Source organism: Kocuria sp. MNB10 (assembly GCF_054073685.1).
In genome coordinates, this window is sequence record NZ_CM133411.1 from 1,668,317 (window position 1) to 1,780,496 (window position 112,180).

Consider the following 112,180-nt stretch of genomic DNA (forward strand, 5'->3'; position numbering starts at 1 on the left):
GGACGTGGACGAGGACACCAACGCGTTCATGTGCGGCCCCCTGCCCTTCATGAAGGCGCTGCGCTCGCAGCTCATCGAGAAGGGTGTGCCGGGGCGCAACATCCACTACGAGATCTTCGGTCCCGACCAGTGGATGCTCCACGACGAGGCGCGCGCCGCGAACGCCTGAGCCTCCCTGACATGACGGCGACGCCGCGTGGCCACCTGGGCCGCGCGGCGTCGTCGTGTTCTCCGGGCCGTCCCGGGCAGCCCGCGGCGGGTGCCCGGGGACGGCGTTTCGAGCGGGGGCGCCGCAGGTGGGACCCGCGGCGCCCGGCGGGCTCAGTCCTGTCGCACGAGCTGCAGGACGGTGTCCCGCACCGACTCCATGGTGGCGGCGTCCGGGGCCTCCACGTTGAGCCGCAGGAACGGCTCGGTGTTGGACGGACGCAGGTTGAACCACCAGCCCTGCTCGGGGTGGGTGAACGTGGTGCCGTCCATGTCCTCGACCTGCACGGCGGGGTCCGTGGCCGCGAAGTGGGCTCGGACGCGGTCCACCGCGGCGGCCTTGTCCTCGATCTCGGAGTTGATCTCCCCGGAGGCCACGTAGGGGTCGTACGTGCGCATGAGATCGCTCAGCGGCGCGTCCTGTTCACCCAGCGCGGCCAGCACGTGCATCGCGGCGAGCATGCCCGTGTCCGCGTTGAAGAAGTCCTTGAAGTAGTAGTGCGCGGAGTGCTCACCGCCGAAGACGGCGCGCTCGGAGGCCATGACCGCCTTGATGAAGGAGTGGCCCACGCGCGTGCGCACGGCACGCCCGCCCGAGGCCTCGATCCGCTCGGGGACCGCCTTGGACGTGATGAGGTTGTGGATCACCACGGGCCGGTCCTCACCTGCGGCGCGGGCCCGGGTGATCTCGCGCTCGGCGACGATCGCGGCCACCGCGGACGGGGAGACGGGATCACCGTTCTGGTCCACCACGAAGCAGCGGTCGGCGTCGCCGTCGAACGCGAGCCCGATGTCCGCGCCGTGCTCGCGCACGGCCCGCTGCAGGTCCTCGAGGTTGGCGGGCTCGAGTGGGTTGGCGGGGTGGTTGGGGAATGTGCCGTCCAGCTCGAAGTACAGCGGGACGATTTCGAGCGGCAGCGGGTCCAACAGTGCGTCCCCGAGCACCGCCGGAGTGGTCAGCCCGGCCATCCCGTTGCCCGCGTCCACCACGACCTTGAGGGGGCGGATCCCGGAGAGGTCCACCAGGCTGCGCAGGTAATGGGCGTAGTCACCCAGTACGTCCCGACGCGAGACCTGGCCGCGGTGCTCGGAGGCCGGGATCTCCCCGGCGTGCAGGTAGCGCTGCGCGACGTCGCGGATCTCGTACAGGCCGGTGTCCGAGGAGACGGGGACGGCTCCGGCCTTGGCCATCTTGATGCCGTTGTACTCGGCCGGGTTGTGGCTCGCGGTGAAGGTGACGCCGGCGCTGTCCAGGGTGCCGCACGCGAAGTACAGCTCGTCCGTGGAGATGCTGCCGATCACCGTGACGTCCGCACCGCGGCGAGTGGCGCCAGCCGCGAACGCCTCCACGAACTCGGGGGAAGAGGGGCGCATGTCGCCACCCACGACCACCCCGGAGCCGGCCAGGCCCAGGACGTCCACGAACGCGGCACCGGTGGCGCGCACGCTGTCCGCGGTGATGCTCTCGCCCACGATGCCGCGGACGTCGTACGCCTTGAATGATGAGGAAAGATCTGTGGTCACCGTCCCGATTCTACGTGAGCGGGATCGGTGAACCCCGGTAGTCCGGCGTTTTCCGGGGCGCTGTGGTTACATGTTCGACATGGCCGAGTTCTTGAGGATGACCAATCCGATCCAGCACTACGCGTGGGGATCGCGATCGGTCCTCGCCGGCATGCAGGGGCGCTCCGCACCCACCGAGGAACCCGAGGCCGAGCTGTGGATGGGTGCCCACGCGAGCGCTCCGTCCCGGGTGACCCTCGACGGGGTCCAGCGCGGCCTGGACGAAGTGGCCCCCGACCTGCCGTTCCTCCTGAAGATCCTCGCGATCGCGGCGCCGCTGTCCATCCAGGTGCACCCGTCCGAGGAACAGGCCCGTGAGGGGTTCGCGCGGGAGAACGCCGCGGGCGTCGCGCGGGACTCCGCGCACCGTAATTACAAGGACGAGCGCGCCAAACCGGAGACGGTCGTGGCGCTGTCACCCATGTGGTTGCTCGCGGGTCAGCAGGATCGGGCCGACCTGAAGCGTCTCTCCCGGGAACTAAACCTCCCGTGGCTCGCGGACGCCGCGGCGTCCGAGTGTCCCGTGCAGTACGCGCTCGAGCTCGCCGACGACGCCGCTGCCGCCGCCGTGCGCGCGTGCGTTACCGCTGTGGATACCACCCCGGCCACCTCGCCCCGCGGCGAGGACGCGGACAAACCCCGGTTGTCCGCGGAGGCGGATCCCGTGGAACGCGCGACGCACCTGATCCGGTTGTTGACCCACCACTACCCGGGTGACCGGGGTCTGCTCGTGGCTCTGTGTATGAACATGGTGCACCTGGCCCCCGGCCAAGCCCTGTTCACCCCGGACCGACAGGTGCACGCGTACCTCAGCGGCACCGCGGTGGAGATCATGGGGTGCTCGGACAACGTGCTGCGCGCTGGTCTGACCGCCAAGCACGTGGACGTCCCGGAACTGCTGAGGGTCATGGCCACCGCCCAGCAACCCGTGAGCGTCCTGGAACCGCGCGAGGCCGAGGACGGCGTGGTGCGGTACACGCTGTGGGACCCCGCTCTCTCCCTGGCCGCGGTGCGCGTGAGCCCGCAGCGCCCCGTCACCCGGGAGCTCGCGGGGGTGTGCATGGTGCTCGTGACCGAGGGGGACGTGGAGGTCTCCGCGCGCTCTGCTGGTGACGCGGACGCGGAGGGTGCGCGAGCGACATCGGGCGAGTCCCTGATCTGCCTGGAGACCCCGAGCACGGTGACCCTGAGCGGGGACGGGCGCGTGTTCCTCGTGGAGGCGGTTACGCCCGCGCGCTGAGGTTTTCGGGTCTCACCCTTTAGGTTGTCGCGTAATTTCCTGTTTGAGCGTTCAATGGATGGGCACCCTTTCTACGACCCTGACATTGGAGCGCACATGGACCGGCGGATCGAACGCACCCGTGCGGCCGTGGTGGAAGCCGCCGTCGAACTGGTCGCGCGCCGGGGCTCCCAGGTGGGGATGACCGAGATCGCGCAGGCCGCGGGGGTCAGCCGCAAGGCCGTGTACGAGAACTTCGGCTCGCGGGACCAGGTGCTGCTCGGCGCCACGCAATCCTTGCTGGCCCGCCTCCCCCTGGCCCCGAGCGCCCTGCAGAACCGCGAGGCCAGTCCGCTGGACCTGGTCCTGCCCCCGCTCGTGGCGCACCTGGACGAGCACCAGGAGTTCTACCGGGCCATGCTGTGCGGGCCCGGTCCCTCCCTGGCACGTGGGGCGGTCGCGGAACACGCCATGACGGGTCTGCGCAGCCTCCGGGAGGATCGCGAGAGCGGGGAGGACCGCGGCGTCGTCGAGATCCGGGACCGGTTCGTGGTCCACGGCCTACTGGGCGTGCTCGCGGACGCACTCGCCGAACAGCAGGACGCAGACCTGTCGACCCTCGCCCGGGTGCTCAACGCGAGCCTCGCCAACGGCGGCCTCGAGAACTGAGGTCCCGCAGGGTGTGACGGGCCCGTGAGGCCGAGGCGTTCCGGCCCCGCCGGGCGCGGAGGACCCCCATATCGCGCGGCGGCAGGGGGACCGGGTGGGCCCCGGGGGTTCGGAATAATCCGCCGCTGACGCATGCTGTACTGGATGTCGGGGGCACGCGCTGTCCCCGCGACACCCGTTCCGACAGGAAGGACCCGCAATGTCCGAGATCACGATCATCGGTGGCCACGGCAAGGTGGCGCTGCAGCTGAGCCGATTGCTGTCCACGCAGGGGGACACCGTCAACGCGGTGATCCGCAAGCGGGAGCAGAGCCAGGACGTGGAGAACACCGGGGCAACACCGGTCGTCGCGGACGTCCAGGAGTTGGATGTTGAGGCCATGACGGAGCTGTTCTCCGGCCAGGACGCCGTCGTGTGGTCCGCGGGCGCGGGCGGGGGCGACCCCGAGCGCACGTATGCCGTGGACCGGGACGCCGCGATCCGTTCCATGGATGCCGCGCAGGCCGCCGGCGTCACGCACTACGTCATGGTGTCCTACATGGGCGCCGGGCAGGACCACGGGGTCCCTGAGGACAACGACTTCTACTCCTACGCGCAGTCCAAGGCGGACGCGGACGACCACTTGCGCGCGAGCTCCCTCGAGTGGACCATCCTGGGCCCCGGGGCGCTCACCGACGACGACCCCTCGGGGGAGATCACGCTGGGCCGCGCCGGCAGCGACGACGAGAAGAAGACGGCACGCGGCAACGTGGCCCTCGTGGCCGCCCGGGTGCTCGCCGATCCGCGGGGTACCGCCAGGAAGTTCATCGAGTTCTCTGACGGTGACACCCCGATCGCACAGGCGCTCGAGAACCTGGGCTGATCTGCAGCCTTTGTCAGTCGTGATCGCCCGGTCCGTGGCGGGCCCCACCGGGGTCCGCGTGGGCCGGGCGATTTTTCACGCCCGGTCGCGGCAGATCGGGCCCCGCGAATCAGGCCCTGATGGTTCGGGCTCCGGCAGCTCGGCCCGACAGTCGGCCCCGGTGCCCGGTCGTGATAGCCGCTCCCGACCTGCGGGCCCTGTCTGCCGGGTGGCTGCGACCGGGGTCTTCCAGGCTGGGGTCTTCTAGGCTGGGCGCATGGAGATGCCGTCGATTCATCCCGCCGCGTCAGCCGGCCGCAATCAGGACAAGCTGGACCTGAACGGGACCCTCGCCCTCACCGCCGTGGTGCACGGGACCGTGCAGGGCGTGGGGTTCCGCTACTGGTGCTGGCGCCAGGCCGAGAAACTGGGACTCGTAGGAAGTGCCACCAACAACCCGGACGGCACCGTGACCGTTGTGGCCGAGGGTCCGCGCTGGGCCGTGGGTGAGCTGCTGCAGGCGCTCATCTCCCGGGACACCCCTGGTGCGGTGATCACCGTGGACGAGCACTTCGGCCCGCCCACGGGGGCGTTCACCGACTTCAGCACGCACTGACCCGCGGGCGGAGTTCACCTGCCGTTGATCTGCGTTTCGTGGCGCGGCACGCGGACCTCTTGAACATGTCCTTCGTGCGCAGCGCGGACGATGTCGCGGATCTGTTGGAACAGCTGTCCGAGCTCGATGCCACGTCCAAGGACGTGACACTGAAGATCGAGACGGTGGGCGGTTTCGAGCAGCTGCCCATGATGTTGCTCGCGGCCATGCGGTGGCAGGACTCCGGTGTGAGCCGCGCGTGGGACGGGGCCGTGGCGGCGTCGTCGGCCGCGCGCATGATAGGCGCCGGGGGTCGGGCACGCCGAAAGCGCTGCGCGCTGTGGAATAGTAGTGCTGATGTGTTCGGCGGTACCCGCCGAACACCCCCAACCCGTTTCGAGGAGTGGTCGTTGATGGACTTGAACCCCCTGAACAAGGCGTTCGATGAGAACGGCAAACCCAAGCCCGGTGTCAACAAGTTCCTGGACCATGTGCTGCGCATCCAACAGCCGTGGGTGGTCAAGGCGCTCAAGCGGGAGCGTGCGCAGCACCCCAAGGAGACGCCCGCCCAGATCGCCAAGCGCGCCGAGAAGCTCTACCTGCGCTCCGTGACCGTGGGCGGCGGCGCCGTGGGTGCTACCGCGGCGGTCCCCGGGATCGGCACCATCGCGTCCCTCGGGCTGTCCTCCGCCGCCGTGGCGGGTTACCTGGAGGCTACGGCCCTGTACGCGCAGGCCATGGCCGAACTGCACGGGGTGGAGCCCAAGGACGAGCAGCAGAACCGGACCATGATCATGGCGCTCATGCTCGGCGAGGACGGGAGCGCGCTCATGGGCCAGTTGCTGTCCAGCTCGTCCGCGAGCAAGAGCCTCACGAGCAAGTGGGGCCTGATGCTCGGCAAGTCCCCGGACAGCTCCCAGCGCTTCGACGTGGGCCGCTCGATCCGCAACATGTTCGTCAAGCGGTTCCTGGCCCGCCAGTCCGGCGCGGTGCTGGGCCGCGCGCTGCCGTTCGGTCTGGGCGCCGTGGTGGGGGGCGGCGCCAACCTGGCCATGGCCCGCCAGGTCATCAAGGCCTCACGCGAGGCCTTCGGGGATTTCCCGGACGAGTTCCCGCCCAACCTTGCCCTGGGTGAGCGCGCGGAGAAGTTCGAGGACGGTTCCCCCGACGGTGATCGGAAGGAACTGGAGTCCGACGCGAAGGGCCGGAAGAAGCGCAAGTAGGGCGCACAACCCCGGGCGGGGTCATGCGGTGCCCGGCGGCGCTCGTGAGTTCCGCCGGGCCCCCGAATACATCTGTGTCCCGGAACAGCACGTGATCACGCGTGGAGCGTGCTGTTCCGGGACACAGGTGTTTGGTGCTGCCTCGGCCCTGCCCGGAGCCGCTCCGGAGCCGCTCCGGGGGCGGGACCGGGCGGCGTCGGGCCGGGCCGACGGCTCAGTCCAGGTAACGGTCCACGAGCTGCTCGGCCAGGCCCGTGTACTGCCCGGGGCCCAGCTCGCTCAAGCGCCGGGCGGTGTCCTCGGAGAGGCCGAGGTCCGCGATGAACTCGCGCATCCGGTCGGCGTCCACGCGGTGGCCGCGGGTGAGTTCTTTGAGCCGCTCGTAGGGGTTGTCCATGCCCTCGCGGCCCGCAATGGCCTCGGCGCGCATGGCGGTCTGCACGGCCTCGCCCAGGACCTCCCAGTTCTGGTCCAACTCCTCGGCGAGCACCTCCTGTGCCACGTCCAGGCGGTCGAGGCCCTTGAGCACGTTGGACACCGCCAGCAACGAGTGACCGAACGCCACCCCGATGTTGCGCTGGGACGAGGAGTCCGTGAGGTCCCGCTGCCACCGCGAGGTTACGAGGGTTACGGCGAGCGTGTCCAGCAGCGAACACGAGATCTCCGCGTTGGCCTCCGCGTTCTCGAAGCGGATGGGGTTGACCTTGTGCGGCATGGTCGAGGAGCCCGTGGCACCCTCCACCGGGATCTGGTGGAAGTAACCGATCGAGATGTAGGACCACACGTCCGTGCAGAGGTTGTGCAGGATCCGGTTGAACCGGGCCATGTCCGCGTACAGCTCGGCCTGCCAGTCGTGGGACTCGATCTGGGTGGTCAGCGGGTTCCACGTGAGCCCCAGGTGGCTCACGAAGGACCGGGAGGTCTCGGGCCAGTCCGTGTCCGGGGCCGCGGCTGTGTGCGCTGCGAACGTCCCGGTGGCGCCGTTGAGCTTGCCCAGGAACTCGGTGTCCGCCACGCGCTGCACCTGGCGGCCCAGGCGGTGCGCGAACACTGCGAGTTCCTTGCCCAGGGTCGTGGGCGTGGCTGGCTGGCCGTGGGTGTGAGACAGCATGGGGATGGCCTTCGCGTCCCGCGCCATCGTGGCCACCGCCGCGACCAGTTCGCGCGCCGCGGGCAACCACACGTGGTTGATCGCATCGCGGATGCCGAGCGCGTAGGAGAGGTTGTTGATGTCCTCGGACGTGCACGCGAAGTGCACGAGCGGCGTCAGGTGCTCGAGGCCGAGCCCCGGCAGCCTGCGCCCGATGTAGTACTCCACCGCCTTGACGTCGTGCACCGTGACGGCCTCGATCTCAGCCAGTTCCGCGACCGACGCGGCGTCGAAGTCCGCGACGATTGCGCGCAAACCGCTCTTTTGCTCATCCGAGAGGGGTTCCAGACCCGTGAGCGCTCGCTGCTCGCACAGGTGGATGAACCACTCGACCTCCACGTGCACCCGTTCGCGGTTCAGCGCCGCTTCCGAGAGGTAGTCCACCAGCACGGCGGTCTGGGGGCGGTAACGGCCGTCCAGCGGTCCCAGCGCGATGGCGGGTGACTGCTGGCTCAGGGCCACACGTCCGGAGGGGAGGGTCTGCGCGGTGTTCGACATGGCCCTCATTCTTTCACGCGCCGGGGCGCCCCTCGCCGCGGTGAACGTCCTGCACCGCGGTTCTCGGGATGGCCGAGCAGGGCGTGGATACACATGCTTCCGGGGCCGCCCGAGCACAGGATCGCCGTTCCCTAGCCTGGTCGCGTGGCGCCCGCGTGGTGGGGCGCGGGAAGGAACCGGTCATGTCACAACTCGCGAGCCCGGTGTTCCCGGGAACGTCCCCATCGGCGGTCTCGGCGCTGGTCCACGAACGGCTCTGCCTCGTGGCACGTCATTACGACGACGCCGCGGAGCACCTCGCGGGGCTCGCCTCCCGGATCGCGTCCCTCGCGGAGACCCACGGTGCGTGGGAGGGCCCGGGTGCCAGGTCCTTCCGGGCCCGCGCCGATCGCCACGAGCAGGAACTGCGAGACGTTTCGCACCGCTGTCGTGAAACTGCTCAGCTCGTGCGGACGGGGGCGGCCGCGCTCGCGGAACGGGTCGCGGCTGTCGAGAGCATCGCCCAGATGGGAGCTCCCATGGCCGCGGCACTGAGCACGGTGCTGGGCGTGGGACTCGCGACGGGTCACGCTGCGAGCGCGTCGTGGGGCGGGTCGCCGTGACCGCGGCGGCGCGGACGGTGCTGGGCTCGAGCACCGGATCTTCGGAGGACGCAGCTGTGCCGGCCGCGGGTGAGGAACAGGCCGGGAGGTCGGCCGTGCCGGTGGCGGGAGGTGGCCCCGCCGCCGTGCCGGTTGCGGATGATGCGGCCGCCTCGTCTCCGCGGGACACTGCCGTGAGCATGGAACACGGCGTGACCGAGGTCCACGGGCGGGCCGAGGACCTCCAGAGCGAACTGTTCACCCCTGGTTCCGGGGAACGCCCCACGCCGGACGGCCACGCGGACCCGGAACGGGTCGCAGCCGCCGTCGAGGGCGCGAGAACCAGCATGGAGGTCTCGGGTGGCGTCCCGGGCGGCACCGCGGTCATGGTGGACACGGACGTCATCTCGGGGATCGAGGGCTCGCTCACCGCGGTGGTCGAGACCGTGGGCGGCGTCCTCGCCGGGCTCGTCCCGGTCACCGCCGAACTGCACCTGTGGTCCCTCACGGGGCAGCCGTCCCTGGCGGGTGCGGGGGCGCTCGCCGATCTCGTGAGCCGCGACCTGCTCGCGCAGATCGCCGCACTGGAGGCCTCTGCCGCGCGACTGGTTCTCGCGCGGCAGAACTACGAGACCGTGGAGAGGGCATTGACGTCCCTCCTGGCGGGGCGGGTGTGGGGTTTGCCCCTGTACGGTGTGACCCGCCCTCTGGCCCGGGATGGCGGTCGGACCCTGGAAGACCTGGACGTCGCACTGGCTCGCGCGGGGATCGACTCACCGCACGAGTTCCTCGAGCGGGTCCAGCCGTGGCAGTACGGACTCCTCATCCGGGGAGGTGGTCCGCGCGGGACCGACGCCCTCATCCGCGGGCCTGGCCTGGACGATCTCATGGATGGGCTGCTTCAGTACCCCGTCGTGCCCGGCGGGAGTGCCTCCGGGTCCCACACCGTTCCGGGAGCCGGTGCAGGCACCCCGGGAGCCGGTGCGGACGCACCAGGGCCCGGCGTCGTCGCGGCGGAGCCGGACGGGAGAACCGGCGGTGCGGCGTCGTCGGCGCCGAGGCCCTTAACGCTGGGCCAGCACGCGCGAGCGCTGGCCGTGGGGTTGCTCACCGCGCACGGCAGGTCCGAGAAGACCACCGGGGGCGCGGGCGACCCGTGGAGGGATGCAGCGGGGGAGGAACCCGGGGTACTCAGTGCCATGCTCGCGCCCGCCTCGGCCGCCGTGCTGTCGGCTTCTCTGGCGGGCGTCGCGTGGTACACGCCGTATCGCAAGGGGCGCCGGTTGACCCCGGCAGAGGCCTTCGACCGCGGTGTGTCGGCTGCCCTACGACCGGTGCTCGCCCCGCGCGCGTTACGCGAGGCACGCCGGGAGGTGTTCACCGGGGTGACCGCCGCGAACGCGGCCCGCCACCACATGACGGGCATGCCCGAGCGACCGCTTCCGGCCGGGGCGCGGCACGCGGGAGCCGTGCCCACCACGATCGCGGGGACCGCCGCGGCGCTCAAGGACGCCAAGAACATCGTCTCGGGCGTGGGCCCGGACGGGGCGCAGGTCGAGAACAGCACGGTCATGGTGCAGAAGGCCACGGACGGGAACGGGAGGACGGCGTACTCCGTGGTGCTGACCGGGACTGAAAAGTGGGAGGACAGTCCCGGCGTGCATGATCTGAAGGGGATCGGGCAGGGCATCACGGCGCAACCGGACGCCGCACTCACCGAGCTGCCCCAGGCGCAGCGCATGGCCGTGCAGGCGCTGCAGGACGCGGGCATCCGCTCCGGGGACACCGTGGTGCTCACGGGCCACAGCCTGGGCGGGATCGACGCCGCGGGGCTGGCTGCCAACCGTGCGTTCCGTGAGCGTTATGACGTCGCCGCGGTCACCACGTTCGGTTCGCCCGTGGGGGACTTCGAGATCCCCGAGGGCACGTCCGTGATGGCGGTGGAACACGTGGACGACGTCGTGCCCACCCTGGACGGCGTGCCCAACCCGGATGCCGACCACCGATCCACGGTGCGCGTGAACACCCCCTATCAGGATGCGCTGACCCTGAAGCAGGGGTTCAGGGGGATCGGGGCGCATGAGATGTACGTGTACACGGTGGGCGCCCAGGGGATCACCGATTCGCGGCACCCGGTCGTGGTGGCCCATGAGCAGCGGCTCGCGGACGCGGTGCCCCATGGGCCCGGGACGCGCACCGAAACGTACGTCTACGAGGGACGGGAGGAACACTGACGCACCGACGAAGTGGGGCGGTCCCTGGCGTTAGCATGGCAGCTATGGAAACTTCCACGCCCGCTCCCGGATCGCAGGGGTCACCGCAGCGGACCACGCGCGTTACGCCGCGGGCGGTACTCGGCAAGCTCCCCGCGTACGCCGCGGGCAAGTCGGCCGCCGAGATCCCCGGTCTCGTGGCCTACAAGTTGGCATCCAACGAGAACCCCTTCGGTCCCGTTCCGGCTGTCCGGGAGGCGCTCGCGTCCTTCGACGCCTACAACCGCTATCCGGATCCCGCCGCGAGCGCCCTGCGTGAGGCTCTGGCGCAGTACCTGGACGTCCCCGCGCAGGACGTCGTGGCCGGTGCGGGCAGCCTGGGCGCACTCAACCAACTGCTCGCGGCCTTCGCCGGTTCCGGGGAGGACGGTCGCCCGGACGAGGTGATCCACGCGTGGCGCTCGTTCGAGGCGTATCCGATCTCGGTGGGTCTGGCCGGCGCGCTCGGCGTGCAGGTGCCCAACCTCCCGGACGGCTCGCACGATCTTGACGCGATGGCCCGCGCCGTCACCGACCGCACGCGGGTCATCCTGCTGTGCACCCCCAACAACCCCACGGGCCCCAGCCTGCGCGACGACGCCGTGCGCGAGTTCCTGAAGCGGGTCCCGTCCCACGTGGTGGTCGTCGTGGACGAGGCGTACTGGGAGTTCCAGCGCGCCGAGGGCCTGGCCGACGGCATCGAGCTCTACCGTGATCACCCCAATGTGGTCTCCCTGCGCACGTTCTCCAAGGCCCACGGTCTGGCCGGGCTGCGGGTGGGTTACACCGTGGCCCAGCAGGAGGTCACGCAGTACCTGCGCCAGAGCGCGCCGGCGTTCAGTGTCACGGAGGTGGCCCAGCTCGCTGCGATCGCGTCCCTCACGAACATCGACCAGGTCGAGGAACGGGTCCAGCGGGTCGTGGACGAACGGGAGCGCGTGCTGCGCGGACTCGACGACCTGGGGTGGCAGTACCCGCCCACCCAGGCGAACTTCGTGTGGCTGCCCCTCGGGGAGCACGGCGAAGCGTTCTCCCAGCTGTGCGATCAGCACGCCCTGTCCGTGCGGCGTTTCGGTGCGGAAGGGGTGCGCGTGAGTTTCGGGGAGCCCGAGGCGAACACCCGGTTCCTGGAACTGTGCGCCGCGTTCCCGCACCCCAGCACCATGCCCCTGCCTGGGCAGCCCTGAGACCGTTACGAGTACCGAGACCCCCGCGCACGCCCGGATCGCCGTGACGGTGGCGAGACGGCAGGCGAGGACAGCGGAAGGACCGACACCACCCATGGCATCACGCACCCACGCAGGCGCCGTGCCCAGCACGCTCCCGCGTCACCAGATCCTGGACGAACAGGGGGCGATCGCGGACGATGCCCTGTTGTCCCCGTACGTCGCGGACGTCACGGTCGAACAGTTGCAGCACCTCTACCGTTCCATGACCGGGGCGCGGCGCGTGGACGAGGAGGGTACCTCGCTGCAGCGTCAGGGCCAGCTCGTGCTGTGGGTGCCCCTGCGGGGTCAGGAGGCCGCCCAGGTCGGTTCTGTGTGGCCCACGCTGCCCACCGACCGGATCTTCCCGTCCTACCGCGAACACGCCGTGGCCTTAGAACGCGGTGTGGCGCCGTCCGATCTAATGCGGTTGTTCCGCGGCATCACGGCCGGGGGCTGGGACCCGGAGAAACACAACCTGAACCTCTACACCATGGTGCTCGCCTCCCAGGTCCCGCATGCGGTGGGTTACGCCATGGGAACCGCCCTGGACCGCAAGGCCGCCCAGGATGCGGGCACTCCGCCGGAAACCGCCCCGGAGGCCGTCATCGCGTACTTCGGGGACGGTGCGAGCACCGAGGGTGAGATCCACGAGTCCATGGTCTTCGCGGCGTCCTACGACACCCCCGTGCTGTTCTTCATCCAGAACAACCAGTGGGCCATCTCGGTCCCGTTCGCGACCCAGTCCCGCGTGCCCCTGGCCACGCGCGCGGCCGGTTACGGCTTCGAGGGATTGCGTGTGGACGGCAACGACATCCTGGGCGTCGTCGCGGCCACGCGGTACGCGCTCGAGAAGATCCGCGCGGGAGAGGGGCCCGTGCTGATCGAGGCGGAGACCTACCGCATGGGGGCCCACACCACGGCGGACGATCCCACCAAGTACCGCGAACGGGACGAGGAAGAGCAGTGGGGTCACCTGGATCCCGTGGACCGGCTGCGGGCCCACTTGCGGGACGCCCACGGGGTCGAGGACGAGTTCTTCGAGACCGTGGCGCGCGAGAACGACGAGATCGCGCAGCGCATGCGCGCGGACGTCCTGGCCATGACCCCGCCCCGGTTCGAGGACTCCTTCGCCAAGGCGTACGCCGAGCAGCATTCACTGGTGGACGCCGAACGCGCCGAGTACCTGGACTACCAGGCGGGCTTCGCACCCCAGGACGAGATGGACGACCACGACACCCGAGGAGCCGGCGCGTGACACAGCTGACCGTGGCCAAGGCCATCAATGCCGGGCTCGCACGGGCCATGGAGGAGAACCCCAAGGTCATGCTCATGGGGGAAGACATCGGCTCCCTGGGCGGCGTGTACCGCGTGACCGAGGGGCTAAAGTCCAGGTTCGGTGCGCACCGCGTGCTGGACACACCCCTCGGTGAGGCGGGGATCGTGGGCACCGCGGTGGGCCTCGCCGAACGCGGGTACCGGCCCGTGTGCGAGATCCAATTCGACGGGTTCACGTTCCCGGCGTTCAACCAGATCACGACCCAGCTGGCCAAGATCCACGCCCGCTCGGACGGGCAGCTCACGGTTCCCGTGACGATCCGCATCCCGTACGGAGGTGTGATCGGCTCCGTGGAACACCACTCGGAATCCCCGGAGGCGCTGTTCGCCCACACGGCGGGACTGCGCTTGCTCGCGCCGTCGAACGCGCAGGACGCCTACTGGATGTCGCAGCAGGCCATCGCGTGCGACGACCCCGTCATCATCTTCGAACCCAAGCGCCGGTACTGGCTCAAGGGCGAGGTGGACGAGAAGACTTCCCCGGGGGACCCGTTCAAGGCCTCCGTGATCCGCGAGGGTGAGGAAGCCACGATCGTGGCGTGGGGACCGCTCGTGCCCGTGGCGCTCGCCGCCGCCGAGGCCGCCCGGGAGGACGGGCGCAGCGTGGAGGTCATCGACCTGCGCAGCCTGTCACCCATCGACTTCGACACCGTCACGGCGTCCGTGCGCAAGACGGGTCGCCTGGTGATCGCCCACGAGGCCCCCACGTTCGGTGGTCTGGGCGGGGAGATCGCCGCGCGCGTCACCGAGCGTGCGTTCTACTCGCTCGAGGCTCCCGTGCTGCGCGTGGGCGCCTACCATCTGCCCTATCCTCCCGCAGCCGTGGAGGAGAACTACGTCCCGGATCTGGACCGGGTGCTCGAAGCACTCGACCGGTCCTTCGCCTACTAGAGCATCCACCCCACCGTGATCCGGCGCGGACACGGTGGCCCGGAGGGAGAAGTCATGTCCCAGGTATTCACACTGCCCGACGTGGGTGAGGGTCTGACCGAGGCCGACATCGTGGCCTGGAAGGTGTCCGAGGGGGACACCGTGTCCGTCAACCAGGTGCTCGTGGAGATCGAGACCGCCAAGTCCGTGGTGGAGCTGCCCTCGCCGTTCGAGGGCACGGTCCAGGAGATCCTCGTCGCGGAGGGGGACACCGTGGAGGTGGGCACGCCCATCATCTCCGTGAGCTCCGCCGACGACGCTCCCGCCGGTGCCACTGACCCCGGCTACACGGGTTCCGCCCCGGAGGACGGTCTGGCCGACGCCCCCGCGCCCGACACCGCCGCGTCGACCGGTGAGGACGCGACGTCCGGTTCGGGGCGCAGCATGGACTCCGCCCAGGGCAAGGCCCTCGTGGGCTCGGGGCCCAAGGCGGACCCGGTGCGTCGGCGGCGTCGTACCCGCGTGGGCATGCGCACGGACGCCGAGGCGCCCCAGGGTCTGAGCGCCTCGACCTCCCGCGCCGACGACGCCGCGGGGCCGGCCGACGAGCGCAAGCACGGTTGGGCGGACCGGTTGTCCCGCACGGGACTGGGAAGTGCCGCCGTGGACCTCGCGGAGAAGGCCGGGAAGATCCGGGACCGCGGGGAGTCCTGGTTGAAGTCTCGGGACGAGGGTGCCGAACAGGGGCCCGCCTCTGCGTCGATCCCGCGCCGTCCGAACCTGGCCAAGCCCCCGGTGCGCAAGGCGGCCAAGGAGATGGGCATCGATCTCGCGGACGTGCAGGCCACCGGCGACGGCGGCCAGGTCACCAAACGCGACCTGCTCGCCTACGCGGCACACCTGCGCGAGGTGGAGGACGGCCCGGACACGTTCTGGACCCACACCGGCCAGCCGGCCAACGCGCGGGAGGAACGCATCCGCGTCAAGGGCGTGCGCAAGGCCACCGCCCAGAACATGGTCAAGTCCGCCTTCAGCGCGCCCCACGTGTCGATCTTCGTGGAGGTGGACGCCTCACGGACCATGGAGTTCGTCAAGCGGCTCAAGCAGTCCCCGCACTTCGAGGGTGTGAAGGTCACGCCACTGTTGATCCTGGCCAAGGCCGTGATCTGGGCGGCCGCCCGCAACCCGCAGGTCAACGCCACGTGGACCGACACCGAGATCATCATCAAGCGCTACATGAACCTGGGCATCGCCGCGGCCACGCCCCGGGGTCTGCTGGTTCCCAACATCAAGGACGCGCAGGACCTCAGCCTCCGGGAGCTGGCGATCGCGCTGCACGAGCTGACGCAGACCGCGCGCGCCGGGCGCACCCAGCCGGGGGACATGCAGGGTGGGACGCTGTCCATCACGAACATCGGTGCGCTAGGCATCGACACGGGAACCCCCATCATCAACCCCGGTGAAGCCGCCATCGTGGCCTTCGGGACCATCAAGCAGAAGCCGTGGGTCGTGGACGGGGACGTCATCCCGCGGTGGATCACGACCCTGGGGGGTTCCTTCGATCACCGCGTGGTGGACGGTGACCTCTCCGCGCGGTTCATGGCGGACGTGGCCCGCATCCTCGAGGAACCCGCTCTGCTGCTTGACTGATGCTCAGCCGCCGTCGCCCGGCTCCGTGCGGAAGCACCCGGCGAGGTGGCCCGGTGCCCGGCCGATGCGCTGCAACCACCGGTAGGCGGTGACCGGGCCCACCAGCACGATGCCGTGGGATCGCAGCACCTGGGACAGTCGGCGGGACTCCGTGGAACTGTCCGGGAGTTCCAGCGCGTTGTCCGGCGCCGCTTCCGGGGCGTCACCCGGGAAGGGCACCCCGGCCTCCTCGAGCAGCGCGAGCCACCGGTCCATGTCCCAGTCCCGGCACACCTCCGCGTTGTGGATCACGGCCTCGATCTTGGCGCGGTTGCGGATGAGTTCGGCGTTGACGAGGAGGTCGTCCACGTCGTCTTCGTCGAACAGGGACACGCGGGCGGGTTCGAGATCGGCCATGTGGAGGTACCACGAACCGTGGCGCGCGGACTGCGACCACCGGGCCAGCCCCGAGTCCACGAGTTCCAGGGTGAGCGTGGCGAAGTACTCGTCCGCGCTCGAAGGGGCCGTCCCCCAGTCGTGATCGTGATCCGCGAGCGCCCCGGGTGTGCTCACGGCCCACGGGCAGCGCCGCAACCCGTCCCCGCAGTGCACCACCCGGAAGGCGGTGTGGGGCGTGGAATGTGAGGTGTCCTGGGCATCTGCCGAGGTGGTCTCCGATGAAGTCGTCATGGCAGCACGCTAGGGCGGGTGGTGTACTGTGATCCGCGCTCGCGGGCCCCCGGGTATCACCGGGGTGTGAACCCGCCCGGCGGGCGCGCTGTGCAGGGCGATTGCCGCGGGGCGGGACCGTCGTGGATGAGGCGGGTACATGGTGGGCGGGGCCGGTCCATGGCGGGGTCCGGCCGGTGCGGGGGGGTGCTACAACTACAGCTTTTCCCAATTCGCGGTGGGTACGGACGCGAACGGGCTGACGGGCACAGCCATCTCGCAGGTGAACGCGCCGTCCGCCGCAGTCACCACGAGAGTTGTCCGTGGCGGCAAAGCTGGGGCGGTGAATCCGCGCAGTGTCGGCCCGTCAACCGGGATGTACAGTTCGAAGTTCAACGGCAAGATGGATTACCAAGGCGAGCAGAACGGCTACCCGACGAGCACAGCCCCTTATCCCATCTCCGGGCTCACCCAGGCATCTCCCGGGCTCGTGCTGAACATCGGGTACAACACGACCACCAGGGTGACGTTTGAATTCCCGGTCCCACTGACGTCGGCGAGCATCACCATCCTGGACATCACCCGGTTAAACAGCACCCTGTCGAGTGGCGCATACCAGTACACAGACACCGTGACGATCGATCAACCCTGGGTCATGACGGGGGACTTGACGTCCGCCAACGCGACGAGGGGTGCTGCGGGGGCCACCTTTTTTCGTTCGGCGGAGTACGTGAGTTCACAGACGAAAACGGTACGGAACGTCATGAGCACGAATACGACATCGCGGTTCTCGTCTCTGACCTTCACCTATGCGGCGCCGGTCGCGGGCGGGTGGGAGTTCCTCGCCATTCCCAGCATCAGCTTCTGCGTGGCCTGACCGGGAGACGCAGCGCCGTGGCGTCGTCATGCGGAATGCACGCTCGAGGCATCCGGGTTCAGAAAACGGAAACGGCCCCCGTGCCGTCTGCGATCTCCACGGCCACGGGATCGGCGTCCGGGTCCTGGGAGTCGTGGACGATGAACACCGCGGTGGGGTCACCCGGGGGCAGGGCCCGCACGGTCACGGCGCCGGAGCGGGCGTCCGCGAGGATCGCCGAGAGCTGCTGTGTGGTGGCTTCCAGAACCTCGGGCGACGGAGCACTGCCGCGCTCGTCCAGGATGTCCACGGTGATCCCCCGGGCACGTGCCGCGCGGGTGAGCTCCAGGATGTAGGGCGTCGCGATGGAGCGACCGCGGATGCTGTCCCGCAGTTGGGCCTCGGTGAGGCGGAACTGCTGGACGTCGTAGTCGGTCACCTCGGAGGAATCCTTGGCGATCTGCTCCAGCAGCCCACCGGCCAACCGGCGGACCTCGTCCACCCGCCGGTTGGAGGCGTAGCGCATCCCCTTCTCGGCCTCGTCGCGGCTGCGCGCGGTGGCCAGTAGGCGCTGGGTGTCCTGTCTGCGCCGCATGAAGAAGTCGTACTGCCGCTCAACCATCCACGTCACGAGCACCACGGCGATGCCCACCACGTGATATGCCTCGATGGGCATGATTACCCCGTTGACCACGGGCCACCGGCTCACGGACAACACCGTGACACCGAGCCACACCGCGAAGGCCCAGCCGGGGCGGCGTCGCATCCCCAGGCCGAACAACAGGGCGATAAACCCGAGATGGAACCACGGGGTCTGTCCCGCCTGCAGCGTCACGGGGGTCGCGGCGTAGCCCTGCTGGGCGGCCACCAGGAACAGGACGGACGTCAACGCGGTGGGGATCAGGGGGAACTGGGAACCGTCCCAGCGGGGTAGCGCGATGATGGACCCGGCCAGCGCGTAGTTCACCACGGACACGGCCAACTGCTCGGGTCGGATGGAATCCTGGAGGTAGCCCACGGCGGCCACGAAGGGTGCGCAGAATGCCGCCAGTAGGATGAAGCGCATGTAGCGGTGGGCGAAGACCGCGCGCGTGGACCCGCTCATGCCGTCACGTCCTTGGGCCACACCAGCGTCACACGCGTCCCACGCCCCGGTGCGGTGTCCAGGGACACTCGTCCGCCGATGGACTCAAGGTTCTCCACGATGGACACGCGCACCCCTAGCCGCCGGTTGGGGACGTCGTGGTAGTTGAAGCCCCGGCCGTCGTCACTGATCGTGAACCGCAGGAAGAAGCCCTCGGGATTGGTCCCGCTGGCGGGGCATAGCTCACCCTCCATCGACACGGTCGTGTACTCACTGCCCGAGTGCCGGGCGCTGTTGGACACCGCTTCCGTCACGGCCTGGGTCAAACCGTGCGCCACGTCCGCGGGGACGAACACCCGCGGTTCGCCCACGGGCCGCATGGGTGCCCGCAGGTTGGTGAATCGCACACGTGCGCGCCACGGGGCGAGGGCCTCCATGAGCTCGTCCATGAGCACGTGGACCATCACGGTGTGGTTCGCGGAGGAGCGGTCGGACTCCTCGGCCAGGATGTCCAGGGCCCGTGCGGCGAGCTGGCGCGTGCGCTTGGGTAGGACACCCCGGGTGCGGGACGCGTCCAACAGGGCGGCCATCACGTTGTCGTGGATCAACCGGTCGATCCGCTCCTGGTCGGCGGTCTCCGAACGGCTGCGCCGCAGCGCGAGCGTCTGCGACAAGGCCTCGGCGTAGGCGATGTCCATGCGCTCGACACCGTGCTTGCCGACGGTGAGGACCACCACGAGCATGAGGCTGAACACCATGCGGGAGAGTCCCGCCGTGAGCCATGACTCCGGGATGGGCTCCGCGGTGATGAGCAGGGCGGAGATCAGGGCGTACACGCCCTCGTTCATGATCATGTACAGGATGGCGGCTGTGGGGCTCCACAGCACCGCCGCCGCTCCCACCGCCAGGATGATGAACCCCGAGATCCAGGGGTTCTGGGGCATGGGCTCACCCGTCCACGCGAGCGGCAGGGCCAGGATGGCCGCGGAGACCACGGCCGTGTAGGCCAGGAACACCCAGGGGCGCACGGAATGGCGCAACCCGTAGAACAGGGTGAGGCCGGTGAGCACCGCGAGCGCCAACAGGAAGATCGTGTACCACCCGTGGAGGGAGTGCTGCTGTTGCGCGAAGATGGGCAGCGCCTCGATCAGATGGGTCACGGCGAACACGCCGAAGCCGATCATCGCGAACCAGTGGGCGCGGTAGGTGTTCAGCCCGAGCTCCTCCGGGGCGGTGGTCGCGAAGAAGCGCTTCCACCGCAACCGTGTGTTGACCGTCCGGTAGGAGCGGGCCCGGCCCTCCGGTGGCCTCCCCAGCAGGATCACGGGGTGTCCGGTGGGGGAATCACAGCTTCTTCTCGGCGCTCGTCACGTCGTCCTCGGGGTCCACGAGACCGTCCTCGATCGCGCGGATCCGCAGGTCGATCTTGGTGGGGGCCGGGCGCCCGATCCGCGCGTACTTCTCACGGATCCGGTCGATGTTGGTCTTCACCGCGGACTGCTTGATCCCCATGCGGCGGGCGACCTGCACCTGGGCGAACCCGGAGGCGTACAGGCGCAGGGTCTCGCGTTCGCGCGGGGACAGGGCGGCGCGGGAGAACTCGACGTCCCCGTCGATGGCCGCGGCCAGTTCTTTGGTGATCACGGGTTTGCCGTCCGCAATCGCCCGCGCCTCCTCGATGGCGTGCTCGAGCGGGTCCGATTTGCGCACCAACCCCAGGGCGCCGGCGCGCAGCGCCTCGCGGATCAACCCGGCGTTCTCGCCGATGCTGAAGATCAGCACCTTCATCCCGGCGCTGCGCAACCGTTCCACGTTGCCCGCCGGGCGTGACTTGTCCGCCAGGGACAGGTCCAGCAGGACGACGTCGCACTCGATGCGTTTCGAGCCCTGCGCGGTGAGGGCGGGATTCTCCGGGTCCCGGCCCAACTGGTCCAACAGGGTGGACACGGAATCCGATGATCCCACGAGCTTGACGTCCGCGAGCGATGTCATGGACACCAGACGCACGCCTTCACGGACCACTTCATGATCGTCGACTACGGCGACGAGTGTTGAAGGCATAGAAAATTCCTCCGTACTCCCCAGTGAGGACCCAGCCCAGGCCCTCGACAGAACGGAAGTCTACTAGCTTATTGCATTCGAAACCGTCCAGGCGTCCACTTTACGGTGGTAGCGCATGCCCCACACCCCGCCCAGGACCGCGCCCGCGAGTCCCAGCAGCACGAGACCCGAGAGCGCGATGAGACCCATTCCCACATCGCTCCCGATCAGCTCCTGCGCGACCCAGCGGGGACCGGCCGCCGTGGCGGCGTCGGCCCACAGCAACACCACGACCGAGGCGATGGCGCGCGCCAGCAGGGACCACAGCCACACGCTCACGCCCTGGGCGACCCCCGAGAAGCGCGCCATGCGCCCGGCCACGTACCCTCCCGCGATCATCGAGAGCAGTTCCACGACGCCCAGGACGGCGACGGCGATCCACGACTGCGCCGCCCCCGGCGCCTGCCATGCCCGGGCCAGGGTATCGCCCGCTCCCCGGGTCACGTCCAGGCCCAGCTGGGGTCCCAGCAGTCCGGCGAGCGTGAGCAACAGGCCACCCAGTGAGATGGCCGTGAGCAGTCCCAACACCCCGGGGATCAGTTGCATACCGCCGAAGTGCTGGCGCTGCCGCCGCCGCAGTTCCTCCACTGTGGGCCGGGCCGCGGTGGTGGAGCCCTCCGGGCGCACCGCGGGGCGCATGGAGTCCCACGCGGCCTCGGCCGAGATCCGCTCGCTCGGGGGTGTGAGGTGGTCGTCGCCCACGGGGTCCGTGTTGCCGGAGCGCTCGTCCCGCGGGTGCAGGCGTCCGGAGGCGACGCCGGTGCGTCCCGTGCGCGGTGCCGTGTCCCGGGCGGGGGAGCGGACGTCGTCGTACGGGGAGACCGACGGCAGGGCGGCGGTGTCGCCGGCCGCGGCGTCGTCGTGCCGGACCTCGGGACGGGGGAGGGGGCGCGTGGCCTGGGCATCGCCGGCGGGGCTCACCCGGGAGGTCGGCTCGGTCCAGGGTGCGTTGCCGTCATCGAGAGGATCGCGAGCGGTGGAGGGGGACATGGAGGGCCTCGATTCGGCGGGGATTCCGGTGGCGGGTCCCCAGAAGTCTATCGAGACCGGGTCCGTGGGACGGGTCCGGGGCGCCGGGTGCGACGTCGTCGTGGGACGCGGGCGAATGTCCCGCGGCGGGCCGGGCGGGACGGTAGCCTCGCTGACATGGCTGAGACGAATTCCCGAGACTTCCTGGCGACCCGCCCGTGGACGGCGAGCTACGACCCCGGCGTTCCCCGAGACCTGGAGCTGCCCGAGACCTCCCTGGTGCACATGCTCGAGAAATCGGTGGCCCGCCACGGCGCGAAGACGGCGGTCGAGTTCTTCGGCGCGGGAATGACGTACGCGCAGCTCGGTGACCAGGTGCGACGGGTCGCGGAAGGACTGCGGCTGCTGGGCGTGCAGGCCGGGGACCGCGTGGCCATCGTGCTGCCCAACTGCCCCCAGCACATCGTGGCCTTCTACGCCGCCCTGCGGCTCGGGGCCATCGTGGTGGAACACAACCCGCTGTACACGACCCCGGAACTGCGCCACCAGTTCGAGGACCACGGTGCGCGCGTGGTGATCGCGTGGGACAAGGTCGCCGCGAGGATCACCGGGATGCCCAAGGACCTGGCCGTCGAGCACGTCGTGGCCGTGGACATCACCGCGAGCATGCCCACGATGATGCGCGTGGGACTGCGCCTGCCCCTCAAGAAGCTCGCCGAGCAGCGCCGAGAGCTCACCCAGCCGGCCCCGGGGACCATCGCGTGGAAGTCCCTCGTGGACTCCGACCCGATCCGTGAGGACCACCCCCGGCCCGCGGCCACGGACATCGCCCTGCTGCAGTACACGTCCGGGACCACGGGCCTGCCCAAGGGCGCCATGCTGAGCCACCGCAACCTGGAGTCCAACGCCGTGATGGGCCAGCACTGGTTGGACAGCTCGTCCGACGAGGTCGTCTACGGCGTGCTGCCCCTGTTCCACGCCTTCGGGCTGACCCTGGGTGTCACGTTCGCGATGTCCCTGGGCGCTAAGCTCGTCCTGTTCCCCACCGTGCGCGCGGACCTCATCCTGCGGGCCATGAAGAAGAGCATGCCCACGGTGCTGCCGGCCGTCCCGCCCGTGTACCAGAAGGTGCTCGACGCCGCCGCTGAGCAGGGGAAGGATCTCACCGGCATCCGGGTGGCGGTGTCCGGAGCCATGACCTTGCCCGTGCCCCTGGTCGAGACGTGGGAGGACGCCACGGGCGGGGTGCTGATTGAAGGCTACGGCCTCACCGAGTGCTCCCCGTTGGTCGCGTGCAACCCCCTCAACGAGCACCGCCGTTCGGGTTCGATCGGCATCCCCTTCCCCAGCACGGACGTGCGCATGGTGGATCCGGAGACGGGTGAGGACGTTCCCGTGGACGCGGAGGGTGAGCTGCTGGTCAAGGGCCCCCAGGTCACGCAGGGCTACTGGAAGCGCCCCGAGGAGACCGCGAAACTGTTCACGGGGGACGGCTGGCTGCGCACCGGTGACATCGTGACGGTGGACCAGGACGGCTTCCTGCGCGTGGTGGACCGGATCAAGGAAGTGGTGATCACCGGCGGCTTCAACGTGGCCCCCTCCGAGGTGGAGACCGCCCTGAAACTGCACGACAGTGTCGCGGACGCGGCCGTGGTGGGCATCCCCAACGACGACGGCAACGAGACCGTGGTTGCGGCGGTCGTGCTGGAATCCGGGGTCACCCTAGATGAGGACGCCCTGCGCAAGCACTGCTACGACAAGGTCACCCGCTACAAGGTGCCGCGCCGGATCGTGGCCATGGACGACCTGCCCCGCACGATGCTCGGTAAGACCCTGCGGCGAGCGGTCAAGCAGGACATCATCAAGAACAACCTGTTGGACTCCTGACACCTCATCGGCCGGGATCAGCTCGGTCGGAACAACTCCTGCCGAACGGGCGGGCACCACGGGGGCCGGGTGGCCTACATGGGGTTCAACCACCCCGCCCTGCTGGAGACGTTCTTCGCCGCGGGATCGATCGGGGCGGCCGCAGTCCTGGTGAACCCCCGGCTGCGGCTGGCGGAAGTGGAGTACATTCTGGGCGACTGCGGTGCCACCACCGTGGTCTTCGGGCAGGACCAACGCGAGAATGCTGCGGGTCTGGAGGCCGAACTGACCGGCGTGCGCTCCTGGGTGAGTATGGACGGCGGCGGACCCGGGGAGGAGTACGAGCGGTTCCTGGCCTCCGGTTCCGAGGAGCTCGTGGACGAACCGGTGGAGCAGGACGACCTGGCCCTGATCATGTACACGTCCGGGACCACGGGCCGGCCCGAGGGTGCCACGCTCACGCACCGGACAACCTGTTCTACCAGTACGTCAACACCCTGATCGGTCAGGACCCGCGCCAGGACGAGGACCACCTGGCCGTGGCGCCCCTGTTCCACATTGCCGGGCTGACCATGATGACGCTGCCCACATTCATGCTGGGCGGGACCATCATCATCCACCGTCAGTTCCGCACCCCGGACGTGGTGACTCCGGGGGCATCGCCGTGGAGGACGAGGACGGGTACCTCTACGTCAAGGACCGCATGAAGGACATGTACATCTCGGGCGGGGAGAACGTGTACCTCGCGGAGGTGGAGAACGCCCTGCCGGGTCTCGAGGAGATCCAGGAAGCGGCCGTGATCGGTGTGCCGGACGGGCGTTGGGGCGAGACCGGCCGCGCGTTCGTCGTGCTGTTCGAGGACGCCCCCGAGCTGAGCGGGAACGAGATCCTCACTCGGCTGCGCGAGGGGCTGGCCACCTACAAGCTTCGCACCCGGGTGGAGGTCGTGGCCGAACTGCCGCGCACCACGGGCAAAATCCAGAAGAACGTCCTGCGCGAACGCGCCTGATCCCGAGGAACCACCATGTCATCAACCACCGCCCCGGGGACCGAGCTGCGGTCCATGGATCGCAGGTCGCAGGACAGGGAAGCGCGCCGCGTGATCCTCTCCAGCTACCTGGGCTCCACCATCGAGTACTACGACTTCCTGCTCTCCGCCTCCGCGCTGGTGTTTCCGCACGTGTTCTTCCAGGACCTGGACCCGGTGGCCGGCGTGATCGCCTCCTACGGGACGTTCGCCGCGGGGTACCTCGCGCGGCCCCTGTGCGGTGCGATCTTCGGTCACTTCGGGGACAAACTGGGCCGGAAGAAGATGCTCATCCTGCCCATGTTCGTCATGGGTATCGGCTCCACGCTGATCGGGCTGATCCCGTCCTCCGTGAGCATCGGTTCGCGGGGTGCGATCCTGCTCATCCTGCTGCGCGTATTCCAGGGCATCCCGGCTTCCGCCGGTGTGCACTTCGGCGTCGTCGAATTCTGACAATATCTATTTCTAATCCCTGTGATTATGGCTAAACTCCATATCAAGGTGGCGGACGGGGACCGGGGAGAACCATGGAGCTTCGACAACTCAACTACTTCATCGCAGTGGCGGAGGAGCGGCACTTCGGCCGTGCCGCCAAACGCTTGCACATGGCGCAACCGCCGTTGTCGCAACAGATCCGTCAGCTCGAGGAACAGCTCGGCGTCAAACTGCTGGACCGCACGACCCGGCGCGTGGACCTGACCCCGGCCGGACAGGAGCTGCTGGACCGCGGACGCCAGATCATCAACGAGGTGGAGACGCTCAAGGCGGACGTCTACCAGGTGGGCAACGGCGCCACCGGGGTGCTGCGCGTGGGCTTCTCGGGCTCGGCCACCTACAGCGTCATGCCGCGGCTCGTGCGCCACGCCAAGGAGCAGCTGCCCGGGGTCTCCCTCACCCTGCAGGGCGAGATGTTGACGCCGGCCATGGAGGCAGGACTGCGGGACCACACGCTCGACGCCGCGATCCTGCGTCCTCCCGTGGCATCCCAGGACATCGAGTACCGGATCGTGGGCCGGGAGAAGCTCGTGGTGGCCATGCCCAGCGACAGCCCCCTGGCGTCCGGGCGGCCCGTGGCGGCGAACGAACTGCAGGAGCAGAACTTCGTGTCCTACCCGCCGGAATCGGCCGTGTACCGCACCGTGTCCGAGATGTGCCGCCGGGCGGGCTTCCAGCTGCGCATCGCGCAGGTCACCCACGAGACCTCCACCATGCTCTCGTTTGTCGCGGCCAGCAGCGGGATCGCCGTGGTCCCCGAGTCCGTGCGGGCACTGCAGCTCGAGGGCGTGCTCTACGCGGGCCTCGAGGATGCCCCCGTGACCGAGATGGCCGTGGCCTGGCGGCGGGACGACCGCTCGGCCCTGCTGGGCAATTTCCTGGACCTCGTCATGGACGTCACTGACCACGACTGACCCGAGCACCACCCGCTCAAGAAAGGCGACCATGAACATCACCCGCATCGAGGCGATCCCCTACTCGATCCCCTACGTGCACCCCCTGCACTTCGCCTCGGGTTCCGTGACGGAAGCGGACCACGTCCTCGTGCGGGTGCACACGGACGAGGGCATCGTGGGCACCGCGGACACCCCGCCCCGGCCGTACACCTACGGTGAGACCCAGAAGTCCATCGTGGCGGTGATCGAGGACATCTTCTCCCCGCAGCTCAGCGGTCTGGACGCCTTCGCCCGGGAGCGGATGCAGACCGTCATGGACCGCACCTTCCACAACCAGACCGCCAAGGGCGCGGTGGACATTGCCGTGTGGGACGCGATCGGCCAGCTGCTCGGACAACCCGTGTCCACGCTGCTGGGCGGGTACACCGACCACATGAGCGTCTCCCACATGCTGGGGTTCAAGCCCGCGGAACAGCTGCTCGAGATCGCCCTGGAGTTCCGGGAGACCTACGGAATCACCACCTTCAAGCTCAAGACGGGGCGCCACCCCGTCTCGCTCGACGTCGAGGCCGCCCGCGTGCTGCGCGAGGGCCTGGGTCCCGAGGCGCGGATCTACATGGACGCCAACCGCGGGTGGAGCGCCAACGAGGCCTCCGAGGTCCTTCGCCTCACCGCTGACCTAGGCATGGAGTTCCTCGAGGAGCCCGACGACGCTCGGGAAGTCATGGGCCGACGTCGCCTCGTGAGCACCTCGCCCATCCCGATTGCCGCGGACGAGTCCGCCCCGAACCTGGGCACGGCGGCCAAGGAGCTGCTGAGCGGGGGAGCGAACCTGCTCGCGATCAAGACCGCGCGCTCGGGCTTCACCGAGGCCACCAAGATAGTGGGTCTCGCGGAGGGCCTGGGCGTGGACGTCTACGTGGGCAACCAGATCGACACTCAGGTGGGGACCATCGCGTCCGTGACCTTCGGTGCGGCCTTCTCCCACACGTCCAAGCGCGCGGGGGAGCTGTCCAACTTCCTGGACATGGCGGACGACCTGTTGGCCGAGCCCCTGCGGATCGTGGACGGGAAGATCCACGTGCGGGACGTCCCCGGGGTCGGCACCGTGATCGACGAGGACAAGCTCGCCTACTACCGGGCCCGCTGAGGCGGCCCGCCCCCGTCCCTCGCGCGGGGCGGGGGCGGGCCGCATCCTGCGTGCGGTCGTGGGCGGGTGGCGACACCGGGGTCGTCCCGGCTCTCGACTCCCGGTCCAGCAGGGCCCGTTATTCCTGCTCCGGTACAGGGCCGCGAGCTCGCTGCGGGAATAGATGCCGAACTTGGTATAGATCCCGGCCGCGGCTCATGTCGTTCCACGGCGCGGAGGTGGCCCGGTACGTCTTCTGGCAGGAGCGGAAGTCCTCGAGATCGTCCGGGTGGCCATACCGGTGGCGTTGAAGAAGTCCTCGTACTGGCGGATCCGGTGGGCGCGGGACTTGTCCGACTCACCCTTGGGAGCGATGCAGTCGCAGCACCTCGAGGCCCTCCGGGGACTGCTCCACGATGGAGTCGATCACTTTGGTGGCGTCACCCAGGTGCTCCTCGAAGGGCAGGACATCCGGGTTCAGCGATCCGAACAGGAAGCCCTTGTAGTTCTCGAAACGGGCCACCTTGGTGAGGTCGTGGGAGCCGTCCTTGTTGAAGTTCTCCGGGTAGCCGGCGCCGCGGGAGTCCTTGACCTTGAGCAGCTCACCGGAGTTGCGGAACGTCCAGCCGTGGAACGGGCAGGTGAACGTGGTGCGGTTGTCGGTCTTGCGGCGGCACAGCATGGCACCGCGGTGGGCGCACGCGTTGATCAGGGCGTGCAGTTCACCGTTCTTGTCCCGGGAGATCACGATGGGCTGACGGCCGATGTACGTGGTGAAGTAGTCGCCCACGTTGGGGATCTGCGAGTCGTGGGCCAGGTATACCCAGTTGCCCTCGAAGATGTGCTTCATCTCGAGCTCGAAGATCTCGGCGTCGGTGAAGATTTCGCGCTTGGCGCGGATGATCCCCTCCGCGCGGTCGTCCTCGACGGCGCCGTCGAGGACTTCGTGCAAACGGCTCAAGGTCTCGGTCATGGCGTAACTCCTTGAACATTGGGCGCCGACGTCAGCCGACAAGGTGGTGCGGGTGCGGGACCGAGGGACCTGAGGGGCGCGATCCCGCAGGTGAACCAGCAGGTGCGTATCCCTCATACTGGTGGAGGGTGACCCCACTCACATCAGGGGGAACCCTAGGCTGAACCTGGGGGCATTTGTTCACGTTATAGAATAAGTGACACTCGATTGAATATTTGTTGGATATAGATTCGCCGCATTAATCTGAGACGGACGTCACGGATTGCAGTTTCGTGCCTCACGTTCGCCATCCGGCCAGGGATCCGATCGACGGGTCCGGAGCGCGGAGCGAGGGGCAGCTGCTATCACCCCCGGGCGTCCCCATCTGCTATGAGAACCGTGGAGGTCACCATGACTGACAACCCTTTCGCCGCACACCTCAAGGAGAGCCAGGGCACCGCCGCCGAAGCCGGTACCAAGGCCACCGAGCGTTTCGCCGCTTCCGGCAAGAAGTCCAAGCTCGACGTCCCCAAGGAGCGCGTCTCGCTGCTCGCGGGTGCGCTCATCAAGGCTGCCAATGACATCGTGGAAGAGCACGAGGTCACCTACGAGGAATACAACGCCCTGAAGGCCTGGCTCATCAAGGTGGGCACGGATGGTGAGTGGCCGCTGTTCCTGGACGTGTGGCTCGAGCACACCGTGGAGGACGTCAACTCCAAGGAGCGCCCGGGCACCGTGGGCACCATCGAGGGCCCCTACTACGTGTCGAACGCCCCCGAACTGCAGACCCCTGCCACGCTCGAGATGCGCGAGGATGAGGAGGGCACCCCGCTACTGTTCCACGGTGACTTCACCGACACCGACGGCAACCCCATCAAGGACGCCCAGGTGGAGATCTGGCACGCCGACGCCGCCGGGTTCTACTCCCAGTACGCGCCGGACATGCCCGAGTGGCTCTTCCGCGGTACCGTCAAGGCGGACGAGAACGGGCACTTCGAGATCCACACCATGCAGCCCGCTCCGTACCAGATCCCCACAGACGGTGCGTGCGGTCAGCTGATCGCCGCCGCCGGTTGGCACGCGTGGCGCCCCGCGCACATCCACATCAAGGTCTCCGCTCCCGGCTACCAGATGGTCACCCAGCAGCTCTACTTCCCGGGTGACCCGCACAACGAGGACGACATCGCCTCGGCTGTGAAGCCCGAGCTCATGCTGGACGTGCAGGAGCGTGCGGACGGCTCCGGCAACGAGGTTCAGTACGACTACGTGCTCGCCAAGGAAGGCGAGAGCCGCTGAGTCTTTCGCTCGGTCCCGTTACGACGGCGGACCCCGACCCCGTGTTCGCGCACGGCGGTGGGGTGCTTTCGTTGGCGTGCCCACCGGTGGCATCGGTCAGCGATGCCAGCTGGAGGTGGGTCACCGGCAGCGGCCAGTTGCACCGGTCAAGGGTGCCGAACCTCGGAGGGAAACAGGCGGGGATGATCACACCTGACCGGGGGACAATACAAAGCATATGAATATAACGAAATAAGTCTACTTGTGATGCAAAGGACCCCCGGATTTCCGGGGGTCCTCGTCGATTCCGGGGATCATCAGTAGCTTTACTTGCGTATCAATGTAGTTGCTGCATAAAATCGGGTTGTCGGCCGAAGTGGCCCGGGCGCATCCCCCCAAATACGCGCCCGGATGATCCCCCGGCTGGCCGGCGTCCCGATCTCCCCCAGATTCGGGATGTCCGACGGGTCCTGCCGATCCCCCAAGTGGCAGGACCCGTCCCCTGTTAACGGGTTTTTTCTGGAAACCCGCGGGGCCCGTCGGCTGCGGCAAGCCCCGGGGTCCACCGCGAGGACCACGGCTCGAAGGCCCGTCAGGCGAGATCCATGGACCGCAAGCGCGGCAACACCTTGTCCGCGATGCTCACCAGGGCCGTCTGTTCCTCCTCGCTGAGCCGGTCCATGAACGCGGCACGCACCATCTCCAGGTGGGCGGGGGCCGCGCGCGCGATGACCTCGCGCCCGTGCTCGGTGATCCCCACCACGAGCCCGCGGGCATCGGTGGGGCTGGGGGAGCGGCAGATCATGTCCCGCCGTTCCATACGGGAGAGCATGTGGGACAACCGCGAGCGTTCCCAGCCCAGTTCCCGGAGCAAATCACGCGAAGGCAGTTCCCCCGAGTCGCTCTCGGACAGCGGGACGAGGACCTCGTACTCGGATCCGGACAGTTTGCTGTCACGTTGCAGCTGCCGGTCCACCGCGCGCTCCATGCTGCGGGACAGGGTCAGGAAGCTGCGCCACACCCGGTCCTCGGTGTCGCTGAGCCACGGCGTGTGCCGGGTGCCGGTCGTGCTGTCCATGGGTGTTTCCTCGTGGTGCGCCGCGCGGGGCGGGGGCTGGCGGGTGGGCGGGGGTGTCAGTCCCGGGGGTCGTGTCTGATCCAGTCCGAATCGTAATAGTTGCCTTCGTCCCGCCGGTCCCGGTCACGCAGTCGCTCGGCGTAGTCCGTGGGACGAAGGGGCGAATCGTCGTCGTCGGGCCGGGTGAGCCGGGACGTGGCCACGAGGCCGAAACCGAGCCCGGCACCCACGATCATGGTCATCCCACCCACGATGAACGCCAAGATGTAGTCGTCCAGCAGGTCCGCGGGCACGGAGGGCCCGAGCCACGAGGGGACTACGAAGGCCGTGGCGATGCAGCCGAGGCCCAGGAGCAGCAGGGCCGCAGGGATCAGCCACAGCTTGGACCACGCACGGCGCACGGGTTGCGTGGGATCCCGGAAGATCGGCAGCGCCCGGGTCTGCACGAGCGCGTACCCCGCGACCCCGGCCACCGTGAGGACCGCCCCGATGACCCAGCCGAGCCACGCGCCCTGCGCGATCAGACCGAGGCCGACGAGCAGCCCCAGCAGGACCACGGTGAAGGACAGCCCGCGGCCCATGCGCCGCGCCGCACGCGACGACGCCGCGCGGGCCTCCGCTGACGGGGACGCAGCCAGGCGCGGGGTCGCGGCGGACGGGGACCCAGTGGACGGCGCCGCGGTCGGGGAGCCGGGGGAGGCGGCCGAGCCGGGCGCCGTCGTTCCGCCCGAAGCAGACTGGGTGTCCCGGTCAGCGGAACCCTGCGGGCCCCCGGGACCCTGCGCGCCCCCGGGACCCGTGGTGCGGATGCCGTAGGTCGGGCGTTCGCGGGGAGCGGGCACGGGTGACCGCGCGCCGCCGCGTGACGGTGCGTCCTGGGAGGGGGAATCGGACGGGTCGTGCTCGTCCCGTGGGTGTGGGGCAGAAGTCATGGGCAAGTTCTCGGGCGAGGGGACAACGGGCTCACGCGGGGTGTTTCGACAGGGCCACTGTAGCCCTCCGCGCGAGTCCTCCGCGCGGTCCAGGGCACCCCGGGGCTACCCCACTCGAGGATTGGTGACGTATCATCAAAATATATTCACGGAAGGTACAGCATGTTGGATTCCACGACCCAGAACATCGAACAGGCCGAGGACGGGCGCTACTCCACCGCTGGGGCCTACGTCCACGAGGGCGAGGAGTACAACCGCGACACCACCTACATCGAGGACCGCATCGTGGCGGACCCGGAGCACGCGGAACTGGCCGAAGGCGCCCGGGCGTGGCCCGTGGAGGCCGGTCGGTACCGGTTGGTGGCCGCGCGGGCGTGCCCGTGGGCCAACCGCACGCTGATCGTGCGCCGCCTGCTGGGCCTCGAGGACGCCATCTCGGTGGGCCTGCCCGGACCCACGCACGATTCCCGTTCGTGGCGTTTCGACCTGGACCCGGACGGGCGCGACCCCGTGCTGGGCACCGAGCGGCTGCAGGAGAACTACTTCAAGCGCTTCCCGGACTACCCCCGGGGGATTACGGTGCCGGCCATCGTGGACATCCCCACGGGCCAAGTGGTGACCAATAACTTCCCGCAGATCACCGAGGACTTCAGCGCCGAGTGGAAACAGTTCCACCGGGAGGGCGCCCCCGATCTGTGGCCCGAGGAGCTCGTGCCCGAGATGCGCGAGGTGATGCACCGCATCTACACCGAGATCAACAACGGTGTGTACCGCTGCGGTTTCGCGGGCTCGCAGGAGGCCTACGAGTCTGCGTACGAGCGGTTGTGGACGGCCATGGACTGGGTCGAGGAACGGCTCTCCGGCCAGCGCTACCTCATGGGCGATCACATCACCGAGGCGGACGTGCGCTTGTTCACCACCCTCGCACGTTTCGACCCGGTGTACGTGAGCCACTTCAAGGCGTCCCGGAACAAGCTCACGGAGATGCCCAACCTGTGGGGTTACGCGCGCGATCTGTTCCAGACCCCGGGCTTCGGTGACACCGTGGACTTCCAGCAGATCAAGGAGCACTACTTCGTCGTGCACCGGGACATCAACCCGTCCGGCATCGTGCCGCTCGGCCCGTCCCTGGAGAACTGGACGAGCCCCCACGGTCGCGAGTCGCTGGGCGGCTCCCCGTTCGCCCCCGGTGCCACGGCATCGGGTCCCGTGCGGGACGACGAGCGAGTGGACCCGGACCACACCCCGCTCGCCTCCTGATCACCTCACGCGGCCCCCGGACGATGCGCAGAACCCGTCCGGGGGCCGCGCGGTGCCGCGTGCACCCGTGTGGTGTCGAGCACCCTCACCGGGGGGTACGCCATGCCGTACGGAGGTCGCTTCTCATCGCGCGCCGCCGGGGTGGTTCGCGCATCCTCGTGGGATCCCCACAAACCCCCGGCGGGGGCTTTTGTGCCCCGGCCCGACGGCGCTCGATGGCCCCTCGTACTAGGGTTGATGTCGCGTGTCGGGTGACTTCACCCGCGCGGCACCGCCGCCGTACCGCACCCGATGGGCGCTCGCCGCGGTCCCGGACGACACCCCGATCCCACGGTTACGAATCGCGCCCTGACGCCGTCGTCCCGCGGGGCGCGACGAGCCGCCCCGAACGCACCCAGACCGATCCCACCCACTTCCCCAGGAGACCCATGGCCCCGTACCGTAACCAACGCGCCGCTGCACTTCCCGCGCGACTCTCCCGCTCGTGGTTGCTGACGTCGGCGGCGGACACGTCGCTGTTCGCGCCCGCGCTGGCCTCGGAAGCGGACTCCGTGATCCTGGACATCGAGGACGCGGTGCCGGAGGAGGACAAGGATCGCGCCCGTGAGGACATGATGGAGGCCATGCACCAGGGCGTGAGCGCATGGGTGCGGATCAACGACATCACCACCCCGCACTGGGAGAAGGACCTGGCCGCGCTGAATGAGGTCGACAACCTGCGGGGCATCGTGCTCGCCAAGACCGAGCACCCGGACCACATCACCAAGACCGCCATGATGAGCCACGCGGGAATCCCTGTGGTCGCACTGATCGAGTCCGCCGTGGGCCTCATGAACGCGTACGACATTGCGCGCGCCCCGGGCGTGTTCCGGCTCGCGTTCGGTGTGGGCGACTTCCGCCGTGACACCGGTGCCTCGGGGGACCCCATGGCCCTGGCGTTCGCGCGCTCGACCCTGGTCACGGCGTCGCGCGTGGGTGAGCTGCCCGGTCCCATCGACGGCCCCACCAACGGGGTGTCCGGGGCGGAGCTCGAGGCCGCGTGCAAGGTCACGCAGTCCATGGGCATGACGGGCAAGCTGTGCCTGAACCCGGACCAGACGGACGGCATCAATCACGCGTTGGCCCCGAGCGATCAGGAGATCCGCTGGGCCCGTGAGATGATCGAGCAGGCCGAGTCCGGTCACGCCGGTGCGGACGGTTCCTACCTCCCGCGCCTCGCGCGCGCCAAGAAGGTCTCGGAACTCGCGGAGACCTACGGCCTCTGGAACAGCTGATCCGCCGCGGGGTCCGTCCAGCGGGCCCAGCTGCGGACTCCCCGCACCTACAGCGGCAGTCCCCATACCCGCAGCATGTCCCCGACCGCGGGGTCGGCCAGCGACTCCGCCCGGAAGTGGGACGTGATGGGTTCGTCGTGGCCGTGGGGCACTCCCAGCACCCACAGTCCCGCGGCGACCGCGGCTGCGGTGCCCGCTGGGGAGTCCTCGACAGCAAGCGCGTCCGCGGGCTCCACGCCCAGGCGCCGCGCGGCCTCCTCGTAGATGTCCGGGGCGGGTTTGCCGTGGGGTACGTCCTGCGCGCTGACCCACGTCACGACGACGTCCGCGAGGCCGATCGCGTGCATCTTCCGATCCAGGATCCCGCGGGTGGAGTTGCTCGCCACGGCTACCGGGACCCGCTGGGCGCACGCCCGCACGGTCTCGATCGCGCCCGGTAACGGTTCCAGGACCTCACCGACCACGTCCTCCTCGGTGCGCACGAGCCGCTCGTACACGGCATCGAACCCGGGAGCGGGCTCGCCCCGCTGCTCGGCCACGGCTGCCGCGCGCCGCGAGATGTCCCGGGCCACGTCCGCGGCGGACAGCCCCATGAGGGACGTGCCCGCGCGCTCGTCGAGCGTCACGCCGAACGATTCGGCGACCTGGGCCTGCACACGCGCCCACGCGCTCTCGGTGTCCATGAGCACGCCGTCGCAGTCGAAGACGACGGCACGCGGGCGCCAGTGCGGGCCCGGGCCGGGCAGGGTGGTATCCATGCCCCCAGTCAACCACGCGCCCCCGACGCGTCCGGCGTGTCCGCGCGGCGCTCCGGGCGTGATCCCGGTGGGCAGTGGCGTCGTCGTCGACCGAGGGGACCCGTCCCCGGTGGCTAGAGTGGGGGCATGGTGGAGAACGCAGGAACTTCAGGGGAAACGACTGTGCAGCGCTTGGCCACCGAGTACGGGGTGGCCACCGAGTACCGGGGCTTCGACGGGGGAGTCGAGACCGTGCCGGAGCGGACGCTGCGCCGTGTCCTCACGGCGCTCGGCGCGGACGTCTCGGACGACGACGCCGCGCGGCGCAGTCTGCGCGACCGCGAGCTGGCGCCGTGGCGCGAGCTGCTGCCGCCCGTGGTGATCGCGGAGGAGCAGTGTGAGGCCATCGTGCCCGTGGCTACCGCGCAGGGGGACACCGTGCGGGTGCGGTTGTGGCCCGAGGACGATCCGGACGCGGTGCGCGAGTTGCACCCGGCGCCCGACGTGGCTCCCGAGACCCGCGAGGTCGATGACACGGTCCGCGAGCGCGTGCCCTACGAACTGCCCCGAGACCTCCCGCTGGGCTGGTACCGTCTCGAGGCCCGGACGGGCTCGGGGCAGCGCAATAGCATCGACGTGGCGGTGACCCCGCAGCGCCTCAGCACCACGGACCGGCTGCGCGGGCGCCGCCGGTGGGGCTACATGGCCCAGCTGTACTCGGTGATGTCCTCCCGCTCGTGGGGCGTGGGGGACCTCTCGGACCTCGCGTCCCTGGCCGCCATCAGCGGTGTGCAGGGCGCGGACTACGTGCTCATCAACCCCCTGCATGCCGCGGAACCCACGCCTCCCGTGGAGCCCTCCCCGTACCTGCCCTCGAGCCGACGCTTCTTCAACCCGCTGTACCTGCGGATCAGCGACATCGCGGAGTTCCCGTACCTGCGTCCGGGGGACCGTGAGGTCGTGGCCCAACTCGCCGCGGTGCAACGCAAGGCCGTGCTGGACCCCAGCACGATCGACCGCGATTCCGCCTACGCCGCGAAGCTGAAGAGTCTCGAACTGCTGTTCACCGTGCGCCGTTCGCCCTACCGCCAGCAACAGCTCGAGGCGTTCGTGGCGCATGCCGGGCAACCCCTGCAGGACTTCGCGCTGTGGTGCGCCCTGCGGGAGGAACTCGGGGAGGACTCACCCCTGTGGCGGGACGAGGCAAGTTCCCCGGAGGCGCCGTACGCCCAGGAGGCGCGTACCCGGTTGCGCCACCGGATCAGTTTCCATGTGTGGTTGCAGTGGCTGCTCGACGAGCAGCTCGAGGCCGCGCAGCGTGCCGCGTACCGGGCCGGGATGGACATCGGTGTGGTGCACGATCTCGCGGTGGGGGTGCACAAGCAGGGCGCGGACGCTTGGGCGTTACAGGACGTCCTGGCCCCCGGGGTGAGCGTGGGTGCCCCCGCGGACATGTACAACCAGCTGGGCCAGGACTGGAGTCAGCCGCCGTGGGATCCCCGCAAGCTCGCCGAGGCGGGGTACCGGCCGTGGCGGCAGATGCTCGGCAACATCTTCCGTCACGGCGGGGGTGTGCGGATCGACCACGTGGCGGGACTTTTCCGGTTGTGGTGGATCCCCGATGGCAACCAGGCCTCGGACGGGACCTACGTGTACTACGACCACGAGGCCATGGTGGGCGTCCTGGCCCTCGAGGCCGAGCTCGCCGGCGTGGTGGTCGTGGGTGAGGACCTCGGCACCGTGGAGGACAGTGTGCGCGAGTTCCTGGAGCGCAAGGGCGTGCTGGGAACCTCCATCATGTGGTTCGAGATGGACGGGGACGTTCCCCTGGACCCCTCCCGCTACCGCGAACTGTGCATGGCCTCCGTGAACACCCACGACCTCCCGCCCACGGCGGGCTACCTCGAGGGCGTGCAGCTGCAACTGCGCGAGGACCTGGGACTGCTCGCGCGCTCGCCGGAGGAGGAGCGGGAGGAGGCACGCCGTCAGCTGGACACTTTCTTCACCGCGGTCACGGATGCCGGCTATCTGCCCCGGGATGAGGACCCGGGGGAGCAGGCCAGGATCGAGGCGATCCACCGCTACCTGTGCGACGCGCCGTCCGTGTTGATCAACGTCTCCCTCGTGGACGCGGTCGGGGAGAAGCGGATCCAGAACCAGCCCGGCACGAGCGACGAGTACCCGAATTGGCGGGTCCCGCTCGCGGACTCGGATGGCCGGCCCGTGATGCTCGAATCCCTCCCGGGGTCCGAGCGGGTCAACTCGCTCGTGGACGTGGTCAACGGCGCGCTGGGTACGCATCGCCGGGATCCCAAGGCCAAGGCGCCGGAACAGCCCGAACACCGGGACGTGGCGGACCCGTTCACGGGCGAGTTCTGAGCACTCACTCCGGCACGATCCTGTCAGGGGGTTGCCCCGCCCGGGGGATTAGGTAAGAATTACCTTACCTAATCCCCTGGGTGAGGGGATGGGGCTGAAGAAAACGTGTCGGGGTGGCGGACCGGGTCATGGACGGACCGCCACCCTCGCGTGTTTCCCGTTGTGTTCTTCGGCGGTTTTTCCGGGGGCTCTTCCCGGAGGGATTCTCCCCTGGGTGCGCCGTTCGTGGGGCCCGTCACGGCGGGGCGGACGAGTTGGTCCGTTGCGAGCCAGAGGCTAGGATCGAGGGGCGCGCAATCGCACCGTTTCCGCCTTCGGATTTGCGAGCGAGTCCGTAGAAGCCTAGAATCTAAGGCTGTCGTGTGGTGGAGTCCATCTACCGGCGCCTTGATCTTCACCGTCTTCGTCGTAGCGAGTGCCCTGACCGGTACTGCCGCGGGGTAAACCCATCACGCCCGGCGCGCGAACGGTGGCATTTTCTTGAGGTGGCGGACCACTCTTGGCTATGGCTGCCGGCGGGAAACCGCTCGGCGGCGACCATGCGTGCCGTCATTTCGTCGACATTGGACATTGGAGGAGAACACTATGGCAGCGCACTGCCAGGTGACCGGGGCCCAGCCGGGCTTTGGCCACAGCATCTCGCACTCGCACCGCCGCACCAAGCGTCGGTGGAACCCGAACATCCAGAAGAAGCGTTACTGGGTGCCCTCGTTGCGTCGCAACGTCACGCTCAACCTGAGCGCCAAGGGCATCAAGGCCATCGATGCGCGCGGCATCGACGCCGTGGTCAACGAACTCATCGCACGTGGGGAGAAGATCTGAGATGGCCAAGGACAAGGACGTACGTCCCATCATCAAGCTCAAGTCCACGGCCGGTACCGGGTTCACCTACGTCACCCGTAAGAACCGCCGCAACAACCCCGATCGCCTCGTCATGAAGAAGTACGACCCGGTGGTCCGCAAGCACGTCGATTTCCGCGAGGAGCGCTGAGACATGGCCAAGAAGTCAAAGATCGCCAAGAACGAGCAGCGCAAGGTCGTCGTCGAGCGTTATGCCGCCAAGCGCGCTGAACTGAAGAAGACCCTCGTGGACGAGAACGCGTCCCCCGAGGCTCGCGAGGAGGCCCGCCTGGGTCTGCAGAAGCTCCCCCGTGACGCTTCCCCCGTGCGCGTGCGCAACCGCGACCAGATCGACGGTCGCCCCCGCGGCACCTTCCAGCGCTTCGGGATCTCCCGCGTGCGCTTCCGCGACATGGCTCACCGCGGCGAATTGCCCGGTATCTACAAGTCCAGCTGGTAATTTCTGCACCGGAAGGACCCGACCCCCGGTCGCCCCTTCCCCAGCGAATGCCAACCCAGTCCAGGAGGACAAGCACATGGCTATGAACCGCAGCGAACTCGTTGCAGAGGTTGCCGAGAAGTCCGGTAGCACCCAGGCCGCCGTCAACGGCGTTCTCGACTCCCTGTTCCAGGTTTTCGAGAGCTCCGTTTCCAAGGGCGAGAAGATCACCATCCCCGGCTGGCTCTCCGTGGAGCGCACCGACCGCGCCGCCCGTCAGGGTCGCAACCCGCAAACCGGCGAGGCCATCCAGATCCCGGCTGGCCACGGTGTCAAGCTCACTGCGGGCTCCAAGCTGAAGGCTGCTGTTTCCTCCAAGTGAGGTAAGCCCAGCGGGTCCCAGGACCCGGTGCTCGAAGGGACCGTTCACGCACTCCGTGAACGGTCCCTTCCGCATGCGCGCCACCCCACCCCTTCCGCGGGGCCGCCGGGTTCGTGGTTCCCCGCGCGGTGGCGCATAATGGAATCCCATCCTTTCCCCGTGAGTCCCGGAGGTGTTCGGTGTCCCCTCGCGCGCGCCGACTTGCCCGGGGCTGGGTGGCCGCCTTCGTGGCCACCACTCTTGCGGCCGGTTCGCACGCCGCGGTGGACGGGACCTGGCCCTCCCCGCTGATCATCGCGCTGTCCATGTGTCTGGCGGCCCCGCTGTGCATGCTGCTCGCGGGACGGGTGCTCTCACGCTGGAGCGTGGCCGGTAGCGTCCTGCTGAGTCAGGCGCTGCTGCACACCCTGTACGCCCAGTCCGGCGGGATGGCCCACGCGATCGACTACACCCACCACCACGCGGCCCCCACGGCGGACGGTCCCGCCGTGGTGATCTCGGTGTTGCCCGCGGCGCATCACGGGTGCGGCATGCTCGCCGCCCACGCCGTGGCGGCCGTGGCCACCTACGCTCTGCTGCGCCACGGCGAGACCGCGGCATTTCGCCTGCTGAACGCCGTGTCCCTGCGCGTGCTGCGCATCCTTGTCCTGGCCCTGCGCCCGGTCACCACGGCCGTGCCGCGGCGGACCTCCTGGACCTCGCCGCGCGCACTGGCCGATCAGCTCCTGCTCTCCTCCGTCTGCGGATACCGCGGACCGCCCGTCCTCGCCTAGGCATCGGCGGGGACACCCCTGGATCCGATGCCGCCCCGAGCATCCATCGCATCCATCGGCAGCCCACCTCGCGGCCCCCACGCCCCAGGGCGCAGGAGAGAACACCCATGAACCCTTCGTACTCAACACCACATCAGCCCCAGCCCACTCTGCGGACCCCGGCGCGGACGGGTGACACCGCGGCGTCGTCGGCCGCGCCGCACGCCCGCCTTTCGCAACGTTCGGCGACGTCGCTCGCGGCCCTGTTCGCCGCGCTGCTGGCCCTCGTGCTGGTCGTCACCACGGCGGGGCCCGCGAGCGCCCACGACGAACTCGTGCGGACCAACCCGCAGGCCGGCGCGAAGCTCGAGAAGGCCCCCACGGCGCTCGAACTGACGTTCTCCGGGAACATCCAAGACATCGGCAGCGAGGTCCGGGTCACCGACTCCCACGGCACGGACATGACGCGCGGCACGCTGGCCGCGCAGAACACCACGGTGTCCCAGCCGCTGCGCGAGGGCGGGGGCGAGGACGAGACCTACACGGTCACGTGGCGCGTGGTCTCCCAGGACGGGCACCCCATCGAGGGCACGTTCACGTACACCGTGGGCGACGGCGCCGCGACCGCTGCGTCCCCGGCCCCCGTGGCCTCTGCGGACGCCTCCCAGGGCGCGGCCCAGGACGCGAACGGAGCCCAGGAGGACGTGAGCGGCACGGGCATCCCGAGTTGGGTACTGCCCGTGGCCGGTGGCGCCATCGCGCTGGTCCTGCTGCTGGTGATCCTGGCCTTCGCCACCCGCCCCAAGCAGCGCTGATTCCCTGACCCGGGCGGCCCGCCCGGATCATCCTTTTCCCGTCAGGCTCCCGCCGCCGCGCTCACGCGTTCCGGCACGCCGCAGATGCGGCTCGACAAGCGCTCGGCGCGCCGCTGATGCGGCCCGTCACTGACTCGGCCCACCGCTGACTCGATACCGGCTCGATGTGATCGACGGACGTGACCGCGCCGCCGCTCGGACGAGCACCGTCCGTACGACACCGGCTGCTCTGGCACCCCCGGTACTCAGGGCGCGGCCCGCGGCCCCGGCATCGAGTGGGCACAGTCCGTCTGTCGAGCGGGCATGGTCCCGGTGTCGAGTAGGCACAGTGCCGCGTCACTCGACGCCGCGTCCGACGACACGCGCAGCGGACGGGCGAGCCGGAGCACGATTCACTCCTAAGGACTCACATATGAACTACAACCTGAACACCACGTCCGTTCCCGCCCCGCGCCGTGCGCTGGCCGCTGTGGCCGTCTTGGGCCTCGGCCTGGCTACGCTGAGCGGGTGCTCGGCGCAGGGTGGGGAGGCGGCGTCGTCGCCCGCGGGGACGGACTCCGCGACGCACAGCACCGCCGCTGCGCCCCTGGAACTGAGCGACGGCTGGGCCAAGGCGGCCGACTCCGGGATGACCGCCGTGTTCGGCAAGCTCACGAACACCTCCGGGCAGGAGGTCACGTTCACCGGGGCGGGCGCGGACGGCGTCGCGCGCTCGGTCGAGCTGCACGAGACCGTGGCGGACGGCGGCTCCGGCGCCACACAGATGCGGCAGAAGGAGGGTGGCTTCACCCTCGCACCGGGGGAGAGCCTGGACCTGAAGCCGGGCGGCAATCACATCATGCTCATGGGGCTCACGTGCTCGCTCAAGGCCGGTAGTGACCTCACGCTGCAGCTTCGCACCGACAGCGGGACCCGGGACGTCACCGTCCCGGTGCGCGACTTCACGGGCGCGAAGGAGCGGTACGCGCCCGGCGAGGACGAGCACGCGGGCCACGGAGGCGAGCACGGCTCGGGGGCCGGACACTCGTCGTCGTCGGATGCCGCCCACGACCACGGGTCGCACGAGGGCATGAGTACGAGCCCATCCTCGAGCGCACTGCCCACGTGTCATGACCACTGATCGGGGCCCTTCCGCCTCGGGGTGGAGCCGGCGATCGTTGCTCACGGGCGCGGTCGCCGGCGCCGGCGCCACGGGACTCGGGGCGGTTTCCGCTGCGGCCCTCGGCGCCGTGGACCCCCGGCTCGCGGCGGCGGGACAGGACAGCCAACGGCCCGGGCTGCGGACCGAAGCTTTCCACGGCCCACGACAGGCGGGCGTGGCCACGCTGCCGCAGGCGTTCTGCGTGTTCATCGCCCTGGACCTGCACCGGGACGTGGACCGGGACGCACTGCGGCGGTTGCTGCGCGTGCTCACGGACGACGCCGCGGCCCTCACGCAGGGCACCGCCCCCGTCAACGACCAGGAACCCTGGCTCGCCCAGAACCCCTCGCGGCTGACCGTCACGGTGGGTTTCGGACCGCGGGCCATGGCCGTGATCGACGCCGACCGGGCCCCGCAATGGCTCAAGCCCTTGCCCGCTTTCACGATCGACAAACTGCAGGACCGGTGGAATCAGGGGGACCTGTTGCTGCAGCTGTGCTGCGACGACAAGCTGACCATGGCCCACGCCCAGCGGGTGCTGCTCAAGGACGTCCGGTCCTTCGCGACCGTGCGCTGGGTGCAGGACGGGTTCCGCAACACCGTGGGCGTCACCCCGGACGGTCAGACCACGCGCAACCTTTTCGGTCAGGTGGACGGCACCGTGAACCCATACCCGGGGGAGGCTGATCACGAGAAGGTCGTCTACGGTCAGGGCGGGTTCACCCCGTGGATCGAGAACGGGACATCCGTGGTGATCCGGCGGATCCACATGAACCTGGACACGTGGGACGAGGCCGACACCCCTGCGCGCGAGGACTCGGTGGGGCGCCGGTTGTCGAACGGCGCACCGTTGACGGGCGCCGCCGAGCACGACGAACCGGACTTCGAGGCCAAGGGTCCCCTGGGATTCCCGGTCATCTCGTCCTACAGTCATATGCGGCGTTCGCGCAGCGACAACCCGGACGAGAGGATCTTCCGCAGGGTGTACAACTACGATCTGGCGGTGAGTGATGCGTCCGGGCACAGCCGCTCCGGGGACGTCCGGGGCGGGGTGTCCAACACGGGGCTGATCTTCGCGTCCTACCAGTCGGACCCCGTGAAACAGTTCGTGCCCATCCAGCGGCGGCTGGCGCAGTTGGACATGCTGAACACGTGGACCGTGCCCATCGGATCCGCCGTGTTCGCTATCCCGCCGGGCTGCGAAGTGGGTGGGTTCATCGGGGACACGTTGTTCACGTGACCCCCGTGCGCGGAGCAGCACAACGAGAGAATCAACGGGCCGGAGGAATGCCACGATGAGTACCAGCGCACGCACCAGGGACACCGGCCCGCGCCGGGACGGTTCGCGGGGCGACGTCGCTCCCGGCCGTGAGCGCGATAGCGCGCCGGATGCCGGGCGCCCGCTCGGCGCCGGCTCGTCGAAGGGCGCGAGCTCGTCGAACGGCGGGACCGCTCCCGCGGGAGCGGTGAGTGTGAGCCCGTGGACCATCACGGTCGTGCTCGTCGCGGCCATGATCGGGATGACCGCGGCCCTGGTCTACGGGGGAGCGGCCGCCCCCCGGCAGGTCGCGGACCCGGGAACGCTCGTGCGCTGGGGGCTGCCCGTGGTAGAGACCGTCCACAACATCGCGATAACGGTGGTGATGGGCGGGTTGCTGCTGGCGATCGGCGTGGTGCCCCGTTTCGCGGACCGCTCCCGGAAACGGCCACCGCGCAACAGCAAGGACCAGGCGGGCGAACCGGAACACCCGGTCTTCCGCAGCGTCATGCAGCTCGTCGAGGCCGCGGCCGTGGTGTGGACCGTGGCGGCCGTGGCCGTGCTGATCTTCACGTACTCGGACGTCTCCGGATCCGGTATCGGCACGGGGGGCAACTACACCCAACAGTTGCTGCACTACATCACCGGGATCTCCACGGGCCAGTCCCAATCGGTGATCGTGATGGTGGCCGCCGTGGTCACGACCCTGGTTTTCGGCGTGCGGGCGCTGCTGGGACTTCTCTGCACCCTCGCGCTGTCCTTCGTGGCGATCGTGGCGCTGGCACTCAACGGTCACGCCGCCGGTGGTGCGGACCACATGGGTGCGGTGAACTCCCTGGGGCTGCACCTGCTGGGAGTGTGCCTGTGGGTCGGCGGGCTGCTGGTGCTGATCTGGGTGGGGCCGTTGCTGTCCCGCGAGTTCACGGTCAGCGGCCGCGGGGGCTCCCGCCACACCGAACCCCTGCTCGCGGTCGTACTGCGGCGCTACTCCGTGGTGGCTCTGGGTTGCTACCTGCTGGTGTTGCTCTCCGGGATCATCAATACCGCGGTGCGTATCGGAACGTGGGAGCAACTGACGTCCTCCTACGGGATCCTGGCGCTCACCAAACTCGTGCTGACCCTGTTGTTGGCGCTGGCGGGTTTCGCGCACCGGCAGTGGCTGATCCCCGGGGTCGCGGACGGCTCCCGGTCCCGCGCGGCCACCATGTGGCGCGTGCTCGTAGTAGAAGTGGTGCTCATGGGGCTACTCATGGGCATCGCCACGGCCCTGAGCCGCACCGCCCCGCCCGTCCCGGAGGAGCTTGCACCGGACGCCTCCCCGGCGCGAATCCTCACGTGGTACGAACTGCCACCGGAGCCCACGTTCGCCCGCTGGTTCACCACGTGGCGCCTGGACTGGTTCTGGGTGGCCGTGGTCGTGTTCATGGCCGTGGTGTACCTGTGGGCTGCGATCAAGGTGTGGCGCCGCGGGGACTCGTGGTCCGTGCTGCGCACCGTGTCCTGGTTCAGCGGGCTGGCTGCACTGCTCTACGCGACGAGCGGCGGGGTGGCGGTCTACGCCCGCGTGCTGTTCTCCGCCCACATGGTCGAACACATGAGCCTGACCATGATCGTGCCGCTGTTCTTGGTCTCGGGCGCACCCGTCACCGTGGTGCTCAAGGCCCTCGAACCACGAGGGGACGGTACCCGCGGTCCGCGTGAATGGATCCTGCGTCTCGTGCACTCCACGTGGGGCAGGATCGTGACGCACCCGATCTTCGCGGCCGCGAACTTTGCGTTCTCGATCGTGCTGTTCTACTTCACGGACCTGTTCCGCTTCACGCTGCGCTACCACGTGGGCCACGAGTTCATGATGGTGCACTTCCTGTTCACGGGGTACATGTTCGCGCTCGTGCTGATCGGCATCGACCCCATCCCGCGCCGGCCCAGCTACCCCATGCGTCTCGTGCTGCTGCTCGCGACCATGGCCGCGCACGCGTTCATTGGCATCAGCATCATGAGCCTGACCACGGTGCTGCAGGCCTCGTGGTTCGGCAACATGGGCCGCCCGTGGGGTCCCAGCGCCCTGGACGACCAGCAGCTCGGCGGCATGCTCATGTGGGGGATCGGCGAGTTCCCCACGTTCCTGCTCGCCGTCATCGTGGCCGTGCTGTGGGCCATGGAGGGCGCCAAGGAGAACCGGCGGGTGGACCGGCAGGCCGATCGCACGGACGACGCCGAACTGCGCGCCTACAACGAGATGATGGCCGAGCTCGCGGAGCGGGACGAGCGGCGTCGATGACGTCCGCCGGGACGGGCGCCGGCGAGGCCGGGCGGTGGGCGGACGGGTCCGCGGGGTGTGCGGGAGCGTCACGTAACGCACGGGAAGCTCTGCCCCGCGGATAACGTTGTCCCAGGAAGAAACCCTTGACCCCCGGTGGAAGGACCCAGACACCGTGACCTCCGCACGCATGAACACACCCGTCCGCGCCTCGGAACTTGAGGGCAGAGCCTGGCTGAACACCGGCGGTGAGCGACTGGACCTGCAGGCGTTACGGGGCAAGATCGTGATCCTGGACTTCTGGTCCTTCTGCTGCATCAACTGCCTGCACGTGCTGGACGAGCTGCGCCCCCTCGAGGAGAAGTACGCGGACGTGCTCGTGACCGTGGGCGTGCATTCCCCCAAGTTCGAGCACGAGGCGGACCCGGACGCACTGGCCGCGGCGGTGGACCGCTATGAGATCACCCACCCGGTGCTCGACGACCCCCGGTTGAGCACGTGGGACGCCTACACGGCGCGCGCGTGGCCCACCCTGGTGGTCGTGGACCCCGAGGGGTACATCGTGGCGCACCTCTCGGGTGAGGGCCACGTCCAGGGGCTGGAATCCCTCGTGTCCGAACTCGTGGCCGAGCACGACGCCAAGGGCACCCTGCACCGCGGGGACGGCCCCTACGTCCCGCGCCCGCAGCCCGAGGGGGACCTGCGCTTCCCCGGCAAGGTCGTGGCCCTTCCGGACGGTTCCTTCATGGTCAGCGACACCGGTCACCACCGCCTGGTCCATCTCGAGGAGGACCTCACCACGGTTCGTCGGGCCATCGGTTCCGGCACCAAGGGCTGGGCGGACGGCCCCCGGGACGCCGCGCGGTTCAACGAACCCCAGGGCATCGCGGTGCTCCCCGAACGCGTGCGTGCCGACGTCGGCTACGACCTCGTGGTCGCGGACACCGTCAACCACCGGCTGCGCGGCGTGGAACTGGGCACCGGCGCGGTGCGCACTTTGGCGGGCAACGGCGTTCAGCGCCTGCTCGACGACGCCCGCGCGCGCGGCGTGGACCCCAACGAGATCCCGCAGGACGCCTCGGCCACGTCCGTGGCGCTGTCCTCCCCGTGGGACGTGACGTGGTCCGACGCCGCGGACACCCTGGTGGTCGCGATGGCCGGGACGCACCAACTGTTCTCGTTCGACCCGCGCACCGGGGCGCTCGCCGTGCTGGCCGGGACCGGGGACGAGGGACTGCGCGACGGTTCCGCGTCCGAGAGCTGGTTCGCCCAGCCCTCCGGCCTGGCTCAGGACGCCCACGGGGCCGTGTGGGTCGCGGACTCCGAGTCCTCCGCGCTGCGCCGCGTGCGCTTCGGCGAGGACGGGTCCACATCGGTGGAATCCGCCGTGGGACTCGGACTGTTCGACTTCGGGTTCCGGGACGGGCCGGCCGATCAGGCACGGTTCCAGCACTGCCTGGGGGTGTGCGTGCTCCCGGACGGATCCGTGGCCGTGGCCGACACCTACAACGGTGCGGTGCGCCGGTTCGACCCCGCAACCGGTGAGGTCTCCACGCTGACCCGCGGACTCGCTGAGCCCTCCGACGTCTTGCTCGACACGAGCCACGACGAGCCCGTCCTGGTGGTCGTGGAGACCAATGCCCACCGCCTCGTGCGGGTGGCGGTGCCCAAGCAGGCCCAGACCGTGGACGAGGGTGCGGCCAGCATGCAGCGCAAGCGCACGCCGGTGGCCCCCGGCGAGCTCGAGCTCACGGTGCGGTTCTCGGCCCCCACGGGTCAGAAGCTCGACACCCGGTGGGGTGATCCCACGCAGCTGAAGGTGTCCTCGTCCCCGGAGGATGCACTCGTGCAGGGTGACGGGACGGCCCAGGGACTGACCCGCTCCCTGCGGATCGCGGACGGTGTCACGGAGGGGGTCCTGCACATCACGGCCCGCGCGGCGGCGTGCGACGGCTCCCCGGACGGGGAGATCCCGGAGCACGCGGCGTGCCACCTGTACCAGCAGGACTGGGGGATCCCGTTCACGGTGGACCCGCAGGCCCCGGCAGGACTCACGCTGGACCTGCGCGGAACGGACTGAGCGGGGCCCACGGGCACCACGGCCCACCCTTCTCCCACGCCCCGCCCAATCCGTCTCCCACCACCCGCCCCGGGCGCACATGCACCCGGGGCACACCCGTCAGCGCGGCGTGAGGGTCACCTCGTCCCCGGTGACCCTCACGTCCGCGCTCAGCAGGAACGGGACCTCATCGGTGACCTGGGATGTGGTGCCGTCATAGAGGTCCACCGCGGTGAACTCGATGCGCGCGATCCCCCGGCTGTCGGACACGTGCCAGCGGCCCGCGGCGGCGTCGTCCAGGGAGACGTAGGGCGTGGGGTAATCCTTGATGCTCCAGGAGACGCGGCCCTGGATGCGCCCGTCGAACTGGTAGGAGAAGGGGCATCCCGCGGGGTAGAGGCTGTCCTGCGCGGCACACTCGTCCAGGTGCTCGTGGATCTGTTTGTCCACCTGGTGAGTGAGGCGTTCGGACGGCTCGGCCTCGAGCTTCAGGGTGGTGTTCTCCCGGGCGTCGCTCACGGCCGCCTCCTGCGGCTCGGCGCGCACCATGGGGGAGGTGTAGGAGCCCGTGTAGATCCCGGGGTAGAAGACCGCGAACTCACGGGAGGACCCGGGGAGCGCCACGGACGCGCCGTTGATGTCCACCGCGGTGGAACCCGGCATGGCCACGTTCATGGTGGGCAGCGTGGAGGGATCGAAGTCCCACACCGTGAAGAACCCCCATTGCGTCTCCGCGGGGTGGAGCGTGAACTCGGAGGACGCCTCATGACCGTTCAGCGTGTAGCTCGCCCGCACGACCGCCCGGTCCCCGGACAATGCGACGGTGCGCACGGATACGTTCTCGAGTCCCTTGCTTGCCTCGGCCAGGGGTTCGCCGTCCAACAGGGCCGCGTTGGAGTTCGGGACCTGGGCGTTGAGCAACCCCAGGGCCTTGCCGCCGTCGCCGGCCTGGAGGGCCTGGAAGTAATCGCGCACGTCCGTCTCGGGCCCGTACGCGTACTTGTTCACGAGCGCAATGGTCACAGCCGCACCTGCGAGCGCCAGCAGAATCAGGACGAACCATGCCCCCACGGCCCTGACGATGCGTTCACTGCGTTCCATGAGCCCCCACGTTAGTGGACGTCCCGGGGAGCGGGCCCCGCGTGTCCCGGCGATGACCCGCCCGCTGCCGGGCCGCTAGGCTGAACCGGGCGGCGCGGGGGCACCGCCCCCGGACGGCGCGATCGCCCACTCCGGTGTGATCCCCGAGGACGGCAGGCACGAGGGCGGCTCATGGCGGAAACCATCCGACAGATCCCGGCGAAGTACGGGGCACCGGAACACGTGTTCCACCCCCGAATGGGGTCGTACGGCCGCCGGCTCGGCGCGGCACTTCCCCCGCTGTTGCTCGTGGTCGTCGCGGTGTTCGTGATCGGGTACCGCCGCCCGGCCGGCCCCGCGATGGGCGTGCTGCTCCTGCTCGCCCTCGTGGGCCTCGTGACGGCCTACGCTTACCTGCGCCCCGCGCTCGTGGTGCTCACCGCGCACCACGTCCTGCTCTCCCGCTGGGTCGGGTTCCGGGCCGTGCCCCGCGAGCGGATCGCCCAGGTGGTCACGGTCCGGACGCTGCTCGCGGCGCGCCCGCGCAGCGGCGGGTCCCGCGGTCGACCCTGCCTCTGGTTCGTCACCCCGGCCGGGCGCTCGGCGCTCTTCCTGGACGGGACGGTCTGGGACGCGCGCACCCTGGACGAGCTGGCCCGGGCGAGCGGCGCCCAGCACGTCAACTTCCAGCGGGCCACGCCGGCGCAACTCACGGAGCACTGGCCCCGGCTCGTCGCATGGCGGGTGCGCTACCCGCGTGTGCGCTACGTCGCGGCGTCGTGCGCGTTGATCGCAGCGGTCGCCCTGTTCGCCTGGTGGGCTTTCACACGGGGCCCCGCCTGATGCACCCGCCCCAGTCGGCAGCAGAGCCGTCCGGGTACGACGGCGCTCGGTTCCCGTGCAGGGGCCAGGCGGGGCCCTGTCCCCCGGCTTCGGGTCCCACCGCGGGCCGTGGCGCCTCCAGCGCTGTCCTGGACCACAACGACGCTCGGTTCCTTTCGGGGGTCGGGCGGAGACGTACCCCGCACCCTCCGATTTCCGGCCCGGCCGCGGACCGAAGCGCCCGAGCGGGCCCGGGCGGTTCCGGGTACGACGACGGCCGGTCCCCTTCTCGGGAACCGGCCGTCGTACGGTCGGCGGGCCGCGGTGTGCCACGGCGCGTGCCGGATGCTCAGCGAGCAGCGGTGCTGCCGTCCATGCGGTTGCCGGTGACCGCGCCGTCGGACCGTTCGGTGGAACCCGCCGAGCCCACGTGCCGACGCGAACGCTCGATCTCCGCCTTGCGCTCCTCGTTGGCCTCGCGGGTCAGCTCCGCACCGGCCTCCGCGTCACGCGTGAGGTTCTCGCCCGTCTCCGGGTTGAACACGTGCATCTTGCGGCTGTCCAGCCAGATCCTTGCCGTGGAGCCACCGCGGATGCGGGAGGACGCGTCCAGGGAGACGACCACCTGGGCGGGCATCTCGTCAGCGTCCAGCTCTTGGGCCAGCTCGTTGAGTTTGTGCTGCACGGCGGCATCCTGCTGGTAGTGGATGTAGCCGTACTGCTGGTTGCCCAGCCACTCGGTGTGCGTGAACTCGGAGTCGAAGACGGTCCCGTGGGGGATTTTCGTCTCGTCCACGAACTTCGCGTCCTCGAAGTGCTCCGGGCGCAGGCCCAGCAGCACGATCTCGGGGGCGTTCGCGAGCTTGCCCTGCACGCGCTCCGGAATCTCGATGTCCCCGATCGGGGTGTGGAACACCGAGCCGTTCACGCGCGCCGGGATGAAGTTCATGGACGGAGCGCCGATGAACCCCGCGACGAACAGGTTGACGGGCTGTTCGTAGAGCTCCCGCGGGGACGCGATCTGCTGGAGCTGACCACGCTTGAGCACGGCCACACGGTCACCGAGGGTCATGGCCTCGGTCTGGTCGTGGGTCACGTACAGCGACGTGATGCCCATGCGGCGCTGCAGCTGCGCGATCTCCGTGCGCATCTGGCCGCGCAGCTTGGCGTCCAGGTTGGACAGGGGTTCGTCGAAGAGGAAAGCGTCCGCGTCACGCACGATCGCGCGCCCCATGGCCACGCGCTGGCGCTGACCGCCGGAGAGGTTCGCCGGCTTGCGCTCGAGGTGCTCGTTGAGGTCCAGGGTGTCCGCCGCCTCGCGCACCTTGCGGTCGATCTCCTCCTCGCTGAACTGCCCCTTGGACAGGCGCAGCGGGAAGGCGATGTTCTCGTACACCGACAGGTGCGGGTACAGCGCGTAGTTCTGGAACACCATTGAGAGGTTGCGATCACGCGGCTGCTTGTCGTTGACGCGCACCCCGTTGATGTTCAGGTCCCCGGAGGTGATGTCCTCGAGGCCCACGACCATGCGCAGGAGCGTGGACTTGCCGCAGCCGGAGGGGCCCACGAGGATCAGGAACTCGCCGTCGGCGACGTCGATGGAGATGTCGTTGACCGCGGGGAAACCGTCGTCGTACTTCTTGACGAGGTGTTCCATGGTGATTGCTGCCATGTCTACTCAGTCCTATCTATGTCTAAGCGTGGATGGTGCGGCGGGCTCAGCCCTTGACCGCGCCCTGGGTCAGGCCTGAGACGATCTGGCGCTGGAACGCCAGAACGAGCAGCACCACAGGGATGGTCACGATGATCGCCGCCGCGGAAATCGCGCCCGCAGGGGCCTCGAACTGCGAGGCGCCGGTGAAGAACGCGAGTGCCGCCGGGACGGGACGCGCCGCGGAGGTCGAGGTCAGGCCGATGCCGTACACGAAGTCGTTCCACGCGATGAAGAACGCGATGATCGCCGTGGTGAAGACACCCGGCAGCGTGAGCGGCACGATCACCTTGCGGAACGCCTGCCACGTGGTGGCGCCGTCCACCTGGGCCGCGCGGTCCAGGTCCCAGGGGATCTGCTGGAAGAACGCCGCCAGGGTCCAGATGGAGATCGGCAGGGTCAGGGACAGGTAGGGGATGATCAGGCCGAGCCACGTGTCGTAGAGCCCCACCTGGCGCCACAGGTTGAACAGCGGCGTGACGATGGAGATCACCGGGAACATCGAGACCATCAGCGCGGTGGTCAGCACGATCTTCTTGCCCGGGAAGTCCAGGCGTGCGATCGCGTAGGCGCACAGTGTCGCGAGCACGACGGCCACGAACGTGGAGATCAGTGAGATGCCGATCGAGTTCCACAGGGCCGGCAGGAACAGGTCCTTGGCCTCGCCGACGAAGATCTGCTCGTAGTTGCTCGTGACGAACTTCGTGGGGATGAACTTGCCCGAGTTCAGGTCCGAGGAGGACTTGAAGGACGTCATCAGGATGGACAGGACGGGGAAAAGCGCGTAGACCAGCACCGCGATGCTGATGACGGTCCAGCCGATTTTCTGCTTGGTGCTCAACATGGCGGTTACTTCCCCTTCCCAGAGCCACCGGTGAGGTCCACCTTGAAGACCTTGATGGCCACCAGCGCGATCAGCATCACGCAGATGAACAGGATCACCGAGATGGCCGAACCAAGGCCGATTTCCAGACGACCGATGGACGTGCGGTACGCGAGCAGCGAGAGCGTCTCGGTGCCGTACTGGCCCTTGGTCATGATGAAGACGTTGTCGAAGATGCGGAAGGCGTCCAGGGCGCGGAACACCACGGCCACCATGATGGCGGCCTTCATGTTCGGCAGGACCACCTTGCTCAGGCGTTGCCATGCCGAGGCGCCGTCCACACGGGCGGCCTCGGTGAGCTCACCGGGGACCTGTGCGAGCCCGGAGAGCAGCAGCAGCGAGATGAACGGGGTGGTCTTCCAGATCTCCGAGGCCATGATCACGAACAGGGACGGGCCCGCAGAGGCAAACCAGTTGAAGTCCGGACCGATCATGGGCAGCCACGAGAGCCAGTTGTTCACGTAGCCGGTGGTGATGTCGAAGGCGTAGAACCACGCGAACGCGGAGACCACCGTGATGATGCCGTAGGGCACCAGGATGGCGGTGCGCAGCAGGCCGCGCGTGGCCTTGATCGCGCTGTGCATCACGAGCGCGAGGGCGAGGCCCAGGACGAGTTCCACGACCACCGTGACCACGGTGATCAGCAGGGTCACGCCCAGGTCTCGCCAGAACACGATATCCGACAGGGCCGTGGAGTAGTTGCCCAGGAACACGAACTCCTTGTCACCGGGTGCGGTGAGCCGGAAGGAGAACAGCGAGTCCCACAACGCCTGGACGATGGGGTACAGCGTGACCAGGAGCATGATCACGAACGCGGGGCCGGCGAGCAGCCACCCCAGTTTCCGCTCCGAACGGGCCCGGTCCGAGAGATGGCCTCTACGGCGGGACTCCTCCGGCGTGGACGCGCGAGCGCGCGAATCGACGGTGCTACTCACAACAGCGCATCTCCCTTCAGCACTTCCTGGATGAATTCGGTGGTCTCACGCGGAGTGTCCTCGGTGACTTCCGCCGGCGGGGTCCAGTTCTGCTGGATGGCCGTGGAGATCTCGTTGTAGTACGGGGTCTGCGCGCGGGGCTTCGCGGCGTCGAGGGACTTCCGGATGGTGTCGGCCATGGGGTACGCCTTCTTGACCTCGGGGTCGTCGAAGGCCTTCATGGAGGACGGCGGGTTGCCGTTGGTCGCGAAGTACTGGGCCTGGTGCTCGGGGGAGACGATGCACTGCACGGCCTCCCACGCGAGGTCCTGGTTCTCGGACTTGGCGCCCACGCCCAGGTTGATGCCGCCCAGCGGCGGGTGTGCCTCGGTGTCCGCGTCGACACGGGGCCACGTGGTCCACTTGATGTCGTCCAGTACCGACTTGTCGAGGGTGCCCTCGTCCACGGAGGCCTTCGTGGCCGAGTAGATGAACGGCCAGTTGACCATGAACGAGCCCTTGTCCCCCTGGAACTGGATCATGGAGGCGTTCTCGTCCTGGGTGGCCAGGCCGGGTCCGCCGAGGCCCTCCTTGCCGATGGTGCCGATGATTTCCGCGGCCTTCTTGCCGGCGTCGGAGTCTAGCGTGATCTTGGCGTCCTGACCGTCCTGGCCGTCCGAGACCACCTGGCCGCCAGCCGACTCCACGAGGCCGTTGACCCACACGGACATGGCCTCACCGCGCACGCCCTGCACGCCCAGGTACTTGTCCTGGGACTTGGCCGCCTTGATGAGCTGGTCCCACGTGACGGGCTTGGACATGTCCAGACCCGCCGCCTTGGCCGCGGACTCGCGGTACCACAGCAGCTGCGTGTTGGCCCAGAACGGGATGGCCACGATCTCGCCGTTCCACTTGGCGCCCTCCAGCGGGCCCTCGAGGGTGTCCTTGGTGGTCGCCTCGACGACGTCGTGCGGGGGCTTGGCGAGGAAGCCGGGTTCCGCGAGCTCTGGGACGTAGGGCGGGTCCAGGCTCATGATGTCCATGGACGTGTCGCCCGCGGCGAGGCGGCGGGCCAGCTGTTCGCGCTGGGATGCCGCGTCACGCGGGAGCAGCGACGTCTGGATCTTGTACTTGCCGCCGGACGCGTCCGAGCACTGCTGGGCGAGGACGTCCTGGCCGCCGTCATCCGGGTTGATGTACCACGTGAGCGTGGGCGGGCCGGACTCCCCGCCGCTGCACCCCGTGAGCAGCATGGCGGACGCCGCCGCAGCGGCCGCTACGCTGCGGACCGTGCGAGGCTTGCCAGCCCTGCGAGAGTGGTGAGTGGACTTCACAATGGTTCCTCCCCTGATGAGCGCCTGTACTGACGGAATGGGTCCGGTGCTCCCCGTAGGGATACCGGTCATTTCAGCATCTGCTCAGTGTAGGCGTGGCGTGCGTCACGGACCGTGTGTTACCCGCTTTCGGGGATGGTGGCGTGGCGGCCGGTGTGTCAGGAGAGGAAGACCGCGGCCACCGCCATCGTGGCCATGGACACGACCGTGGTGAGCAGGACGGTGTCCCGGCACACCGTGGTGGCCCGGTCGTAGCGCACGGCCGCTACGTAGAGGTTCTGCGCGGTGGGCAGCGCGGCCATGATCACGGCCGCGTACAGGGCGTGCCCGGTGAGCCCGAGCGCCCACGCGAGCAACAGCGCGAGCCCGGGGTGCACGACGACCTTGGCCCCGGTCGCGAGCAGCGTGTCCACCCGGGCGCCGGGGGAGGCCAGGGGGCGGGAGCCCACCAGCGAGAGACCGAAGGCGAGCAGCATCGCGGGAACGGCCGCACCCGCCACAATGCGCACGGGCTCCATCGCGAGGTCGGGCAGGCGGATCCCCGTGGCCGCGGACATGATGCCTAGGGCGGAGCCCATGATGAGCGGGTTCGTCACGATGTTCTTGAGCACCGAGCCGACCGTGGGGCGCCGCCCGCCAGTGAGGGTGTCCATGATCGTGAGGTACAGCGGCGTGTTGATCGCCAGCTGAAACAGCATCACCGGGGCCACCTGGGACGCGTCCCCCAGGACGAACAAGGCGATGGGGATCCCCAGGTTGGCGGCGTTGACCTGCCCGGCGGCCTGCGCGCCCATCACCACGGTGGCGGCGTCCCGGGAGAACACGAACCGGGAGAGCAGTGCGTACGCGATCATGGTGAGCCACGCGGACGCGGCCGCCACGAGCAGCGGCGCGGAGAAGATGTGGTGGATGTCCGCTTCGGAGATGGTGGTGAACAATAGCGGCGGGGACGCCACGTAGAACGCGAGTTTGGACAGCACCCGCTGGCCGTCCGGGCCGAGCACCCCTGCGCGCCCGATCACGTAACCCAGCCCGATCACGGCCCATACGATGAAGAACCCGGAGACGACTCCGCTCATGAGCTCATCTCCTCGCGTCGGCGGGTCCGCGCGCCCGGGTGCACCGGGAGCGCGGCAGGGTCACAGGCCCGCGACGGCCGCGTCCTCCCGGGCCTGCAGGTGGGCGCGGGCGTGCGGCGGGCGGAGCATGTCCCCCACCACGGCGTCCGCGGGGTCCGAACCGAGCGCCACGATCCTGTTGTGCTCGTCCACGTGTACCACGTGGGGTTCGTAGTTCTGCGCCTCGGCGGTGTCCATGAGACCGTACGCGATCAGGATTACCAGGTCACCCGGGTGCACCAGGTGCGCCGCGGCGCCGTTGATGCCCACGACGCCGCTACCGCGCTCGCCCGCGATCGTGTACGTCTCGAGCCGCGCACCGTTGGTGACGTCCACGATCGCCACGAGCTCGCCGGGCAGGATGTTCGCGGCGTCCAGCAGGTCCTGGTCCACCGTCACGGACCCCACGTAATGCAGGTCCGCCTGGGTCACGGTGGCCCGGTGGATCTTCCCGGTGAACATGGTGCGCAGCATGATCGCTCCTGATGCGATGGGTGGTGTGGTTCGCGGTCCAGACCCGCCGGCCGCCCGCCGTGAGGGCCGGGGTGGTGTTCGGGGCGGGTCCTCGGCGCGAAACGCCCCGGAACCAGATGGGTCCCGGGGCGTTTCACGATTCGTGCGGAGCGGCTGACGGGAATCGAACCCGCGTATCAGGCTTGGGAAGCGTGCGCTCTACCATTGAGCTACAGCCGCATCGTTCGTGCGGGACCGTGTGGTCCACGTTTGAACGCCCACCACTCTACAACACGTTTCGGTGCGTGGTTGTTCCGAGGCGTCGTGACCGGGGAGCGGGCGGGGCCGTGGGCTACCGTGGACACGTGCTCATCTCAGATCGCGACATCCGCCGCCACCTGGATTCCGGGCGCGTGCACCTGGAACCGTACGATCCCGCGATGGTCCAACCCGCGAGCGTGGACGTGCGCCTGGACCGCTGGTTCCGGCTGTTCGACAACCACAAGTACGCGCACATCGACCCCTCCCGGGAGCAGCCCGATCTCACGCGGCTCGTGGAGGTGGCCCCGGACGAGCCGTTCGTGCTGCACCCGGGGGAGTTCGTACTGGGGGCCACGTACGAGAAGGTCACCCTGCCGGACGACGTCGCGGCGCGCCTCGAGGGCAAGTCCTCCCTGGGGCGGCTGGGCCTGCTCACGCACTCGACCGCCGGGTTCATCGACCCGGGGTTCAGCGGGCACGTGACGCTCGAGCTGTCCAACATGGCCACGCTGCCCATCAAACTGTGGCCAGGTTCCAAGGTGGGGCAGTTGTGCTTCTTCCAGCTCTCCTCCGCGACCGAGCACCCGTACGGCAGCGGCGCCTACGGTAACCGCTATCAGGGCCAGCGGGGCCCCACCGCGTCGCGCAGCCACCTGAACTTCCACCGCACGGTCATCGAGTGAGTTCGCGCATCGAGTGAGCCTGCGCGTGGGTGCGGCTCACACGCGGGCCGTGGTGAACCCCGCGGGAGGGCGGGGCGTGAGCAACAACAGCACGAGTCCCGCGGCCACGACCACCAGGATCCCCAGGATGCCCCAGATCTGGGCGCCCATCAGGGTCACGAACATCCCGAACAACCCGGGGGCCATGAAGCTCACCGCGCGGCCCGTGGTGGCGTACAGACCGTAGATCTCCCCGTCACGGCCCGGGGGGATGAGCCGCCCCAGGTACGTGCGCGACGCGGCCTGTGCGGGTCCCACGAACAGGCACAGTGCCAGCCCGCACACCCAGAACGCGATCTTGCCGTGCCAAAACAGCAGGGCCGTTCCCGCCACGAGCACACCCACGAGGGACGCGGTGATCACCGCGCGCGGGCCCACGGCGTCGTCGAGGGCGCCGCCCACGAACGCGCCCAGCGCCGCGATGAGATTGGCCGCGACCGCGAACATGACGACCTCGGTGAGCGAGAACCCGAAGCTACCCGCGGCCAGGACCCCGCCGAATGTGAAGACCCCGGCCAGTCCGTCCCGGTAGACCGCGGAACTGAGCAGGAAGACGACCGTGGCACGCGAAACCCGCCACAGGGCCGCGATGGTGCGGAAGAGCTCGGCGTAAGCGCCCAGGATGCCGCGGTGGCGGGGCTGTGCGGGGACCGCAGCGGCGTCGTTGATGGATGCTCGGAACGGCATACCTCGCGCCTTGAGCAGGAGGGGCAGGCAGAACACGAGGATCCATGCCGCGCTGAACAGTGCCACGGCGCGGTAGTTGAGGGCGTCGTCGGTGGGGATGCCCAGGAACCCGGGTGTGACGAAACCGAACAGGACGAAAGCGAGGGCGAAGATCCCGCCCACGTACCCCGCGCCCCAGCCCCACCCGGAGACCTTACCCATGCGCTGGGGGCCGGCCAGCGCGGGGAGCATGGCGTTGTAACTGACCGTGGCGAACTCCTGGGCCACGCTGCCCACGGCCACGAGCCCCACGCCCAGGAACAGGAAGGCGGGATCGGGTCGGGCGAGGAACGCGAGAGCCGTGCACAGGACGAGCACCACGGTGTTGCCGGTGAGGAACGTGGCGCGGGACCGCGGGGAATCGCTGCGCTGGCCGATCAGCGGCGCCGTCAACGCGATCGCGAAACCCGCGACGGTCATGGCAACGCTCAGCACCGTGGACGTGTACTCGCTCGACCCGAACGCCGGGCTCGTGAGGTACACGGTGAACACGAACGTGAGCATCACGGCGTTGTACGCGGACGTGCCGGTGTCCCACAGGCACCACATGAGCACGCGGGCGCGCGAACTGCCCTCGCCGGGGCGTGGGGCGCGCGGGGGACGTCCAGGGGCCGCCGTGGACGGGTGCTGACCGGTCATGGGCTCACCCTACGGGCCCTGTGCCCTCCCGCCCAGGGTCCGGCGCCCCTGGGCAGTGGGGGCGCCGAGCGAGGGGCCCGTGACGTGCGGCGAAACGGACAGTCACCCTGCTTTGTTATGCTGGGGACCTCGAAACTGACACCCCATTTCCGCCCGGATCCCCGTGGGCCCATTTACAGGTACTCGTGGGTAATCCGTGGCTCGAGAGGTAAGGTCCTATGATCGCGGTGCTGCTTGTCCACGGGCTCGCGGCCCTGTGTGCACCCGCGATCCTCAAGCGCACCGGACGCTCCGGCTTCTACCTCGTGGCCCTCGTCCCACTCGCGAGTCTGATCTGGCTTTTCACCCAGACATCCCGCGCCCACGCGGACGTGGACGGGTGGGCCACCACCGTGGAATGGATCCCCCAGCTGGGGATCTCGCTGTCCTTCCGGATGGATTCCCTCGCGTACATGATGTGCCTGCTGGTGCTGGGCGTGGGAGCGCTCGTCCTCGCGTACTGTGCGCGCTACTTCAAGTCGGACGCCCAGGGCATCGGCCCGTTCGCCGCCCAGCTCGTGGCCTTCGCGGGCGCCATGTTCGGTCTGGTCACCGCGGACGACCTCATGGTGCTGTTCGTGTTCTGGGAGATCACCTCGGTGCTCTCCTTCCTGTTGATCTCCTATTCGCGCACCAAGCTCGCCGCGCGTCGAGCGGCCCTGCAGGCGCTCATCATCACCACCGCGGGCGGTCTGGCGATGCTCGTGGGCCTGGTCATGCTCGGCAACGCCGCCGGGACCTTCCGGATCTCCGGGGTCCTGGAGGCGGCCCCCGAGCTCCTGGGCTCCACCATGGTGGACGTGGCGCTCGTGCTGATCCTGGCCGGCGCAGTCTCCAAGTCCGCGCTGTTCCCCACCCACTTCTGGCTGCCCGCCGCCATGGCGGCGCCCACCCCGGTCTCCGCCTACCTGCACGCCGCGGCCATGGTCAAGGCCGGGATCTACCTCGTGGCGCGGCTCGCTCCCGGGTTCGTGGACACCCAGTGGTGGCTGCCCGTCACCCTGACCCTGGGCCTGGGCACCATGATCTTCGGCGGCTGGGTCGCGCTGCGCCAGTTCGACCTCAAGCTGATCCTCGCGTACGGCACGGTGAGCCAGTTGGGCTTCATCACCGCGGTCGTGGCGTTCGGCACCGCGGACACCGCGATGGCCGGCATGGGCATGGTCATCGCGCACGGTCTGTTCAAGGCCACCCTGTTCCTGAGCGTGGGCATCATCGACCACCAGGCCGGGACCCGTGACATCCGCAGGCTCTCCGGTGTGGGTCGGACGGCACCCATGCTGTTCGTGGTGGCCATGATCGGTGCGGCGTCCATGGCCGGGATCCCGCCGCTGCTCGGCTTCGTGACCAAGGAAGCCGTCCTCACTGCGTTCGTGGACCACGCCTCGGACCCGCTCGCCATGATCGCGCTCGTGTGCGTGGTGCTCGGCTCCATCCTCACCTTTGCGTACAGCGCGCGGTTCCTGTGGGGCGGCTTCGCGCGCAAGCCCGCGCAGTTCTCCGATCTCGACGCCGCCGAGGACGGTCAGTCGGTCATCGGCGAGTTCACCCCGGTGCCGTGGGCCTTCCTCGTGGCGCCCGCGGTGCTGGCCCTGCTCACGGTGGTGTTCGGCCTGTGGCCCGCTCCCGTGGAGGCCGGGATCGTGGGCTACCAGGAACAGTTCCCGGACGTCGCCGAATCCCACGTGCACCTGGTGCTGTGGCACGGGTTGACCTCGGCACTGGGACTCTCCGCGCTGATCATCGGTGTGGGCGCTCTGTTGTACGTCGCGCGCCGGCCCGTGGGCTCGTTTCAGGACCGGTTGCCGGAACTGCCCACCGGTGACTTCGTCTACCGCAAGATCATCAACGTGCTGGACATGGTCGCGGTGTGGCTCACCGGCCGGACCCAGCGTGGTTCGCTGATGTTCTACCTGTCCGTGATCCTCGTGACCGCGATCGTGGTGCCGCTCGTGGCCCTGTTCTGGAACGAGACCCCGCCGCTCGCCGGGTTCCGCTACGCGGATTCCCCGGCCCAGCTGGTCACCGGGATCGCCATGATCGTGGCGGCCCTGCTCGTGCTCACCGCGGGCAAGCGGTTCCTGGCCGTCCTGCTGGTCTCGGTCACGGGCTACGGCCTTGCCCTGACCTTCGCGCTCCACGGCGCGCCGGACCTCGCCCTGACCCAGACGCTCGTGGAGACGATCTCCCTCGTGGCGTTCGTCCTGGCCCTGCGTTCCCTGCCCGGCCCGCTGTGGAACCGCCGGCCCACCGGGCACCGCGTGTTCCGCGCGGTCTTCGCCGTGGTGTTCGGACTGTTCATGATGGCGCTCGCGGTGTTTTCCATGTCCTCGCGGTCGGCGGAACGGATCTCCCTGGAACTGCCGCGGATTGCCTACGAGATGGGCGACGGCGCCAACGTGGTCAACGTCCTGCTCGTGGACATCCGCGCGTGGGACACCATGGGCGAGATCACCGTGCTCGCGGTGGCCGCCACGGGCATCGCGTCCCTGATCTTCGTCAAGGGACGCGGGGACCGCTTGCGCAGCGACCGTCACGAGTTGGACACCCAGCAGCTGAAGATCGTGCGTGGCGCGGACTCCGCAGCGCACTTCCCGCACGCGAACACCCGCCAGCTCGAGGTCGCCCGCCGGTTCACCTCCCGCCCGGACGCGGACCCGTTCCTGCTCGCGGGGCGCACGCTCGCCCCGGAGCGGCGCTCGATCATCTTCGAGGTCGTGGCCCGGCTGCTGTTCCACACCTTCATGCTCGTGTCCTTCTACCTGCTCATCGCGGGGCACAACATCCCCGGTGGTGGCTTCGCCGGCGGCCTGATGGCCTCCCTCGCCCTGACCCTGCGCTACCTCGCGGGCGGACGCTACGAGCTCGAACGCGCGACCCCGGTCAACGCGGGCTGGATGCTCGGCGCGGGCCTGGCGATCGCCTCCCTGTACGCGATCGTCCCCGTGTTCTTCGGCGGGACCGTGATGAAGAGCTACACGTTCGAGTGGGACATGCTCGTCTTCGGTCACGTCAAGTTCGTCACCGCCGTGATCTTCGACATCGGTGTCTACCTGATCGTGGTGGGCCTGGTGCTGGACATCCTGCGCTCCCTGGGCGGGCGGATCGATGAACGGATCGAGCGTTCCGCCGTGGAGTCCCGGAAGAAGCGCGCGGGCCGCGGCGCCCGGATCCGCCTGACCCGTAACGGCCCCGAGGTCACCGCGCACAGGGTGGACGACCCCGACGCTCCCGAGGGCTCCTTGGTCTCCGGGGACGAGCCCCAGGAGGCACAGCGATGACCGTGAATCTCACACTCCTGGTAATCATGGGTGTGCTGTTCTCCGTGGGGGTCTACCTCCTGCTGGAACGCTCGCTCACCCGCGTACTGCTGGGCATCATGCTGCTCACCAACGGGGCCAACCTGCTGATCCTGCACACGAGCGGCACGCCCGGCATCGCGCCGTTGTACGACGCCGCCCGCGACCCCTCGGAGTACTCGGACCCGCTGCCGCAGGCGCTCGTGCTCACCTCGATCGTGATCTCGCTCGCCACGACCGCCTTCATCCTCAGCATGATCTGGCGTTCGTGGATCCTGGCCCGCCGGGACGAGATCCAGGACGACCTCCAGGACCGCCGCGTGGCGCAGCAGTCCTCGTACGACGCCGAGGACGACGACGCCCTGCCGCAGGACACCTCCGAGTTCAACCACGCGGACGCCCGGTTCGCACCGTCGCGTCACAACGAGGAAGAGGCCGCCGAATCGCCTGGTCACTACAGGGCCGAGAAGTTCTCCGAGGCGCGAGGGAGGAGCCCGCATGACCACTGATCCGGCACAGTTCGCGCCGCTCGCGGTCCTGATCCCGTTCCTCGGCGCCGCCCTGAACTTCATCATCGTCCACCGCAACCGGCTGCAGCGCGGGGTGACCGTGGGCGCCATGGTGCTCACGCTGATCCTGAACGCGTTCATGCTCGCGAACGTATGGAACCAGGGTCCGCAGGTCGTGCACCTGGGGGACTGGGCCGCCCCGTACGGCATCGTGATGGTCGTGGACCAGTTGTCCGCGCTCATGCTCGTGGTCTCCGTGGTGGTGTCCCTCGCGGTGTTGATCTATGCGGTCAGCGAGGGTGTGGCCAGCGGGGACGACGAGGGCCCCATCTCCATCTTCTACCCCACGTTCCTGTTGCTGGTCGCGGGTGTGTCCCACGCGTTCCTCGCGGGTGACCTCTTCAACCTCTACGTGGGCTTCGAGATCCTGTTGACCGCCTCCTACGTCCTGCTCACCATGGGTGGCACGGCGCAGCGGATCCGCGCGGGCGTGACGTACGTGGTCGTCTCGGTGATCTCCTCGATCCTGTTCCTGATCTCCCTGGGGATGATCTACGGCGCCACCGCCACCGTGAACATGGCGGACCTGTCCGTGAAGCTCGCGGACCTGCCGCAGGGCACCCAGATGCAGTTGCACCTGATGCTGCTGATCGCGTTCGGTGTCAAGGCCGCGATCTTCCCGCTGTCCTTCTGGCTGCCCGACTCCTACCCGACCGCGTCCGCACCGGTGACCGCGGTGTTCGCGGGCCTGTTGACCAAGGTGGGCGTCTACTCGATCATCCGCACCGAGACCCTGTTGTTCCCCGGGACGCAGATCAAAGATCTGCTGATGTGGGTCGCGTTGCTGACCATGATCGTGGGCATCCTGGGCGCGCTCGCCCAGATCGACATCAAACGTATGCTCTCGTTCACGCTGATCAGTCACATCGGCTACATGATCTTCGGCATTGCACTGGGCACGCAGGCCGCCCTGGCCGCGGTGGTCTACTACATCGCGCACCACATCGTGATCCAGACCAGCTTGTTCCTGGTCGCCGGGCTGATCGAGCGCCGCGGTGGCTCCACCAACGTGGACCGCCTCGCCGGGATGCTCAAGATCTCCCCGCTGCTGGGGGTGCTGTACATGATCCCGGCCCTGAACCTGGGCGGCATCCCGCCGTTCTCGGGCTTCCTGGGCAAGGTGGCCCTCCTGGAGGCCGGTGTCGAGGCCGGGACGTGGCTGAGCTACCTACTCGTGGGCGTGTCCGTGTTCGTCTCGCTGCTCACGCTCATGGCCCTGATCCGCGTGTGGAACCGCGTGTTCCTGCGCAACGTGGATGACGCCGAGTACCCGGACCCCGTGCTGCGCGCCACCACCGCGGAGGGCCGCCGCCCCCGCACGTCCCGCGCGGTGGCGGGCAAGTCCGGCAGCCGCTTCTCCGGCCGGTCCCCCGTGGTGCTGCTGCCCGGGACCATGGTGGGCGCGACCACCGCGCTCGTGGCGGTGGGTGTGGCACTCACGGTCTTCGCCGGGCCGCTGTTCGATCTCGCGGACAACGCGTCCGAGAACCTGATCAATCCGGATCGATACGTCAATGCCGTGCTGGCCCCCGTGGGTCCCGGTGGCGTGAGCGAGGAGGGCCGATGAGTACGTCCCCGATGCAGCGACGCTCCCGGAACTCCTTGCGGGCCGAGCTGCCCCTGATCCTGTGGCTCGTGGTCGTGTGGGGTGCCCTGTGGGGTGACTGGAGCGTGGGCAACCTGGTCTTCGGGTTGATCCTCGCGGTGTTCGTGACCCGCACGCTCACGCTGCCCCCGGTGCGGTTGTCCGGGCGGTTCAACGTCTTGCATTTCGCGCTGTTCGTGGTCACGTTCATCTGGCAGGTGGCCCGGGCCAGCATCCACGTGTTCGGTGTCGCGCTCATGCAGGGCCCCAAGGTGCACAACGCGGTGCTGCGGGTGAAGCTGCGGCAGAACAACGACCTGCTCATGACGGCCGTGGGTCACACCATGGCGCTGATCCCGGGCTCGCTCGTGGTGGAGGTGGATCGCGGCAACGGGATCCTGTACTTCCACGTGCTGGACGTCTCCACGCCGGAGGAAGCGGAGTCGTTCCGGGAGTCCGCGCTTAATATCGAGGCGGCGTGGATCAAGATCATGGGCTCCAAGGAGGACCTCGCGACACTGGAGGCCTCGGGTGGCGCGGGCGGCGCGGACGCCTCCGGCGCCGTCGCGTCGCCGACCACCAAGATGAACAAGGCCCTGGACGGCCGTGGGGAGGAGCGGCCATGACCATGTTAGACGTCGCCGTGTGGGTGTGCGGTGCGATTCTCACCGTGGCGGCCGCGGGCACGATTTACCGGCTGGCCAAGGGCCCGTCCCTGTTGGACCGGGTGATCGCCACGGACGTGTTGCTCGCGATCGTGGGTGCGGGTCTCGCCATCGAGATGGTGTACAACCACCACTCCAGCAACATCATCCTGCTCGTGATCATCTCCCTGGTGGGCTTCCTGGGGTCTGTGACGGTCGCGCGCAATGTGGGGTTGGAGCGCTCATGAACTGGCACACCGTCCTGGACGTCATCGCGCTGCTGTGCCTCGTGGGGGGGTCCCTCATGTCCCTGGCCGCGGCGGTGGGTTTGGTGCGCTTCCCCGATCTGCTCTCGCGCATGCACGCCGGCACCAAGCCCCAGGTCCTGGGGTTGCTCCTGCTGCTTACGGCCGTGGCGATCGAGAGCGGCAATCCCGGCATGATCCCGCTGATGATCCTCGCGTGGCTGTTCCAGCTGCTCACGGTGCCCGTGTCCGCGCACATGGTGGGCCGCGCCGCCTACCGCTCCAAGCACCTGAACCAGAAGAACCTCGTGGAGGACGAGCTGCGCGAGGTCGTCGCTCGCGCCGGCGAGGAAGAATCTCGCTGAGGACGTAATTCTCGGTGGGACCGGGTTCCTTCCGCCCCGTCGCGCCCGGCGCTTCGTATGCTGGGCAACGAGCACGACGTCGTCGGCCGCCCGGTGCCGCCGGCACCCACAAGACAAGGAGAACCTCATGAACAAGGCAATGGACATTTTCGGCACGGTGGCGTCCCTGGGTGGCGTGGCCCTGGCCAACAAGGGCCTGTCCGCGGTGTGGAAGCAGGTCACGGGCAACGAGCCCCCCGCCAAGAACCCGGACCCGGACGAGGCCTGGACCGACATCATCGTCTGGGCCGTGATCACCGGTGTGGTGGGCACCGTCATCAAGGTGGGGATCTCCCGCCAGGTGGCCAAGTTCGAGTCCAAGGACTCCGATCCCTCCCGCAGCTCCCAGAGCGAGATCTGAGCCGGCGGGTCCCGCGCCCCCCTGTACGGGTGGGCCGGGGCCGTGTAGGACGTACGCACGACGGCGGGTGGCCGGGCACGCGAGATGCCCGGCCACCCGCCGTCGTGGTCTAGACTGGCGTCTCAACGACAGGGGAGCGCCACCGCGGCGCTGAGAGTGCGCGTGAGCGCAGACCCTCGAACCTGATCCGGCTCGTACCGGCGCTAGGGAGTCGAGTATCTCAAGGACCCGCTCGCAACGGCGGGTGGTGTTCTTCCCCTCCTGGGATCTTCAGGAGGATTCAGCATGACGCAGGTCGGTAACACCCCCACCCGTACACCGCGCGCAAGCGGCAACCGCAGCTCGTCGTGGCGGGTCGTGGACATCGTGGTCACCGCCGTATTGGCCGCGGTGTGCGCCGTGATCTTCTGGATGTGGTCCAACCTCCTGTACCCGGCGGTCTCGGCGGGCACGGTGGCCTACCCGCCGTCCGCGGGGCTCATCGCGGGGGGCTGGCTCGTGGCGGGTACCCTGGGCGCCCTGATCATCCGCAAACCGGGCGCGGCTCTGTTCTGCGAGTTGCTCGCGGCCGTGATCGAGGGCTTCCTGGGAACGCATTTCGGGTGGCTCGTGGTGCTCTCCGGTCTGGTACAGGGCCTCGGTGTGGAGGTCGTGTTCCTCCTGACCCGTTACCGCCGGTTCGGTCCCGTGACCGCGGCGATCGGTGGGGCGGTATCCGGGCTGTTCCTGGGCGTGAGCGAGAACATCATGTACAACTTCGAGTGGGCTCTGGATCAGCAGGTCGTCTATGCGGCGCTGACCACGCTCTCCGGGGCCGTGATCGCAGGGTTGCTCATGTGGGCCGTGATGAGGGCCCTGCAGGCCACGGGTGTCCTCGGAGCACTGGCCTCCGGCGCCGTGCGCCGATGACCGCGGAACCGACCGTGCAGCTCACGGGCGCGCGGGTGGTCCTGGAGGGGTTCGGATGGCATCACCCCGGCCGCGAGACGCCCAGTCTGGTGGACCTGGACCTGATCATCGAGCCCGGTGAACGTGTCCTGCTCCTGGGCCCGTCCGGGGCGGGCAAGTCCACGCTCCTGCAGGCGCTCGCCGGTGTGGACCAGGACCCTGACGGCCGCTCCGCATCGGGCGGGTTGACCGTCGGGGGTGTCGACCCGCGCGACGCCCGCGGCACGGTGGGCTTCATGCATCAGGACCCCGAGACGCAGGTGGTCCTCTCGCGCGTGGGGGACGACGTCGCGTTCGGCCTCGAGAACCTCGCCGTCCCCCGCGAGCGGATCTGGCCGCGCGTGCGGGAAGCGCTCGCGCGCACGGGTCTGGAGCTCCCGCTCGACCACCCCACCACGGCGCTGTCCGGGGGGCAGAAACAACGTCTCGCGCTCGCCGGGACCCTGGCCATGTGCCCGCGGCTGCTGTTGCTGGACGAACCCACGGCGAGCGTGGACCACGAGGGGGCGCAGCAGCTGTGCCGCGCCGTGGCCGATGCGGTGCGCGAGGACGGGGCCACCCTTGTGGTCGTGGAGCACAGGGTGGCCCTGTGGGAACCGGTCGTGGACCGTGTGATCGTGCTGGGCGACGACGGTCGGGTGGCCTTCGACGGCCCCGCGCAGCAGACCCTGCAGGACGCCCGGGACCTGCTGCAGCACCAGGGTACGTGGGTCCCCGGCTGGGTGCCGCGCACTCGCACTCCCGTGCATGCCTCGAATGGCATGGATCCCGCGGTACGGCAGACAGCTGCCTCCGCGGGGCCACACGGCATCACGCCGCCCGCTGTGCCTACGGAGAATGTGCCGGCCGCGTCGTTCGTGAGGGCTTCGGATGTCACGCAGTCTGCGCAGGATACGGGTGGTTTCACCACCGTGCCCGCCGCCGTCGCACCGGGCACCACCTTGTTGAGCGCACGCGATCTTGCCGTGTCCCGGAGCCAACCGGGACGGCGGGCGCTCGCGCGGCGGCGTCGTCGGGCGCTCGCCGCGTGGCGGCGCGGGGAAGCGTACCCGGAGCCGGACGTGCGCACGGGGGCGGCGCCGGCGGCCGAGAACATCACCGTGGACGTCCGCGCGGGGCACGCGCTGGCCGTCACAGGCGTCAACGGCGCCGGGAAGTCCACCCTCGCGCTGACCCTCGCCGGACTGCTGCTGCCCGTGCGCGGTACCGTGTGGGCCACGGACGCCCTCTCGACCGACGCGCCCGCTGATCCCTCCCTGTGGGACGGCGCGGAACTGGTCTCCCGCGTGGGCACCGTGTTCCAGCATCCCGAACACCAGTTCCTGCGCCCCACCGTGCGCGAGGAACTCGAGTTCGGTCCCCGGCAACGACGACGCCGCGTGGGCCGTCGCGATGCGCGCGTCACCGACGCGATGGCGGACGCGGACGACGCCCGGGTGGCCGAGCTGCTGCGACGGCTGCGCCTCGAGGAGCTCGCCGAGGCCAACCCGTTCACTCTGTCCGGCGGGCAGAAGCGGCGGCTGTCCGTGGGCACCGTCCTGGCGGCGTCCCCGCGCGTGCTGATCCTGGACGAACCCACGTTCGGTCAGGACGCCCGGACCTGGAAGGAGCTCGTGGACCTGTTGGTCGAGGAGCTGGACGGGGGCACGGCCGTGGTGGTCGTGACCCACGACCGGGATCTGGTCGCGGCCCTGGGTGCGCACGAGCTGAGGCTCGGCTCATGAGCACGGTCGCGAGCGTGCTGCCCGCCGTGGCCCGCGCGGGATTGCTCGCCCGGACGAATGCCGTGGTGAAACTGCTCGGGGCTCTCGTGATCACGGCGGTGCTCGTGGTCAGCGCGGACCCCGTGACGAGCGGCGTGGCGCTCGGGGGTCAACTGCTCCTGCTCGCTGCCGCCGGGATCGGTCCGTGGCGGCTGCTCACGACCCTATGGCCGATCGTGGTGGCCGCCCTGATCAGCGGCTGGGGGACCGCGGTGCTCTCCCCGGAGGGCGGTCCCGTCCTTCTACACCTGGGGTGGATCACGATCACCACGGGGTCGCTCGCGGCCGGTGGGGCGATCGCCCTGCGTGGTCTCGCGATCGCGCTGCCCGGGATCACCGTGCTGCTCACGACCGACCCCACGGACCTCGCGGACGGTCTCGCCCAAACCCTCAAGCTGCCGGCACGCTTCGTGCTCGCGGCGCTCGCAGCCCTGCGGCTCGTGGAGGTCATGGTCACCGAGTGGGGTGTGCTCGCGGCGGCCCGGCGCGCCCGCGGTGCGGGGGGAGCGCGGGGCCCGTGGGCCGCTCTCACCGAGTTCGCTGGCCTCGCGTTCACGTTGCTCGTGCAGTCCTTGCGCCGGGCCACGCGCCTGGCCATGACCATGGAGGCGCGCGGTTTCGGGGCGGGTCCGCGCACATGGGCGCGCGTGCCCCGTTTCGGCCGCGTGGACGTGGTCGTGGGGTGTGCCACCGTGCTCATTGCGGTCGCCGCAGTGACGCTGTCCCTGCTCACGGGGGCGCACCGCTTCATCTGGCAGTGATGCGCCGAAGGTGACGGGGGAGCACTCGCGCCCGGGCATGTCGAGATGGGACGGGCGGTGCGGGCGCGACCACCCGTGACGCGCTCAGCGCCCCGGGCGGCCCAGCAGGAAATCCGTGAGGGTGCGGGTGAGTTGCGGGTCCGAGGCCACGGGCCGCCCGTCCACGCTCGTCACCGGGACCGCGAGCCGCACCGAGGACGTGAGCCACACGGCGCTCGCTGCGAAGAGGTCCTCGGGGTACAGCGGTCCGTAGTCCACGGCCCAGCCGCGCTCGCGGGCGGCGTCGAAGATCCGGGCTTGCGAGGTCCCCGGCAGGACCCCGCGGGACGGTTCGGGCGTGAGCAGGGTGGGCGCAGCGCCGTCGTCGTGCCGTGCACACACCACCGAGGACGTGGCGCCCTCCAGGATCCTGTGGTCCGTGGAGGTCATGAACACGGCGTCCTGCGCGCCGTGGGCGTGGGCGTAGCGCACCGCGGCCATGTTGACCGCGTAGGACAGGGTCTTGACCCCCGGGAGCAGCCACGGCAACCCGGTGTCCTCCGCGGGGTCGTGGCCGCGCTCGAGCAACACCACGGACACCCCCGTGCGCCGGGCGGCGAACGTCCGCTTGGGGACGGGCGCGACCGTGAGCCACGCCCACGGCTGGTCACCGGGGACACCGCGGCTGATGCTCAACTTGACCGTGTGCTCCGCCCCGAGATCGGCTGAGGGGTCGCTGGCGCCGGGACCGGCCGCCGCGAGTGCCGTCGTCAGGGCCTCGCGCCACGCATCCGCGGACGGTGCGGGCAATTGGGCGGTCCCCGCGGAATGCCCCAGCCTGACCAGGTGGGCGTCGAGCTTGTACGCGGTGCCGTCCAGGACGTGGAGGGTCTCGAAGACGCCGTCCCCGCGGGTGAGCCCCTGGTCCTCGAGGCTCACGTGGGCCTCATGCGGGTCCACGAGCCGCGGCGGGGCACCGATCGGGGAGATCAGCACGGCCGCCGCGGGTCCGGGTGCTGCGGGGGACGGGGCGGGTGTCCCGGCACCGGGCGACATCACGGGGTGTCCCGCTGTTCCGTGCCCGGTTCCTGGGGTGAGGGTCCGGGGTGGAGGATCTCGGCGGACTCCCACACGGGGTCCTCACCGAGGTACTGCTCCTCCTGCTCCGCCCACACGTCCCAGTACTTCTCGTACGTGGCGCCGTCCCGGTCCAGGGCGCGCTGTTTGCGCTGTGAGGCGGGAAGTTCGACCCACACCGAGACGTCCAACAACGCCCGGGCCTCGCGGTGGCACGCCCCGACGCCCTCCACGAGCACGATCTGAGCGGTGCGTGTCAGACGCGGGGTGCCGGGCTCGTTGGTCAGCCAGTCCCACGCGGTCCAGTGGGCGTCCTCCTCGCGGCGCAGCGGTTCGAGGATCTCACCGCGGTACCGTTCCATGCCCTTGAGCAGTCCGTTCCACCCAGGGTAGATGTCCTCGAGGTGGAAGCTCACGACGTCGTGCGAGCGCTCCAGCACCCGCGAGAGTTGCTCGGTCAGCGTGGTCTTGCCCGCTCCGGAACGGCCGTCGATGCCCACGATGAACGGCTTGCGCGTGGGTGGGGGCAGCAACCGTGCAAGGTTGACGCCTTCCGGGTACTGGGCGATCTCGTCGTCCTGGAAACCCTCGTCCGGGGAGATCACCGCGCGTCGATCCGATCCTCGACCCACGAGACCACGCCCGGGACCGCGGCCGTAATCTGTTCCCACGCGGTGTCGAAGTCGTCCGAACCGCCGTACCACGGGTCGGCGATGTCGAGGTCCGCCTGGGAGTCGGCCACGGCCGGGTCGAAGCTGCGCATGAGCCGGACCTTCCGGGCGTCGTCCGTGGGCAGTCGGCGCTGCAGCTGGTCCTTGTGGGACCGGGTCATGGCGAGGATCATGTCCGCGTCCGCGAGCTCGGCGTCCATGATCCTGTGTGCCTGATGCTCGGGCAGTTCCAGGTGGTTCCTGTTCAGGACGGTGCGGGCGCGGGGATCCACGGGGTTGCCGTGTTCCTCGTCACTCACGCCCGCCGAGCTGACGCGGACGCGCTGCGCGAGACCGGCGTCGGTGAGCTCGGATCGCAGCAGGGCCTCGGCCATGGGCGAGCGGCAGATGTTGCCGGTGCAAACCGTGACGATGGAGAACATGACCTCCACTGTACGAAAAATTCGTTGCCCGTGAGTGGCCTCAAGGTGTCGAGGAGCCACCCCACGTCTGACGTTCGATGCCCGCGAGCAGCAGTTCCAGGCCCGCGATGTATTCCGAGCGGTCGTCGTGGTCACCGAACGAGCCCAGCATGGCACGCACCACCGGGAGTATCCCCGGCCCCGAATGGCCCGCCCGTTCCAGTTTTTCGTGCACCTGCCGGGCGGATTCCTCCGCGGCGGGCCGGTTGTGACGGTGGGCGATTCCCGCGCCCGTTCCGAACGCGTAGTTGGCCACGGCGAGGGATGCGTAGAACCGCTGTTCGGCGTCGAGCTCCATGCGCTGCAGCAACTGTCCCGTGCACTCCCACGTGCGCAACGCGTTCTCCTCGCTGCGGGCGGTGCTGAGCAGCTGCCCGGCGAGCCACGGGTGCTCGCGCATCTGGGAGAACAAGCACAGGCACAGGCACCGCAGTTCCTCGAGGGCCTGCGCCGTGGCCGCGCTCGTACGGGGATCCGCCCTGGGTGCCGGGAAGGCCTCGAACTCCTCCGGCCCCGGCTCGCCGTCCCCGCACAGCGCGTGGAACTGGCCCAGCGCGCGGCCCAGGACCTCGCTCGTGACCAGGGCCATGAGGTCGTCCTTGCCGGTGGTGTACCAGTAGAGACTCGCCACGCCGCTGTTGAGCTCGGTCGCGAGCCCGCGCAGGGTCAGGCGCCGCAACCCCTCGCGGTCCAGTACCGCGATCGAGGTGTCCACGATCGTCTCCAGGGACAGCGACGCACGACGCCGCTGGGTCCCCTTCCCGCTCGCCCCGCCCGTGCCGGGGGCGCCGGGCGCGTGCTCGCGCGCGGCGTCGTCGGGCCCGTCTCCCGATGGGCTCATGGGCCGGGGCCGGGAATCGGGATCCGGATCGGGGGATCGTGGTGGGCCGTCGTTCATGCGCACCAACGTACGCAGCGTGGCCGTGCGGGACCAAACGGTGTCCCGGTACGCGAACGCGGGGTGCGCGTCCCATGACGTGCACCCCGCGTTCGGGAGGGGGGCCCGGTTCAGCGGGCCATCGGTGTCACTGGTCGTTGCGGTGCTTCGGCGTGGTCTGTTCCCACGGGGCCTCGCCCTCGGGGGTGCCGTCCGCGATGTCGTCGACGGCCGAGGAGACCCACGCCGACTTGTACGCGAAGTCGGTCTCATCCCCGTTCTCATCCGTCTGGCGATACCACTCGGTGATCGCCGGATCGTGCGAGTCGAACGCGTCGCCGGCGGCGCGATGGCCCTCGGCGCGCTCCACCTGCAGGGCGAAGTTGTCACCGTGCTCGGCGAGCCCGGAGGCCACGGCCTTCTGGACAGCCGAGTACGCGAACTTGGTGCGTAGCGTGGCCGGGTCGTAGCGCAGGTCCCGGTACAGGGCGACCATCATCATGGCCACGATCACCGCGAACGGCAGCGCCGAGACGATCACCAAGCGCTGCATACCGGCCAGGGCGTCGTTGCCCGCCACCAGGATCATGACGATCGCGATGCCGGCGAGGCACGCGCCCCAGAAGATGACGATCCACTTGCTGGGGTCCGGGCGTCCGCGCTGGGTCATGGTGCCCATGACCACGGAGGCGGAGTCCGCACTCGTCACGAAGAAGATGCCGATGACGACCATGGCCAGCACCGAGGTGACGGCCGTGAGCGGGAGCTGGTCGAAGAGTCCGAAGAGCATGGACTCGGCGCCGTTTTCCACGGAGAGGTCCGCCCCGTTCTTCGCGAAGAACATGGCGGAGCCGCCGAAGACGATGAACCACAGGATGCACACCGAGGCCGGGACCACGAGCACGACGGTCACGAACTGGCGGATGGTGCGGCCACGGGAGATCTTGGCGATAAACATGCCCACGAACGGGGACCACGAGAGCCACCAGGCCCAGTAGTACACGGTCCACGTGTTGGAGAACTCGGCGCTCTGCGGGCCCCACGCGGCCGACTGGCCGGTCATGAAGAGGTACTCGGACACGTATGTGGAGAACGTGGAGGGGATCAGCGTCAGCAGGAAGACAGTGGGCCCCACGAGGAACACGAACAGCGCCAGCACGAAGGAGAGTGAGAGGTTGATGTTCGACAGGTAGCGGATGCCGCGCGAAACGCCCGACACGGCGGAGATGATGAAGCCCACGGACAGCAGCACGATGATCACGATCAGCGCGTTGTTGCTGAGCTTGTCGATGCCGCCCACGATCGAGATGCCGGAGCCTATCTGCATGGCTCCCACGCCCAGGGACGCAGCGGTGCCGAAGAGGGTTGCGAAGATCGCGAAGACGTCGATCAGCTTGCCCATGGTGCCGTCCACGCGCTTGTGGCCGAGCAGCGCGGTGAACACACGCGAGATCAGCGGCGCGCGGCCGCGGCGGTAGGCGCCGTAGGCCACGGAGACGCCGACGACGGCGTAGATGGCCCACGGGTTCAGGGCCCAGTGGAAGGCGGACTGCACGAGGGCGTAGACGATCATGGAGTCGCTGCCGGCCTCGGCCACGTGCGCGAAGCCGGGGATCCCGCCCTCGTAGTAGGTCATCGGCTCGAATGCGCCGTAGAAGACCAGGCCGATGCCCATGCCCGCAGCGAAGAGCATCGCGAGCCAGGAGAAGAAGGAGTACTCGGGCTCCTCGTCGTCGCGGCCCAGCTTGATTCTTCCGGTGCGGGTGAAGCCGATGAAGATCATGAAGACCACGGCCGCTGTGGAGAGCAGGATGAAGAACCAGCCGGTGTTGTCCGTGACCCACGCGAGCGCGGTGGCGGAGACCGTGGAGAGGCTGTCCGTGCTGAGGACACCCCATGCGATGAAGCCCACCACGAGGACCGCGGTGACGGCGAAGACCACCTTGTCGGTGCCGAACTTGACCTTGCGGTCCTCCACGCCGACGCCCGGCACCAGTGCCGGGTGGATGCCGTGGGGGTAGGTGAGCTCGTCGATGATCTTCCGGGGGCGGCTGCGGGCGGTCGATCCCTGGGTGGCGTGGTCGTGGGGCGGGGTGGTCGATGGTTCTCGGTCCGTGAAATGCGGTGGCGTGCTCAAGACAGTTCTCCTGACTGCGGCGGTGTGTGATCGGTGAGCTCGTGTGGTGCGGTGGCGCTCCTGGAGGGGTCGGGGGCAGTGCGGGCCCGGCACGTTTCGCCCTGGGCGTACAAACCCATCAGTGTAACGCGGCTAAGTGTCCACCCCCGAATTGCTGTGGAATTCCCGGCAGCTCGGGCGAGACGCGGTGTGCAGATACTTGAGCCGTTGCGACTCAACTTAGGTTGACAAGGGTAGCTCAAGGTGTAAACTTGAGTCTCGAAAGCTCAAGTCTTGAAGGTTCACGGACGGGCCGCGTCGGTGCCCCTCCCGGACCGCATCGGAACAACGAAGGGATAGAACATGTCTCGTGCAGTAGGAATCGACCTCGGTACCACTAACTCCGTGGTATCCGTACTGGAAGGCGGCGAGCCCGTCGTCATTGCGAACGCCGAGGGCAACCGCACCACCCCGTCCGTTGTCGCCTTCTCCAAGGATGGCGAGACCCTCGTGGGCGACGTGGCCAAGCGCCAGGCCGTGACCAACGTGGACCGCACCGTGGCCTCCGTGAAGCGCCACATGGGCACGGACTGGACCACCGAGATCGACGGCAAGAAGTACACCGCGCAGGAGATCTCCGCCCGTACGCTCATGAAGCTCAAGGCGGACGCCGAGTCCTACCTGGGCGACACGGTCACGGATGCCGTGATCACTGTTCCCGCGTACTTCAACGACGCCGAGCGCCAGGCCACCAAGGAGGCCGGTGAGATCGCTGGCATGAACGTGCTGCGCATCGTCAACGAGCCCACCGCCGCGGCCCTGGCATACGGTCTGGAGAAGGGCAAGGAGGACGAGCTCATCCTGGTCTTCGACCTCGGTGGCGGCACGTTCGACGTCTCCCTGCTGGAGGTCGGCAAGGACGAGGACGACTTCTCCACCATCCAGGTCCGCGCCACCGCCGGTGACAACCGCCTCGGTGGCGACGACTGGGACCAGCGCATCGTGGACTGGCTGCTGGAGCAGGTGAAGTCCAAGACCGGTGCGGACCTGTCCAAGGACAAGATCGCCCTGCAGCGCTTGAAGGAGGCGGCCGAGCAGGCCAAGAAGGAACTGTCCTCCGCGACGTCCACGACCATCTCCCTGCAGTACCTGTCCGTGACCCCCGAGGGCCCCGTGCACCTGGACGAGAAGCTCTCCCGTGCCAAGTTCGAGGACCTCACCAAGGACCTGCTGGCCCGCACCGAGAAGCCGTTCAAGGACGTCATCTCCGAGGCCGGGATCAACGTCTCCGACATCGACCACGTGGTGCTCGTGGGTGGTTCCACCCGTATGCCCGCCGTGGTCGAGAAGGTCACCGAGCTCGCGGGTAAGGCCCCCAACAAGGGCGTGAACCCGGACGAGGTCGTGGCCATCGGCGCCGCGATCCAGGCCGGTGTGCTCAAGGGCGACCGCAAGGACGTGCTGCTGATCGACGTGACCCCGCTGTCGCTGGGCATCGAGACCAAGGGCGGCGTGATGACCAAGCTCATCGAGCGCAACACGGCCATCCCCACCAAGCGGTCCGAGACCTTCACCACCGCGGAGGACAACCAGCCGTCCGTGTCCATCCAGGTCTTCCAGGGCGAGCGCGAGTTCACCCGGGACAACAAGAACCTGGGCACGTTCGAGCTCACGGGCATCGCCCCGGCCCCGCGCGGCATGCCGCAGATCGAGGTCACGTTCGACATCGACGCGAACGGCATCGTGCACGTGTCCGCCAAGGACAAGGGCACGGGCAAGGAACAGTCCATGACCATCACGGGCGGTACCTCGCTGTCCAAGGAGGACATCGACCGCATGGTCAAGGACGCCGAGGCGAACGCCGACGCGGACAAGCAGCGCCGTGAGGCCGCCGACCGTCGCAACAACGCGGAACAGCAGGCGTACTCCGTGGAGAAGCTGCTCAACGACGACGAGGGCAAGATCCCCGAGGACGTCAAGACCGAGGTCCAGGCCGACGTCGACGCCGTGAAGTCCGCCCTCGAGGGTGACGACGACGACGCCGTGAAGACCGCGTTCGAGAAGTTGCAGGCCTCCCAGACCAAGATCGGTGAGGCGCTGTACGCCCAGGCCCAGAGCGAGGGTGCCGCCGGTGCCCAACCGGGTGCCGAGGGCGCTCAGGGTGCGCAGGCCAAGGACGACGACGACATCGTCGACGCCGAGGTCGTGGACGACGAAGACGGTAAGAACGGGAGGAAGTGAGCATGAGCGATTCCGAGAACACCAAGGGTCACGGCGAGTCCGTGCCGGAGGACCCGGATCATTCAGCTCAGGACTCCACCGGCACCGAGCGTTCCGAGGGCGGTGAGGGGCTGACCGTGGACGACATCCTGGACACCCCTCAGTCCCAGGACGCCCAGGCCGGGGACACGCAGGCCGCGGACGCGGCGTCGTCGCAGGACGACGCCGCCCCGGCGGGCGAGTCCGCCGCGCAGAAGCTCGCGAACGAGCGCCTCGAAGACCTGCGTCGGCTGCAGGCGGAGTTCGTGAACTTCAAGAACCGCACCGCGCGGGAGAAGGATCAGCTGCGGGACTTCGTCTCCGGCGAGATGATCACCGCGCTGCTGCCGGTCCTGGACGACGTCGACGCCGCCCGCAAGGCCGGGGACCTCGAGGACGGCCCGTTCGCCGCGATCGCGACCAAGCTCGAGGACGCCCTGGGCAAGAAGGGCCTCACCCGGATCGGGGAGGTGGGGGAGGTCTTCGACCCCACCGTCCACGAGGCCGTGCTGCAGCAACCCACCGACGAGGTGGAACCGGACCACGTGTCCATGGTGCTGCGCTCGGGCTTCCGGGTGGGCGCTCGAGTGGTCCGGGCGGCCCAGGTGGCCGTGGCCACGAAGCCGTAGCGCAAGAAATTCCTCGGGGCGGGTCCGCATGACGGGACCCGCCCCGAGTCACACAGGGAAGTACCAGGAGAAAGGAGGCGTCATGGCCAGTCAGGACTGGATCGACAAAGATTTCTACACTGTCCTGGGCGTCTCCAAGGACGCATCCCAGGCGGACATCAAGAAGGCTTACCGCAAGCTGGCCCGCAAGTACCACCCGGACCAGAACCCGGGGGATGCGGCCGCGGAGAAGAAGTTCAAGGACATCACCGAGGCCAATTCGGTGCTGTCGGACCCCGAGGAACGCGAACAGTACGACGCGATCCGGGCCATGGGTTCCGGGGCGCGGTTCACCGCCGGTGGCCCCGGTGGCGCGAGCAACGCTGGCGGCGCCGGGTTCGAGGACCTCTTCGGGGGTCTGTTCAACGGCGGCGGTGGCCGCAGGAGCTACTCCACCTCCGGGGGTGGCGGGTTCGAGGACCTGTTCGCGCAGTTCGGCGGCCAGGGCGGCAATTCGCGGTTCGGCGGGGGCTTCAGTGGCGGCCAGGGCGGATTCGGCGGGGGTCAGGGCGGATTCGGTGGCTACCAGGCACCGCCCGCCAAGGGTGAGGACATCCACACCACGACCACGATCCCGCTGCGTTCCGCGTACAACGGCACCACGGTGAAACTGCGCCGGGGCAACGGCCAGTCCACCACGGTGCGCGTGCCCAAGGGCGTCAAGGATGGGCAGCGATTGAAGATCGCGGGCAAGGGACACTCGGGGCCCGGTGGCCACGGGGACCTGTTCGTGACCGTCAAGGTCAAGGAGCACCCGTTCTTCACCCGCGAGGGCCAGGACGTGCACGTGGACATCCCGGTGACCGCTGCGGAGGCCGGGCTCGGGACCACCGTGCAGGTGCCCACGCTGGACGAGGGCCACGTGACCGTGCGGGTCCCCGCGGGGACGTCGTCCGGGCACCGGATGCGTGTCAAGGGCAAGGGCTTCACGTCCGGGTCCACCACGGGCAACATGATCGTGACGGTGCAGATCCAGTTCCCGGCAGACCTGAACGATGCCGCACGGGAAGCCCTGCAGGAGTTCGCGCGGGCCACCGAGGACTTCGACCCGCGCGCGAACCTGAGCGAGGAGGCGGCGCTCTGACATGGCCATCGACTTCACCCAGCCAGTGTTCGTGATCTCGGTGGCCGCGGAGCTCGCGGACATGCACCCCCAGACCCTGCGCCAGTACGACCGCATGGGTCTCGTGACCCCGTCCCGGGCCTCCGGGCGGGCCCGCCGGTACTCCCAGCTGGACGTGCAGAAACTGCGTCAGATCCAGGAGCTCTCCCAGGAGGGCGTGTCCCTCGAAGGGATCAAGCGCATCATCCAGCTCGAGAACCAGGTGCAGGCGCTGCAGACCCGGGTCACGGAATTGTCCGAGGAACTCGAACGGGAGCGCCGGGCGTGGCAGGAGCGGGACATGATTTTCACCGCCGGTTCCGCCGGGGATGTGGTGCGCATGGCCCGTGGCACCCGGCGCTCACCCCGCAAGGTGTCCCAGGCGCTCATGCTCTACCGCCCGGCCAAGCCCGAGGCTGCGGCCACCGGCCGGGACGCGGCGTCCGCGCGGCGGGATGCGACGTCGTCGTCGACCACGAAGCGGCGCGGCTCGCAGAAGTAGACGACCCGCGAACGGCGAGATCCCCGCGGCTCCTCTCGGGAGGGGCCGCAGGGATCTCGTCACCCGGGGGTACCGCGAAGGACTACTCCTGGATCGTGTTGCCGTCGAAGAAGTCGTCCGTGGTGGCATTGGGGTGCTTGGCCAGCGGGGTCACCTTGACGTTCATGTACGCGAACATGGGGAACCCGGACAGGACGGTCTGCAGCTCGTCGTTGTCCTCGACGTCGTAGATCGAGTAGTTGGCGTACTCGCCCACCACGCGCCAGATGCCCTTCAAGACACCCGTGCGCTGGAGTTCACCGGAGTAGGCCTTCTCGCGGTGCTGGTAATCAGCCTTGGTCTCGTCGGTCATCGATTCCGGGAAGACCACGTCCATGCGGGCCAGGAACAACATGCGGGGCTACTTTCTCTGGGGGTCCGTGGAGGGTGCGTCGGGTTCCACCCTAGGCGCTGCCGCGCGCTCGCCGGGGTGTACGACGTCGTACGAATCGGTAAACTCGCCCGTCTCGTAGTCGTAGGCCACGGGGTTGCCGTCCTCGTCCGTGCGCCGGTACCACTCGGTGACCTCCGGGGCGCTCGAGTCGAAGTCCGCGCCCGCCGCCCACTTGCTGTCCGGGGCGCGTTCCACCGAGAACGTGAAGTCGTCCCCGTACTCGTCGATGCCGTGGCGTACGGACTTGTCCACCGCCCAGCGCGAGTACTGCTCGCGGATGACCATGGGGTCCCGGCGCAGGTCCTTGTGGAAGGCCACGGCCATGGCGAACATGATCAGCGTGAACGGCAGGGCCGTGACGGTGATCAGGTTCTGCAGACCCGTGAGTGCGTTCTGTCCGCCGATCAACAACATCACCACGGCGATCCCGGCCATGCACAGTCCCCAGAACACGGTGATCCGCCGCTTGGGGTTCGGGTTGCCCCGCTGGGACATCTGGGACGTCACCACGGAGGCGGAGTCCGCGGTGGTGATGAAGAAGATGGCCAGCATGAGCACCACGATTCCCGCCATGATGCCGGCCGCGGGCATGCCGTCCAGGACGGTGAAGAAGATCTCTTCCGGGGCCGGCAGGGTCTGCGCGGTGCCGTCCGGGGCGATCGCGTGGTCCTGCATCTGCTGGTGGATGGCGGTCCCGCCGAGCACCGTGAAGGCCATCACCACGATGGACGAGGGGATGAACAGCACCCCCAGGATGAACTGGCGGATGGTGCGGCCCCGGGAGATCTTGGCCACGAAGACCCCCACGAAGGGTGCCCAGGAGACCCACCAGGCCCAGTAGAACGTGGTCCACGAGGACAGGAACGCCTGCATCTCGGGGCCATCCGACATGGACGCGGACAGCATGGTGGGCAGCTCGGCGAAGTACGTGACGATCACGGAGGGCACGAAGTTGAGCAGGAACGCGGTGGGTCCCAGGACGAAGAAGAACAGTGCCAGACCCACGGCGAGGACCATGTTGATGTTGGACAACCATCGGATCCCGCGGGCTACGCCCGAGACCGCCGAGGCGATGAACCCCGCGGTGAGCACCGCGATGATGACGACCGCCGCGGCGTTGCCCGAGGGGCCCAGACCCGTGAAGATCTCCACACCGCGCCCGATCTGCAGGGCACCGATGCCCAGGGACGCCGCGGTGCCGAACAGGGTGGCCAGGATCGCCAGGATGTCGATGATCCGGCCGGCCAGGTTGTCGGTGTTGCCGTTGTGGAAGAACGGTGCGAACACGGAACTCATGAGTGGAACGCGTCCGCGCCGGTAGGACGTGTAGGCCACCGCCACGCCCACGAGACCGTAGATGGCCCACGCGTTGAGCCCCCAGTGCAGCGCGGCCTGCGCGGAGGCCTTCTTCATGGCGTCCACCGTGCCGGGGTCCGCGGATCCCGGGCGCGGGGACAGGAAGTAGGTCATGGGCTCGAAAGGGCCGAAGAAGATGATCCCGATCCCGATCCCCGCCGCGAACAGCATGGCCGCCCACGACGCCGTGGAGTACTCGGGCCGGTCCCCGTCCAGGCCCAGCGGGATCCGCCCGTAGCGGGACACCGCGATGTACAGCAGGTAGAGCAACAGCCCGATCGCCAGGACGTTGAACGCCCACCCCATGTTGAGCATCGTCCAGTTCAGCGCCGCACCGGACACGGCCGTGAGTGACGCGGTGTCCACGACACCCCACCCGATGAACGCGACGATCAACCCGCCGGCCACGCCCACCACGATCTTGTCGATTCCGTAGCGCACCTTCTGGTCCTCCACGGACACGCCCGGCACCACGGCCGGGTGGATGTTGTGGGGGTAGTTGATCTCGTCGAGGAACGAGCGCGTGGCGTCCTTGCGGTTCGCCGGTTTGCGGGCGCCCCCGCGTGGCGAGGGCTCGGGCTCCGCGTCCGACGGGTGGGACGGTCGTGTACTGGAGGACACCGGGACTCCTGCGGGTCGGTCGGTCAGGGACCTTCCCACAGTAGGCCCCCGGACCGGTTCGCCCCGGGTCTGGCTAACGACGGCGGTAGGTCAGGTCCCGCGGGATCCGCCCGGCTTCCGTGGCTTTGCGTTCGAAACTCGTGAGGATCCGGCCCTCCCAGCGCGGGGCCCACCCGGCGTCCGGGTGCTCGTCGTCCGCGAGCGGACCCGGATGCACGTTCTCGAAGTCCGCGTCCGCGTCGTCCAGGACCTCGCGCATCACCACCGCGTACTCCTGCCAGTCCGTGGCTAACCGCCACAGTCCACCCGGTTCCAGGACGCGGGCGGCCAGTTCGGCGAAACCGGGGGAGACCAGGCGCCGCTTGTGGTGGCGGGTCTTGTGCCACGGGTCCGGGAAGAAGACCCACAGTTCGTGCACGGAACCGGATTCCAGCATGTGCTCGAGCACCTCGGGGGCGTTGGCCTGCGCCACGCGCACGTTGGTCACACCGGCCTGGGCGGCCTTCATGAGTAGATCCGCCACACCGGGCTTGTAGACCTCCACGGCCAGGTGGTCCAGCTCCGGGTGGGCCGCCGCGTGGGACACGATGGCCTCGCCCAGGCCCGAGCCCACCTCCACGACGACCGGCGCCACGCGGCCGAACACGGCCTCCCGGTCCAGGCGGTAGCCGGGATCCACGGACGTGTCGGTCATGACGCGGGGGATGTCCAGGACCCACTCGCCCGCATGCTCGTCCCACGCCTTCTGGCGCTTGGGGGACAACCGGTCACCGCGGCGCACAAACGAGTACGGCTGCCGCGGGAACGCCACGCCCGCGGGGGCACCGCCGGTCGCCGCGGCGGGACCCGCGGGAGCGTCGTCGCCTGTCGTAGCGTCGTCGTTCGTCGGGGTGGCATCGGCATCGGTGGGCTCGGATGACGACGGCGCGGCACCGGCCGCACGGGCCTCGGCGGGCTGTTCGGTGCGGTGTTCGGGGGCCGGGGACGCCTCCGGGGCGCTGCCCGGGGAGTCCGGGAAGGCCGCGTCGTGCGCGGACGTGTCAGGGGTGCGATCGCTGGATTCCATCGTGGATCATCCTAGGCGCGGGGGCGTCGCAGGAAGGGATCGGGTGACCCGCGGCACCTACTATTTGAACAGCCCACCCACCCCTCAGCGCCCAGGCGCGTGCCAGGAGAGCCCGCATGACCCAGAACCCCGCGTCCCCCGAGCCCGGTCGCAGCAGGCTGGGATTGGGCCCGCGCCTGGACTGGATCGTGCTCGTGGGCGCCCTGGGCATCCTCTCCGCCGTGAGCCCGCTGGCCACGGACATGTACCTCGCGTCCATGCCGGAGATGGGCGAGTGGTTCGGCTCCCCGGCCAGCATGATCCAGCTGACCCTCACTGCGTACATGGTGGGCATGGCGCTGGGTCAATTCCTGCTGGGCCCGCTCTCGGACGTGCTGGGGCGGCACAAACTCATGGTCACGGGGAACCTGATCTTCCTGCTCGCGTCCGTGGGGATCATCGTGGCCCCGGACATCCACTGGGTGCTCGCCCTGCGGTTCGTGCAGGGTCTCGCCGGGGCGGCGGGCGTGGTGATCGCCCGGGCCGTGGTCTCGGACATCGCCCATGGCCACCGCGCGGCCCAGCTGTACTCGGTGCTCGCGCTCATCACGTCCCTGGCACCCGTGGTCGCACCGCTCGCGGGCGGTGTGATCGCGACCGTGGCCGACTGGCGTGTGGTGTTCTGGGTGCTCGCGATCTTCGGGGCCGTGATGCTCGCGTGCTCCGTGTTCATCGTGCCGGAGACCCTCCCGCCGGGGCAGCGCTCGCGGGGCGGGCTGGGGCGCATCCTGCGCAACGCCGGGCAGGTGATCAGTGATCGGCACTTCACGCTCTACGCCCTGAGCTTCGCCTTCGCGTTCGGTGCGCTGTTCTCCTACATCTCCGCGTCCTCGTTCGTGATCCAGAACGTGCTGGGCTTCAGCGCCCTGGTCTACTCCGTGATCTTCGCGATCAACGCGTGCGGTTCGATCACCATGGGAGTGGTCAACACCAAGCTCGCGGGCAGTCGGGACCCCTCCTCCCTGTTGCTCGTGGGGGTCACGGGACTCGCAACCTTCTCCGTGCTCAACATGGTCCTGGTGCTGCTGGGCGTGGTCGGAGCGATCACCCTGGTGTTGTTGTTCCTGGCCCAGTCCTGCATGGGACTCGTCCTGGGCAACGCCGTGGCTATGGCCCAGCGCCAGGCCCAACGGCTGCGCCTCTCCGGCACAGGTTCCGCCGTGGTGGGCATGGCCCAGTTCATCCTGGCCGGGCTCGTCACGCCCCTCACGGGCCTCGGCGGGGAGTACACCGCGGTGCCCATGGTGCTGAGCATGGCGGCATGCGCCGTGATCTCCGTGGGACTGGTCCTCACGGCGCGCCGGCAGGGGACGCCCCTCCGGTGAACCACCCGGCGCTGCAACGTCGTTCGTCGGGCGGACGTCCCGGCCGCGTCGTCCGGAGGGCGAATGTCCCGACCCGGCGGTGTCGCCCGTCGGGTGAATGCCCGGACCCGGCGGCGTCGTCCCGCGAGCCGTGCGACATGGCCCCCGCTCCGCGCGCCGACGGGCCCGGAACCGCGCGGGATGTGGTTCACTGTCCGGGACAGTGACATTGTTCACACACCGTCCGTGGCACCCTGCCCCAGTTGAACGAGGGACACCTTCATGCTCGATTCGCTCCAATCCATTCTCGACACGATCGGCGGGTTCGTGTGGGGGCCGTTCCTCCTGATCCCGCTGCTGCTCGGAACGGGCATCTACCTGACCATCCGGCTGTCCGGACTGCAGATCACCAAGTTGATCCCCGCACTGCGCCTCGCGTTGTTCGAACGCAAGGACAAGGACGCCCCCGGCGGTGACGTCTCCCAGTTCCAGGCATTGACCACGGCGCTCGCCGCGACCGTGGGTACCGGCAACATCGTGGGCGTGGCCACGGCCATCTCGATCGGCGGCCCCGGCGCCCTGTTCTGGATGTGGGTCACGGGCGTGCTGGGCATGGCGTCCAAGTACTCGGAGGCCTTCCTGGGCGTGCGGTTCCGCACCCGAGACGCCAAGGGCGAGATCTCCGGCGGTCCGCAGTACTACCTGTTCCGCGGGATCCCCAACGGTTTCGGCAAGTTCCTCTCCCTGTTCTTCGCGATCGCCGCGGTGCTCGCGTCCTTCGGGATCGGCAACATGACCCAGGGCAACTCCATCTCCGCGAACGTGGAGTCCTCCTTCGGTGTGCCCGTGTGGGTCACGGGCCTCGTGCTCGCGGCGCTGACGCTGCTCGTGCTCGTGGGCGGGATCAAGTCCATCGGCAAGGTCACCGCCGCGCTCGTGCCCATCATGATTGTCTTCTATGTCCTGGGCGCGCTCTACATCCTGGCGGTCAACATCGAGTCCGTTCCCGCGGCGTTCGGGAGCATCTTCAGCACGGCCTTCACGGGGCACTCCGCGGTGGGCGGCTTCGCCGGATCCGCGATCATCCTGGTGGTGCAGATGGGTGTGGCCCGCGGCATCTTCTCCAACGAGTCCGGCATGGGGTCCGCGGCCATCGCCGCAGCGGCCGCGCAGACCACTCACCCCGTCCGTCAGGGGCTGGTGTCCATGACCCAGACGTTCATCGACACCATCATCGTGGTGACCTGCACGGGCCTCGTGATCGTGACCACCGGCGTGTGGGACCAGGGCAAGGACTTCGCGGCCACCATGACCGGGGACGCCTTCAGCCATGGGCTGCCCGGCGGGTGGGGCCACCTGATCGTGACCCTGGGCCTGATCCTCTTCGCGTACTCCACGATCCTGGGCTGGGCCTACTACGGCGAGCGCTGCATGGAGCGCCTGTTCGGCCGCAGGTCCGTGATGCCGTACCGCGTATTCTTCTCGCTGATCGTGTTCGTGGGCTGCAGCGTGCCGTTGGCCATCGTGTGGTCCTTCGCGGACCTCATGAACGGGCTCATGGCGCTGCCCAACCTGCTGGGTCTGCTCATCCTCTCCGGGCTGATCGCCCGCGAGACCAAGCACTACCTGCGCAACGACCCGCAGTTGCGCGCGGACAAGCTGCAGATCGACGGGTTCATGGAGGGCCGCCCCGGGGCCATCGACAGCTACGTCTCCACCGACTCCGGTCGCCCGGACCGGGCGCAGCGCGTGCGCTGACCGCCGCTCCGCCCGCTCGCCGAGCTTGTCGGGGCCCTCGGTCCCGACGGCGCTGAACAGCGAGGGCCCGAAACGGCATGTGATCCGCGGATCACCTGCCGTTTCGGGCCTCAGCTGTTTCCGACACCCGGGCGCAGGCCCCGCTACAGTTGGGCGCCCGCCCGGGAGTACCCTCTGACTCCATGACGAACAGTTCCACCGCGGTGTCGCCGCCGCACACGCACTCCGAGCCCAGCAGGGGCCTGAGCAATCGACACATCCAACTGATCGCGATCGGCGGTGCGATCGGCACCGGGTTGTTCATGGGATCGGGGCGCACCATCTCCCTGGCGGGCCCGGCCGTGGTGTTCATCTACGTGGTGATCGGTTTCTTCCTCTTCTTCATGATGCGCGCCATGGGCGAGCTGTTGTTGTCCAATCTGCGCTATAAGACCTTCGCGGACTTCGCCGCCGATCTGATCGGCCCGTGGGCGGGGTTCTTCGTGGGTTGGTCCTACTGGTTCTGCTGGATCGTCACGGCGATCGCCGAGCTCGTGGCCATCACGGGCTACGTCCAGTTCTGGTGGGCGGCCGTCCCGCTGTGGCTGCCCACCGTCCTCGTGGTCCTCATCGTGTTCCTGCTCAACGCCGTGAGCGTGAAGAACTTCGGGGAGATGGAGTTCTGGTTCGCGCTCATCAAGATCGTGGCCATCCTGGCCCTGATCGTGGTGGGTGCGATCATGGCGCTGACCCACTTCGCATCCCCGGACGGGCACACCGCCCAGCTCGCGAACCTGTGGAACGACGGCGGGTGGTTCCCGAACGGCGCCATGGGCGTGGTCGCGGGGTTCCAGATCGCGGTCTTCGCGTTCGTGGGCATCGAGCTCGTGGGCACCACCGCGGCCGAGGCCCGTGATCCCCGCACGACCCTTCCCCGGGCGATCAACTCCGTCCCGGTGCGCATCCTCATCTTCTACGTGGGATCCCTCCTGGCCATCCTGGTGGTCACCCCGTGGCGCTCGATCAACCCCGAGCAGTCCCCGTTCGTGGCCATGTTCGCGCTGGCCGGGCTCGCGGGCGCCGCGTCCGTGGTGAACTTCGTGGTGCTGACCTCTGCGATGTCCTCGTCCAACTCCGGGGTGTTCTCCACGTCCCGGATGATGTTCGGTCTCTCCGCGGAGGGCAGCGCACCCGGGATCTTCAAGGGTCTCAACCGCGTGGGCGTACCCGTGCGGGCCCTGTACCTCACGGCGGGCATCCTGCTGCTGACCATCCCCGTGCTCTACGCGGGGGACTCGATCATCGAGGCGTTCACGCTGATCACGTCCGTGGCGTCCCTCTTGTTCGTGTTCGTGTGGTCCATGATCCTGATCTCCTACATCCGCTACCGCATGAAGTTCCCCGAGCGCCACGCCACCTCCGAGTACAAGATGCCCGGCGGCGTGGTGATGTGCGCTGTGGTGCTCGCGTTCTTCGTGTTCGTGGCGTGGGCGCTGAGCACGGATCCCCAGACCGCCACGGGGCTGGTAGCGGTGGCCGCGTGGCTCGTGGTGCTGGGAATCTCGTGGGCCTTCGTACGCCGCACGGAGTCCCACCGGCAGACCTTCGAGTGGTTCAAGCAGGAGATGGCCCGCCCCGTGGAGCACGAACACCCGTCCCGATAGAACACGCCTGGCCCCTGTTCAGCACGCACCCCATGCTTAAGCTGGGGACATGACTCGACTGCCGGAACCCCTGTCCCTGTCCTGCGCCGACGGCTCGGGATCCGTCCTGAGCTACGGCGCGCACGTGGTGTCGTGGGCACCGGAGGATCACGAGCCCGTGCTGTGGGTCTCCTCCCGCTCCTACAACGAGACGGGCAGAGCGGTCCGCGGCGGTGTCCCCATCTGCTTCCCGTGGTTTGGCCCCGGGCGCACGGGGGACATGGACCCCGCGCACGGGTTCGCGCGGATCACCGAGTGGCAGCTCGCCGAGCAGGGGGAGGACACCGAGGGTCACGCCTACGCCGAGTTCACCCTCACGCCCGCGGACGTGGCCGAGCACCTGCGCGAGACGTTCCCCCACGAGTTCGAGGCCCGGTTCCGGGTCACCGTGGGCGCCCGCTTGCGTATGGCGCTCACCGTGACGAATACCGGCACCGGGACCTTCGACTTCGAGGAGGCGCTGCACAGCTACCTCCACGTGGGCGATTCCCGGCGCGTGAGCGTGACCGGCCTCGACGGTGTCTCCTACTACGACAAGGTGGCCAAGGAGCAGCGGCGCCAGAGCGGGGAACTCACGATCACGGGCGAGACCGACGCCGTGTTCGCCCATCGCGGCGAGGTGCGGGTTTCCGACCCCGAGCTCGGTCGCACCCTCGTGATCACCAAGGAGGGCTCGGACAGCACCGTGGTGTGGAACCCCTGGGCGGACAAGTCCGTGGCCATGGCGGACTTCGCGGACGACGAGTGGCAGCAGATGCTGTGCGTGGAAGCGGGCAACGTGATGGGCTCCCCGGTCCGGCTCGCCGCCGGCGAGTCACACACCCTCGTGCAGAGCATCGAGGTGCAGGAGCTCACGGCGCAGGATCCCGCCGCCCACGACGCCTGAGCAGGCGCCCGTCGCCCACGACACCTGAGCGCGCTCTCGCCACGCGACGTCGCTGGCGCCCGGCGAGAGCGCCGGGGAGACCGCCGCTCGGCCCGGCCCGCACCCCGCGGGGAACGCCCCGGTGTGGGAATGCCCCGGGGCGAAAGCCCCGGGGTGCGGGACCGTCAGTCGCGCTCGGCGGACGACGCCGCGGCGTCGCCCCCCGGTGCCGCACAGGTAGCGGCCCCGGCGCGGGGGGACTCGGCGGGCGGGACCACGGGCAGCGTACCCGTCTCCGACAGTGCCGGGTTGGCCGAGGAGAGGTCCACCGTGTGGTGGATCTGGGCGTCCAGGGCACCGGGGTGGGTGCCCATGAACGCGTCGATCTGATCGGTCGTGGCGTTGAACTTGGGATCGTTCTTCAGATACAGGTTGGTCTCCCGGACCACCAGGCCGGAGAGGATGATCAGCCCGATCAGGTTGGGGATGGCCATGAGCCCGTTCATGATGTCCGAGAAGGACCACACGAGCGTGAGCGGGGCGAGGGCGCCCAGACCGGCCGCGAGGGAGAAGATCACGCGGTACACGATGGCCGCTCGGGCCCCCGCGAGGCGTTCCACGTTGCGCTCGCCGTAATACGCCCACCCCAGGACGGTGGAGTAACCCAGCAGCACCAGGCAGATGGTGACCACGATCCCGCCCCACGAACCGGGCAGGCCCGTGGCGAACGCCACGGAGGTCATGGTCGCGGTGTCCGCGCCGTTCCACACCCCGGTCGTGAGGATTACGAAACCTGTGATGGAGATGACCACCAGGGTGTCCACGAAGGTCTGGGTCATGGACACGAGACCCTGACGCACGGGGTGGCTCGTCTGCGCCACGGACGCGGCGATCGAGGCGGTGCCCATGCCGGACTCGTTGGAGAACAGGGAGCGGGCGGCACCCATCTGGATGGCCATGAGCACCGTGGAGCCCACGAAACCGCCGGCGGCACCCATGGGGGTGAACGCGCCGGTGAAGATGAGGCGCAGCGCCTCGGGGATCCCCTGGAAGTTCACGCCGATGATGTACAGCCCCGAACCGATGTAGAGCACGATCATGAGCGGGACCATGTATGTGGTGACCTTGGCGATCGACTGGATCCCGCCCAGCAGGGCGAGCCCGGTGCCCACGGCCAGGACCACGGCGGTGATCACGGGGGAGACGTTGAAGGTGTGTTCCAGGTTGGACGCGATCGCGTTGCCCTGGGTCATGTTGCCGATCCCGAACGTGGCCACCACGCAGCACACCGCGAACATCACGGACAGGAAGCGGCCGAACTTATTGGGGATGCCGCGGGCCAGGTACACCTGCGGTCCGCCGGTGAGCTGACCGGCGGTGTCCCGGGTGCGGAAGCGCACGCCCAGGAAGCACTCCGCGTACTTGGACGCCATGCCGAACAGCGCGGTGATCCACATCCAGAACAGGGCGCCGGGGCCGCCGATGGACATGGCCGCTGCCACACCCACGATGTTGCCCGTCCCCACCGTGGCGGCCAGCGCCGTGGACATCGCTGCGAAGGAGGAGATGTCGCCCTTCTCCCCGGTGGCCCGGGAACGGCGCCCGAATCCCAGGCTCATGGCCTTGGTGAAGAGTCGGAACTGGATGCCGCGCAAGCGGAACGTCAGGAAGATCCCCGTTCCCAGCAGCAGGGGGATCAGGAGCCACGGTCCCCAGATCAGGTCACGAACGAAGTCCAGATTGCGTTGGAGGGTTTCCATGGGGGTACGGAGCTTTCCGTGAGCAACGGTGCGAATTGCTGACTAACGTAGCAGCTCGGCGCGCGTCCCGGGGGCGCGGTCCCGGCAGGGAAGACGACGACGCCGCAGTGGCGGACCACTGCGGCGTCGTCGGGAAAGCGTGGCGCTTGCGTTACTTCTGCAGCACGAGGGCCGCTCCGATGGCGGCCAGGAACGCGTCCTTGGAGAGCGTCAGGCCCTGCTCGGACGGGCGGATGCCGTCCTCCTGGGTCATGTCCGAGTTGCGGAAGTACATGCTCAGCAGCCCGGCGCTGAAGGCGAGCAGGCCCGCGCCGGCCAGGCGCTTGGACACGAACGGGGTCAGCAGGGCGGTGCCCAGGGCCAGTTCGGTGCCGGCGATGAACTTGGTGAAGGTCTGGGAGTCCCAGTCCGCGAACTGGGGGACACCGGTGGAGGCGAACTGCTTGAGGCCCTCGGCGGACTCGGCGTCCATGCCGAGCTTGCCGTAGCCGGACTGGAGCAGGAACGCGCCGGGGACACCGCGCAGGATGGCGTTGGAAATGCGCATGACTGAGCCTTTCGTCGGGAGGTGCGGTGGGGGCGGAGCAGGGCCCTGGGTACCCACCGGGGATCGCTGTTCATCCTAACAGCGGGCCTTTTCACGGCAGCGGGGTGGGTGCAACATGCCGACAGTGAACGCACGGACGCCGCCCACGGTGCGATGTCTACTGTGGTGCCACGTCGCGCGCACCGCGCGCCCTCGGAAAGGAGAACCATGGACATCGAGACCATGAAGAAGATCCTCCTGGTGCTGACCAGCCAGGACACCCTGGGAGACACGGGGGAGGCCACCGGTTACAACGTGGCCGAGGCGTCCCACCCGTGGAAGGTCTTCCGGGACGCCGGCTATTTCGTGGACTTCGCCTCGATCGCCGGGGGTCAGCCCCCGCGTGACGAGGTCCAGGAGGACGACCCCGTCCAAGTGGAGTTCACGCAGGATGAGACCGTCAAGGCGTCCCTCTACAACACGCCGCGGGTCTCCGTGGTGGACCCCTCCCAGTACGACGCCGTCTACCTCGTGGGCGGGCACGGCACCATGTGGGACTTCACCGGGGACGCGGACCTGCAGAAGCTCATCGCGTCCGTCTACGACTCCGGTGGCGTGGTGGGCGCGGTGTGCCACGGCCCCGCCGGCCTCGTGGACGTGGAGCTCGGCACGGGCGTGGCGTTGCTGTCCGGGCGCAAGGTGGCCGCATTCACCAATGCGGAGGAGAAAGCCGTGGGCAAGCAGGACGTGGTGCCGTACCTGCTCCAGGACAAGCTCGAGGAACAAGGCGCCACGGTCAAGCTCGCCGACAACTGGGAGGAGAACGTCCAGGTGGACGAGCGCCTCGTCACGGGGCAGAACCCCCAGTCCGCCGCGGGTGTGGCCAAGGAGATGACCAAGCTGCTCACCGAGGTCGTGCGCGAACAGAAGGCGGAGGAGGAAGAGGCCGCCCAGAAGCTGCGTGCGGAGCGGGACGCGGAGAAAGCCGCGGAGGATGACGAGTGACGGCGTCCTGACTCATTGCCGCACGCCCTGGTGGTCGGCGGCGACACGGGTGAGACTGGAAGCGGTCCCCATGGATTCGACGCCAGGAGTTGTCATGCCAGAGTTCACGTCCCGTGTCGCGCTGGTCACCGGCGCCGCCTCCGGTATCGGTGAGGCCATTGCCAAACACCTGGCCCGGCAGGGCGCCAAGGTGGTGGTCACGGACATCGATTCCACCGGGATCGACGACGTGGTCCAGGCCATCATGGCGGACGGCGGGGACGCCGCCGGGATCCGTCAGGACGTCTCCAAGCGCGAGGACGCCGTGGCCGCCGTCGACTTCGCGGTGCAGACCTACGGCGGACTGCACTACGCCGTGAACAATGCCGGCGTGGGCGGGCAGATGGAGGCCCTCGGGGAGACCGATATCGAGGCGTGGGAGCGCACGCTCGCGATCGATCTCACCGGCGTGGCCTACGGGATGCACGCCCAGCTGCCCGTGATCGAACAGCACGGGGGAGGGGCCATCGTGAACATCGGCTCCATCCATTCCACCGTGGCCACCGCCGTGGGCAACAGCGCGTACACCGCGGCCAAGCACGGTCTCGTGGGTCTCACCAAGCAGACGGGCGTGGACTACGCCCGACGCGGCGTACGCGTGAACGCGGTGGGTCCCGCCTACATCGACACCCCGCTGCTCAAGAACCTGCCCCCGCAGACGCTGTCGGGACTGATCGACAAGCACCCCATGGGGCGGCTGGGCACCTCGCAGGAAGTGGCTCAGCTGACCACGTTCCTGCTCTCGGACGGCGCGTCCTTCATCACCGGGGGCTACTTCCTGGTGGATGGCGGGTACACGGCGGTCTGAGTAGCGGCGACACCCCCGGGTCACGGGTGTTCCGGCACGCGTGTAGAATGGTCAGGTTCCCCCGTACACATTGCGGGGTAGAGGCGCGCCGGTCCGAGGCGCGCAGTTCGCGCCCCAACATGGCGCGTGCGCGCGGAATCGTTTCGCGCGGACCAACCTGAAAGACGTTCTTTGTCTCATTCCTTTGAAGACCTCGGTGTATCCGAGGCGCTTTCCGCTGACCTCGCCCGCGTGGGCATCACGGAAGCTTTCCCCATCCAAGAGAAAACTCTCCCCGATTCACTGTCCGGGCGTGACGTGCTCGGCCGCGGCCGCACCGGCTCGGGCAAGACGGTCGCGTTCGCGCTGCCGCTCGTGTCCCGGCTCGCGGGACTCGCCCCCGGCTCGTCCCGCGTGGCCCGCCGGGCGAACCGCCCCACCGGCCTGGTGCTGGCTCCCACGCGTGAGCTCGCGACCCAGATCGATCGCACCGTGGCGCCCCTGGCCAAGGCCGCGGGGCTGAACACCACCGTGATCTTCGGCGGTGTCTCCCAGAAGCACCAGGAGAAGGCGCTCGCGGGCGGTGTGGACATCGTCGTGGCCTGCCCGGGCCGGCTCGAGGACCTCATCAAGCAAGGTCTGCTCACGCTCGACGACGTCCGCGTGACCGTCCTGGACGAGGCCGACCACATGGCCGACATGGGCTTCCTGCCCGTGGTCACCCGGATCCTGTCCCGCACCCCCAAGGGCTCCCAGCGGTTGCTGTTCTCCGCGACCCTGGACAACGGCGTGGACATCCTGGTCAAGAAGTTCCTCAAGGACCCGGTGCTGCACTCGGCGGACAACGCCCAGGCCGCGGTGACCACCATGGACCACCACGTCCTGGTCACCGACAGCGATCACAAGCAAGCGCTGATCGAGACCCTCGCGTCGGGCACCGGTCGACGGATGATGTTCACCCGCACCAAGTACCGCGCCAAGAAGATGGCCAAGAAGCTCAGTCAGGCCGGGATCCCCGCGGTGGACCTGCAGGGTAACCTGTCCCAGGGCGCGCGGGACCGCCATCTCGCCGCGTTCTCCGCGGGTGACGTGCGGGTCCTCGTGGCCACGGACGTGGCCGCGCGCGGTGTCCACGTGGACGACGTCGAACTCGTCGTGCACATTGACCCGCCCGCCGAGCACAAGTCCTACCTGCACCGTTCCGGCCGCACAGCGCGGGCCGGCGCCTCCGGGTCCGTGATCACGATCGCGACCACCGAGGAGCGCTCGGACGTCAACAAGCTCATGAAGAAGGCCGGTGTCACGCCCCGCGTGGACCAGGTCGCACCCGGTTCCGAGGTCGTGAAGGACCTCGTGGGCGAGCGCGCCGAGCGCGTTGCGCCGGGTGCCACCCCGACCGGCGCGACCGGTGGCTTGCCTTCCGCTTCCCGTTCCGGCGGGGGTGCCTCCGGGTCCCGGCGCGGTGGCCGTGGCGGTTCGGGCCGGGGCCGCGGTCGCGGTTCCGCTCAGGCCGCCGGACGCGGCAACGGTACTCGTTCCGGCGACGCCGGTGCCGGGCGCGGTCCCTCGAACGGGCGTTCGCAGGCTCGCTCCAGTGAACGACGCCGCGGTGGCAGCGTCGATGGCGCGGCCTCCGGTAGCGCACGCCCCGGCGCGTCCCGCTCCGCCCGCGGCGGTTCCGCCCAGCGCGGCCACGGGGCGGACCGGGTTCCGGACCGCGCCACGGCGGCGGCGCAGCGGCGTCGTGAGAACAACCGGGCGGGTCAGCCCACTCGCTGATCGCTCGGCGAGGGTCGCCGCGAGCGCTGTCCCACCTCGACCCCGGGGTGGAACGGTGCTCGCGGAACTGCGCTTCCCAGTGGAGAACTCCCGGTCTGATGAGTCATCGGACCGGGAGTTCTCTATTGCTGGTTCGGGTCGGGGCGGTTCCGGCATCATGCCCGCGGGCCTACTCCGGAGGAGTGAGCGAGCGCAGGAAGTCCAGGGTGACGTCCTCGTGCGCGTTGACGAACACCCGGTGCGGGCCGTCGGGGACGGGCTTGTCACCCGGGACGACCACCACGGTCATGCCCGCGGCAACCGCACTGCGCACCCCCGGTTCCGAGTCCTCGATGGCCACGCAATTCCGCGGGGCGACTCCGAGCAGTTTGGCACCCGTGAGGTACGGTTCGGGATCCGGCTTGGGACGGGTCACATCGTCCTGGGACACGATCCGGGTGAGCACGTCCGGGGCGCCAGCGGCGGTGGTCCCCGCAACCGAGCTCAGCGCGTTCGTGACGATCGCCGCCGGGATACCGGCCTCGCTCAGTTCGCTCAACAGCGAGCGCATGCCGGGCAGGAAGGGTACGCGGTCGTTCATGCTGTCGATCACGTGCTCGGCGAGTTGCTGCGTGATGTCCTCGACGGAATCGGTGGCCCCGCGTTCCACGAACTTGCGGGCCGCATCCGGCACGGTCCCCCCGAGGGTCGCGTGATCGTCCTCCACGGTCCAGCTCTGGTCGTACCGCTGCGCGACCTTGCGCTTGGCGGCCGCCCATTGGGGCTCCGTGTCCACGAGGGTGCCGTCGTGGTCGAAAAGCACAGCCAGGGGGTAGGTCATGGCCACCTTTCGGAAGCATCGGGGGTGGGATATGGGACCCCAGTTTACCGGCGAACCCCGGGGCCGGAGGCGTCGTCGTCGGGATGCCGCCGCGCTATGCAGGGGCCAGGCCGCGCAGGAAGTCCAGGGTGAGCGCCGCGTGATCGGCCACGTGCACGATGCCGGGTCCGGGCAGGACCTGCTGCACCCCCGGGACCACGACCGTGGTGATCCCCGCGGCCACGCCGGACGCCGCGCCGGAGGGCGAATCCTCCACGACCACGCACGCCCCGGGCGCCACGCCCAGACGCCTGGCGGCCTCGAGGTACGCGTCCGGATCCGGTTTGGGCCTGACCCCCTGGGCCACCTCCTGGTCCCCGATGATCACCCGGAACAGGTTGTCCGGGGCCAGGGACGCGGTGTAGCGGGCCACCTCGGAGGTCGCGTTCGTGACGATCGCCGCGGGGATCCCGGCACGGTCCAGGTCCTCCAGGAGAGGTACGACCCCGGGAATGAACGTGGGCGGGTTCTCCTCCAACACCGCCTGCAGCACCCCGTAGAACTCGCGGTAGACCTCGTCCAGCGACCCCGGTACGCCCAGCGCGCTCAACCGCTCCACGGTGGTCGCGAGCGGCCTGCCCAGGGTGTCCTGGGTGTCCCGCTCGGTCCACTCACCCCCGTGCGCGGCCACGATCCGCTGCTTGCCCAGTTCCCACAGCGGTTCGGTGTCCACCAGGGTGCCGTCATGGTCGAAGAGGACGGCCTGCGGGAAGTCGTGGGTGCTCATGACCCCACGGTACGTGCCCGCCCCGACACGGACCGCGCCCTACGATGGACGTATGAGTGCTTCCGATTCCGCGTCCGCCCATCACAGACCGGGATCCGCGCTGTCCGGCGCCTTCCCGGTGATCATGATCGCGGTGGCCGCGGCGTTGGCCCTGTGGGTCGGCTTCGGCCGGGGCGTCGCGGGTCTGCTCGGCTCCCTCACCCCGGTCTACGCGGCGGCGATCGGGCTGCCCATCCTGCTGTTACACGTCATCGCGGCGGCGCTGTTCCGCCGGGACGCACTCAGCTACCCGTCCCACGCCATGAGCCGGCGGGGCATGCTCACTGCGGTGGCCTCATGGGCGATCACGCTGTGCTTCGGGTTCTTCCTCCCGGATTCCACCGCCCACGGTATGCAGTCCCTGTTCACCCATGCGGTCGGCGCCGAGTACGTGGAGTTGAGTTACGGGTTTGTCAACATCTTCGGCGTGCTGTCCGTGGCGCTCGCGGTCGCCCTGGTGTTGCTCGCGCTCACGGATCTGCGCGTCACGGCGCGCCGGCTGCGCGGTGAGCCCCTCACGGAGGACGAGCGCCTGGACCGCCTTGAGGCGCACCCCCGCGGTCTCGACGCTGCCTCCGACGCCGACGCCGACGCCGACGCCGACGCCGCCGGTGCCGGGCCCGCGCCGGCGAGCGCGACGTCGTCGTCCCGGGAACGACCGTGACGGTGCCGCTGCGCACGCCGCGACTCATGCTGCGTGCCTACCGCGCGGACGACGCCGCGTTCGTGCGTGACCTGTATGCACGCGCCGAGGTGCAGCGCTACATCGGGGACGGCACGCAGCGCGTGAGCTCGGACGGGCAGGCCCGGGAGAAGATCCGGGGCTGGGACCAGGGCTACGCGCACGAGCCGGTGCTCGGTGTGTGGGCCATCGTCGACCCGGTCGGCGCCCTCGCGGGGACCCTGCTGCTCAAGCCCATCCCCGATTCCGGCACGAACACCGCGACCGACGTGGAGGTCGGGTGGCACCTGCACCCGCGCGCGTGGGGACGCGGATACGCCACGGAGGCGGCCCGTGCCGTGCTGGCCCACGCCTTCGAGCACGGTCAGGACCGGGTGGTCGCCGTGACGCACCCAGCCAACCGGGCGTCGCAGGCCGTGTGTCGTCGCCTGGGCATGACCCACCGCGGTCTCAGCCGAGCGTACTACGACGCCGAGTGCGCACTCTTCGAGCTCCGGGCACCCACCGCGCACGAAGGGGAGGCAGCATGAGTGATCCCGATCTCGTGATCGGTGCGGACGGTCTCGCCCGGCCCAGATGGGCGGCTTCGGACCCACTGCTCAGGGAGTACTACGACCACGAGTGGGGCGTGCCGGTGCGGGACGAGACCGGGCTGTTCGAGCGCGTGACGCTCGAGGCGTTCCAATCCGGGCTGTCATGGCGCACGGTGCTCGCGAAACGGCCGGCGTTCCGGGAGGTCTTTCACGGCTTCGACCCGGAGGCCGTGGCGGCCATGGACGAACGGGACGTCGAGCGGCTCCTGGGGGACGCGCGGATCATCCGCAACCGGCGCAAGATCGAGGCGACCGTGACGAACGCGCGAGCCACCGTGGCTCTGCGCGAGGACGGCGGTCTGGCGGACCTCGTGTGGTCCTTCATGCCGAGCAGTACCCCGCATCCCGATCGCTTCGCGGACGTCCCGACCACCTCGGATGAGAGCAGGGCCCTGTCCCGCGAACTGAAACGGCGCGGGTTCGTGTTCGTGGGTCCCACGACCATGTACGCGCTCATGGAAGCGATCGGGATGGTGGACACCCATTTGGTGGGCAGTCACCGCCGCGGGACCTCCGGGGTCTGGACGTGAGACTGGGTGCCGCGGGCGCTAGCGATCACGACGGCGCAGATAGCTGCGGCCGTCGGAATCCCTGACCATCTCGTAGTCGTCCTGGAGGTTGCGGTACCAGTCCTGGGCCTCGGGGGTCATCTCGGTGTTGCCCCGCAGGTTCATGGAGCTGCGGTTGGCCGGTCCCACGAAGCGCATCACCACCTTGTTGAAACGCTGCAGCCGACTCGGCTTGCGCGGGGTGGTCTCATCGGACGGTGAATCGGTGTCCACGGCGGGTTCCTTTGGAGACTGCGGGTGGGGAGAGAACTCTGGGGAGCGCACGCGCGTCCCACCTCCATTATGCCCGACGCAGGGGTGAGAAAGGCCCGAGGGCCCCTGACCGTTCCCGGTCAGGGGCCCTCGGGTGCGATTACGAGCGGATCAGGCCCGCTGCGTGTCGTCCTTGACGTTTTTGGCGTGCTCCTGCGCGGAGCCCTTGAGCTGGCCGGCTTCCTGCTGACCCTGCTCCTTGACCTCCTGGGCGCCGGACTGCGCGGTCTGCTTGACCGACTCCGCAGCCTCCTTGGCCGGTTTTTTCAGGTCGTCCGCGATCTCCTGCGCGGCTTCCTTGGTGGAATCCATGGCGCTCTGCAGGTGCGGCTGGACGCGGTCGGCAGCCTCGGCCACGAGCTCCTGCTCCTTCTGGCTCGAGGGCAGCAGGGAACCGATCAACCAACCGGCACCGAGGGCGATCAGGCCCGCGGCCATGGGGTTGCCACGGGTCTTGGCCCGGGCGGCCGCCGGGGCGTTGCTGATGGCATCGCCGGCCTGGTCCATGCGGTGGGAGGCCTCGTCACGAAGGTCGCGGCCTGTGTCCCGGGCGTCCTCTGCGGAGCCCATGATGGACTCACGGACGTCCTGGATCTTGTGGCGGGCCTTGCTCTTCTGACGGTCGACCACCTTTTCCGGGGTCACCTTCTCCGCCACGGCGTCCACGTCCGCATTCAGGCGTGCACGGGTGGCTTCGATGTCGGCGCGGATCTGATCGGGGTTCTGCTGGCTCATCGGGTCTCCTTGGAAGGCTTCACGGTATCCGGAATTTCGCTGACGGTTTCGCGGGTTCGGGGCAGCGGGTCCTTGGTGGCCTGGGCCATCTTGCGCTTGCCGCGGTCCAGGTTCTTCTTGCCCACAGCGGCGAGGATCGCGGCGATGATCGCCCAGATGACCGCCACGATCACGGCCGACCAGCCAAGACCCACCAGGTTGCCCAGGGCCCACATGAGGGCCAGGGATAGGAACAGGAGCACGAAGTGGCCGGCCACACCGGCGCCTCCCAACAGTCCCGCGCCCTTACCTGTGACCTTTACGGAGTCCGTGGCCTTCTGGATCGCCATGTTTGCCTCGGCCTTGGCCAGCGCGATCTCCTGCTGGATCAGGGTGGTCAGGTTGGTGCTCAGAGACTTGAACATCTCACCGAGCGACTCGTGCTCCGCCCGCTCTTCGGGTTCCGACGGGGGAATGGGGTGACTCATCGACGCTCACTGCCTTGTCCGGGGTAGGTGGTGCCGGGGACCTGGGTGTCGCCCTGACCGGGGTACGTGGTGCCGGGAACCTGCGCGTCGCGCTGATCCGGGTAGACCGTGCCGGGAACCCGGTCGGTGTAGGTGCGGGTGCCCTCGCTACGGGTGTCGTTGCGGTACGCGTACGTGTCACCCGTGCTGGGGGTGCCGTACGCGGGTGCCTGGGTGCGGGCGACGGTGTCGTGGTGGTCGTTGCCGATCTCGTCGCTGTCCTTGGCGCTGCGCGTGGCGCGCCCGGCGAGCAGACCGATGCCGGCCGCGATGGCCAGGAAGGTCCCGGGACGGCGGGCGGCGAAACGGCGTACGTCACCGAGCAGCTGCTGCGGGTCCTTGTTCTCCAGCGAGGACGCGAGGGAGTTCACGGTGCCCGAGGCGTTGCCGAGCAGGCCACTGACGTACTCGGTCTCAGGCTTCTTGCCTTGGGAGATGGCGTCCACCTCGTCGCTCACGGAGCGGACGGTCGATGCGAGGCGCTCTTGCTGCGGGCCCACGTAGCCCTGTAGGTCCTCCTTGAGGCGGCCCCACAGGTCGTGCGCCTGGCCCATGGCCTCGTCCTTGGCGGCGACGGCCTGCTCCTTGGCGGTCTCTTTCACGCGGCGGCCGGATCCAGCCGCCTCGTTCTTGAGCTGCTGCGCCTCGACCTTGCCGGATTCCGCGGCGACGTCCTTCTTGGACGGGACCTCGGTGGAACCCTGGGAGTGGGTCTGTTGACCAGCTCGACGCTGATCGTTGTTGTTGCTCATAGTGGCACCTTTCCTACAGCATGTGGTGGATTTAATAAGGCTACATATTATCTGGGGATTGGTATAGAGCATTCGATAATCTATTTCCACCCGAGTGGGCCGAAGATGCGGATGGAAAATGAATTGACAAACCATTTCTCGCTGAGCGGAATATCGGGCTTCCCGTATCAGGTTGAGCGTAGTAGACTCAAGTTAACTGAAGTCAACGTCATCACTACTGTCGGAAGGAGCCGCCGTGGACACCAAGTTCACGACCAAGTCCCAAGAAGCCCTGAGCGCTGCAGCGTCGAACGCCGCGACCGCGGGCAACCCCAACATCGAGCCCGCCCACGTCCTCAAGGCGCTCATGGACCAGCGCGACGGCGTGGCCGTCGCCGTCCTACAGGCCACCGGTGCCAACGCGGACGCCGTGTCCATCAAGGCGAGCAACATCATCCACGAGATGCCCAGCGCATCCGGGACCTCCACGGCCCAGCCCCAGCTGAGCCGCACCGCGCTGCAGGCACTGCAGGCTGCGGAGAACTACGCGCGTGACCTCAAGGACGAGTACGTCTCCACCGAGCACCTGCTCTACGGTCTGGCCGCGGGACGCGACAAGACCGCCGAGGCGCTGCAGGCTGCGGGCGTGACCACGGAGGCGCTCGCACAGGCCATCCCGCAGGTGCGCGGTGACCGCCGGGTCACCAGCCCGGACCCGGAGGGGACCTTCCAATCCCTCGAGAAGTTCGGCACGGACCTCACGGCGATCGCCCGCGAGGGGAAGCTCGATCCCGTGATCGGGCGTGACTCGGAGATCCGCCGCGTGGTCCAGGTGCTCTCGCGCCGGACCAAGAACAACCCCGTGCTGATCGGTGAGCCCGGTGTGGGTAAGACCGCCGTGGTCGAGGGCCTCGCCCAGCGCATGGTGGCCGGGGACGTACCCGAGTCGCTGCGCGGCAAGACCCTGATCTCCCTTGACCTGGGGTCCATGGTGGCCGGCGCCAAGTACCGCGGGGAGTTCGAGGAACGCCTCAAGGCCGTCCTGGACGAGATCAAGAAGTCCGAGGGTCAGATCGTCACGTTCATCGACGAGATCCACACGGTCGTGGGTGCGGGTGCGTCCGAGGGGTCCATGGACGCGGGCAACATGCTCAAGCCCATGCTGGCCCGCGGTGAGCTGCGCCTGATCGGTGCCACCACGCTGGACGAGTACCGCGAGAACATCGAGAAGGACGCCGCCCTGGAGCGTCGGTTCCAGCAGGTCTACGTGGGGGAACCCTCGGTCGAGGACACCGTGGCGATCCTGCGCGGGTTGAAGGAGCGTTACGAGGCGCACCACAAGGTGCAGATCGCGGACTCGGCACTCGTTGCCGCCGCTCAACTGTCCCAGCGTTACATCCCCAGCCGTCAGCTCCCGGACAAGGCCATCGACCTGATTGACGAGGCCGCGTCCCGGTTGCGCATGGAGATCGATTCCGCCCCGGAGGAGATCGACGAGCTGCGCCGCTCCGTGGACCGCTTGACCATGGAGGAACTGGCCCTGGATGGGGAGACAGACCCCGCGTCCGTCGAACGTCTGGCCGCTCTGCGCCAGGACAAGGCAGACAAGGAGGTCGAGCTGGATGCCCTCAACGCGCGGTGGGAGGCCGAGAAGGCCGGACTCAACCGCGTGGGTGACCTCAAGGCGCAGATCGACGACCTGCGCTCGCAGGCCGAACGCGCCCAGCGCAACGGTGACCTGGGGGAGGCCTCCCGCTTGCTGTACGGCGAGATCCCGGCTCTGCAGAAGGACCTGGACGCCGCACAGGCGCAGGAGGAGGCCGGGGCCCGGCATGACACCATGGTCTCGGAGGAGGTTACCGCGGACGACATCGCCGAGGTGATCTCCGCGTGGACCGGTATCCCCGCGGGCAAGATGCTGCAGGGCGAGTCCGACAAGCTGCTGCACATGGAGCAGCTGCTGGGCAAGCGCCTGATCGGGCAGAAGCCGGCCGTGAGTGCGGTTGCGGACGCCGTACGGCGTTCCCGCGCGGGGATCTCGGACCCGGACCGCCCCATCGGCTCGTTCCTGTTCCTGGGTCCCACGGGCGTGGGCAAGACCGAGCTGGCCAAGTCCCTCGCGGACTTCCAGTTCGACGACGAGCGCGCCCTGATCCGCATCGACATGTCCGAGTACTCGGAGAAGCACTCCGTCTCACGCCTAGTCGGTGCCCCTCCGGGGTACGTGGGCTACGACGAGGGCGGGCAGCTGACCGAGGCCGTGCGGCGTCGTCCGTACTCGGTGGTGCTGCTCGACGAGGTCGAGAAGGCCCATCCCGAGGTCTTCGACATCCTGCTGCAGGTCCTGGATGACGGCCGCCTGACCGACGGGCAGGGCCGCACGGTGGACTTCCGCAACGTGATTCTGATCCTGACCTCGAACATGGGCAGCCAGTTCCTGGTGGATCCCACCATGGACGAGGAGGCCAAGAAGAACGCCGTGATGGGCGTGGTCAACGCCTCGTTCAAGCCGGAGTTCCTCAACCGGTTGGACGACATCATCATGTTCGACCCGCTGAGCACCGAGGACCTGGCCAAGATCGTGGACATCCAGGTGGCCCAGCTCGCGCACCGTCTCGAGCAGCGGCGCCTGTCCCTGGAGGTCACGCCCGGGGCTAGCGAGTGGCTGGGCATCACGGGCTACGACCCCGCCTACGGTGCCCGCCCGCTGCGCCGGCTCGTGCAGCGCGAGATCGGTGACCGCTTGGCGCGCGGGCTGCTCTCCGGCGCCATCACGGACGGGGACACCGTGCTCGTGGACGTCAACCCGGACGTCGCCCAGGACGGCCTGACTGTCACCGCTTCGCACGGCGACGACCCGCAGGACGACGACGCCGCGCACGCCCACGACGCCGCGGCGCGGGACAGCGGCGACGACGTCGTGGACGCGGAGATCGTCGACGAGTGACACCCCGGCCGCCGCGGATGCGTTCGCGGTGACCGAGACCGCCCGAGGAGCCTAGTGCTGCTCGGGCGGTCGTCCGTTCCGGGGCGACCGCTCATCCACGGTGGGCCTCTCGCCCGCGGCCGGCTGATCGGCCACGGCCGGCCGCGCGTCCACGTAGGTGTCCTGACGGTAGTCGTACTCCACGGGCTGACCGTTCTCGTCGGTGCGCTGGTACCACGAACTCATGCGCTCCCCCGTGGAGTCCACGTCGTGACCGGCCGCGGCGGGGCCCTCCTGGTGGCGGACCTCCAGGGCGAAGTCGTCCCCGTGCTCGTCCATGCCCTGGCGTACCGCGTTGTCGAGCGCCGTGCGCGCGTAGTGGTGGCGCAGACTCATGGGATCGGTGGAGAGGTCCCGCAGGAACGCCGGGATCAGGGCCAGCAGGATCACCGCGAACGGCAGCGCCGCCACGGTCACGAGGTCCTGCAGACCCTGCAGGGCGTTCGCCCCGCCCACCGCGAGCATCACGGAGGACACCCCGGCCAGGGCCACACCCCAGAAGATGATGATCTTCCGGTCCGGTTCGGGCTTGCCCTGCTGGGACATGGACGCCATCACGAGCGTCGCGGAGTCCGCGGACGTAATGAAGAAGACGGCCAGCAGCACGATGATCGCAATGGGCGTGATCTGCGCGAACGGCAGGGCGCCCAGGACGCGGAAGAGCATGTCCTCGGGGGACGCGGCACCCGCGATGTCCACGCCGTCGCGCTGCAACCAGATGGCGGTGCCGCCGAAGACCGAGAACGCGAGCACACAGATCACGGTGGGTGCCAGCAGTACCACGCTCACATACTGGCGCAGGGTGCGCCCGCGGGAGATGCGGGCCACGAACACGCCCACGAACGGCGCCCACGAGACCCACCATGCCCAGTAGAACAGGGTCCACGAGCGCATGAATTCCTCGGCCTCCGTGCCCCAGGACGCGGAGAGGGACAGCATCTGGAACATCTCACCGAAGTACGTGCCCACGACCGAGGGGATGAAGTTCAGCAGGAACACGGTGGGGCCCGCCACGAACAGGAAGAACGCGACCACGGCCGCGAGCACCATGTTGAAGTTCGAGAGCCTGCGGATCCCCTTGGCCACGCCGGAGACCGCGGAGATCAGGAACACGCACGTGAGCACCGCGATGATCGCGATCAGCACCGCGTTGCCCACCTCACCGAGACCGGTGATGATCTGCAGACCGCGGCCGATCTGCAGCGTGCCCAATCCCAGGGAGGCGGAGGTCGCGAAGAGGATGCCCACGATCGCGAACATGTCGATGAGCCGCCCGCCCACGCTCAGGTGCGCGCGCTGGCCGAAGATCGCGGACATCAGCAGGGGCCGCCCACGGCGATAGCCTGCGTAGCCCACGGCCGCCCCCACGAGCGCGTAGATGGCCCACGCCTGCAGTCCCCAGTGGAAAATGGTCTGTGCGAGTGCGGAATGCATCGCGTGGTAGCTCTCCGCCGCGGCGCGTCCCGGGGGAGGGGTCATGTAGTACGTGACGGGTTCGTAGACACCGAAGAAGATGAGCCCCACGCCCATCCCCGCCGCGAAGAGCATGGCGATCCACGACCCCATGGAGTAGGCCGGTTCCTCGCCGTCCTTGCCCAGAGGGATCCGGCCGTAGCGTGAGAACCCCACGAAGAGCAGGAACAACAGCATCACGGCGGCCAACAGGGTGAAGACCCATCCGCCGTAGGTCACCACCGCGTCCAGCGCACCCTTGGAGACCGTGGTGAGCGATTCGGTGGAGACCGCACCCCACACCACGAACCCCACGATCAGTGCTCCGGCGACCCCGAACGTGATCTTGTCCGTGCGGTAGCGCACCCGCTGCTCCTCCACCGAGACCCCGGGCACCAGGCCCGGGTGGGTGTCATGGGGATACGGACTCTCGGAGGGCGGGACCCTCCGCAGGGATGAACTCATGGCGAACCTGCTCTGGTGCGGGGAATGTGCGGACTGCGCCGCCGGGGCCGTTTCACTGTACCGGCCGAATTCGCCCCGCGAGTTTCCTCGAACGACGCCGTGAGGGCCCGGGATTCGCCCGGGGTGGACGCACGGGGTGCGGGTGCGCGAGAAGCGTACAAAACATGTACCCTGGACACACGAAAAACTGACAAGACACTCCGGGGCCGTACTGTGTGCTCAACACGGTACCGCCGATCGGACACGAGACGCAGAGGGGGTCACGCCATGGGGCGCGGCCGTCAAAAGGCGAAGGCGACACGACAGGCGCGGGAGATGAAGTACTTCAGCCCGCAGACCGACTATTCGGCGTTGCAGCGGGAGTTGCGCAGCAGCAAACCGTCCTCCCGAGCCATGGATCACGAGGAACGTCCCGAGGATGAGGACGACTACTCGACCTACGCGGAGAAGTACTCGGACTACGACTGATCCGCTCGCCGCCCCACCGCGGCGGCGTCGTCATCGTGACCAGCAGAGCAAGGAACCGCCCACACGAGCGTGTGGGCGGTTCCTTGCGTGCCCGTCGCGTCGCGGGCGCTCGGTGCGCGTTCAGCGGGCGTAGTCACCCGTCATGAGCACGCCGCCGCCAGCCACGCCCTTGGCGCCCTGCACCCAGTCACTGCCGTGGCGGGAGGCGTCCGGGTCCACGGGACCCACGCGGCCCATGATCCAGGACGGCAGCCCGCGTTCGGTGAGGTGGGCCACGGCGGCGTCGGCCACGGCGGGGTCCACGATCGCGACCATGCCCACGCCCAGGTTGAGCGTGCGCTCGAGGTCCGCCAGGGGCACCTGACCGAGCTGCGCCACGAGCTGGAACACGGGCGGCAGGGACCACGTGGAGCGCTCCACCGTGGCCTGCAGGTCCGCGGGCAGAACACGCGCCAGGTTGGCCGCGAGACCACCGCCGGTCACGTGGGAGAAGCCGCGCACGCCGTGGCCCGTGGTGCCGTCCGGACCGTTCACGGGGAACGCCCGCGCGAGGTCCAGGACGTCCGCCGCGTAGACGCGCGTGGGTTCGAGCAGTTCCTCGCCCAGGGTCCGGCCCAGTTCGCTGACCTGGCGGTCCAGCTGCCAACCGGCCACGTTGATGACCCGGCGCACCAGGGAGTACCCGTTGGAGTGCAGCCCGGAGGACGTCATGCCGATCACGACGTCCCCGTCACGCACGCGCTGCGGGCCGAGCAGTTCGTCCGCCTCGATCACGCCGGTGGCCGCACCGGCGACGTCGTACTCGTCCACGCCCAGCAGCCCGGGGTGCTCGGCGGTCTCTCCGCCCACGAGGGCGGTGCCCGCAGCCTCGCACGCCGCGGCGATGCCCCGCACGATGTCCGCGATGCGTTCCGGGACCACCTTGCCGGTCGCGATGTAGTCGGTCATGAACAGCGGCTTGGCGCCCACGACCACGATGTCGTCCACGACCATGCCCACGAGGTCCCACCCGATGGTGTCGTGGACGTCCAGGGACTGGGCGATCGCGACCTTGGTGCCCACGCCGTCCGTGGACGTGGCCAGGTAGGGCTTGCGGTAGCCGGTGAGCTCGGAGACGTCGAAGAGCCCGGCGAAACCGCCCACGCCGCCCACCACGCCGGACGTGTGGGTCGCCTTCACGGCGGACTTCATGAGTTCGACGGCGCGGTCCCCGGCCTCGACGTCCACCCCCGCGCTCGCGTAGGTGACGGCTTCCGTGCCGTGGGCTCGGGACTGGCTCATGCGGTGGTCTCCTCGTGGGCGGTGTCGGTGCGCGGTGCTGGGTCCACGAGGTCCTCGGAGGGTTCCGCGTGGGCCCCGGGGGATTCCAGCACGGACTTGCCGAGCCGGTCCGCCTTGGGCAGGGCCGTGGGGTAATCACCCGAGAAGCACGCGGTGCACAGGGTGGGACGGGGGTGGGCGGTGGCCTCGATCATCCCCTCCTCGGAGATGTACCCCAGGGAATCGGCGCCCAGGGAGGCGCGGACGTCCTCCACGGCGAGCCCGTTGGCGATCAGCTCCGCGGGGGACGCGAAGTCGATGCCGTAGAAGCACGGCCACTTGATGGGCGGGGAGGAGATCCGCACGTGGATCTCCGCCGCCCCCGCTTCACGCAGCATGCGCACGAGGGCCCGCTGGGTGTTGCCGCGCACGATCGAGTCGTCCACGACCACCAGGCGCTTGCCCGCCACGATCGAACGCAGGGGGTTGAGCTTGAGCCGGATCCCGAGCTGACGGATGGTGTCCGAGGGCTCGATGAACGTGCGGCCCACGTAGGAGTTCTTCACGAGTCCGTGTCCGAACGGGATGCCCGAGGCCTCCGCGTATCCGATCGCGGCGGGGGTCCCGGACTCGGGGGTGGGCATCACGAGGTCGGCGTTCACGGCGTGCTCGCGCGCGAGTTGTCGGCCCATCTCCACGCGGGACTCGTACACGGAGCGCCCGGCGATCGTGGTGTCGGGGCGGGCCAGGTACACGTACTCGAACACACACCCCGCGGGCTTCGCCTCCGCGAAACGGCGCGAACGCAGGCCGTTCTCGTCGATCGCGATGAACTCACCGGGTTCCACCTCGCGCACGAGGGAGGCGCCCACGATGTCCAGCGCAGCGGTCTCGGAGGCCACGACCCAGCCGCGTTCCAGTCTGCCCAGCACGAGGGGACGCACGCCCAGGGGATCGCGCGCGGCGTAGAGTGTGGCCTCGTCCATGAACGTGAGACAGAAGGACCCCACGAGCCGGGGCAGCAGCATCATGGCCGCCTCCTCGAGCGAGTTCAGGGGGTGCTCCGCGAGCAGCGCGGTGATCAACGCGGTGTCCGTGGTGTTGCCCCGGGCGATCTCACCGCGGGACGGGAACCCGGACTTGTCGAGCAGCAGGTCGTAGAGCTCGGCGGAGTTGGTCAGGTTGCCGTTGTGCGCGAGCGCGAGCGTGCCGTGCGGGGTGGCACCCAGGGTGGGCTGGGCATTGGCCCAGTGGGACGCACCCGTGGTGGAGTAGCGCGCATGTCCCACGGCCAGGTACCCCTTGAGGGTGTTGAGCGTGGTCTCGTCGAAGACCTGGGACACGAGCCCCATGTCCTTGTAGACCGAGATCCGTTCCCCGTCGGACGTCGCGATGCCCGCGGACTCCTGCCCGCGGTGCTGCAGCGCGTACAGGCCGTAGTACGTCAATTTGGCGACGTCCTCGCCCGGGGCCCACACGCCGAACACGCCGCACGCGTCCTGGGGGCCTTTTTCTCCGGGCAAGAGGTCGTGAGAGAGTTTTCCGTCAGCTCGAACCACGCAGACAGTGTCTCATGTGCCGGGGCGCTCGTCCGCCCCGTGAAGATCCTGGACCTCCGCGGTCACGTGCCGGGAGCGTTTGAGGGAGATCCGGTCCAGGACGAGTGCCACCACGGCGCCCACGGTCGCACCCACGATCAGGAACGTCATGAGGAAGAACCCGATGATGGCCCCGCGGGTGTAGGCGAGCGATCCGGGGCCCAGCGCCCCCACGAGCAGTCCCGCGATGGCCCCGATGGCCGCGCCCGTGATGAGGAACGCGATCATGTTGGGGGCGCGGCGCACCGTCATCCGTTCGGTGGCGGAACCGGGCTGCGGGGCGGGCGCGGGCGTCTCGGGATCGGCGGAACTCATGGTTTCCAGGTTATCGCGCATCCGGGCGTGCGCGGGCCACGCGATGTCGTCGGTGGGGCGTGGGTGGTGCCTCAGCCGAACAGCGGGAGCCACGCGCTGAGGTCGGTGCGCGTCCCGGACGCCGCGACGCTGCCCTCGCGGACGCTGTCGGTCCACCGTGCGCGTCCGGTCGCGAGCGCGAGCCACGTGGTGGCGTCGGTCTCCACCACGTTGGGTGGGGTGCCGCGCGTGTGGCGCGGACCGGGGACGCACTGGGTCACGCCGAAGGGCGGCACGCGCACCTCCACGGAATTGCCCTCCGCGCGACTCGCGAGTTCCTCGAGGCAGTAGCGCACCGCGGTGGCCGTGGTGCGGCGGTCGGCCTCGTCAGGGGATCGGCGCCAGCGCGCGAGCGCGAGGCTGCCGTCCGCCGGGTCGACCTTGCGTCGGATCGTCATGGCCCACCTCTGGGATCGTGGATCTCGGATTGAGGATCGGGGGGGGCGGTCAGCCCAGGAGTTCCCGCAGCGGCTCGGCGAGCTGGATGGCACCCACGGGCCGCCCGGCCCCGGTGATCGGGTGCGTGACGCGTTCGAGGACGCGATCGGCGTCGGCCCGGGAAATGGCACCCGCGTGCGCGAGCAGCGTGAGGCCCACGAGTGAGTTGGCGCGCGAGGAACCGTCCAGCATCTTGATGGCCACGGACCACCCGGAACGGGTGCCCAGCCCCAGCACGCCCTCCGCGCCGAGCTTGGTGATCACGTCCAGCTCCTCCATGATCACGGTGTTCGAACGCCCCGGGCCCTGGACGTACTCGGGGTAGTCGAGCATGGACGTGGCCACGGTCGCGGCGCGGGCGTCAGCCTGGACGTTGCGTGCGGCGCGCCCCAGCGTGGAGTACATGCGGGCGAGGCCGGTGAGGGTGATCGCCGTGAGCGGTGCACCGCAGCCGTCCACGCCCACGTGCTGGGCGCGCTCGCCGGAGAACTCCTCGATGGTCTCGATCACGAGCTGCTGCAGCGGGTGCTCGGGATTCAGGTAGGAGTCGATGGGCCACCCGTTGGTCACGCACGCGAGCAGGAACGCCGCGTGCTTGCCCGAACAGTTCATGCACATGCGGTTGCGGCCGCGTTCGGTGCGGATCAACCACGCGCGCGTGTCCTCGTCCTGGGGCCAGTCCGGCGGGCACTGCAGCGCCTCGGGGCCCAGCTCGGCCGCCTTGAGGATCGAGTTGACCGCGTCCAGGTGGTCGAACGTGGCGGTGTGCGACGCCGCCGCGATCGCCACCTGCTCGCCGCGCAGCGGGGCCCCGGCCTTCATCGCGGCGATCGCCTGGAACGGCTTGAGGGTCGAGCGCGGGAAGATCGCCTCGTCCGGAGCGCCCACGGAGAACGCCACGGATCCGTCAGGTGCCAGCACCACGGCGGATCCGCTGTGCCGGGACTCCACGAAGCCGCTGCGTTGCACCACGGCGAGTTCCACGGCCTGGTCCGAGCTGAAGGTCTGCATACCTTCCAGTATGGCAGCGTGGCCCGCGCAATCGTTGCCCGGGCGGGGGCTGTGGCCGATACGCTGAGCGCGTGAAGGTTTTGGTGGTGGGCCCAGGGGGCCGCGAACACGCGATGATCACGTCCCTGCTACGGGACCCGCACGTCAGCGAGGTGCACAGCGCACCCGGTAACCAGGGGATCGCCCAGGACGTCCCGGTACATCCCCTCAACGCGCAGGACCCGGAGGCCGTGGTCGCGCTGGCTCGGGAGTTGGACGCGGACCTCGTGGTCGTGGGACCGGAGGCACCGCTCGTCGCCGGTGTCGCGGACGCCCTCACCCGTGCGGGCATCCCCGTGTTCGGTCCGTCCGCACAGGCCGCGCGGATCGAGGGCTCCAAGGCGTTCGCCAAGGAGATCATGGCGGCGGCAGGTGTCCCCACCGCGCGATCGGTGGCCACGACGGATCTCGCGGACGTGCGGGCGGCCTTCGAGCGTTTCGGTGCGCCCTACGTGGTTAAGGACGACGGGTTGGCCGCGGGCAAGGGCGTGGTGGTCACGCCGGACCGGGACCGTGCCGAGGCCCACGCGCGCGAATGCCTGGACGCGGGCGGTGCCGTGGTCGTCGAGGAGTTCCTGGACGGCCCGGAAGTGTCCCTGTTCGTGCTCAGCGACGGCGAGAACGTGGTCCCACTGCAACCGGCCCAGGACTTCAAGCGCGTCCGCGACGGTGACCAGGGCCCCAACACGGGTGGCATGGGTGCCTACACGCCACTCGAGTGGCTGCCCGAGGGGTTCACGGACGAGGTCGTGCGCCGCGTGGCCCGCCCCGTGATCGACGAACTGCGACGCCGCGGCACCCCCTTCGTGGGGGTGCTCTACTGCGGTCTCGCCGTGACCGAGCGCGGCATCCAGGTCATCGAGTTCAACGCGCGCTTCGGCGATCCCGAGACCCAGTCCGTCCTGGCGGTGCTCGAAACCCCGCTGGGCGAACTGCTGCTCGACGCCGCGCAGGGCCGGTTGTCCGAGCGCGAGGAGCTCCAGTGGGCCTCCGGCGCGTCCGTGACCATCGTGCTCGCGGCCCACAACTACCCGGGCGCCCCGCGCAAGGGGGACGTGATCACGGGGCTGGCCGAGGCCGCCCAGGACCCGGACACGTGGGTCATCCACGCCGGCACAGACCGCAACGCCGCCGGGGAGATCGTCTCGGCGGGCGGGCGCGTGCTCGCCGTCGTCTCCCGCGGGGCGGACCTGCGGGAAGCGCGCGAGCGTGGCTATCGTGGGATGGAGCGCATCACCCTTCCCGGATCGCACTACCGCACCGACATCGCACTGGCCGCGTCCGAGGGACGGATCACGGCCCCCGGGGGCCAACCGGGTCCCGGCACCACGGACGCCCCGGGCGGGACGCCGGGTCGCACCGGGGCGCCCACCGCGACCACAGCAGAGGAGCAGGCATGAGCGAGCACGGCACACCCCTCGAGATCCCGGGCTGGAAGCACGTCTACTCCGGCAAGGTCCGGGAACTCTACGTCCCGGACGAGTCCCGCCTCAGTGCCACGGGTGTGGCGATCCACGACGACGCCGAGTACCGGGCCGGTGCCGTGCTCGTGGTCGCGAGCGACCGGATCTCCGCGTTCGACCAGGTGCTGCCCACCACCATCCCGGACAAGGGCGTCATCCTCACCCAGTTGTCCCTGTGGTGGTTCCAGCAGTTGGACGGGATCGCGAACCACATCCTGACCACGGACGTTCACGAGTCCGTGCGCGGTCGCGCGGTCGTGTGCAAGAACCTGTCCATGTTTCCCGTGGAGAACATCGTGCGCGGGTATCTCACCGGCTCCGGGCTCAAGGACTACCGCGCCACCGGGTCGGTGTGCGGGATCGAGCTGCCGGAGGGCCTCGAGGACGGCGACCGGCTGGAGCAGCCCATCTTCACCCCCACGGGCAAGGCCGAACTGGGGGAGCACGACGAGCCCATCACATATCAGGAAATGGCGAACGTGGTGGGCAATTCCGTGGCGGACCGGTTGCGGGAGCTGTCCCTGAAGATCTACTCGAGCGCCGAGCGGATCGCCCGGGAGCGGGGGATCATCGTGGCGGACACCAAGGTGGAGTTCGGCCTGGACTCCTACCGCGGGGCCATCACCCTGGGGGACGAGGTGCTCACCCCGGACTCCTCACGGTTCTGGGACCTGGAGACCTACAAGCCGGGCCGCCCGCAACCGTCCTTCGACAAACAGTACGTGCGGGACTGGTTGCGCTCGGACGCCTCCGGATGGGACGGCCAGGGCCCCGTGCCCGAGCTGCCCGAGGAGGTCGTGGCCAAGACACGCGAGCGCTACGTGGAAGCGTACGAGCGGCTCACCGGTCGGGTGTTTGACGCCCGCGGCCCGTTCTTCGAGGTCGCCGGCCCGCCCGAGTACTGATCCGGCCGAGTACGGATCCTGCCCGGCGCTAGGTCGGCGGCAGCGCGGGTCCTACTTCGTCGAGACTGATGCCTCGGCGCGCTCACGCGCCGGTGCTCACCGGCCGTCCCAGCGCCCGGTGCGCATATCCACGCGGACCCAATGGGCGTCGGTCTCGCGCAGGGAGTTGAGTCCCGCATAGTGGTGTAGCGCACGGTGGTCCGGCACGTCGTTCACGACGTAACGCGGTCACCGTGTGATCCTTCGAGAAAGCTCTCTACTTCTCACTCGATTGGAATCATCACGATGACCGCTCCTCATATTGTCCACCCTGCCGGCGTTCTTTCCGAAGCGCTCTCTGACGCGTCGCCGGATTTGATGCGCAACCTGTTGCAGACCATGATCAACGTGCTGCTGTCCGCGGATGCCGACGCTGTCGTCGGGGCGGAATGGGGCACGTCGAGCCCCGACCGCATCGCGCAGCGCAACGGCTACCGTCACCGAGACCTGGACACCCGGGTCGGGACGATTGATGTCGCTGTCCCGAAGCTGCGCCAGGGCACCTACTTCCCTGAATGGCTCATGGAGCGCCGCAAGAGGTCCGAGGCGGCGATGATCACCGTGATTGCTGACTGCTACCTCGCCGGGGTCTCGACGCGCCGGATGGACAAGCTCGTCAAGACCCTCGGGATCCACTCTCTGTCGAAGTCGCAGGTGTCGCGGATGGCCGCGGATCTCGACGAGAACGTCGAACAGTTCCGCCACCGGCCTCTGGGCGATGCGGGCCCGTTCACGTTCGTCGCCGCCGACGCGCTCACGATGAAGGTCCGTGAGGGCGGGCGCGTGATCAACGCGGTCGTGCTGGTCGCGACCGGGGTGAACGCGGACGGGCGCCGTGAGGTTCTCGGCGTCCGCGTCGCCACGAGTGAGACCGGAGCTGCATGGTCCAGTTTCTTCGCCGACCTCGTCGCCCGCGGCCTCACCGGCGTCCGCCTCGTCACCTCCGACGCCCACCAGGGCCTGGTCGAGGCGATTGCCGCGAACCTGCCAGGAGCTTCATGGCAGAGATGCCGCACCCACTACGCCGCGAACCTCATGTCCGTGTGTCCGAAGAGCATGTGGCCGGCAGTCAAAGCGATGCTGCACTCCGTCTACGACCAACCCGACGCCGCCAGCGTGAACGCGCAGTTCGACCGGCTCCTGGACTACGTCGAGGACAAGCTTCCCGCCGTGCACGCCCACCTGGACGCCGCCAGGGCGGACATCCTCGCGTTCGTCGAGTTCCCCGACGG

At 69.0% G+C, this 112,180-nt stretch carries 104 protein-coding genes, 1 tRNA gene, 1 pseudogene and 1 riboswitch (2 of these 107 cut by a window edge); of the genes and pseudogenes, 64 read left to right on the top strand and 42 right to left on the bottom strand.

Annotated features, from left to right (window positions below):
* Positions 1 to 169, top strand: partial view of a globin domain-containing protein gene (locus ACW9PK_RS07480; RefSeq protein ID WP_457015453.1) — the 3' portion only. 1,022 nt of this gene lie to the left of the window's left edge; only the last 169 of its 1,191 coding nucleotides appear in the window; its start codon lies beyond the left edge, outside the window; the stop codon is at positions 167 to 169.
* Between the two features lie 152 nt (positions 170 to 321).
* Here the strand turns inward: ACW9PK_RS07480 and ACW9PK_RS07485 are convergent, their stop codons facing one another.
* Entirely contained in the window at positions 322 to 1,731 is a 1,410-nt protein-coding gene (locus tag ACW9PK_RS07485) for a phosphomannomutase/phosphoglucomutase (RefSeq protein WP_368843842.1), read from the bottom strand.
* Positions 1,732 to 1,810: 79 nt separating this feature from the next.
* Here ACW9PK_RS07485 and manA point away from each other — a divergent pair, with 79 nt between their 5' ends.
* The 5 genes from manA (at position 1,811) to ACW9PK_RS07510 (ending at position 6,317) form a co-directional block, all read left to right on the top strand.
* Positions 1,811 to 3,010, top strand: a complete 1,200-nt coding sequence (gene manA / locus ACW9PK_RS07490) for a mannose-6-phosphate isomerase, class I (protein ID WP_085106259.1) — start codon at positions 1,811 to 1,813, stop codon at positions 3,008 to 3,010.
* A 96-nt stretch (positions 3,011 to 3,106) separates the two neighbouring features.
* Positions 3,107 to 3,658: a TetR/AcrR family transcriptional regulator gene (locus ACW9PK_RS07495; protein WP_085106110.1), complete on the top strand. Its 552-nt coding sequence runs from the start codon at positions 3,107 to 3,109 to the stop codon at positions 3,656 to 3,658.
* 199 nt (positions 3,659 to 3,857) lie between these two features.
* The gene (locus ACW9PK_RS07500) at positions 3,858 to 4,520 is read left to right on the top strand and encodes an SDR family oxidoreductase (RefSeq protein ID WP_167318038.1); all 663 of its coding nucleotides are present in this window, start codon (positions 3,858 to 3,860) and stop codon (positions 4,518 to 4,520) included.
* 256 nt (positions 4,521 to 4,776) lie between these two features.
* A complete protein-coding gene (locus ACW9PK_RS07505; protein ID WP_084118079.1) occupies positions 4,777 to 5,115 on the top strand; it encodes an acylphosphatase in 339 nt (112 codons plus the stop codon).
* Positions 5,116 to 5,153: 38 nt separating this feature from the next.
* Positions 5,154 to 6,317 carry a hypothetical protein gene (locus tag ACW9PK_RS07510; RefSeq protein ID WP_457015454.1) on the top strand — a complete coding sequence of 388 codons (1,164 nt, stop codon included), beginning with the start codon at positions 5,154 to 5,156 and terminating at the stop codon, positions 6,315 to 6,317.
* A 214-nt stretch (positions 6,318 to 6,531) separates the two neighbouring features.
* Here the strand turns inward: ACW9PK_RS07510 and purB are convergent, their stop codons facing one another.
* Complete coding sequence (gene purB, locus ACW9PK_RS07515; RefSeq protein WP_457015455.1) at positions 6,532 to 7,965, bottom strand: adenylosuccinate lyase; 1,434 nt, start codon at positions 7,963 to 7,965, stop codon at positions 6,532 to 6,534.
* 182 nt (positions 7,966 to 8,147) lie between these two features.
* Here purB and ACW9PK_RS07520 point away from each other — a divergent pair, with 182 nt between their 5' ends.
* From ACW9PK_RS07520 to ACW9PK_RS07545, 6 genes are all read left to right on the top strand, one after another.
* Positions 8,148 to 8,567: a hypothetical protein gene (locus ACW9PK_RS07520; protein ID WP_144931791.1), complete on the top strand. Its 420-nt coding sequence runs from the start codon at positions 8,148 to 8,150 to the stop codon at positions 8,565 to 8,567.
* 179 nt (positions 8,568 to 8,746) lie between these two features.
* On the top strand, positions 8,747 to 10,780 hold the full coding sequence (locus tag ACW9PK_RS07525) for a lipase family protein (RefSeq protein WP_457017182.1): 2,034 nt from the start codon (positions 8,747 to 8,749) through the stop codon (positions 10,778 to 10,780).
* 44 nt (positions 10,781 to 10,824) lie between these two features.
* Positions 10,825 to 11,985: a histidinol-phosphate transaminase gene (locus tag ACW9PK_RS07530; protein WP_457015456.1), complete on the top strand. Its 1,161-nt coding sequence runs from the start codon at positions 10,825 to 10,827 to the stop codon at positions 11,983 to 11,985.
* Between the two features lie 94 nt (positions 11,986 to 12,079).
* On the top strand, positions 12,080 to 13,261 hold the full coding sequence (locus ACW9PK_RS07535; protein WP_085106117.1) for a thiamine pyrophosphate-dependent enzyme: 1,182 nt from the start codon (positions 12,080 to 12,082) through the stop codon (positions 13,259 to 13,261).
* Positions 13,258 to 14,232: an alpha-ketoacid dehydrogenase subunit beta gene (locus ACW9PK_RS07540; protein ID WP_064847424.1), complete on the top strand. Its 975-nt coding sequence runs from the start codon at positions 13,258 to 13,260 to the stop codon at positions 14,230 to 14,232. The genes ACW9PK_RS07535 and ACW9PK_RS07540 overlap by 4 nt, the downstream gene beginning before the upstream one ends.
* A gap of 54 nt (positions 14,233 to 14,286) precedes the next feature.
* Positions 14,287 to 15,861 carry a dihydrolipoamide acetyltransferase family protein gene (locus ACW9PK_RS07545; protein WP_313362381.1) on the top strand — a complete coding sequence of 525 codons (1,575 nt, stop codon included), beginning with the start codon at positions 14,287 to 14,289 and terminating at the stop codon, positions 15,859 to 15,861.
* Between the two features lie 3 nt (positions 15,862 to 15,864).
* Here ACW9PK_RS07545 and ACW9PK_RS07550 read toward each other — a convergent pair whose 3' ends face one another.
* Entirely contained in the window at positions 15,865 to 16,530 is a 666-nt protein-coding gene (locus ACW9PK_RS07550) for a DNA-3-methyladenine glycosylase I (RefSeq protein WP_098055082.1), read from the bottom strand.
* 217 nt (positions 16,531 to 16,747) lie between these two features.
* Here ACW9PK_RS07550 and ACW9PK_RS07555 point away from each other — a divergent pair, with 217 nt between their 5' ends.
* On the top strand, positions 16,748 to 17,386 hold the full coding sequence (locus tag ACW9PK_RS07555) for a hypothetical protein (RefSeq protein ID WP_457015457.1): 639 nt from the start codon (positions 16,748 to 16,750) through the stop codon (positions 17,384 to 17,386).
* A 58-nt stretch (positions 17,387 to 17,444) separates the two neighbouring features.
* On the opposite strand, the gene ACW9PK_RS07560 is transcribed toward ACW9PK_RS07555, so the two are convergent.
* The 4 genes from ACW9PK_RS07560 to ACW9PK_RS07575 form a co-directional block, all read right to left on the bottom strand.
* Entirely contained in the window at positions 17,445 to 18,470 is a 1,026-nt protein-coding gene (locus ACW9PK_RS07560; RefSeq protein WP_457015458.1) for a hypothetical protein, read from the bottom strand.
* Positions 18,467 to 19,774, bottom strand: coding sequence for a sensor histidine kinase (locus ACW9PK_RS07565; protein ID WP_457015459.1), 1,308 nt, complete (start codon positions 19,772 to 19,774; stop codon positions 18,467 to 18,469). The genes ACW9PK_RS07560 and ACW9PK_RS07565 overlap by 4 nt, the downstream gene beginning before the upstream one ends.
* A 19-nt stretch (positions 19,775 to 19,793) precedes the next feature.
* The gene (locus tag ACW9PK_RS07570) at positions 19,794 to 20,510 is read right to left on the bottom strand and encodes a LuxR C-terminal-related transcriptional regulator (RefSeq protein ID WP_085106122.1); all 717 of its coding nucleotides are present in this window, start codon (positions 20,508 to 20,510) and stop codon (positions 19,794 to 19,796) included.
* A gap of 63 nt (positions 20,511 to 20,573) precedes the next feature.
* A complete protein-coding gene (locus ACW9PK_RS07575) occupies positions 20,574 to 21,539 on the bottom strand; it encodes a TIGR04086 family membrane protein (protein ID WP_457015460.1) in 966 nt (321 codons plus the stop codon).
* A 156-nt stretch (positions 21,540 to 21,695) separates the two neighbouring features.
* Here ACW9PK_RS07575 and ACW9PK_RS07580 point away from each other — a divergent pair, with 156 nt between their 5' ends.
* The 6 genes and pseudogenes from ACW9PK_RS07580 to ACW9PK_RS07605 all read left to right on the top strand — a co-directional run bounded on the left by ACW9PK_RS07580 (position 21,696) and on the right by ACW9PK_RS07605 (position 26,952).
* Positions 21,696 to 23,405 (top strand): long-chain-fatty-acid--CoA ligase, encoded by a 1,710-nt coding sequence (locus ACW9PK_RS07580; protein WP_167318049.1) that lies wholly within the window; start codon positions 21,696 to 21,698, stop codon positions 23,403 to 23,405.
* Between the two features lie 78 nt (positions 23,406 to 23,483).
* Positions 23,484 to 23,885, top strand: a complete 402-nt coding sequence (locus ACW9PK_RS07585) for an AMP-binding protein (RefSeq protein ID WP_457015461.1) — start codon at positions 23,484 to 23,486, stop codon at positions 23,883 to 23,885.
* 163 nt (positions 23,886 to 24,048) lie between these two features.
* A complete protein-coding gene (locus ACW9PK_RS07590; RefSeq protein ID WP_457015462.1) occupies positions 24,049 to 24,393 on the top strand; it encodes an AMP-binding enzyme in 345 nt (114 codons plus the stop codon).
* Between the two features lie 54 nt (positions 24,394 to 24,447).
* Positions 24,448 to 24,822, top strand: a pseudogene (locus ACW9PK_RS07595) (MFS transporter); the annotation flags it as partial.
* 116 nt (positions 24,823 to 24,938) lie between these two features.
* A complete protein-coding gene (locus ACW9PK_RS07600) occupies positions 24,939 to 25,820 on the top strand; it encodes a LysR family transcriptional regulator (RefSeq protein ID WP_457015463.1) in 882 nt (293 codons plus the stop codon).
* A gap of 31 nt (positions 25,821 to 25,851) precedes the next feature.
* Entirely contained in the window at positions 25,852 to 26,952 is a 1,101-nt protein-coding gene (locus ACW9PK_RS07605) for a mandelate racemase/muconate lactonizing enzyme family protein (protein ID WP_035964038.1), read from the top strand.
* Between the two features lie 337 nt (positions 26,953 to 27,289).
* Here ACW9PK_RS07605 and ACW9PK_RS07610 read toward each other — a convergent pair whose 3' ends face one another.
* Positions 27,290 to 27,904, bottom strand: a complete 615-nt coding sequence (locus tag ACW9PK_RS07610; RefSeq protein WP_457015464.1) for a Rieske 2Fe-2S domain-containing protein — start codon at positions 27,902 to 27,904, stop codon at positions 27,290 to 27,292.
* 390 nt (positions 27,905 to 28,294) lie between these two features.
* Between ACW9PK_RS07610 and catA the strand changes: the two genes are divergently transcribed.
* A complete protein-coding gene (gene catA, locus ACW9PK_RS07615; RefSeq protein WP_260850458.1) occupies positions 28,295 to 29,179 on the top strand; it encodes a catechol 1,2-dioxygenase in 885 nt (294 codons plus the stop codon).
* Between the two features lie 571 nt (positions 29,180 to 29,750).
* Here the strand turns inward: catA and ACW9PK_RS07620 are convergent.
* A complete protein-coding gene (locus ACW9PK_RS07620; protein ID WP_085106129.1) occupies positions 29,751 to 30,236 on the bottom strand; it encodes a MarR family winged helix-turn-helix transcriptional regulator in 486 nt (161 codons plus the stop codon).
* Positions 30,237 to 30,292: 56 nt separating this feature from the next.
* The gene (locus ACW9PK_RS07625) at positions 30,293 to 31,168 is read right to left on the bottom strand and encodes a hypothetical protein (RefSeq protein WP_457015465.1); all 876 of its coding nucleotides are present in this window, start codon (positions 31,166 to 31,168) and stop codon (positions 30,293 to 30,295) included.
* A gap of 162 nt (positions 31,169 to 31,330) precedes the next feature.
* Between ACW9PK_RS07625 and ACW9PK_RS07630 the strand changes: the two genes are divergently transcribed.
* Together ACW9PK_RS07630 and ACW9PK_RS07635 are read left to right on the top strand one after the other, a co-directional pair.
* A complete protein-coding gene (locus ACW9PK_RS07630) occupies positions 31,331 to 32,428 on the top strand; it encodes a glutathione S-transferase family protein (RefSeq protein ID WP_457015466.1) in 1,098 nt (365 codons plus the stop codon).
* A gap of 428 nt (positions 32,429 to 32,856) precedes the next feature.
* Positions 32,857 to 33,702: an HpcH/HpaI aldolase/citrate lyase family protein gene (locus ACW9PK_RS07635; RefSeq protein ID WP_167318053.1), complete on the top strand. Its 846-nt coding sequence runs from the start codon at positions 32,857 to 32,859 to the stop codon at positions 33,700 to 33,702.
* Positions 33,703 to 33,749: 47 nt separating this feature from the next.
* Here the strand turns inward: ACW9PK_RS07635 and ACW9PK_RS07640 are convergent, their stop codons facing one another.
* Positions 33,750 to 34,460 (bottom strand): HAD family hydrolase, encoded by a 711-nt coding sequence (locus tag ACW9PK_RS07640; protein WP_457015467.1) that lies wholly within the window; start codon positions 34,458 to 34,460, stop codon positions 33,750 to 33,752.
* Between the two features lie 162 nt (positions 34,461 to 34,622).
* Here ACW9PK_RS07640 and malQ point away from each other — a divergent pair, with 162 nt between their 5' ends.
* The 11 genes from malQ to ACW9PK_RS07695 all read left to right on the top strand — a co-directional run bounded on the left by malQ (position 34,623) and on the right by ACW9PK_RS07695 (position 46,785).
* Positions 34,623 to 36,818 (top strand): 4-alpha-glucanotransferase, encoded by a 2,196-nt coding sequence (malQ, locus tag ACW9PK_RS07645; protein WP_457015468.1) that lies wholly within the window; start codon positions 34,623 to 34,625, stop codon positions 36,816 to 36,818.
* A gap of 585 nt (positions 36,819 to 37,403) precedes the next feature.
* Complete coding sequence (gene rpmB, locus ACW9PK_RS07650) at positions 37,404 to 37,640, top strand: 50S ribosomal protein L28 (RefSeq protein ID WP_457015469.1); 237 nt, start codon at positions 37,404 to 37,406, stop codon at positions 37,638 to 37,640.
* Between the two features lies 1 nt (position 37,641).
* Entirely contained in the window at positions 37,642 to 37,809 is a 168-nt protein-coding gene (rpmG, locus tag ACW9PK_RS07655) for a 50S ribosomal protein L33 (protein WP_012397435.1), read from the top strand.
* Between the two features lie 3 nt (positions 37,810 to 37,812).
* Positions 37,813 to 38,118 carry a 30S ribosomal protein S14 gene (rpsN, locus tag ACW9PK_RS07660; protein ID WP_064847405.1) on the top strand — a complete coding sequence of 102 codons (306 nt, stop codon included), beginning with the start codon at positions 37,813 to 37,815 and terminating at the stop codon, positions 38,116 to 38,118.
* Positions 38,119 to 38,194: 76 nt separating this feature from the next.
* Positions 38,195 to 38,479, top strand: a complete 285-nt coding sequence (locus ACW9PK_RS07665) for an HU family DNA-binding protein (RefSeq protein ID WP_064847404.1) — start codon at positions 38,195 to 38,197, stop codon at positions 38,477 to 38,479.
* 179 nt (positions 38,480 to 38,658) lie between these two features.
* Entirely contained in the window at positions 38,659 to 39,252 is a 594-nt protein-coding gene (locus ACW9PK_RS07670) for a hypothetical protein (protein ID WP_368843861.1), read from the top strand.
* Between the two features lie 107 nt (positions 39,253 to 39,359).
* Positions 39,360 to 40,046, top strand: coding sequence for a copper resistance CopC family protein (locus ACW9PK_RS07675; RefSeq protein ID WP_144931769.1), 687 nt, complete (start codon positions 39,360 to 39,362; stop codon positions 40,044 to 40,046).
* Between the two features lie 412 nt (positions 40,047 to 40,458).
* On the top strand, positions 40,459 to 41,166 hold the full coding sequence (locus tag ACW9PK_RS07680) for a copper chaperone PCu(A)C (protein WP_085106138.1): 708 nt from the start codon (positions 40,459 to 40,461) through the stop codon (positions 41,164 to 41,166).
* Positions 41,156 to 42,427 carry a Dyp-type peroxidase gene (locus ACW9PK_RS07685; RefSeq protein ID WP_457015470.1) on the top strand — a complete coding sequence of 424 codons (1,272 nt, stop codon included), beginning with the start codon at positions 41,156 to 41,158 and terminating at the stop codon, positions 42,425 to 42,427. The genes ACW9PK_RS07680 and ACW9PK_RS07685 overlap by 11 nt, the downstream gene beginning before the upstream one ends.
* Before the next feature lie 55 nt (positions 42,428 to 42,482).
* On the top strand, positions 42,483 to 44,726 hold the full coding sequence (locus ACW9PK_RS07690; protein WP_457015471.1) for a cytochrome c oxidase assembly protein: 2,244 nt from the start codon (positions 42,483 to 42,485) through the stop codon (positions 44,724 to 44,726).
* Between the two features lie 169 nt (positions 44,727 to 44,895).
* Positions 44,896 to 46,785: an NHL domain-containing thioredoxin family protein gene (locus ACW9PK_RS07695; RefSeq protein ID WP_457017184.1), complete on the top strand. Its 1,890-nt coding sequence runs from the start codon at positions 44,896 to 44,898 to the stop codon at positions 46,783 to 46,785.
* 99 nt (positions 46,786 to 46,884) lie between these two features.
* On the opposite strand, the gene ACW9PK_RS07700 is transcribed toward ACW9PK_RS07695, so the two are convergent.
* On the bottom strand, positions 46,885 to 47,865 hold the full coding sequence (locus tag ACW9PK_RS07700) for a hypothetical protein (protein ID WP_457015472.1): 981 nt from the start codon (positions 47,863 to 47,865) through the stop codon (positions 46,885 to 46,887).
* Positions 47,866 to 48,036: 171 nt separating this feature from the next.
* Here ACW9PK_RS07700 and ACW9PK_RS07705 point away from each other — a divergent pair, with 171 nt between their 5' ends.
* Positions 48,037 to 48,687 carry a hypothetical protein gene (locus tag ACW9PK_RS07705; protein WP_144997231.1) on the top strand — a complete coding sequence of 217 codons (651 nt, stop codon included), beginning with the start codon at positions 48,037 to 48,039 and terminating at the stop codon, positions 48,685 to 48,687.
* Positions 48,688 to 49,015: 328 nt separating this feature from the next.
* On the opposite strand, the gene ACW9PK_RS07710 is transcribed toward ACW9PK_RS07705, so the two are convergent.
* From ACW9PK_RS07710 to ACW9PK_RS07740, 7 genes are all read right to left on the bottom strand, one after another.
* Positions 49,016 to 50,338: an ABC transporter ATP-binding protein gene (locus tag ACW9PK_RS07710; RefSeq protein ID WP_457015473.1), complete on the bottom strand. Its 1,323-nt coding sequence runs from the start codon at positions 50,336 to 50,338 to the stop codon at positions 49,016 to 49,018.
* A gap of 46 nt (positions 50,339 to 50,384) precedes the next feature.
* Complete coding sequence (locus ACW9PK_RS07715; protein ID WP_144997233.1) at positions 50,385 to 51,221, bottom strand: carbohydrate ABC transporter permease; 837 nt, start codon at positions 51,219 to 51,221, stop codon at positions 50,385 to 50,387.
* A 5-nt stretch (positions 51,222 to 51,226) separates the two neighbouring features.
* On the bottom strand, positions 51,227 to 52,195 hold the full coding sequence (locus ACW9PK_RS07720) for a carbohydrate ABC transporter permease (RefSeq protein WP_131332297.1): 969 nt from the start codon (positions 52,193 to 52,195) through the stop codon (positions 51,227 to 51,229).
* A complete protein-coding gene (locus tag ACW9PK_RS07725) occupies positions 52,192 to 53,508 on the bottom strand; it encodes an extracellular solute-binding protein (protein ID WP_457015474.1) in 1,317 nt (438 codons plus the stop codon). The genes ACW9PK_RS07720 and ACW9PK_RS07725 overlap by 4 nt, the downstream gene beginning before the upstream one ends.
* A 158-nt stretch (positions 53,509 to 53,666) precedes the next feature.
* Positions 53,667 to 54,587: an AEC family transporter gene (locus tag ACW9PK_RS07730; protein ID WP_098053692.1), complete on the bottom strand. Its 921-nt coding sequence runs from the start codon at positions 54,585 to 54,587 to the stop codon at positions 53,667 to 53,669.
* A 60-nt stretch (positions 54,588 to 54,647) separates the two neighbouring features.
* Positions 54,648 to 55,100, bottom strand: coding sequence for an aspartate 1-decarboxylase (panD, locus tag ACW9PK_RS07735; protein WP_035964064.1), 453 nt, complete (start codon positions 55,098 to 55,100; stop codon positions 54,648 to 54,650).
* Positions 55,101 to 55,248: 148 nt separating this feature from the next.
* Positions 55,249 to 55,319: transfer RNA gene (locus tag ACW9PK_RS07740), tRNA-Gly, on the bottom strand.
* Between the two features lie 125 nt (positions 55,320 to 55,444).
* On the opposite strand from ACW9PK_RS07740, the gene dcd reads away from it, so the two are divergent.
* Positions 55,445 to 56,023 (top strand): dCTP deaminase, encoded by a 579-nt coding sequence (gene dcd / locus ACW9PK_RS07745; RefSeq protein WP_457015475.1) that lies wholly within the window; start codon positions 55,445 to 55,447, stop codon positions 56,021 to 56,023.
* A gap of 36 nt (positions 56,024 to 56,059) precedes the next feature.
* Here dcd and ACW9PK_RS07750 read toward each other — a convergent pair whose 3' ends face one another.
* Positions 56,060 to 57,427: an MFS transporter gene (locus ACW9PK_RS07750; RefSeq protein ID WP_457015476.1), complete on the bottom strand. Its 1,368-nt coding sequence runs from the start codon at positions 57,425 to 57,427 to the stop codon at positions 56,060 to 56,062.
* A gap of 218 nt (positions 57,428 to 57,645) precedes the next feature.
* On the opposite strand from ACW9PK_RS07750, the gene ACW9PK_RS07755 reads away from it, so the two are divergent.
* The 10 genes from ACW9PK_RS07755 to ACW9PK_RS07800 all read left to right on the top strand — a co-directional run bounded on the left by ACW9PK_RS07755 (position 57,646) and on the right by ACW9PK_RS07800 (position 68,045).
* Positions 57,646 to 60,747 (top strand): Na+/H+ antiporter subunit A, encoded by a 3,102-nt coding sequence (locus tag ACW9PK_RS07755; protein WP_457015477.1) that lies wholly within the window; start codon positions 57,646 to 57,648, stop codon positions 60,745 to 60,747.
* Complete coding sequence (locus ACW9PK_RS07760; protein WP_085106150.1) at positions 60,744 to 61,274, top strand: Na(+)/H(+) antiporter subunit C; 531 nt, start codon at positions 60,744 to 60,746, stop codon at positions 61,272 to 61,274. The genes ACW9PK_RS07755 and ACW9PK_RS07760 overlap by 4 nt, the downstream gene beginning before the upstream one ends.
* Entirely contained in the window at positions 61,264 to 62,901 is a 1,638-nt protein-coding gene (locus ACW9PK_RS07765) for a Na+/H+ antiporter subunit D (RefSeq protein WP_144931748.1), read from the top strand. The genes ACW9PK_RS07760 and ACW9PK_RS07765 overlap by 11 nt, the downstream gene beginning before the upstream one ends.
* Positions 62,898 to 63,545, top strand: a complete 648-nt coding sequence (locus ACW9PK_RS07770) for a Na+/H+ antiporter subunit E (RefSeq protein ID WP_098053695.1) — start codon at positions 62,898 to 62,900, stop codon at positions 63,543 to 63,545. The genes ACW9PK_RS07765 and ACW9PK_RS07770 overlap by 4 nt, the downstream gene beginning before the upstream one ends.
* A 2-nt stretch (positions 63,546 to 63,547) precedes the next feature.
* The gene (locus tag ACW9PK_RS07775) at positions 63,548 to 63,811 is read left to right on the top strand and encodes a monovalent cation/H+ antiporter complex subunit F (RefSeq protein ID WP_085106263.1); all 264 of its coding nucleotides are present in this window, start codon (positions 63,548 to 63,550) and stop codon (positions 63,809 to 63,811) included.
* Complete coding sequence (gene mnhG, locus ACW9PK_RS07780; protein ID WP_085106153.1) at positions 63,808 to 64,173, top strand: monovalent cation/H(+) antiporter subunit G; 366 nt, start codon at positions 63,808 to 63,810, stop codon at positions 64,171 to 64,173. Before ACW9PK_RS07775 ends, mnhG begins: the two co-directional genes overlap by 4 nt.
* Positions 64,174 to 64,300: 127 nt before the next feature.
* Entirely contained in the window at positions 64,301 to 64,573 is a 273-nt protein-coding gene (locus ACW9PK_RS07785; protein WP_457015478.1) for a DUF4235 domain-containing protein, read from the top strand.
* Positions 64,574 to 64,693: 120 nt separating this feature from the next.
* Positions 64,694 to 64,800, top strand: a riboswitch (TPP riboswitch).
* Positions 64,801 to 64,858: 58 nt separating this feature from the next.
* On the top strand, positions 64,859 to 65,482 hold the full coding sequence (locus ACW9PK_RS07790) for an ECF transporter S component (protein WP_144931743.1): 624 nt from the start codon (positions 64,859 to 64,861) through the stop codon (positions 65,480 to 65,482).
* The gene (locus ACW9PK_RS07795) at positions 65,479 to 67,245 is read left to right on the top strand and encodes an ABC transporter ATP-binding protein (protein WP_457015479.1); all 1,767 of its coding nucleotides are present in this window, start codon (positions 65,479 to 65,481) and stop codon (positions 67,243 to 67,245) included. The genes ACW9PK_RS07790 and ACW9PK_RS07795 overlap by 4 nt, the downstream gene beginning before the upstream one ends.
* Positions 67,242 to 68,045 (top strand): energy-coupling factor transporter transmembrane component T family protein, encoded by an 804-nt coding sequence (locus tag ACW9PK_RS07800; RefSeq protein ID WP_313362237.1) that lies wholly within the window; start codon positions 67,242 to 67,244, stop codon positions 68,043 to 68,045. The genes ACW9PK_RS07795 and ACW9PK_RS07800 overlap by 4 nt, the downstream gene beginning before the upstream one ends.
* A gap of 84 nt (positions 68,046 to 68,129) precedes the next feature.
* Here ACW9PK_RS07800 and ACW9PK_RS07805 read toward each other — a convergent pair whose 3' ends face one another.
* The 5 genes from ACW9PK_RS07805 to ACW9PK_RS07825 all read right to left on the bottom strand — a co-directional run bounded on the left by ACW9PK_RS07805 (position 68,130) and on the right by ACW9PK_RS07825 (position 73,247).
* The gene (locus tag ACW9PK_RS07805) at positions 68,130 to 69,080 is read right to left on the bottom strand and encodes an aminotransferase class IV (RefSeq protein ID WP_144997419.1); all 951 of its coding nucleotides are present in this window, start codon (positions 69,078 to 69,080) and stop codon (positions 68,130 to 68,132) included.
* Complete coding sequence (locus ACW9PK_RS07810) at positions 69,080 to 69,706, bottom strand: hypothetical protein (RefSeq protein WP_457015480.1); 627 nt, start codon at positions 69,704 to 69,706, stop codon at positions 69,080 to 69,082. The genes ACW9PK_RS07805 and ACW9PK_RS07810 overlap by 1 nt, the downstream gene beginning before the upstream one ends.
* The gene (locus tag ACW9PK_RS07815; RefSeq protein ID WP_457015481.1) at positions 69,703 to 70,194 is read right to left on the bottom strand and encodes a low molecular weight protein-tyrosine-phosphatase; all 492 of its coding nucleotides are present in this window, start codon (positions 70,192 to 70,194) and stop codon (positions 69,703 to 69,705) included. The genes ACW9PK_RS07810 and ACW9PK_RS07815 overlap by 4 nt, the downstream gene beginning before the upstream one ends.
* Before the next feature lie 40 nt (positions 70,195 to 70,234).
* Complete coding sequence (locus tag ACW9PK_RS07820) at positions 70,235 to 71,074, bottom strand: TetR/AcrR family transcriptional regulator (protein WP_457015482.1); 840 nt, start codon at positions 71,072 to 71,074, stop codon at positions 70,235 to 70,237.
* Between the two features lie 184 nt (positions 71,075 to 71,258).
* The gene (locus ACW9PK_RS07825) at positions 71,259 to 73,247 is read right to left on the bottom strand and encodes a BCCT family transporter (RefSeq protein WP_457015483.1); all 1,989 of its coding nucleotides are present in this window, start codon (positions 73,245 to 73,247) and stop codon (positions 71,259 to 71,261) included.
* Positions 73,248 to 73,589: 342 nt separating this feature from the next.
* On the opposite strand from ACW9PK_RS07825, the gene dnaK reads away from it, so the two are divergent.
* The 4 genes from dnaK to ACW9PK_RS07845 all read left to right on the top strand — a co-directional run bounded on the left by dnaK (position 73,590) and on the right by ACW9PK_RS07845 (position 77,757).
* On the top strand, positions 73,590 to 75,467 hold the full coding sequence (dnaK, locus tag ACW9PK_RS07830; protein ID WP_457015484.1) for a molecular chaperone DnaK: 1,878 nt from the start codon (positions 73,590 to 73,592) through the stop codon (positions 75,465 to 75,467).
* The gene (locus tag ACW9PK_RS07835) at positions 75,464 to 76,114 is read left to right on the top strand and encodes a nucleotide exchange factor GrpE (protein WP_457015485.1); all 651 of its coding nucleotides are present in this window, start codon (positions 75,464 to 75,466) and stop codon (positions 76,112 to 76,114) included. The genes dnaK and ACW9PK_RS07835 overlap by 4 nt, the downstream gene beginning before the upstream one ends.
* A gap of 82 nt (positions 76,115 to 76,196) precedes the next feature.
* Positions 76,197 to 77,237, top strand: a complete 1,041-nt coding sequence (locus ACW9PK_RS07840; protein ID WP_457015486.1) for a DnaJ C-terminal domain-containing protein — start codon at positions 76,197 to 76,199, stop codon at positions 77,235 to 77,237.
* Position 77,238: 1 nt separating this feature from the next.
* On the top strand, positions 77,239 to 77,757 hold the full coding sequence (locus ACW9PK_RS07845) for a heat shock protein transcriptional repressor HspR (protein WP_457015487.1): 519 nt from the start codon (positions 77,239 to 77,241) through the stop codon (positions 77,755 to 77,757).
* An 82-nt stretch (positions 77,758 to 77,839) separates the two neighbouring features.
* On the opposite strand, the gene catC is transcribed toward ACW9PK_RS07845, so the two are convergent.
* The 3 genes from catC to trmB form a co-directional block, all read right to left on the bottom strand.
* Positions 77,840 to 78,151, bottom strand: coding sequence for a muconolactone Delta-isomerase (catC, locus tag ACW9PK_RS07850; RefSeq protein ID WP_035964097.1), 312 nt, complete (start codon positions 78,149 to 78,151; stop codon positions 77,840 to 77,842).
* 6 nt (positions 78,152 to 78,157) lie between these two features.
* Positions 78,158 to 80,167 carry a BCCT family transporter gene (locus ACW9PK_RS07855; RefSeq protein ID WP_457015488.1) on the bottom strand — a complete coding sequence of 670 codons (2,010 nt, stop codon included), beginning with the start codon at positions 80,165 to 80,167 and terminating at the stop codon, positions 78,158 to 78,160.
* Positions 80,168 to 80,240: 73 nt separating this feature from the next.
* Positions 80,241 to 81,233 carry a tRNA (guanosine(46)-N7)-methyltransferase TrmB gene (trmB, locus tag ACW9PK_RS07860; RefSeq protein WP_457015489.1) on the bottom strand — a complete coding sequence of 331 codons (993 nt, stop codon included), beginning with the start codon at positions 81,231 to 81,233 and terminating at the stop codon, positions 80,241 to 80,243.
* A gap of 116 nt (positions 81,234 to 81,349) precedes the next feature.
* Between trmB and ACW9PK_RS07865 the strand changes: the two genes are divergently transcribed.
* The 4 genes from ACW9PK_RS07865 to ACW9PK_RS07880 all read left to right on the top strand — a co-directional run bounded on the left by ACW9PK_RS07865 (position 81,350) and on the right by ACW9PK_RS07880 (position 86,902).
* Positions 81,350 to 82,597: a multidrug effflux MFS transporter gene (locus ACW9PK_RS07865; RefSeq protein ID WP_457015490.1), complete on the top strand. Its 1,248-nt coding sequence runs from the start codon at positions 81,350 to 81,352 to the stop codon at positions 82,595 to 82,597.
* A 261-nt stretch (positions 82,598 to 82,858) separates the two neighbouring features.
* Complete coding sequence (locus tag ACW9PK_RS07870) at positions 82,859 to 84,334, top strand: alanine/glycine:cation symporter family protein (RefSeq protein ID WP_131332317.1); 1,476 nt, start codon at positions 82,859 to 82,861, stop codon at positions 84,332 to 84,334.
* Positions 84,335 to 84,516: 182 nt separating this feature from the next.
* Positions 84,517 to 85,977, top strand: coding sequence for an amino acid permease (locus ACW9PK_RS07875; protein ID WP_085106168.1), 1,461 nt, complete (start codon positions 84,517 to 84,519; stop codon positions 85,975 to 85,977).
* A gap of 49 nt (positions 85,978 to 86,026) precedes the next feature.
* Positions 86,027 to 86,902, top strand: a complete 876-nt coding sequence (locus ACW9PK_RS07880) for a D-hexose-6-phosphate mutarotase (RefSeq protein ID WP_206479023.1) — start codon at positions 86,027 to 86,029, stop codon at positions 86,900 to 86,902.
* Between the two features lie 164 nt (positions 86,903 to 87,066).
* Here ACW9PK_RS07880 and ACW9PK_RS07885 read toward each other — a convergent pair whose 3' ends face one another.
* Positions 87,067 to 88,641, bottom strand: a complete 1,575-nt coding sequence (locus ACW9PK_RS07885; RefSeq protein ID WP_457015491.1) for an alanine/glycine:cation symporter family protein — start codon at positions 88,639 to 88,641, stop codon at positions 87,067 to 87,069.
* Positions 88,642 to 88,792: 151 nt separating this feature from the next.
* The gene (locus ACW9PK_RS07890) at positions 88,793 to 89,188 is read right to left on the bottom strand and encodes a hypothetical protein (protein WP_085106171.1); all 396 of its coding nucleotides are present in this window, start codon (positions 89,186 to 89,188) and stop codon (positions 88,793 to 88,795) included.
* 207 nt (positions 89,189 to 89,395) lie between these two features.
* Here ACW9PK_RS07890 and ACW9PK_RS07895 point away from each other — a divergent pair, with 207 nt between their 5' ends.
* From ACW9PK_RS07895 to ACW9PK_RS07905, 3 genes are all read left to right on the top strand, one after another.
* On the top strand, positions 89,396 to 90,172 hold the full coding sequence (locus tag ACW9PK_RS07895; RefSeq protein WP_098053724.1) for a type 1 glutamine amidotransferase domain-containing protein: 777 nt from the start codon (positions 89,396 to 89,398) through the stop codon (positions 90,170 to 90,172).
* Positions 90,173 to 90,266: 94 nt separating this feature from the next.
* On the top strand, positions 90,267 to 91,019 hold the full coding sequence (locus ACW9PK_RS07900) for an SDR family NAD(P)-dependent oxidoreductase (protein WP_457015492.1): 753 nt from the start codon (positions 90,267 to 90,269) through the stop codon (positions 91,017 to 91,019).
* A 171-nt stretch (positions 91,020 to 91,190) separates the two neighbouring features.
* Positions 91,191 to 92,777 carry a DEAD/DEAH box helicase gene (locus ACW9PK_RS07905; protein WP_457015493.1) on the top strand — a complete coding sequence of 529 codons (1,587 nt, stop codon included), beginning with the start codon at positions 91,191 to 91,193 and terminating at the stop codon, positions 92,775 to 92,777.
* Positions 92,778 to 92,946: 169 nt separating this feature from the next.
* Here ACW9PK_RS07905 and ACW9PK_RS07910 read toward each other — a convergent pair whose 3' ends face one another.
* Positions 92,947 to 93,597: an HAD family hydrolase gene (locus ACW9PK_RS07910; protein WP_457015494.1), complete on the bottom strand. Its 651-nt coding sequence runs from the start codon at positions 93,595 to 93,597 to the stop codon at positions 92,947 to 92,949.
* 94 nt (positions 93,598 to 93,691) lie between these two features.
* Positions 93,692 to 94,363 (bottom strand): HAD family hydrolase, encoded by a 672-nt coding sequence (locus ACW9PK_RS07915; protein WP_144997273.1) that lies wholly within the window; start codon positions 94,361 to 94,363, stop codon positions 93,692 to 93,694.
* 52 nt (positions 94,364 to 94,415) lie between these two features.
* Between ACW9PK_RS07915 and ACW9PK_RS07920 the strand changes: the two genes are divergently transcribed.
* The 3 genes from ACW9PK_RS07920 to ACW9PK_RS07930 are packed head-to-tail and all read left to right on the top strand — an operon-like array spanning position 94,416 to position 96,207.
* Positions 94,416 to 95,066: a hypothetical protein gene (locus tag ACW9PK_RS07920; RefSeq protein ID WP_457015495.1), complete on the top strand. Its 651-nt coding sequence runs from the start codon at positions 94,416 to 94,418 to the stop codon at positions 95,064 to 95,066.
* Positions 95,063 to 95,614, top strand: coding sequence for a GNAT family N-acetyltransferase (locus tag ACW9PK_RS07925; RefSeq protein WP_276207482.1), 552 nt, complete (start codon positions 95,063 to 95,065; stop codon positions 95,612 to 95,614). Before ACW9PK_RS07920 ends, ACW9PK_RS07925 begins: the two co-directional genes overlap by 4 nt.
* Positions 95,611 to 96,207 (top strand): DNA-3-methyladenine glycosylase I, encoded by a 597-nt coding sequence (locus tag ACW9PK_RS07930; RefSeq protein WP_064846346.1) that lies wholly within the window; start codon positions 95,611 to 95,613, stop codon positions 96,205 to 96,207. The genes ACW9PK_RS07925 and ACW9PK_RS07930 overlap by 4 nt, the downstream gene beginning before the upstream one ends.
* An 18-nt stretch (positions 96,208 to 96,225) precedes the next feature.
* Here ACW9PK_RS07930 and ACW9PK_RS07935 read toward each other — a convergent pair whose 3' ends face one another.
* The 4 genes from ACW9PK_RS07935 to ACW9PK_RS07950 all read right to left on the bottom strand — a co-directional run bounded on the left by ACW9PK_RS07935 (position 96,226) and on the right by ACW9PK_RS07950 (position 98,491).
* Positions 96,226 to 96,459, bottom strand: a complete 234-nt coding sequence (locus ACW9PK_RS07935) for a hypothetical protein (RefSeq protein ID WP_064846347.1) — start codon at positions 96,457 to 96,459, stop codon at positions 96,226 to 96,228.
* A 150-nt stretch (positions 96,460 to 96,609) separates the two neighbouring features.
* Positions 96,610 to 97,233 (bottom strand): DUF3618 domain-containing protein, encoded by a 624-nt coding sequence (locus ACW9PK_RS07940; protein ID WP_085106177.1) that lies wholly within the window; start codon positions 97,231 to 97,233, stop codon positions 96,610 to 96,612.
* On the bottom strand, positions 97,230 to 97,700 hold the full coding sequence (locus tag ACW9PK_RS07945; protein WP_064846349.1) for a phage holin family protein: 471 nt from the start codon (positions 97,698 to 97,700) through the stop codon (positions 97,230 to 97,232). Before ACW9PK_RS07945 ends, ACW9PK_RS07940 begins: the two co-directional genes overlap by 4 nt.
* Positions 97,697 to 98,491: a hypothetical protein gene (locus ACW9PK_RS07950; RefSeq protein ID WP_457015496.1), complete on the bottom strand. Its 795-nt coding sequence runs from the start codon at positions 98,489 to 98,491 to the stop codon at positions 97,697 to 97,699. The genes ACW9PK_RS07945 and ACW9PK_RS07950 overlap by 4 nt, the downstream gene beginning before the upstream one ends.
* 235 nt (positions 98,492 to 98,726) lie before the next feature.
* Here ACW9PK_RS07950 and clpB point away from each other — a divergent pair, with 235 nt between their 5' ends.
* Positions 98,727 to 101,417: an ATP-dependent chaperone ClpB gene (gene clpB / locus ACW9PK_RS07955; RefSeq protein WP_457015497.1), complete on the top strand. Its 2,691-nt coding sequence runs from the start codon at positions 98,727 to 98,729 to the stop codon at positions 101,415 to 101,417.
* Positions 101,418 to 101,468: 51 nt separating this feature from the next.
* On the opposite strand, the gene ACW9PK_RS07960 is transcribed toward clpB, so the two are convergent.
* The gene (locus ACW9PK_RS07960; protein ID WP_457015498.1) at positions 101,469 to 103,373 is read right to left on the bottom strand and encodes a BCCT family transporter; all 1,905 of its coding nucleotides are present in this window, start codon (positions 103,371 to 103,373) and stop codon (positions 101,469 to 101,471) included.
* Between the two features lie 267 nt (positions 103,374 to 103,640).
* On the opposite strand from ACW9PK_RS07960, the gene ACW9PK_RS07965 reads away from it, so the two are divergent.
* Complete coding sequence (locus tag ACW9PK_RS07965) at positions 103,641 to 103,841, top strand: DUF3073 domain-containing protein (RefSeq protein ID WP_064846353.1); 201 nt, start codon at positions 103,641 to 103,643, stop codon at positions 103,839 to 103,841.
* Positions 103,842 to 103,961: 120 nt separating this feature from the next.
* Here ACW9PK_RS07965 and purM read toward each other — a convergent pair whose 3' ends face one another.
* The 5 genes from purM to ACW9PK_RS07990 all read right to left on the bottom strand — a co-directional run bounded on the left by purM (position 103,962) and on the right by ACW9PK_RS07990 (position 108,502).
* The gene (purM, locus tag ACW9PK_RS07970; RefSeq protein WP_457015499.1) at positions 103,962 to 105,122 is read right to left on the bottom strand and encodes a phosphoribosylformylglycinamidine cyclo-ligase; all 1,161 of its coding nucleotides are present in this window, start codon (positions 105,120 to 105,122) and stop codon (positions 103,962 to 103,964) included.
* Complete coding sequence (gene purF, locus ACW9PK_RS07975) at positions 105,119 to 106,660, bottom strand: amidophosphoribosyltransferase (protein ID WP_457015500.1); 1,542 nt, start codon at positions 106,658 to 106,660, stop codon at positions 105,119 to 105,121. The genes purM and purF overlap by 4 nt, the downstream gene beginning before the upstream one ends.
* A 12-nt stretch (positions 106,661 to 106,672) precedes the next feature.
* Positions 106,673 to 107,014, bottom strand: coding sequence for a DUF3169 family protein (locus ACW9PK_RS07980; protein WP_167318086.1), 342 nt, complete (start codon positions 107,012 to 107,014; stop codon positions 106,673 to 106,675).
* A gap of 71 nt (positions 107,015 to 107,085) precedes the next feature.
* Positions 107,086 to 107,451, bottom strand: coding sequence for a sterol carrier family protein (locus ACW9PK_RS07985; RefSeq protein ID WP_064846357.1), 366 nt, complete (start codon positions 107,449 to 107,451; stop codon positions 107,086 to 107,088).
* 49 nt (positions 107,452 to 107,500) lie between these two features.
* The gene (locus tag ACW9PK_RS07990; RefSeq protein ID WP_144997287.1) at positions 107,501 to 108,502 is read right to left on the bottom strand and encodes an asparaginase; all 1,002 of its coding nucleotides are present in this window, start codon (positions 108,500 to 108,502) and stop codon (positions 107,501 to 107,503) included.
* A gap of 71 nt (positions 108,503 to 108,573) precedes the next feature.
* Between ACW9PK_RS07990 and purD the strand changes: the two genes are divergently transcribed.
* The 3 genes from purD to ACW9PK_RS08005 all read left to right on the top strand — a co-directional run.
* Complete coding sequence (purD, locus tag ACW9PK_RS07995) at positions 108,574 to 109,941, top strand: phosphoribosylamine--glycine ligase (RefSeq protein ID WP_085106184.1); 1,368 nt, start codon at positions 108,574 to 108,576, stop codon at positions 109,939 to 109,941.
* The gene (locus ACW9PK_RS08000) at positions 109,938 to 110,909 is read left to right on the top strand and encodes a phosphoribosylaminoimidazolesuccinocarboxamide synthase (protein WP_085106185.1); all 972 of its coding nucleotides are present in this window, start codon (positions 109,938 to 109,940) and stop codon (positions 110,907 to 110,909) included. Before purD ends, ACW9PK_RS08000 begins: the two co-directional genes overlap by 4 nt.
* A 285-nt stretch (positions 110,910 to 111,194) precedes the next feature.
* Positions 111,195 to 112,180: the 5' portion of an IS256 family transposase gene (locus ACW9PK_RS08005; protein ID WP_457015501.1), read on the top strand. Its footprint extends 262 nt past the window's final position; 986 of the gene's 1,248 nt are visible here — the first part of the coding sequence; it begins with the start codon at positions 111,195 to 111,197; its stop codon lies off the right edge, out of view.

What these genes read in the sequence shown, in the direction of transcription:
- trmB (WP_457015489.1), bottom strand. Translation starts at nt 81,233, where the DNA reads ATGGAATCCAGCGATCGCACCCCTGACACGTCCGCGCACGACGCGGCC.
- ACW9PK_RS07635 (WP_167318053.1), top strand. Translation starts at nt 32,857, where the DNA reads ATGGCCCCGTACCGTAACCAACGCGCCGCTGCACTTCCCGCGCGACTC.
- ACW9PK_RS07545 (WP_313362381.1), top strand. Translation starts at nt 14,287, where the DNA reads ATGTCCCAGGTATTCACACTGCCCGACGTGGGTGAGGGTCTGACCGAG.
- ACW9PK_RS07915 (WP_144997273.1), bottom strand. Translation starts at nt 94,363, where the DNA reads ATGAGCACCCACGACTTCCCGCAGGCCGTCCTCTTCGACCATGACGGC.
- ACW9PK_RS07690 (WP_457015471.1), top strand. Translation starts at nt 42,483, where the DNA reads ATGAGTACCAGCGCACGCACCAGGGACACCGGCCCGCGCCGGGACGGT.
- dnaK (WP_457015484.1), top strand. Translation starts at nt 73,590, where the DNA reads ATGTCTCGTGCAGTAGGAATCGACCTCGGTACCACTAACTCCGTGGTA.
- ACW9PK_RS07875 (WP_085106168.1), top strand. Translation starts at nt 84,517, where the DNA reads ATGACGAACAGTTCCACCGCGGTGTCGCCGCCGCACACGCACTCCGAG.
- ACW9PK_RS07950 (WP_457015496.1), bottom strand. Translation starts at nt 98,491, where the DNA reads ATGAGCAACAACAACGATCAGCGTCGAGCTGGTCAACAGACCCACTCC.
- ACW9PK_RS07610 (WP_457015464.1), bottom strand. Translation starts at nt 27,904, where the DNA reads ATGACCGAGACCTTGAGCCGTTTGCACGAAGTCCTCGACGGCGCCGTC.
- ACW9PK_RS07530 (WP_457015456.1), top strand. Translation starts at nt 10,825, where the DNA reads ATGGAAACTTCCACGCCCGCTCCCGGATCGCAGGGGTCACCGCAGCGG.
- ACW9PK_RS07495 (WP_085106110.1), top strand. Translation starts at nt 3,107, where the DNA reads ATGGACCGGCGGATCGAACGCACCCGTGCGGCCGTGGTGGAAGCCGCC.
- ACW9PK_RS07985 (WP_064846357.1), bottom strand. Translation starts at nt 107,451, where the DNA reads ATGACGATCCGACGCAAGGTCGACCCGGCGGACGGCAGCCTCGCGCTC.
- ACW9PK_RS07640 (WP_457015467.1), bottom strand. Translation starts at nt 34,460, where the DNA reads ATGGATACCACCCTGCCCGGCCCGGGCCCGCACTGGCGCCCGCGTGCC.
- ACW9PK_RS07890 (WP_085106171.1), bottom strand. Translation starts at nt 89,188, where the DNA reads ATGCGCATTTCCAACGCCATCCTGCGCGGTGTCCCCGGCGCGTTCCTG.
- ACW9PK_RS07990 (WP_144997287.1), bottom strand. Translation starts at nt 108,502, where the DNA reads ATGCAGACCTTCAGCTCGGACCAGGCCGTGGAACTCGCCGTGGTGCAA.
- ACW9PK_RS07580 (WP_167318049.1), top strand. Translation starts at nt 21,696, where the DNA reads ATGGCTGAGACGAATTCCCGAGACTTCCTGGCGACCCGCCCGTGGACG.
- ACW9PK_RS07535 (WP_085106117.1), top strand. Translation starts at nt 12,080, where the DNA reads ATGGCATCACGCACCCACGCAGGCGCCGTGCCCAGCACGCTCCCGCGT.
- ACW9PK_RS07865 (WP_457015490.1), top strand. Translation starts at nt 81,350, where the DNA reads ATGACCCAGAACCCCGCGTCCCCCGAGCCCGGTCGCAGCAGGCTGGGA.
- ACW9PK_RS07505 (WP_084118079.1), top strand. Translation starts at nt 4,777, where the DNA reads ATGGAGATGCCGTCGATTCATCCCGCCGCGTCAGCCGGCCGCAATCAG.
- catA (WP_260850458.1), top strand. Translation starts at nt 28,295, where the DNA reads ATGACTGACAACCCTTTCGCCGCACACCTCAAGGAGAGCCAGGGCACC.
- ACW9PK_RS07600 (WP_457015463.1), top strand. Translation starts at nt 24,939, where the DNA reads ATGGAGCTTCGACAACTCAACTACTTCATCGCAGTGGCGGAGGAGCGG.
- ACW9PK_RS07900 (WP_457015492.1), top strand. Translation starts at nt 90,267, where the DNA reads ATGCCAGAGTTCACGTCCCGTGTCGCGCTGGTCACCGGCGCCGCCTCC.
- ACW9PK_RS07880 (WP_206479023.1), top strand. Translation starts at nt 86,027, where the DNA reads ATGACTCGACTGCCGGAACCCCTGTCCCTGTCCTGCGCCGACGGCTCG.
- ACW9PK_RS07820 (WP_457015482.1), bottom strand. Translation starts at nt 71,074, where the DNA reads ATGAGCCCATCGGGAGACGGGCCCGACGACGCCGCGCGCGAGCACGCG.
- ACW9PK_RS07945 (WP_064846349.1), bottom strand. Translation starts at nt 97,700, where the DNA reads ATGAGTCACCCCATTCCCCCGTCGGAACCCGAAGAGCGGGCGGAGCAC.
- rpmG (WP_012397435.1), top strand. Translation starts at nt 37,642, where the DNA reads ATGGCCAAGGACAAGGACGTACGTCCCATCATCAAGCTCAAGTCCACG.
- ACW9PK_RS07560 (WP_457015458.1), bottom strand. Translation starts at nt 18,470, where the DNA reads ATGAGCGGGTCCACGCGCGCGGTCTTCGCCCACCGCTACATGCGCTTC.
- ACW9PK_RS07500 (WP_167318038.1), top strand. Translation starts at nt 3,858, where the DNA reads ATGTCCGAGATCACGATCATCGGTGGCCACGGCAAGGTGGCGCTGCAG.
- rpmB (WP_457015469.1), top strand. Translation starts at nt 37,404, where the DNA reads ATGGCAGCGCACTGCCAGGTGACCGGGGCCCAGCCGGGCTTTGGCCAC.
- ACW9PK_RS07960 (WP_457015498.1), bottom strand. Translation starts at nt 103,373, where the DNA reads ATGAGTTCATCCCTGCGGAGGGTCCCGCCCTCCGAGAGTCCGTATCCC.
- ACW9PK_RS07525 (WP_457017182.1), top strand. Translation starts at nt 8,747, where the DNA reads ATGGAACACGGCGTGACCGAGGTCCACGGGCGGGCCGAGGACCTCCAG.
- ACW9PK_RS07895 (WP_098053724.1), top strand. Translation starts at nt 89,396, where the DNA reads ATGGACATCGAGACCATGAAGAAGATCCTCCTGGTGCTGACCAGCCAG.
- ACW9PK_RS07695 (WP_457017184.1), top strand. Translation starts at nt 44,896, where the DNA reads ATGAACACACCCGTCCGCGCCTCGGAACTTGAGGGCAGAGCCTGGCTG.
- ACW9PK_RS07765 (WP_144931748.1), top strand. Translation starts at nt 61,264, where the DNA reads ATGACCACTGATCCGGCACAGTTCGCGCCGCTCGCGGTCCTGATCCCG.
- ACW9PK_RS07760 (WP_085106150.1), top strand. Translation starts at nt 60,744, where the DNA reads ATGACCGTGAATCTCACACTCCTGGTAATCATGGGTGTGCTGTTCTCC.
- purM (WP_457015499.1), bottom strand. Translation starts at nt 105,122, where the DNA reads ATGAGCCAGTCCCGAGCCCACGGCACGGAAGCCGTCACCTACGCGAGC.
- ACW9PK_RS07805 (WP_144997419.1), bottom strand. Translation starts at nt 69,080, where the DNA reads ATGTCGCCCGGTGCCGGGACACCCGCCCCGTCCCCCGCAGCACCCGGA.
- ACW9PK_RS08000 (WP_085106185.1), top strand. Translation starts at nt 109,938, where the DNA reads ATGAGCGAGCACGGCACACCCCTCGAGATCCCGGGCTGGAAGCACGTC.
- ACW9PK_RS07550 (WP_098055082.1), bottom strand. Translation starts at nt 16,530, where the DNA reads ATGACGACTTCATCGGAGACCACCTCGGCAGATGCCCAGGACACCTCA.
- ACW9PK_RS07570 (WP_085106122.1), bottom strand. Translation starts at nt 20,510, where the DNA reads ATGCCTTCAACACTCGTCGCCGTAGTCGACGATCATGAAGTGGTCCGT.
- ACW9PK_RS07665 (WP_064847404.1), top strand. Translation starts at nt 38,195, where the DNA reads ATGGCTATGAACCGCAGCGAACTCGTTGCAGAGGTTGCCGAGAAGTCC.
- ACW9PK_RS07630 (WP_457015466.1), top strand. Translation starts at nt 31,331, where the DNA reads ATGTTGGATTCCACGACCCAGAACATCGAACAGGCCGAGGACGGGCGC.
- ACW9PK_RS07605 (WP_035964038.1), top strand. Translation starts at nt 25,852, where the DNA reads ATGAACATCACCCGCATCGAGGCGATCCCCTACTCGATCCCCTACGTG.
- ACW9PK_RS07675 (WP_144931769.1), top strand. Translation starts at nt 39,360, where the DNA reads ATGAACCCTTCGTACTCAACACCACATCAGCCCCAGCCCACTCTGCGG.
- ACW9PK_RS07575 (WP_457015460.1), bottom strand. Translation starts at nt 21,539, where the DNA reads ATGTCCCCCTCCACCGCTCGCGATCCTCTCGATGACGGCAACGCACCC.
- ACW9PK_RS07770 (WP_098053695.1), top strand. Translation starts at nt 62,898, where the DNA reads ATGAGTACGTCCCCGATGCAGCGACGCTCCCGGAACTCCTTGCGGGCC.
- manA (WP_085106259.1), top strand. Translation starts at nt 1,811, where the DNA reads ATGGCCGAGTTCTTGAGGATGACCAATCCGATCCAGCACTACGCGTGG.
- ACW9PK_RS07700 (WP_457015472.1), bottom strand. Translation starts at nt 47,865, where the DNA reads ATGGAACGCAGTGAACGCATCGTCAGGGCCGTGGGGGCATGGTTCGTC.
- catC (WP_035964097.1), bottom strand. Translation starts at nt 78,151, where the DNA reads ATGTTGTTCCTGGCCCGCATGGACGTGGTCTTCCCGGAATCGATGACC.
- ACW9PK_RS07585 (WP_457015461.1), top strand. Translation starts at nt 23,484, where the DNA reads ATGGGGTTCAACCACCCCGCCCTGCTGGAGACGTTCTTCGCCGCGGGA.
- ACW9PK_RS07755 (WP_457015477.1), top strand. Translation starts at nt 57,646, where the DNA reads ATGATCGCGGTGCTGCTTGTCCACGGGCTCGCGGCCCTGTGTGCACCC.
- purB (WP_457015455.1), bottom strand. Translation starts at nt 7,965, where the DNA reads ATGTCGAACACCGCGCAGACCCTCCCCTCCGGACGTGTGGCCCTGAGC.
- ACW9PK_RS07800 (WP_313362237.1), top strand. Translation starts at nt 67,242, where the DNA reads ATGAGCACGGTCGCGAGCGTGCTGCCCGCCGTGGCCCGCGCGGGATTG.
- ACW9PK_RS07705 (WP_144997231.1), top strand. Translation starts at nt 48,037, where the DNA reads ATGGCGGAAACCATCCGACAGATCCCGGCGAAGTACGGGGCACCGGAA.
- ACW9PK_RS07795 (WP_457015479.1), top strand. Translation starts at nt 65,479, where the DNA reads ATGACCGCGGAACCGACCGTGCAGCTCACGGGCGCGCGGGTGGTCCTG.
- ACW9PK_RS07775 (WP_085106263.1), top strand. Translation starts at nt 63,548, where the DNA reads ATGTTAGACGTCGCCGTGTGGGTGTGCGGTGCGATTCTCACCGTGGCG.
- ACW9PK_RS07840 (WP_457015486.1), top strand. Translation starts at nt 76,197, where the DNA reads ATGGCCAGTCAGGACTGGATCGACAAAGATTTCTACACTGTCCTGGGC.
- ACW9PK_RS07520 (WP_144931791.1), top strand. Translation starts at nt 8,148, where the DNA reads ATGTCACAACTCGCGAGCCCGGTGTTCCCGGGAACGTCCCCATCGGCG.
- rpsN (WP_064847405.1), top strand. Translation starts at nt 37,813, where the DNA reads ATGGCCAAGAAGTCAAAGATCGCCAAGAACGAGCAGCGCAAGGTCGTC.
- ACW9PK_RS07685 (WP_457015470.1), top strand. Translation starts at nt 41,156, where the DNA reads ATGACCACTGATCGGGGCCCTTCCGCCTCGGGGTGGAGCCGGCGATCG.
- ACW9PK_RS07785 (WP_457015478.1), top strand. Translation starts at nt 64,301, where the DNA reads ATGAACAAGGCAATGGACATTTTCGGCACGGTGGCGTCCCTGGGTGGC.
- ACW9PK_RS07870 (WP_131332317.1), top strand. Translation starts at nt 82,859, where the DNA reads ATGCTCGATTCGCTCCAATCCATTCTCGACACGATCGGCGGGTTCGTG.
- ACW9PK_RS07930 (WP_064846346.1), top strand. Translation starts at nt 95,611, where the DNA reads ATGAGTGATCCCGATCTCGTGATCGGTGCGGACGGTCTCGCCCGGCCC.
- ACW9PK_RS07680 (WP_085106138.1), top strand. Translation starts at nt 40,459, where the DNA reads ATGAACTACAACCTGAACACCACGTCCGTTCCCGCCCCGCGCCGTGCG.
- ACW9PK_RS07730 (WP_098053692.1), bottom strand. Translation starts at nt 54,587, where the DNA reads ATGAGCGGAGTCGTCTCCGGGTTCTTCATCGTATGGGCCGTGATCGGG.
- ACW9PK_RS07965 (WP_064846353.1), top strand. Translation starts at nt 103,641, where the DNA reads ATGGGGCGCGGCCGTCAAAAGGCGAAGGCGACACGACAGGCGCGGGAG.
- ACW9PK_RS07910 (WP_457015494.1), bottom strand. Translation starts at nt 93,597, where the DNA reads ATGACCTACCCCCTGGCTGTGCTTTTCGACCACGACGGCACCCTCGTG.
- mnhG (WP_085106153.1), top strand. Translation starts at nt 63,808, where the DNA reads ATGAACTGGCACACCGTCCTGGACGTCATCGCGCTGCTGTGCCTCGTG.
- ACW9PK_RS07885 (WP_457015491.1), bottom strand. Translation starts at nt 88,641, where the DNA reads ATGGAAACCCTCCAACGCAATCTGGACTTCGTTCGTGACCTGATCTGG.
- panD (WP_035964064.1), bottom strand. Translation starts at nt 55,100, where the DNA reads ATGCTGCGCACCATGTTCACCGGGAAGATCCACCGGGCCACCGTGACC.
- ACW9PK_RS07845 (WP_457015487.1), top strand. Translation starts at nt 77,239, where the DNA reads ATGGCCATCGACTTCACCCAGCCAGTGTTCGTGATCTCGGTGGCCGCG.
- ACW9PK_RS07625 (WP_457015465.1), bottom strand. Translation starts at nt 31,168, where the DNA reads ATGACTTCTGCCCCACACCCACGGGACGAGCACGACCCGTCCGATTCC.
- ACW9PK_RS07815 (WP_457015481.1), bottom strand. Translation starts at nt 70,194, where the DNA reads ATGTTCTCCATCGTCACGGTTTGCACCGGCAACATCTGCCGCTCGCCC.
- ACW9PK_RS07980 (WP_167318086.1), bottom strand. Translation starts at nt 107,014, where the DNA reads ATGAGTTCCGCCGATCCCGAGACGCCCGCGCCCGCCCCGCAGCCCGGT.
- ACW9PK_RS07750 (WP_457015476.1), bottom strand. Translation starts at nt 57,427, where the DNA reads ATGACCGGTCAGCACCCGTCCACGGCGGCCCCTGGACGTCCCCCGCGC.
- ACW9PK_RS07715 (WP_144997233.1), bottom strand. Translation starts at nt 51,221, where the DNA reads ATGTTGAGCACCAAGCAGAAAATCGGCTGGACCGTCATCAGCATCGCG.
- ACW9PK_RS07920 (WP_457015495.1), top strand. Translation starts at nt 94,416, where the DNA reads ATGAGTGCTTCCGATTCCGCGTCCGCCCATCACAGACCGGGATCCGCG.
- ACW9PK_RS07940 (WP_085106177.1), bottom strand. Translation starts at nt 97,233, where the DNA reads ATGAGCCAGCAGAACCCCGATCAGATCCGCGCCGACATCGAAGCCACC.
- ACW9PK_RS07620 (WP_085106129.1), bottom strand. Translation starts at nt 30,236, where the DNA reads ATGGACAGCACGACCGGCACCCGGCACACGCCGTGGCTCAGCGACACC.
- ACW9PK_RS07710 (WP_457015473.1), bottom strand. Translation starts at nt 50,338, where the DNA reads ATGGCAGCAATCACCATGGAACACCTCGTCAAGAAGTACGACGACGGT.
- ACW9PK_RS07790 (WP_144931743.1), top strand. Translation starts at nt 64,859, where the DNA reads ATGACGCAGGTCGGTAACACCCCCACCCGTACACCGCGCGCAAGCGGC.